This window comes from Pseudooceanicola antarcticus (genome assembly GCF_900215355.1).
Taxonomy (GTDB): Bacteria; Pseudomonadota; Alphaproteobacteria; order Rhodobacterales; family Rhodobacteraceae; genus Pseudooceanicola; species Pseudooceanicola antarcticus.
In genome coordinates this window covers 336,797-447,516 of sequence record NZ_OBEA01000003.1, presented here as the reverse complement: position 1 = coordinate 447,516, position 110,720 = coordinate 336,797, and the positions used below count along the sequence as shown (strand labels likewise).

113 protein-coding genes (2 of these 113 running past the window's edge) are annotated in these 110,720 nt (G+C 67.1%); 60 read left to right on the top strand and 53 right to left on the bottom strand.

Translation table 11 applies throughout. From position 1 onward, the window contains the following. From CRO50_RS10120 to CRO50_RS10090, 7 genes are all read left to right on the top strand, one after another. Nucleotides 1–140, top strand: partial view of an NUDIX hydrolase gene (locus CRO50_RS10120; RefSeq protein WP_097145774.1) — the 3' portion only. 352 nt of this gene lie to the left of the window's left edge; only the last 140 of its 492 coding nucleotides appear in the window; the start codon falls outside the window, past its left edge; its stop codon occupies nt 138–140. A 61-nt stretch (nt 141–201) separates the two neighbouring features. Next, nucleotides 202–648 carry a DUF1178 family protein gene (locus tag CRO50_RS10115; protein WP_097145773.1) on the top strand — a complete coding sequence of 149 codons (447 nt, stop codon included), beginning with the start codon at nt 202–204 and terminating at the stop codon, nt 646–648. 224 nt (nt 649–872) lie between these two features. Beyond that, nucleotides 873–1,517 carry an SDR family NAD(P)-dependent oxidoreductase gene (locus CRO50_RS10110; protein ID WP_097145772.1) on the top strand — a complete coding sequence of 215 codons (645 nt, stop codon included), beginning with the start codon at nt 873–875 and terminating at the stop codon, nt 1,515–1,517. A gap of 121 nt (nt 1,518–1,638) precedes the next feature. Beyond that, nucleotides 1,639–2,874, top strand: a complete 1,236-nt coding sequence (locus tag CRO50_RS10105; RefSeq protein WP_097145771.1) for an aspartate kinase — start codon at nt 1,639–1,641, stop codon at nt 2,872–2,874. Nucleotides 2,875–3,314: 440 nt separating this feature from the next. Beyond that, nucleotides 3,315–5,558, top strand: a complete 2,244-nt coding sequence (gene ptsP / locus CRO50_RS10100; RefSeq protein WP_097145770.1) for a phosphoenolpyruvate--protein phosphotransferase — start codon at nt 3,315–3,317, stop codon at nt 5,556–5,558. Nucleotides 5,559–5,561: 3 nt separating this feature from the next. Further along, entirely contained in the window at nt 5,562–6,986 is a 1,425-nt protein-coding gene (locus CRO50_RS10095; protein WP_097145769.1) for an FAD-binding oxidoreductase, read from the top strand. 75 nt (nt 6,987–7,061) lie between these two features. Next, entirely contained in the window at nt 7,062–7,526 is a 465-nt protein-coding gene (locus CRO50_RS10090) for a DUF3237 domain-containing protein (protein ID WP_097145768.1), read from the top strand. Between the two features lie 236 nt (nt 7,527–7,762). Here CRO50_RS10090 and CRO50_RS10085 read toward each other — a convergent pair whose 3' ends face one another. Continuing rightward, nucleotides 7,763–8,293: an adenine phosphoribosyltransferase gene (locus CRO50_RS10085; RefSeq protein ID WP_179747249.1), complete on the bottom strand. Its 531-nt coding sequence runs from the start codon at nt 8,291–8,293 to the stop codon at nt 7,763–7,765. A gap of 169 nt (nt 8,294–8,462) precedes the next feature. Beyond that, entirely contained in the window at nt 8,463–9,335 is an 873-nt protein-coding gene (locus CRO50_RS10080; protein WP_097145767.1) for an S-methyl-5'-thioadenosine phosphorylase, read from the bottom strand. A 169-nt stretch (nt 9,336–9,504) separates the two neighbouring features. Between CRO50_RS10080 and CRO50_RS10075 the strand changes: the two genes are divergently transcribed. Next, nucleotides 9,505–11,139, top strand: a complete 1,635-nt coding sequence (locus CRO50_RS10075; RefSeq protein WP_097145766.1) for a SulP family inorganic anion transporter — start codon at nt 9,505–9,507, stop codon at nt 11,137–11,139. Between the two features lie 373 nt (nt 11,140–11,512). After that, on the top strand, nt 11,513–12,430 hold the full coding sequence (locus tag CRO50_RS10070) for an aminoglycoside phosphotransferase family protein (protein WP_157791681.1): 918 nt from the start codon (nt 11,513–11,515) through the stop codon (nt 12,428–12,430). Here CRO50_RS10070 and CRO50_RS10065 read toward each other — a convergent pair. Both CRO50_RS10065 and CRO50_RS10060 read right to left on the bottom strand, forming a co-directional pair. Continuing rightward, the gene (locus CRO50_RS10065) at nt 12,427–13,071 is read right to left on the bottom strand and encodes a CatB-related O-acetyltransferase (RefSeq protein WP_097145764.1); all 645 of its coding nucleotides are present in this window, start codon (nt 13,069–13,071) and stop codon (nt 12,427–12,429) included. The two genes, CRO50_RS10070 and CRO50_RS10065, sit on opposite strands and share 4 nt — an antisense overlap. Before the next feature lie 111 nt (nt 13,072–13,182). Further along, complete coding sequence (locus tag CRO50_RS10060; RefSeq protein WP_097145763.1) at nt 13,183–13,788, bottom strand: flavin reductase family protein; 606 nt, start codon at nt 13,786–13,788, stop codon at nt 13,183–13,185. Nucleotides 13,789–13,889: 101 nt separating this feature from the next. Here CRO50_RS10060 and CRO50_RS10055 point away from each other — a divergent pair, with 101 nt between their 5' ends. Then, nucleotides 13,890–14,375, top strand: coding sequence for a GNAT family N-acetyltransferase (locus CRO50_RS10055; RefSeq protein ID WP_097145762.1), 486 nt, complete (start codon nt 13,890–13,892; stop codon nt 14,373–14,375). Nucleotides 14,376–14,560: 185 nt separating this feature from the next. Next, nucleotides 14,561–15,346, top strand: coding sequence for an EcsC family protein (locus tag CRO50_RS10050; RefSeq protein WP_097145761.1), 786 nt, complete (start codon nt 14,561–14,563; stop codon nt 15,344–15,346). On the opposite strand, the gene CRO50_RS10045 is transcribed toward CRO50_RS10050, so the two are convergent. The 13 genes from CRO50_RS10045 to coxB form a co-directional block, all read right to left on the bottom strand. Beyond that, entirely contained in the window at nt 15,312–16,070 is a 759-nt protein-coding gene (locus CRO50_RS10045) for a maleate cis-trans isomerase family protein (RefSeq protein WP_097145760.1), read from the bottom strand. The genes CRO50_RS10050 and CRO50_RS10045 overlap by 35 nt on opposite strands. Next, entirely contained in the window at nt 16,067–17,224 is a 1,158-nt protein-coding gene (locus CRO50_RS10040; protein WP_097145759.1) for a M24 family metallopeptidase, read from the bottom strand. The genes CRO50_RS10045 and CRO50_RS10040 overlap by 4 nt, the downstream gene beginning before the upstream one ends. Continuing rightward, the gene (locus CRO50_RS10035; RefSeq protein WP_097145758.1) at nt 17,221–18,273 is read right to left on the bottom strand and encodes a pyridoxal-phosphate dependent enzyme; all 1,053 of its coding nucleotides are present in this window, start codon (nt 18,271–18,273) and stop codon (nt 17,221–17,223) included. The genes CRO50_RS10040 and CRO50_RS10035 overlap by 4 nt, the downstream gene beginning before the upstream one ends. A 137-nt stretch (nt 18,274–18,410) precedes the next feature. Next, nucleotides 18,411–19,238 carry an MBL fold metallo-hydrolase gene (locus CRO50_RS10030; protein ID WP_097145757.1) on the bottom strand — a complete coding sequence of 276 codons (828 nt, stop codon included), beginning with the start codon at nt 19,236–19,238 and terminating at the stop codon, nt 18,411–18,413. 273 nt (nt 19,239–19,511) lie between these two features. Next, nucleotides 19,512–20,093 carry a GNAT family N-acetyltransferase gene (locus CRO50_RS10025; protein WP_097145756.1) on the bottom strand — a complete coding sequence of 194 codons (582 nt, stop codon included), beginning with the start codon at nt 20,091–20,093 and terminating at the stop codon, nt 19,512–19,514. Further along, the gene (locus CRO50_RS10020) at nt 20,093–21,355 is read right to left on the bottom strand and encodes a M16 family metallopeptidase (protein WP_097145755.1); all 1,263 of its coding nucleotides are present in this window, start codon (nt 21,353–21,355) and stop codon (nt 20,093–20,095) included. Before CRO50_RS10020 ends, CRO50_RS10025 begins: the two co-directional genes overlap by 1 nt. Further along, nucleotides 21,352–22,740: a threonine synthase gene (gene thrC, locus CRO50_RS10015; protein ID WP_097145754.1), complete on the bottom strand. Its 1,389-nt coding sequence runs from the start codon at nt 22,738–22,740 to the stop codon at nt 21,352–21,354. Before thrC ends, CRO50_RS10020 begins: the two co-directional genes overlap by 4 nt. Next, nucleotides 22,737–23,423, bottom strand: coding sequence for an SURF1 family protein (locus CRO50_RS10010; protein WP_097145753.1), 687 nt, complete (start codon nt 23,421–23,423; stop codon nt 22,737–22,739). Before CRO50_RS10010 ends, thrC begins: the two co-directional genes overlap by 4 nt. Nucleotides 23,424–23,523: 100 nt before the next feature. Then, nucleotides 23,524–24,324 (bottom strand): cytochrome c oxidase subunit 3, encoded by an 801-nt coding sequence (locus tag CRO50_RS10005; protein ID WP_097145752.1) that lies wholly within the window; start codon nt 24,322–24,324, stop codon nt 23,524–23,526. Nucleotides 24,325–24,350: 26 nt separating this feature from the next. Continuing rightward, nucleotides 24,351–24,941, bottom strand: a complete 591-nt coding sequence (locus tag CRO50_RS10000) for a cytochrome c oxidase assembly protein (RefSeq protein WP_097145751.1) — start codon at nt 24,939–24,941, stop codon at nt 24,351–24,353. Nucleotides 24,942–24,944: 3 nt separating this feature from the next. Continuing rightward, nucleotides 24,945–25,133 (bottom strand): cytochrome C oxidase assembly protein, encoded by a 189-nt coding sequence (locus CRO50_RS09995; RefSeq protein ID WP_097145750.1) that lies wholly within the window; start codon nt 25,131–25,133, stop codon nt 24,945–24,947. 1 nt (nt 25,134) lies between these two features. Next, a complete protein-coding gene (gene cyoE / locus CRO50_RS09990; RefSeq protein ID WP_097145749.1) occupies nt 25,135–26,073 on the bottom strand; it encodes a heme o synthase in 939 nt (312 codons plus the stop codon). Between the two features lie 88 nt (nt 26,074–26,161). Continuing rightward, nucleotides 26,162–26,989: a cytochrome c oxidase subunit II gene (gene coxB / locus CRO50_RS09985; protein WP_097145912.1), complete on the bottom strand. Its 828-nt coding sequence runs from the start codon at nt 26,987–26,989 to the stop codon at nt 26,162–26,164. 313 nt (nt 26,990–27,302) lie between these two features. Between coxB and tldD the strand changes: the two genes are divergently transcribed. Beyond that, nucleotides 27,303–28,736 (top strand): metalloprotease TldD, encoded by a 1,434-nt coding sequence (gene tldD / locus CRO50_RS09980; RefSeq protein WP_097145748.1) that lies wholly within the window; start codon nt 27,303–27,305, stop codon nt 28,734–28,736. Here tldD and CRO50_RS09975 read toward each other — a convergent pair. Continuing rightward, nucleotides 28,733–29,185 carry a GNAT family N-acetyltransferase gene (locus CRO50_RS09975; RefSeq protein WP_097145747.1) on the bottom strand — a complete coding sequence of 151 codons (453 nt, stop codon included), beginning with the start codon at nt 29,183–29,185 and terminating at the stop codon, nt 28,733–28,735. The genes tldD and CRO50_RS09975 overlap by 4 nt on opposite strands. 141 nt (nt 29,186–29,326) lie before the next feature. Between CRO50_RS09975 and dprA the strand changes: the two genes are divergently transcribed. The 6 genes from dprA to CRO50_RS09945 all read left to right on the top strand — a co-directional run bounded on the left by dprA (nt 29,327) and on the right by CRO50_RS09945 (nt 36,815). After that, the gene (gene dprA / locus CRO50_RS09970; RefSeq protein ID WP_097145746.1) at nt 29,327–30,529 is read left to right on the top strand and encodes a DNA-processing protein DprA; all 1,203 of its coding nucleotides are present in this window, start codon (nt 29,327–29,329) and stop codon (nt 30,527–30,529) included. A 136-nt stretch (nt 30,530–30,665) separates the two neighbouring features. Continuing rightward, nucleotides 30,666–33,323: a type I DNA topoisomerase gene (gene topA, locus CRO50_RS09965; protein ID WP_097145745.1), complete on the top strand. Its 2,658-nt coding sequence runs from the start codon at nt 30,666–30,668 to the stop codon at nt 33,321–33,323. Nucleotides 33,324–33,535: 212 nt separating this feature from the next. Beyond that, entirely contained in the window at nt 33,536–34,147 is a 612-nt protein-coding gene (locus tag CRO50_RS09960; protein WP_416061074.1) for a L,D-transpeptidase, read from the top strand. Between the two features lie 178 nt (nt 34,148–34,325). Beyond that, nucleotides 34,326–35,024 (top strand): CoA transferase subunit A, encoded by a 699-nt coding sequence (locus CRO50_RS09955; protein ID WP_097145744.1) that lies wholly within the window; start codon nt 34,326–34,328, stop codon nt 35,022–35,024. Nucleotides 35,025–35,126: 102 nt separating this feature from the next. Next, nucleotides 35,127–36,167 (top strand): PAS domain-containing protein, encoded by a 1,041-nt coding sequence (locus CRO50_RS09950; RefSeq protein ID WP_097145743.1) that lies wholly within the window; start codon nt 35,127–35,129, stop codon nt 36,165–36,167. Between the two features lie 24 nt (nt 36,168–36,191). Further along, nucleotides 36,192–36,815 (top strand): CoA transferase subunit B, encoded by a 624-nt coding sequence (locus CRO50_RS09945; RefSeq protein ID WP_097145742.1) that lies wholly within the window; start codon nt 36,192–36,194, stop codon nt 36,813–36,815. 21 nt (nt 36,816–36,836) lie between these two features. On the opposite strand, the gene CRO50_RS09940 is transcribed toward CRO50_RS09945, so the two are convergent. Next, nucleotides 36,837–37,679, bottom strand: coding sequence for a lytic transglycosylase domain-containing protein (locus CRO50_RS09940; RefSeq protein ID WP_097145741.1), 843 nt, complete (start codon nt 37,677–37,679; stop codon nt 36,837–36,839). A 417-nt stretch (nt 37,680–38,096) separates the two neighbouring features. On the opposite strand from CRO50_RS09940, the gene CRO50_RS09935 reads away from it, so the two are divergent. From CRO50_RS09935 to CRO50_RS09880, 12 genes are all read left to right on the top strand, one after another. Then, nucleotides 38,097–38,276 (top strand): Flp family type IVb pilin, encoded by a 180-nt coding sequence (locus CRO50_RS09935; protein WP_097145740.1) that lies wholly within the window; start codon nt 38,097–38,099, stop codon nt 38,274–38,276. Between the two features lie 173 nt (nt 38,277–38,449). Next, on the top strand, nt 38,450–38,644 hold the full coding sequence (locus tag CRO50_RS09930; RefSeq protein WP_097145739.1) for a Flp family type IVb pilin: 195 nt from the start codon (nt 38,450–38,452) through the stop codon (nt 38,642–38,644). Nucleotides 38,645–38,779: 135 nt separating this feature from the next. Further along, nucleotides 38,780–39,643: a Flp pilus assembly protein CpaB gene (gene cpaB / locus CRO50_RS09925; protein ID WP_097145738.1), complete on the top strand. Its 864-nt coding sequence runs from the start codon at nt 38,780–38,782 to the stop codon at nt 39,641–39,643. A 225-nt stretch (nt 39,644–39,868) separates the two neighbouring features. Further along, nucleotides 39,869–41,296: a type II and III secretion system protein family protein gene (locus CRO50_RS09920; protein ID WP_097145737.1), complete on the top strand. Its 1,428-nt coding sequence runs from the start codon at nt 39,869–39,871 to the stop codon at nt 41,294–41,296. A gap of 7 nt (nt 41,297–41,303) precedes the next feature. Continuing rightward, complete coding sequence (locus tag CRO50_RS09915; RefSeq protein ID WP_097145736.1) at nt 41,304–41,960, top strand: OmpA family protein; 657 nt, start codon at nt 41,304–41,306, stop codon at nt 41,958–41,960. A gap of 325 nt (nt 41,961–42,285) precedes the next feature. Further along, on the top strand, nt 42,286–43,575 hold the full coding sequence (locus tag CRO50_RS09910) for a CpaE/TadZ family protein (RefSeq protein WP_097145735.1): 1,290 nt from the start codon (nt 42,286–42,288) through the stop codon (nt 43,573–43,575). A gap of 31 nt (nt 43,576–43,606) precedes the next feature. Continuing rightward, complete coding sequence (locus CRO50_RS09905) at nt 43,607–45,103, top strand: TadA family conjugal transfer-associated ATPase (RefSeq protein WP_097145734.1); 1,497 nt, start codon at nt 43,607–43,609, stop codon at nt 45,101–45,103. Between the two features lie 9 nt (nt 45,104–45,112). Beyond that, entirely contained in the window at nt 45,113–46,081 is a 969-nt protein-coding gene (locus CRO50_RS09900; RefSeq protein ID WP_097145910.1) for a type II secretion system F family protein, read from the top strand. A 54-nt stretch (nt 46,082–46,135) separates the two neighbouring features. Beyond that, nucleotides 46,136–47,098 carry a type II secretion system F family protein gene (locus CRO50_RS09895; RefSeq protein WP_097145733.1) on the top strand — a complete coding sequence of 321 codons (963 nt, stop codon included), beginning with the start codon at nt 46,136–46,138 and terminating at the stop codon, nt 47,096–47,098. 61 nt (nt 47,099–47,159) lie between these two features. Continuing rightward, nucleotides 47,160–47,726, top strand: a complete 567-nt coding sequence (locus tag CRO50_RS09890; protein WP_097145909.1) for a tetratricopeptide repeat protein — start codon at nt 47,160–47,162, stop codon at nt 47,724–47,726. A gap of 26 nt (nt 47,727–47,752) precedes the next feature. Beyond that, nucleotides 47,753–48,646 carry a tetratricopeptide repeat protein gene (locus CRO50_RS09885; protein WP_097145732.1) on the top strand — a complete coding sequence of 298 codons (894 nt, stop codon included), beginning with the start codon at nt 47,753–47,755 and terminating at the stop codon, nt 48,644–48,646. Nucleotides 48,647–48,650: 4 nt separating this feature from the next. Continuing rightward, nucleotides 48,651–49,163, top strand: a complete 513-nt coding sequence (locus CRO50_RS09880; RefSeq protein WP_097145731.1) for a prepilin peptidase — start codon at nt 48,651–48,653, stop codon at nt 49,161–49,163. A 7-nt stretch (nt 49,164–49,170) separates the two neighbouring features. On the opposite strand, the gene CRO50_RS09875 is transcribed toward CRO50_RS09880, so the two are convergent. Then, nucleotides 49,171–50,760 (bottom strand): hypothetical protein, encoded by a 1,590-nt coding sequence (locus CRO50_RS09875; RefSeq protein ID WP_097145730.1) that lies wholly within the window; start codon nt 50,758–50,760, stop codon nt 49,171–49,173. A 120-nt stretch (nt 50,761–50,880) separates the two neighbouring features. Between CRO50_RS09875 and CRO50_RS09870 the strand changes: the two genes are divergently transcribed. Both CRO50_RS09870 and map read left to right on the top strand, forming a co-directional pair. Next, complete coding sequence (locus CRO50_RS09870; protein WP_097145729.1) at nt 50,881–52,194, top strand: ATPase; 1,314 nt, start codon at nt 50,881–50,883, stop codon at nt 52,192–52,194. Between the two features lie 55 nt (nt 52,195–52,249). Beyond that, nucleotides 52,250–52,999: a type I methionyl aminopeptidase gene (gene map, locus CRO50_RS09865; RefSeq protein ID WP_097145728.1), complete on the top strand. Its 750-nt coding sequence runs from the start codon at nt 52,250–52,252 to the stop codon at nt 52,997–52,999. 59 nt (nt 53,000–53,058) lie between these two features. Here map and CRO50_RS09860 read toward each other — a convergent pair whose 3' ends face one another. Then, on the bottom strand, nt 53,059–54,651 hold the full coding sequence (locus CRO50_RS09860; protein WP_097145727.1) for an MDR family MFS transporter: 1,593 nt from the start codon (nt 54,649–54,651) through the stop codon (nt 53,059–53,061). 96 nt (nt 54,652–54,747) lie between these two features. Between CRO50_RS09860 and CRO50_RS09855 the strand changes: the two genes are divergently transcribed. The 4 genes from CRO50_RS09855 to pdeM are packed head-to-tail and all read left to right on the top strand — an operon-like array spanning nt 54,748 to nt 59,222. Next, a complete protein-coding gene (locus CRO50_RS09855) occupies nt 54,748–55,410 on the top strand; it encodes a MarR family winged helix-turn-helix transcriptional regulator (RefSeq protein WP_232617661.1) in 663 nt (220 codons plus the stop codon). 53 nt (nt 55,411–55,463) lie between these two features. Continuing rightward, nucleotides 55,464–56,084: a GNAT family N-acetyltransferase gene (locus CRO50_RS09850; RefSeq protein WP_097145726.1), complete on the top strand. Its 621-nt coding sequence runs from the start codon at nt 55,464–55,466 to the stop codon at nt 56,082–56,084. A gap of 49 nt (nt 56,085–56,133) precedes the next feature. Continuing rightward, nucleotides 56,134–58,530: a ligase-associated DNA damage response DEXH box helicase gene (locus CRO50_RS09845; RefSeq protein ID WP_097145725.1), complete on the top strand. Its 2,397-nt coding sequence runs from the start codon at nt 56,134–56,136 to the stop codon at nt 58,528–58,530. Nucleotides 58,531–58,571: 41 nt separating this feature from the next. Next, a complete protein-coding gene (gene pdeM / locus CRO50_RS09840) occupies nt 58,572–59,222 on the top strand; it encodes a ligase-associated DNA damage response endonuclease PdeM (RefSeq protein ID WP_097145724.1) in 651 nt (216 codons plus the stop codon). A gap of 310 nt (nt 59,223–59,532) precedes the next feature. Here the strand turns inward: pdeM and CRO50_RS09835 are convergent, their stop codons facing one another. The 15 genes from CRO50_RS09835 to ruvC form a co-directional block, all read right to left on the bottom strand. Then, entirely contained in the window at nt 59,533–61,251 is a 1,719-nt protein-coding gene (locus CRO50_RS09835) for a formate--tetrahydrofolate ligase (RefSeq protein ID WP_097145907.1), read from the bottom strand. A 467-nt stretch (nt 61,252–61,718) separates the two neighbouring features. Then, entirely contained in the window at nt 61,719–62,324 is a 606-nt protein-coding gene (locus CRO50_RS09830; protein WP_097145723.1) for an MOSC domain-containing protein, read from the bottom strand. Nucleotides 62,325–62,484: 160 nt separating this feature from the next. After that, nucleotides 62,485–64,401, bottom strand: coding sequence for an ATP-dependent zinc metalloprotease FtsH (gene ftsH, locus CRO50_RS09825; protein WP_097145722.1), 1,917 nt, complete (start codon nt 64,399–64,401; stop codon nt 62,485–62,487). An 80-nt stretch (nt 64,402–64,481) separates the two neighbouring features. After that, complete coding sequence (tilS, locus tag CRO50_RS09820) at nt 64,482–65,750, bottom strand: tRNA lysidine(34) synthetase TilS (protein WP_097145721.1); 1,269 nt, start codon at nt 65,748–65,750, stop codon at nt 64,482–64,484. 18 nt (nt 65,751–65,768) lie between these two features. Next, nucleotides 65,769–66,671 (bottom strand): tetratricopeptide repeat protein, encoded by a 903-nt coding sequence (locus CRO50_RS09815; RefSeq protein ID WP_143516889.1) that lies wholly within the window; start codon nt 66,669–66,671, stop codon nt 65,769–65,771. Between the two features lie 176 nt (nt 66,672–66,847). Next, nucleotides 66,848–67,360 (bottom strand): peptidoglycan-associated lipoprotein Pal, encoded by a 513-nt coding sequence (gene pal, locus CRO50_RS09810; protein ID WP_097145720.1) that lies wholly within the window; start codon nt 67,358–67,360, stop codon nt 66,848–66,850. 110 nt (nt 67,361–67,470) lie between these two features. Next, nucleotides 67,471–68,808: a Tol-Pal system beta propeller repeat protein TolB gene (gene tolB, locus CRO50_RS09805; protein ID WP_097145719.1), complete on the bottom strand. Its 1,338-nt coding sequence runs from the start codon at nt 68,806–68,808 to the stop codon at nt 67,471–67,473. Further along, entirely contained in the window at nt 68,808–69,956 is a 1,149-nt protein-coding gene (locus CRO50_RS09800) for a cell envelope biogenesis protein TolA (protein ID WP_097145718.1), read from the bottom strand. Before CRO50_RS09800 ends, tolB begins: the two co-directional genes overlap by 1 nt. A gap of 10 nt (nt 69,957–69,966) precedes the next feature. Then, entirely contained in the window at nt 69,967–70,437 is a 471-nt protein-coding gene (tolR, locus tag CRO50_RS09795) for a protein TolR (RefSeq protein WP_097145717.1), read from the bottom strand. A gap of 3 nt (nt 70,438–70,440) precedes the next feature. Next, nucleotides 70,441–71,136: a protein TolQ gene (tolQ, locus tag CRO50_RS09790; protein WP_097145716.1), complete on the bottom strand. Its 696-nt coding sequence runs from the start codon at nt 71,134–71,136 to the stop codon at nt 70,441–70,443. 134 nt (nt 71,137–71,270) lie between these two features. After that, on the bottom strand, nt 71,271–71,660 hold the full coding sequence (gene ybgC, locus CRO50_RS09785; RefSeq protein WP_097145715.1) for a tol-pal system-associated acyl-CoA thioesterase: 390 nt from the start codon (nt 71,658–71,660) through the stop codon (nt 71,271–71,273). Nucleotides 71,661–71,708: 48 nt separating this feature from the next. After that, the gene (locus CRO50_RS09780) at nt 71,709–72,356 is read right to left on the bottom strand and encodes a hypothetical protein (RefSeq protein ID WP_097145714.1); all 648 of its coding nucleotides are present in this window, start codon (nt 72,354–72,356) and stop codon (nt 71,709–71,711) included. 18 nt (nt 72,357–72,374) lie between these two features. Next, a complete protein-coding gene (ruvB, locus tag CRO50_RS09775) occupies nt 72,375–73,418 on the bottom strand; it encodes a Holliday junction branch migration DNA helicase RuvB (RefSeq protein ID WP_097145713.1) in 1,044 nt (347 codons plus the stop codon). Between the two features lie 147 nt (nt 73,419–73,565). Further along, entirely contained in the window at nt 73,566–74,240 is a 675-nt protein-coding gene (gene ruvA, locus CRO50_RS09770) for a Holliday junction branch migration protein RuvA (RefSeq protein WP_097145712.1), read from the bottom strand. Continuing rightward, complete coding sequence (gene ruvC, locus CRO50_RS09765; RefSeq protein WP_179747248.1) at nt 74,237–74,749, bottom strand: crossover junction endodeoxyribonuclease RuvC; 513 nt, start codon at nt 74,747–74,749, stop codon at nt 74,237–74,239. Before ruvC ends, ruvA begins: the two co-directional genes overlap by 4 nt. 338 nt (nt 74,750–75,087) lie before the next feature. On the opposite strand from ruvC, the gene CRO50_RS09760 reads away from it, so the two are divergent. Continuing rightward, nucleotides 75,088–75,282, top strand: coding sequence for a DUF1127 domain-containing protein (locus CRO50_RS09760; RefSeq protein WP_097145710.1), 195 nt, complete (start codon nt 75,088–75,090; stop codon nt 75,280–75,282). A 100-nt stretch (nt 75,283–75,382) separates the two neighbouring features. Here the strand turns inward: CRO50_RS09760 and CRO50_RS09755 are convergent, their stop codons facing one another. The 4 genes from CRO50_RS09755 to CRO50_RS09740 all read right to left on the bottom strand — a co-directional run bounded on the left by CRO50_RS09755 (nt 75,383) and on the right by CRO50_RS09740 (nt 80,421). Further along, nucleotides 75,383–75,736, bottom strand: a complete 354-nt coding sequence (locus CRO50_RS09755) for a hypothetical protein (protein WP_143516888.1) — start codon at nt 75,734–75,736, stop codon at nt 75,383–75,385. Between the two features lie 138 nt (nt 75,737–75,874). Beyond that, a complete protein-coding gene (locus tag CRO50_RS09750) occupies nt 75,875–76,750 on the bottom strand; it encodes a 50S ribosomal protein L11 methyltransferase (protein ID WP_097145708.1) in 876 nt (291 codons plus the stop codon). 81 nt (nt 76,751–76,831) lie between these two features. Beyond that, nucleotides 76,832–78,067: an MFS transporter gene (locus CRO50_RS09745; RefSeq protein ID WP_097145707.1), complete on the bottom strand. Its 1,236-nt coding sequence runs from the start codon at nt 78,065–78,067 to the stop codon at nt 76,832–76,834. Nucleotides 78,068–78,258: 191 nt separating this feature from the next. Beyond that, nucleotides 78,259–80,421: a primosomal protein N' gene (locus tag CRO50_RS09740; protein ID WP_097145905.1), complete on the bottom strand. Its 2,163-nt coding sequence runs from the start codon at nt 80,419–80,421 to the stop codon at nt 78,259–78,261. Nucleotides 80,422–80,597: 176 nt separating this feature from the next. Between CRO50_RS09740 and fsa the strand changes: the two genes are divergently transcribed. The 4 genes from fsa to CRO50_RS09720 all read left to right on the top strand — a co-directional run bounded on the left by fsa (nt 80,598) and on the right by CRO50_RS09720 (nt 83,849). Beyond that, complete coding sequence (gene fsa / locus CRO50_RS09735) at nt 80,598–81,251, top strand: fructose-6-phosphate aldolase (RefSeq protein ID WP_097145706.1); 654 nt, start codon at nt 80,598–80,600, stop codon at nt 81,249–81,251. A gap of 177 nt (nt 81,252–81,428) precedes the next feature. Beyond that, on the top strand, nt 81,429–82,145 hold the full coding sequence (locus tag CRO50_RS09730; protein WP_097145705.1) for a DUF484 family protein: 717 nt from the start codon (nt 81,429–81,431) through the stop codon (nt 82,143–82,145). After that, nucleotides 82,142–83,077 (top strand): tyrosine recombinase XerC, encoded by a 936-nt coding sequence (locus CRO50_RS09725; RefSeq protein ID WP_097145704.1) that lies wholly within the window; start codon nt 82,142–82,144, stop codon nt 83,075–83,077. Before CRO50_RS09730 ends, CRO50_RS09725 begins: the two co-directional genes overlap by 4 nt. Before the next feature lie 85 nt (nt 83,078–83,162). Next, on the top strand, nt 83,163–83,849 hold the full coding sequence (locus CRO50_RS09720) for a CDP-alcohol phosphatidyltransferase family protein (protein WP_232617660.1): 687 nt from the start codon (nt 83,163–83,165) through the stop codon (nt 83,847–83,849). Between the two features lie 36 nt (nt 83,850–83,885). On the opposite strand, the gene CRO50_RS09715 is transcribed toward CRO50_RS09720, so the two are convergent. Together CRO50_RS09715 and CRO50_RS09710 are read right to left on the bottom strand one after the other, a co-directional pair. Continuing rightward, nucleotides 83,886–84,641 (bottom strand): alpha/beta fold hydrolase, encoded by a 756-nt coding sequence (locus tag CRO50_RS09715; protein ID WP_097145702.1) that lies wholly within the window; start codon nt 84,639–84,641, stop codon nt 83,886–83,888. A 54-nt stretch (nt 84,642–84,695) separates the two neighbouring features. After that, on the bottom strand, nt 84,696–85,949 hold the full coding sequence (locus CRO50_RS09710; protein WP_097145701.1) for an MFS transporter: 1,254 nt from the start codon (nt 85,947–85,949) through the stop codon (nt 84,696–84,698). 214 nt (nt 85,950–86,163) lie between these two features. On the opposite strand from CRO50_RS09710, the gene thrS reads away from it, so the two are divergent. Together thrS and CRO50_RS09700 are read left to right on the top strand one after the other, a co-directional pair. After that, the gene (thrS, locus tag CRO50_RS09705; RefSeq protein ID WP_097145700.1) at nt 86,164–88,110 is read left to right on the top strand and encodes a threonine--tRNA ligase; all 1,947 of its coding nucleotides are present in this window, start codon (nt 86,164–86,166) and stop codon (nt 88,108–88,110) included. Nucleotides 88,111–88,399: 289 nt separating this feature from the next. Further along, complete coding sequence (locus CRO50_RS09700) at nt 88,400–88,942, top strand: glyoxalase superfamily protein (RefSeq protein WP_097145699.1); 543 nt, start codon at nt 88,400–88,402, stop codon at nt 88,940–88,942. Nucleotides 88,943–89,011: 69 nt separating this feature from the next. Here the strand turns inward: CRO50_RS09700 and CRO50_RS09695 are convergent, their stop codons facing one another. Together CRO50_RS09695 and CRO50_RS09690 are read right to left on the bottom strand one after the other, a co-directional pair. Further along, nucleotides 89,012–89,653, bottom strand: coding sequence for an NrsF family protein (locus CRO50_RS09695; protein WP_097145698.1), 642 nt, complete (start codon nt 89,651–89,653; stop codon nt 89,012–89,014). Continuing rightward, nucleotides 89,650–90,282: a sigma-70 family RNA polymerase sigma factor gene (locus tag CRO50_RS09690; protein WP_097145697.1), complete on the bottom strand. Its 633-nt coding sequence runs from the start codon at nt 90,280–90,282 to the stop codon at nt 89,650–89,652. Before CRO50_RS09690 ends, CRO50_RS09695 begins: the two co-directional genes overlap by 4 nt. Before the next feature lie 166 nt (nt 90,283–90,448). On the opposite strand from CRO50_RS09690, the gene CRO50_RS09685 reads away from it, so the two are divergent. From CRO50_RS09685 to CRO50_RS09670, 4 genes are all read left to right on the top strand, one after another. Continuing rightward, nucleotides 90,449–90,763 (top strand): BufA1 family periplasmic bufferin-type metallophore, encoded by a 315-nt coding sequence (locus CRO50_RS09685; RefSeq protein ID WP_097145696.1) that lies wholly within the window; start codon nt 90,449–90,451, stop codon nt 90,761–90,763. A gap of 112 nt (nt 90,764–90,875) precedes the next feature. After that, the gene (gene bufB / locus CRO50_RS09680; RefSeq protein WP_097145695.1) at nt 90,876–91,727 is read left to right on the top strand and encodes an MNIO family bufferin maturase; all 852 of its coding nucleotides are present in this window, start codon (nt 90,876–90,878) and stop codon (nt 91,725–91,727) included. Next, entirely contained in the window at nt 91,724–92,479 is a 756-nt protein-coding gene (locus CRO50_RS09675) for an HvfC/BufC N-terminal domain-containing protein (protein WP_097145694.1), read from the top strand. Before bufB ends, CRO50_RS09675 begins: the two co-directional genes overlap by 4 nt. Further along, on the top strand, nt 92,476–93,057 hold the full coding sequence (locus CRO50_RS09670; RefSeq protein WP_097145693.1) for a DoxX family protein: 582 nt from the start codon (nt 92,476–92,478) through the stop codon (nt 93,055–93,057). The genes CRO50_RS09675 and CRO50_RS09670 overlap by 4 nt, the downstream gene beginning before the upstream one ends. On the opposite strand, the gene CRO50_RS09665 is transcribed toward CRO50_RS09670, so the two are convergent. Continuing rightward, nucleotides 92,990–93,358 (bottom strand): hypothetical protein, encoded by a 369-nt coding sequence (locus tag CRO50_RS09665; RefSeq protein WP_097145692.1) that lies wholly within the window; start codon nt 93,356–93,358, stop codon nt 92,990–92,992. The genes CRO50_RS09670 and CRO50_RS09665 overlap by 68 nt on opposite strands. Nucleotides 93,359–93,400: 42 nt before the next feature. Next, nucleotides 93,401–93,715, bottom strand: a complete 315-nt coding sequence (locus tag CRO50_RS09660) for an ArsC/Spx/MgsR family protein (RefSeq protein WP_097145691.1) — start codon at nt 93,713–93,715, stop codon at nt 93,401–93,403. Between the two features lie 196 nt (nt 93,716–93,911). Between CRO50_RS09660 and CRO50_RS09655 the strand changes: the two genes are divergently transcribed. After that, complete coding sequence (locus CRO50_RS09655) at nt 93,912–94,118, top strand: cold-shock protein (RefSeq protein WP_097145690.1); 207 nt, start codon at nt 93,912–93,914, stop codon at nt 94,116–94,118. A gap of 60 nt (nt 94,119–94,178) precedes the next feature. Here the strand turns inward: CRO50_RS09655 and CRO50_RS09650 are convergent, their stop codons facing one another. Next, nucleotides 94,179–94,496, bottom strand: a complete 318-nt coding sequence (locus tag CRO50_RS09650) for a hypothetical protein (protein WP_232617659.1) — start codon at nt 94,494–94,496, stop codon at nt 94,179–94,181. 176 nt (nt 94,497–94,672) lie between these two features. Continuing rightward, nucleotides 94,673–95,083, bottom strand: coding sequence for a DUF2177 family protein (locus CRO50_RS09645; protein ID WP_097145689.1), 411 nt, complete (start codon nt 95,081–95,083; stop codon nt 94,673–94,675). Nucleotides 95,084–95,482: 399 nt separating this feature from the next. Here CRO50_RS09645 and CRO50_RS09640 point away from each other — a divergent pair, with 399 nt between their 5' ends. Next, nucleotides 95,483–95,893, top strand: a complete 411-nt coding sequence (locus CRO50_RS09640; RefSeq protein ID WP_097145688.1) for a DUF2177 family protein — start codon at nt 95,483–95,485, stop codon at nt 95,891–95,893. A gap of 147 nt (nt 95,894–96,040) precedes the next feature. Here CRO50_RS09640 and CRO50_RS19920 read toward each other — a convergent pair whose 3' ends face one another. Together CRO50_RS19920 and thyX are read right to left on the bottom strand one after the other, a co-directional pair. Next, nucleotides 96,041–97,198, bottom strand: a complete 1,158-nt coding sequence (locus CRO50_RS19920) for a hypothetical protein (protein ID WP_143516887.1) — start codon at nt 97,196–97,198, stop codon at nt 96,041–96,043. After that, nucleotides 97,195–98,100: an FAD-dependent thymidylate synthase gene (thyX, locus tag CRO50_RS09630; RefSeq protein ID WP_097145686.1), complete on the bottom strand. Its 906-nt coding sequence runs from the start codon at nt 98,098–98,100 to the stop codon at nt 97,195–97,197. Before thyX ends, CRO50_RS19920 begins: the two co-directional genes overlap by 4 nt. A 380-nt stretch (nt 98,101–98,480) precedes the next feature. Between thyX and CRO50_RS09625 the strand changes: the two genes are divergently transcribed. The 6 genes from CRO50_RS09625 to CRO50_RS09600 all read left to right on the top strand — a co-directional run bounded on the left by CRO50_RS09625 (nt 98,481) and on the right by CRO50_RS09600 (nt 103,370). Then, nucleotides 98,481–99,329: a hypothetical protein gene (locus CRO50_RS09625; protein ID WP_097145685.1), complete on the top strand. Its 849-nt coding sequence runs from the start codon at nt 98,481–98,483 to the stop codon at nt 99,327–99,329. 4 nt (nt 99,330–99,333) lie between these two features. After that, entirely contained in the window at nt 99,334–100,788 is a 1,455-nt protein-coding gene (locus CRO50_RS09620; RefSeq protein ID WP_157791680.1) for a surface lipoprotein assembly modifier, read from the top strand. 96 nt (nt 100,789–100,884) lie between these two features. Next, the gene (locus tag CRO50_RS09615) at nt 100,885–101,313 is read left to right on the top strand and encodes a VOC family protein (RefSeq protein ID WP_097145683.1); all 429 of its coding nucleotides are present in this window, start codon (nt 100,885–100,887) and stop codon (nt 101,311–101,313) included. A 1-nt stretch (nt 101,314) separates the two neighbouring features. Next, nucleotides 101,315–102,067, top strand: coding sequence for a DUF1194 domain-containing protein (locus CRO50_RS09610; RefSeq protein ID WP_097145682.1), 753 nt, complete (start codon nt 101,315–101,317; stop codon nt 102,065–102,067). Then, the gene (locus CRO50_RS09605) at nt 102,055–102,783 is read left to right on the top strand and encodes a DUF1194 domain-containing protein (RefSeq protein ID WP_097145681.1); all 729 of its coding nucleotides are present in this window, start codon (nt 102,055–102,057) and stop codon (nt 102,781–102,783) included. The genes CRO50_RS09610 and CRO50_RS09605 overlap by 13 nt, the downstream gene beginning before the upstream one ends. An 86-nt stretch (nt 102,784–102,869) precedes the next feature. Further along, nucleotides 102,870–103,370, top strand: coding sequence for a MarR family winged helix-turn-helix transcriptional regulator (locus CRO50_RS09600; protein WP_097145680.1), 501 nt, complete (start codon nt 102,870–102,872; stop codon nt 103,368–103,370). A gap of 339 nt (nt 103,371–103,709) precedes the next feature. Here CRO50_RS09600 and CRO50_RS09595 read toward each other — a convergent pair whose 3' ends face one another. After that, nucleotides 103,710–103,988, bottom strand: a complete 279-nt coding sequence (locus tag CRO50_RS09595) for a hypothetical protein (protein ID WP_097145679.1) — start codon at nt 103,986–103,988, stop codon at nt 103,710–103,712. Between the two features lie 72 nt (nt 103,989–104,060). On the opposite strand from CRO50_RS09595, the gene cyoA reads away from it, so the two are divergent. The 5 genes from cyoA to CRO50_RS09570 all read left to right on the top strand — a co-directional run bounded on the left by cyoA (nt 104,061) and on the right by CRO50_RS09570 (nt 108,875). Next, nucleotides 104,061–105,119, top strand: coding sequence for a ubiquinol oxidase subunit II (cyoA, locus tag CRO50_RS09590; protein WP_232617658.1), 1,059 nt, complete (start codon nt 104,061–104,063; stop codon nt 105,117–105,119). Further along, nucleotides 105,119–107,113: a cytochrome o ubiquinol oxidase subunit I gene (gene cyoB / locus CRO50_RS09585; protein ID WP_097145678.1), complete on the top strand. Its 1,995-nt coding sequence runs from the start codon at nt 105,119–105,121 to the stop codon at nt 107,111–107,113. Before cyoA ends, cyoB begins: the two co-directional genes overlap by 1 nt. Then, entirely contained in the window at nt 107,110–107,694 is a 585-nt protein-coding gene (gene cyoC, locus CRO50_RS09580) for a cytochrome o ubiquinol oxidase subunit III (RefSeq protein ID WP_097145677.1), read from the top strand. Before cyoB ends, cyoC begins: the two co-directional genes overlap by 4 nt. Further along, nucleotides 107,694–108,068 (top strand): cytochrome o ubiquinol oxidase subunit IV, encoded by a 375-nt coding sequence (gene cyoD / locus CRO50_RS09575; RefSeq protein WP_097145676.1) that lies wholly within the window; start codon nt 107,694–107,696, stop codon nt 108,066–108,068. Before cyoC ends, cyoD begins: the two co-directional genes overlap by 1 nt. Before the next feature lie 78 nt (nt 108,069–108,146). Continuing rightward, entirely contained in the window at nt 108,147–108,875 is a 729-nt protein-coding gene (locus tag CRO50_RS09570) for an SURF1 family protein (protein WP_179747247.1), read from the top strand. 45 nt (nt 108,876–108,920) lie between these two features. On the opposite strand, the gene CRO50_RS09565 is transcribed toward CRO50_RS09570, so the two are convergent. After that, nucleotides 108,921–109,262, bottom strand: a complete 342-nt coding sequence (locus CRO50_RS09565; protein WP_097145675.1) for a hypothetical protein — start codon at nt 109,260–109,262, stop codon at nt 108,921–108,923. 51 nt (nt 109,263–109,313) lie between these two features. Further along, nucleotides 109,314–110,720 carry the 3' portion of a YadA family autotransporter adhesin gene (locus tag CRO50_RS09560; RefSeq protein WP_097145674.1) on the bottom strand. Its footprint extends 204 nt past the window's final position, so only the last 1,407 of its 1,611 coding nucleotides appear in the window; the start codon falls outside the window, past its right edge — the gene reads right to left on this strand; the stop codon is at nt 109,314–109,316.

Genomic DNA, 110,720 nt, shown 5'->3' with positions numbered 1-110,720 from the left:
CGTTGCTGAAGGCCGAATACCCCGAGGCCGGAGAACGCAAGCGCAAGTGGTTTTCGCGCAAGAAGGCCGCCAAGCGGGTGCTTGAGCCCGAGCTGGCGCGGCTGCTGAAGACCTTCGATGCCAGGGCCCTGAAGCTCTAGGCCGCTTGCATCCCTCGCAATAGCGATTATGTCTTCTGCATCACTCAGCGGTCGCGATCAGATGATACATTTCGATCTCAAATGCGCCGAGGGGCACAGCTTCGACAGCTGGTTCCAATCCTCGGATGCCTTCGACAAGCTCCTGGCGGCAGGCCATGTGGCCTGCGCCGTCTGTGGCAGCACCAACGTCGAAAAGGCGCTGATGGCGCCGCGCGTGCGCCCCTCGCGCGACGCCGCCGCGCCTGCGCCGGACACAGGCACCAAGGGCGCGCTCAGCGCGCCGAAGTCCGAGGCGGAAGCAGCTCTGGCCGAGCTGCGCCGCAAGGTCGAGGCAAACGCCACCTATGTCGGCGGCAACTTCGCCAAGGAAGCCCGCGCGATCCACGACGGCGACCAGCCCGACCGCCCGATCTACGGCGAGGCCAAGCCCGAAGAGGCCCGCGCCCTGATCGAAGACGGCGTGCCGGTGCTGCCCCTGCCCTTCACGCCGGGCCGCAAGACCAACTGAGCCCGGATGCGGAAAGCCGAATGAGAAAGGGCGCCGACCTGTGTCGGGGCCCTATTTCCCCGCGCCGGCATGGCCCGCCAGGCCTCTTCGGCGAAACGGGCATGGGCCGTCTCGACCAGGCAGGCCTTGCGCCGCGCCCTCATCCGGCCTGCTTTCGCTCCCCTGCCGACCTTGCCCCGACGCCCGCGCAAAGCTAAGCCTTTGCCAAGAGCGAGGACACCCATATGCATATCGTCATCACAGGCGCCAGCCGCGGCATCGGCGCCGAACTCAAGGCCCAGTACGAGGCCGCAGGCCACAGCGTTACCGGCACCTCGACCCGCGGCGGCGAAGGCCTGCTGGCGCTGGACGTGACCGACACCGCACAACTGGCCGATTTCGCGGCAAAGGTCGCCTCTCCGGTCGACCTGCTGATCTGCAACGCGGGCCTCTACCTCGACAAGGGTCAGCACCTCGACGACGGCTTCGCCGCCGAAACCTGGGCCCGCCAGATGCAGGTCAACGTGGCCGGCCCCTTCCTGACCGTGCAGGCCCTGCTGCCGCAGCTGCGCGCCGCGCCCGGGGCGAAGATCGCGATCATCGCCTCTGCCATGGGCAGCCAGCAACGGGCACCGGGGGGCTCCTATATCTACCGCGCCTCCAAGGCGGCGGCGGTGAACCTGGCGCGCAACCTCGCCGTCGATCTCAAGCCCGAGGGAATCGCCGTCGGCGCCTATCACCCCGGCTGGGTGCAGACCGACATGGGCGGCGCGGGTGCCGACATCGACGCGCGAACCTCGGTCACCGGGCTGATCGCACGCTTCGAGGCGCTAGGGACAGGCACAAGTGGCTGTTTCGAAAGCTATGATGGCAGCGCCCTGCCGCTCTGAGCCCACCCCGCGCGGGACGCCCGAAAACAAGGGCCCAGGCGAGGCGATCCGCCTTGCGCCCTGCGCAATCCATGCGTAAACCACCCGGACAATTCTCCCAGGAACGGGGTCAAGGGCCGATATGCCTGTTCTCGTAATGAAGTTCGGCGGAACCTCCGTCGCCAATCTCGACCGCATCCGCCGCGCCGCCAAGAGGGTCGGCGTGGAGGTGGCCAAGGGCTATGACGTCATCGTCATCGTCTCGGCCATGTCCGGCAAGACCAATGAGCTGGTCGGCTGGGTCGGCGAGACCTCTCCCATGTACGACGCGCGCGAATATGACGCCGTCGTCTCGTCGGGCGAAAACGTCACCGCCGGCCTGATGGCCCTCACCCTGCAGGAGATGGATATCCCCGCCCGGTCCTGGCAGGGCTGGCAGGTGCCGCTGAAGACCAACTCGGCCCATGGCGCGGCACGGATCGAGGAGATCCCGCCCGAAAACATCATGGCCAAGTTCGGCGAGGGCATGAAGGTTGCCGTGGTCGCGGGCTTCCAGGGCATCTCGCCCGAGGGCCGGATCACCACCCTGGGCCGGGGTGGCTCGGACACCACCGCCGTGGCCTTCGCCGCCGCCTTCGACGCCGAGCGCTGCGACATCTATACCGACGTGGACGGGGTCTATACCACCGACCCGCGGATCTGCCAGAAGGCCCGCAAGCTGGACCGCATCGCCTTCGAGGAGATGCTGGAGCTGGCCTCGCTGGGGGCCAAGGTGCTGCAGACCCGCTCGGTCGAGCTGGCCATGCGCTACAACGTGAAGCTTCGGGTTCTGTCGAGTTTCGAGGAACAATCCGACACAGCCGGCACCCTGATCTGTGCCGAGGAGGACATCATGGAATCCAACGTCGTCAACGGGATCGCCGCCTCGCGCGAAGAGGCGAAGATGACCCTCGTCACCATCGCCGACGAGCCCGGCATCGCCGCCTCGATCTTCGGACCGCTGTCGGATGCCGGCGTCAACGTCGACATGATCATCCAGAACATCAGCGAGGAGGGCGTGACCGACATGACCTTCTCCTGCCCCATCGACCAGGTGAAACGCGCCGAGAAGGCCCTGGGCGAGGCGCGCGATGCGGGCAAGCTGACCTTCGAGGAACTGGCCATCGACACCGAGGTCTGCAAGGTCTCGGCCGTCGGCATCGGCATGCGCTCGCAGTCGGGCGTCGCCGCCAAGATGTTCAAGGTGCTCTCGGACGAGGGCATCAACATCAAGGTCATCGCCACCTCCGAGATCAAGATCTCGGTGCTGATCGAACGCAAGTACATGGAGCTGGCCGTGCAGGCGCTGCATGACGCCTTCGAGCTGGAAAAGGCCTGAGCCCTCACCGGCTGTTGGAAAAGGTGAAAGGGCGGGGCCTTGGGCTCCGCCCTTTTGCCTGTCCGCTACCCTGTCCCAGAACCGCCCAGAGCGGCAGGCTGGCCACTTCAGTCTGCGGCGGATGCCTCCGGCGGGAGTATTTCCAGCCTGGTGATGAGGCGGGACAGAACCCGGAGAGGCACCCTACTTTCCCACTAGGACCGTGGCACGCCCTTCACGGAGAAGGCGGGCGCCTTTTCGTCACCTGACAAGCTCATCACCAGGCCTGAAGTACTCCGGGGGTGAATTGGGCCCGGCACGGGACCAAGAGGGGGCAGAGCCCCCTCCTCCTCTCGGCGTTCCCCCGCCCCCGCGACACCCTGCGACCCTAAAAGGTGTTTTGCTTCCCGGCGCGCTGTGATCTATTCCTATCGACCCGCAGGGAAGGGACCTTCTAGGGCATGGCCGAAGAATTTCAGACCGACAGCCGCAAGATGCTTGGCCGTCTGCGCGAAGTCATGGCCGAAGACAGCCATGGCCAACAGCGGCTTGACCGGATCACCCGGCTCATCGCCTCGTCGATGTATACCGAGGTCTGCTCGGTCTACCTGTTCCGCGATGCCGAGACGCTCGAGCTCTGCGCCACCGAGGGCCTGAAGCCCGAGGCGGTGCACCAGACGCGGATGCGCCTGGGCGAGGGCCTGGTGGGCCGCGTAGCGCGCACCGGCAAGCAGGTCAACACCGCCGATGCGCCCAAGGAACAGGGCTTCCGCTACATGCCCGAGACCGGCGAAGAGATCTACTCGGCCTTCGCCGGTGTGCCGATCCAGCGCCTGGGCGAGACCCTGGGCGTGCTGGTCGTGCAGTCGAAGGACTCGCGCAAGTACAACGAGGAAGAGATCTACGCGCTGGAAGTGGTCGCCATGGTGCTGGCCGAGATGGCCGAGCTGGGCGCCTTCGTCGGCGAGGAAGCGGCGCTTTCGGCGCGCCATACCAAGCCGCGCCTCTTCAAGGGCAGCTCCGGCCAGGAAGGCAGCGCCGAGGGCCATGTCTGGCTGCATGAGCCGCGCGTCGTCATCACCAACCCGATCGCCGACGATCCGGTGCGCGAAAGCCAGCGCCTCAACGAGGCGGTCGAACAGCTGCGGGTCTCGGTCGACCAGATGCTGGCCGGTGCCGCCACCGGCGACGCAGAGCAGCTGCAGGTGCTGGAAGCCTACCGGATGTTCGCCAATTCCAAGGGCTGGATGCGGCGCATGGAAGAGGACATCTCGCGCGGGCTTTCCGCCGAGGCGGCGGTCGAGAAGGAACAGACCCAGGCGCGGCAGCGGCTTTCCCAGGCCTCTGACCAGTACCTGCGCGAGCGGCTGCATGACCTCGACGACCTCAGCAACCGCTTGCTGCGCATCCTTACCGGACAGGGCAAGGAGACCGGCGCCGAGATGCCCGCCGACCCGATCCTGGTGGCGCGCAACATCGGCCCGGCGGAACTCCTGGACTATGGCCGAAGCCTGCGCGGCATCGTGCTGGAGCAGGGCTCGGTCGGCAGCCACGCCGCCGTGGTGGCGCGGGCACTGGCGATCCCGCTGGTGATCAACGCCCCCGAGATCACCAACGAGGCGCTGAACGGCGACCACATCATGGTCGATGGCGATCAGGGCGTGGCGCACCTGCGCCCCGAGGATACCGTGGTCACCGCCTTCCGCGACAAGATCGCCATGCAGGCCAAGGCGCAGGAGCGCTATGCCTCGATCCGCGACGTCGAGACCGTGACCCAATGCGGCACCCGGATCTCGCTGACCATGAACGCGGGCCTGATGGCCGATCTGCCCAGCCTCGAGAACTCGGGCGCCGAGGGCGTGGGGCTCTTCCGCACCGAGCTTCAGTTCCTGATCCGCAACAAGATGCCGACCCGCTCCGAGCTGTCGTCGATCTACAAGCATGTGCTGGACAGCGCCGGCGGCAAGCGGGTGGTGTTCCGCACCCTCGACATCGGCTCGGACAAGGTGCTGAGCTACATGAAGCCGGCGGATGAACCCAACCCGGCGCTTGGCTGGCGGGCGATCCGGGTGGGCCTGGACAAGCCCGGTGTCATGCGGATGCAGCTGCAGGCCCTGCTGCGCGCCGCCAATGGCCGGCCGCTGACCGTGATGTTCCCCTTCGTGGCGCAATACGACGAATACCGTGCCGCCCGCGCCGAGATGGACAAGGCCATCGAGCGCGAGCGCATCCTCGGCCACGCCCTGCCCGAGAGCCTGGAAATCGGCGCCATGCTCGAGACCCCCAGCCTGGCCTTCGCGCCGAAGCGCTTCTTTGAAGAGGTGCAGTTCCTCTCCATCGGCGGCAACGACCTGAAGCAGTTCTTCTTCGCCGCCGACCGCGAGAACGAGCGCGTGCGCAAGCGCTACGACACGCTCAACGTCAGCTTCCTGACCTTCCTGCAGGGCATCGTCGAGCGCTGCGAAGAGACCAATACGCCGCTCAGCTTCTGCGGCGAGGACGCCGGGCGCCCGCTCGAGGCCGTCTGCCTGGCCGCCATGGGCCTGCGCGCCCTGTCGATGCGGCCCGCCTCCATCGGCCCGGTGAAATCCCTGCTGCTGCGCGTCGACCTGGGCGCAGTGCGGCAGGTGATCGAGGAAGCCGCCGTGAGCGGCGAACAGAGCGTGCGCCGTGCCGTCCTGGAACACCTGCGCAACATGAGCTGACCAATGCCCGAACTTGCTGCCCTCGATGCCGCGCTGACCGCCCGCCTGCGAGAGATCCTGCCCCCCGCCGCCTTCCGCGACGACACGACCCCCTACACCGAAGAGCTGCGCGGCTCTTACCGGGGTCAGGCCGGGCTGGTGGTGGCACCGGGCTCGGCCCAGGAGGTGGCGCAGGTGCTGGCCCTGGCCAATGACGCGCGGGTGCCGGTGGTGCCCTACGGCGGCGGCACCGGGCTGGTGGCCGGCCAGGTCATGCCCGAGGGCCCCGCGCCCCTGGTCCTGTCGCTGGAGCGGATGACCCGCATTCGCCAGATCCTGCCCGAAGAGAACGTGATCACCGTCGACGCCGGGGTGCCGGTCGAGGCGATCCAGCAAGCGGCGGCAGAGCATGACCGGCTCTTCCCGCTCAGCTTCGGGGCCCAGGGCACGGCGCGGATCGGCGGCAGCCTGTCGACCAACGCGGGCGGCGCCAACGTGCTGCGCTACGGCACGACGCGGGAGCTCTGTCTGGGGCTGGAGGTTGCCTTGCCCGATGGCCGGGTGATGAACACCCTGACGCGGCTCAGGAAGGACAACACCGGCTATGACCTGCGCGACCTGATGATCGGCGCCGAGGGCACCCTTGGCGTGATCACCGGCGCGGCGATGAAGCTCTTTGCCCGACCGACGCGGCGCGCCACGGCGCTACTGGTCACGCCCTCTCCTGCCGCCGCGCTGAAGCTGCTTTCGCTGGCGCGCGTCCATGCAGGCGAGCAGATCACCGCCTTCGAGCTGATCTCGGGCATGGGTCTGCGCTTCATCGAGGCCACCCTGCCCGACATCCGCCGCCCCTTCGATCCCGCGCCCGAGTGGATGGTGCTGATCGAGTTCGGCCTCTTCGGCGAGGCCGATGCCGAGGCGCTGATGGAAGAGCTCTTCGCCGCCGCCTTCGAGGCCGAGCTGGTCAGCGATGGCATCATCGCCCAGTCCGAGGCCCAGGCGGATGGCCTGTGGCAGCTGCGCGAGGCGATCCCCGAGGCCAACCGGGCCATCGGCGCGATTTCCTCTCATGATATCTCGCTGCCCCTGTCGGCCCTGCCCGAGTTCATCGACGAGGGCCGCGCCAGACTGGCCGAAATGGGCCCCTACCGGCTGAACTGCTTCGGCCATCTGGGCGATGGCAACCTGCACTACAACGTCTTCCCGCCCGAGGGAGAGGCGCGGGCCGATCACCTGGCGGCCAAGGCCCCGGTGATGGAGATGATCCACGACCTGGTGGCGGGCTACGGCGGCAGTTTCTCGGCCGAGCACGGGGTGGGTCGCCTGAAGGTCGCCGATCTCGAGCGCTATGGCGACCCGGTGAAGCTTGAGCTGATGCGCGGCATCAAGCGGCTCTTCGACCCCAATGGCATCATGAACCCCGGTGCGGTGCTGCGGGCAGAGAGCTAACGCCTCCCGCCCCCGGGCGCGACCTTGCAAGCGCCCCGTTGCAGGGCCCCTGCCGGGCTACCGAAGGAGACCCCCATGCCCTATCGCGCGGATCAGCCGAAACTTCTGCCCTGCTGGCAGGCCCATGTGACCGTGGGCCCGATGCGCGACCAGGGCACGGGCCCCAGTGGCCAAAGGCTGATCATCCCGATCACCGGCGGTCATTTTGAAGGCACCCTCGATCCGGCCGGCGCGGCGCGGCCCTTCGGCGGCAAGGTGCTGCCCGGCGGGTTCGACCTGCAGCGTCTGCGCCCCGATGGCAACAAGGAGCTGGAGGCGATCTATCATCTTGAGACCGACGACGGCACCGGCATCGAGATCCGCAACCATGCGCTGCTGACCTATTCCGCGCCGGGCGTTCTGGACTATGGCCGTTCGCGGATCTGCATCGAGGCCCCCATGGGGCCCTACGGCTGGCTCAACGACCGCATCTTCATCGGCACGCTCGAGCCCATCCGGCCCTTCGAGGAAGTCCTCATCCGCGCCTTCGTGGTGGAATAGCGGCCCTGCGAAGGTCGCGCAGCCTGACGAACGGACCACCGGGCGGCAAGGCACGGGATGGCTGGCGCTTTCGGCGGCCAAGGTCCCTGTTGGAAACAGGAAACGCCCTGCCGGGGGAAGGCAGGGCGTGAAACGGGTCCATCGGGTCCCGTGCAAGCAGGGCCGGTTCCCAGGACCGGCAGATATGTCCTAGCGCGCAATCCTTGCCAAAGGATTGACGGCTGAGGGCCTCGGGGTCAGAGGCCCTCGAATTCGCAGAGGGTGAAGACCTCCATCCCCATGCCTTCCAGCTTCTTGCGTCCGCCGAGCTCGGGCAGGTCGACGAGGAAGGCGCAAGAGGCGATCTGGCCGCCCAGGCGCTCGATCAGCTTGATGCCCGCCTCGGCGGTACCGCCGGTGGCCAGCAGGTCGTCGACCAGAAGGACGCTCTCGCCCGGCTGGATGGCATCGTCGTGGATCTCGACCTCGGCCTCGCCATATTCCAGCGTGTAGCGCTCGCCGATGGTGGCGGCGGGCAGCTTGCCCTTCTTGCGCACCGGCACGAAGCCAAGGCCCAGCTGGTGCGCGATGGCACCGCCCAGGATGAAGCCGCGCGCCTCGAGGCCCACCACCTTGTCGATCCGGCGGCCCGCATATGGGTGCAGCATCTGGTCCACCGCCAGCCGCAGCCCGCGCGGATCGCCGAAGAGCGTGGTGACATCGCGGAACATGATGCCCTCGTGGGGGAAGTCCGGAATGGTGCGGATGTAGTCCTTCACGGCCTTCATCAGGCTCTCCTTCGCAATCGCAGCAACGCCCCGGTGATGCCCGAGCCGTGGTTCGGGCGCAAGGGCGGAGCGGGTGGCGGCAGGTGGGTTGGCACCCACCCGGCGCACAGGTCCCACCATGGCGTTGGACCCTTGCCGGGCCCGTAAGGTGGGCGACATCCCACCTTGCCTAGCCCAGGACCCGGCCCGCCACCGTGGCAAGTTTCGCCACCAGAGCCGGGTCGCGTTTCTCGGGCGCGGTCAGGATGGCGTAGTCCAGCGCCTCCGCGCAGCCGGTAGAGCACCCCGCCCCGGCCTCCAGCAGCCCGGCCAGCGCCGCCACGGTGGCGCGGGCGTTGGCGCCATTGGCGGCCAGCACCTTGCGGATGGCGGTGACATCGACCTCTCCGTGATCCGGGTGCCAGCTGTCGTAGTCGGTGACCATGGCCAGAGAGGCGTAGTGCAGCTCCGCTTCCCGGGCCAGCTTGGCCTCGGGCATGTTGGTCATGCCGATCACGTCCGCGCCCCAGTGGTCGCGGTACATGTGGCTTTCCGCCAGGCTCGAGAACTGCGGCCCCTCCATCGCCAGGTAGGTGCCGCCCTCATGCACCCGCACCCCGGTGCCGCGCGCCGCCCTGGCGGCCAGCGCCGCGAGCTCGGCGCAGATCGGATGGGCCAGGCTGACATGGGCCACGCAGCCGGCGGTGAAGAAGCTCTTGCCGCCACGGATCGTGCGGTCGATGAACTGATCCACCAGAACGAAGTCCCCCGGCGCCATTTCTTCCCGGAACGAGCCGCAGGCCGAGACCGACAGCACATGGGTGACGCCCAGCTGTTTCAGCGCGTCGATATTGGCGCGATAGGGCAGATCAGAGGGGCTGTGGACATGGCCGCGCCCGTGGCGGGGCAGGAAGGCCAGCGGGGTGCCGCCAAGGCGCCCGGTCAGCACCTGGTCCGAGGGATCGCCCCAGGGGGTCGAGACCGTCACCCAGGAGGCCTCCTCCAGCCCCTCGATGTCATAGACCCCGGATCCGCCGATCACCCCCAGCTTCACTGCCGCCATTGCCGCCTCCTGTTGATAGCGGGACCGAGCATGCCCCCTGCCCGCGCGCGCCGCAAGCCAGCCCTGACCCGAGGGTCACATCGCCTGCCTTTTCAGCGCCCCAAGCTTGCCGCAACGCGGCAAAAAGGCTATCCGGGGCCTCAAACGCCCATCCCATACAGGACGAAACATGCGTAAAGCCATCCTGGCGGCCTTTGCGGGCCGCATAACCCTGCCCGATCTGCGCCTCGCGCCGACCACCAGCGACGCCCTGTCGCCGGACCGGCTGCGGATCGAGATCCTCTCGGGTCTGACCGTCGCCCTTGCCCTGGTCCCCGAGGCCGTGGCCTTCGCCTTCGTGGCCAACGTCAACCCGCTGGTCGGCCTCTATGCCGCCTTCATCATCGGCCTGGTCACCGCCGTTCTCGGCGGCCGTCCCGGCATGATCTCGGGCGCGACGGGGGCCATCGCGGTGGTCATCGTCAGCCTCGTGGCGACCCATGGGGTCGAGTACCTCTTTGCTGCCGTGGTCCTGATGGGCCTCATCCAGGTGGTCGTCGGGGTCATGAGGTGGGGCAAGTTCATCCGCCTGGTGCCGCACCCGGTGATGCTGGGCTTCGTCAACGGCCTGGCGATCGTGATCTTCCTGGCCCAGATGTCCCAGTTCAAGGTCCCCGGCACCACTGTCGCCGGAGGCCATGGCGCCTCTGGCGGCGAATGGCTCTCGGGCGGGCCGCTGATGCTGATGCTGGGCCTGGTGGCGCTGACCATGGCGGTCATCCACTTCATCCCCCGCGTCACCAAGCTGATCCCCGCGCCGCTGGCCGGCATCCTGATCACCGCGGTGATCGTCATCGCCTTCGGCCTCGACGTGCCGCGTGTCGGTGACATGGCGGGCATCGAGGGCTCGCTTCCGCCCTTCCACATCCCCATGGTCCCGATGACCTGGGAGACCTTCCAGATCATCCTGCCCTACGCCATCATCATGGCCGCCGTCGGCTTGATCGAAAGCCTGCTGACCCTGAACCTGGTCGGCGAGATGACCGGCCAGAAGGGCGGCGCCTCCCAGGAATGCGTGGCCCAGGGCACGGCCAATATCATCACCGGCTTCTTCGGCGGCATGGGCGGCTGCGCCATGATCGGCCAGTCGATGATCAATGTGAAGTCCGGAGGCCGCACCCGCATCGCCGGGATCGTCGCCGCGCTCTTCCTGCTGATCTTCATCCTCTTCGCCGCACCGCTGATCGAACAGATCCCCCTGGCCGCGCTGGTCGGCGTGATGTTCATGGTCGTCATCGGCACCTTCGCCTGGAACTCGTTCAAGATCCTGACCCGCGTGCCGCTGACCGATGCGGTGGTGATCATCCTGGTGACCGTGGTCACCGTGATGACCGACCTGGCCACCGCCGTGGTCGCCGGTGTCATCGTCTCGGCCCTGGCCTATGCCTGGAACAACGCGCGCCGGATCTATGCCACCACCAACGAGACACCGGAAGGTGCCAAGGTCTACAAGATCAACGGCCCGCTCTTCTTCGGCTCGACCGATGGCTTCATCGAGCTCTTCAAGCCGGAAACCGATCCCGGCCTGGTGATCATCGACTTCGAGGGCTCCCGCGTGGTCGACCAATCGGCCCTGCAGGCCATCGAGGCCGTGGCCGCCAAGTACGAGGCCGAAGGCAAGACCATCCAGCTGCGCCACCTCAGCCGCGATTGCCACAGGTTGCTGAAGAAGGCCGGGCACCTGATGGTCGACAGCTCCGACGACCCCGATTACGAGCTGGCGGTGGATTACCACGTCCGCACCGGCATCCTCGGCGGCCACTAAGCTGCCTCGGGATGGGCAAAGGGGGCCGGTGCGAGAAATCGCGCCGGCCCTTTTGCTTTCGGGGAGGGTCATGAGGCTCTGCCCCGCCATCGGAAGGCAGCAAATCATGGGTAGCGGGGGGCTCTGCCCCACGGCCGCCGGAAGGCGGCAAATCATACGTAGCGGGGGGCTCTGCCCCCACGGCCGCCGGAAGGCGGCAAATCATACGTAGCGGGGGGCTCTGCCCCCCGCCGCCTGCGGCGCCTCCCCCCGGAGTATTTCAGGCCTGGTGATGGGACTTGCGCGCCACACCTGGCAGCCAGGTTGTCACTTCACGGCCCTGCCGCGTCGCCCTGTCACCGGGATGTGTCATTCTGGCTGCAGGAGGGCGGGCATGAAGTTTATCCCGGACAAGGACGGGCGGATCGAGCTGCCCCTGGATTTCGTGGCCGGCCTGCTGGCCGAGCAGTTCCCCGAGTGGCGGGAGGAGCCCCTGCGCCCGCTCCTGCCCGGCGGCTGGACCAACCGCGCCTTCCGGCTGGGCGAGACCAAGCTGCTGCGTTTCCCCACGGCCCGCCGCTACGCCGATCTGCCCGAGCACGAGCGGCTCTGGCTGCCGCTGCTGGCACCGCAGCTGGAGCTCGAGATCCCCGAAGTCGTGGCGCTCGGCATTCGGGGGCGGGGCTATCCCTGGCCCTGGCTGATCTCCGAGTGGATCGAGGGCACAACTGTGTCCAGGACCTCGGTATCCGATGACGCAGCGCTGGCGCGGGACCTGGCCCGCTTCCTGCGGCAGCTGCATGCCATCCAGCCACCCGAAGGGGTGGCGCTGCCGTTGCCCGGCCCGGTCAATTTCCACCGGGGCGGCGACCTGGCGGTCTATGACCAGGAAACACGGGCGGCCCTGGAGGTGCTTCGGGGGCGCATCGACACGGAGGCAGGCGCGGCGCTCTGGGCGCGGGCGCTGTCCTCTCGCCACGCGGCCGGACCCGTCTTCACCCATGGCGACCTGACGCCAGAGAACATGCTGGCCCGCGACGGGCGGCTGGCGGCGGTGATCGACTGGGGCAACCTGACCCATGGCGATCCGGCCTGTGACCTGGCGATGGCCTGGACCCATTTCGAGGCCCCCGCCCGGCAGACCTTCCGCGAGGCCTTGCCCCTTGATCCCGAGACCTGGGCACGGGGGCGGGGCTGGGCCTTCTGGAAGGCGGCCAAGGTGCTGGCCGGGCAGGATGGCAACCAACGCGGGGCCGGACAGGCGCAGGCGCTGATCCGGACCCTGCTGGCCGAGGACCAGGCCAGCCGCTAGGGCGCGAAAGCCTCTAGCGCCGTGACATCGCCATGCTCCAGCGCGGCGCGGGCAGCGATGATCCGGGCCTCGGGCCAGTGCCACCAGGCAAGATCGAGCAGCCTCGCGATCTGATCGGGCGGGAAGCGCATCTTCACCACCTGCCCCGGATTGCCGGCCACCACGGCATAGTCGGGCACCTCGCCGCGCACCAACGCTCCGGCGCCGATGATCGCGCCATTGCCGATCCGCGCGCCCGGCAGGACCATGGCGCCATGGCCCAGCCAGACGTCATGGCCGATCACGGTGTCGCGGCGGTCGGGCTGGTAGTCCTCGGTGGCGGTGCCGTCGAAGACCGGGAAGGGATAGGTGGATACCCCCTCCATCAGGTGATTGGCCGAGGCGGTGATGAAGCGCACCCCATGGGCGATCTGGCAGAAGCGGCCGATCCTGAGCCGCTCTTTCGAGAAGGGGAAGAGATAGGGGGCCAGCCGCCCGGCCCAATCCTCGGGCGGGTCAAAGTCAGAGGCGTAGCTGTAGTCGCCCACCTCGAAGTTCGGATGGGTGATCAGCGGTTTCAGCAGGACGGTGCCGGTGATCGGCGTGCCGTCGGGCATGGCAAGGGGATAGGCGCCGTCGGGCGCGGGAAGGGCATGAGGCATGGGACCTCCTTCAAAACACGTGAGGATTTCAGGGTTTCAAAGGTGCTGGTCCATCGCTCCCTCCATTGGTTGCGGAACCGGGGTAACATGTTTCCCGGTCCCGCGAAAGGCTCAGCCCTGGCCGGGCCGGTTGAGCGAGAAGACCTCGCGCACCGCCGCGTAGTCACGGTAGCCCAGGCGCGAGAGGGTTTGCGCCCTGGTCACGTCGAACATGCCGTCGACGAGGAAGTCCTCGTCGATATGCACCCCGGTGACCTCGCCTAGGACCATGTAGTTGCTCTCTCCCAGAAGCTTGACGATCTGGGTGAGCCTGCATTCCAGCGCCGCTGGCGCGGCGGCCACGCGCGGGCAGTCGATGGTCTCGCAGTCGGCCTTCTGCAGACCGGCGGCGGCGAATTCATCCTCTCCGGCGGGCAGCCCGGCGGAGCTGGCGTTCATCTCGTCACGCAGGGCGAAGGAGACCAGGTTGCAGCAGAAGACGCCTGTCTCGCGGATCTGCGCCACGGAATCCTTGCTGACCTCGCGGTCGGGCTTGCCGCCGGTCGACGAGAACATCACCTGCATCGGGCTGTCTGAGACGGCGTTGAAGAAGGAATAGGGCGCCAGGTTGTCGCCAAGGCTGCCACGGGTCGAGATCCAGCCGATCGGACGCGGGGCCACGATGGCCTTGAAGGGGTTATGCGGCAGCGGGTGACCGGATTTGGGCTCGTAGAACATCTGGCAAGATCCTTCGTCGACATCGGTTTGCTGCGGAACCTATCCCGTGCTAGGCCGGTTGCCACCAGAAAATCACGTGAGCGGAAGACGAGACGGGGCCAATGTTCACTCTCACCCCCGAAACACCGGACGACTGGTGGGAAGTCGAGGCGCTCTATGACCTCTGTTTCGCCCCAGGACGCACCGCGCTCAGCTCTTACCGGCTGCGCGACGACGTGGCCCCCGTGGCCGAGCTCTGCCTGAATGCCCGCGACCGCGAGGGCTACCTGGCGGGCGCGATCCGCTATTGGCCGGTGCAGGTCGGCGGCGCAGCGGCGCTGCTGCTCGGCCCGGTGGCGGTCCATCCCACCCACCAGGGCGAGGGGCTTGGCGGGTTGCTGATCAACGCCTCGCTGCACCGGGCCCGCGACGAGGGCTGGTCGCGGGTCATGCTGGTTGGCGACGCGCCCTATTACGCCCGCTTCGGCTTCGAGAAACTCGATGGGGTGAACATGCCGCCGCCCACCAACCCCGACCGGGTGCTGGGCTATGCCCTGCGCCCCGGTGCCTGGGACGGCATCACCGGCGACGTGACACGGGCGGGCTGAGACGCCTCCCTTCGGAGACCTCCCGGCGTATTTCGAGCCGTGGAATGCATAGAAGAGCCTCTTGCTTCCATCCGACGGCTGAAAATACTGCGGGGTTGAATGAAGCCGCAGGCTTCAGAAGGGGCAGCGCCCCTTCCCTTTGGCCCGCCTGCACCCCATCTCATCCCCAGACCGGAGGAGAGCCGATGACCGCAGAAACCGCCCCGCCGCAGCTCGAGCTGCCCGCCACCCTGACCCAGGAGATCGCCGAGCTCGCCCGGCTGCACCGCCGCGCGGGCGGGCCGGGCCTGCAGGTGCTGACCCTGCTGGGGACCAAGGCCGAAGGGCTTCTGGACCGCCTGCCCGAGACCATGCGCAGCGGTCTCGACCGGGCCACGGAGGCCGCGCTCGAGACCGCCATGCGGGCGGCGCAGGGCTCTCGCGGAGTGGTGAAGGATCAGCCGGATTGGCTCAACCGCGCGGTTACAGCGGCCCTGGGGGCGGCGGGCGGCTTTGGCGGCCTGCCCTCGGCCATGGCAGAGCTGCCGGTGACCACCACGGTGCTGCTACGCGCCATCCAGGGTGTCGCGGCCGAAGAGGGATTCGATCCGGCCGAGCGCAACGTGCAGTTCGATTCGATCCAGGTCTTCGCCTCGGCGGGCCCCCTGGCCGAGGATGACGGCGCCGATGCCGCTTTCCTGGTCACCAGGCTCAGCCTCACCGGCGCGACCATGCAATCGCTGATCTCTTCCGTGGCTCCGCGCCTGGCCGCCGCCCTCGGTCAGAAGCTGGCCGCCCAGGCGGTGCCCGTGCTGGGGGCCGCGGCCGGTGCTGCGGTGAATTATGCCTATACCAGCTACTACCAGGACATGGCGCGGGTCCACTTCCGCCTGCGCCGGCTGGCGGTCGAGGCCGATCGTCCCCATGCCGAACTGGTCGAAGCCCTGCGGGTCGAGCTTACGCGGAAACCACTGCGCGAGAGCCGGTCCTGAAAAGCCGCCCCGGCCCCTCGGTCTCGATGCCGAGCTGCTGCATCAGGTGCCACGCCAGCACCTGGTTCGAGGACATGACCGGCACGCCCAATTGCTCTTCCAGCCGCTCCAGCAGGCCCAGGGTGCGCAGGTTGGTGCAGGACAGGAACAGCGCGTCGAAGTGCGCCTGCCGGGCCAGCTGAGCCGCGCCAAAGAGGATGGAGCCCGCGTCGATGCGTACCACCATCGCCTCATGCGGCACCGCGAAACTGCCACAGGCCGCCACCTCGAGACCATGCTCGCCAAGCGTCCCGCAGAGCCGGTCCGAGACCGGCTGCGAATAGGGCGACAGCACCCCGATCCGCCGCACCCCAAGCGCCTCGCTGGCCGCCAGCAGGGCCGAGAGCGGGTTCGAGACCTCGCGGGTGTTGGCCGCATCATGCAGCAGCGCCTCGACCCGCGGCACGCCGAGCACCGCCGTGCCGGAGGTGCAGCCATAGGCCAGGGCAGCGAAATCGACGCCGGTGGGAAAGAGGCCGACCGCCTCCCTCAGATGGTTCTGGATCTGGGTCAGGTTGTCGAGCGTCAGCTCGTCCCCCGCAGGCACCCGAGTGACCAGCAGCTCGACCGTCCGGGGCAGGAGATCGCGGAAATCGCGTTCGATGGTCTCGTCACTCTTCAGGACGACCAGGCCGATCTGAGGCAGCCGCTCCGTATCCAGAGTATGCGGGAAGACGACGTTCATAGACAGATCATCTGTCCAACTGCGGGTTTGGTCAACCATTCCGTGCAAGCCTCTCCGATGACGATATTTTCCTCATGAACCATGATCCGACCAGGCGAGACCTCGATGCCCGGCTCCAGCGTCAGCACCATGCCGGGGGCCAGCACGGTGTGATCGTCGGGGATCAGCGAGGGCTGCTCTGTCAGTTGCAGCCCCAGCCCGTGACCCAGCCGCCCCGCAGCCGAGCCCCCCGCCCCGCCAGTACAGACCCGGTCCATGGCATGGAAGAGATCGGCGGCGGTGGCGCCGGGGCGGGCGATGGCGAAAGCCGCTTGGGCGGCCTCGATCAGCGTCTCATGGGCGCGGGCCACCTCGGCGGAAGGTGCGCCGACCGAGAAGTTGCGGTCGAAGTCGCAGAAGTAGCCACGCCGGATCAGCCCGGTGTCCAGCATCAGCACATCGCCCCTGGCCAGCGGCCTGTCATCGGCGGGAGAGATCACATCCGCATAGCCCCCCGGTGCGGAGGCCCCGGCCAGGTAGGGCACCCAATCGGCCCCCTCGGCCAGGCAGAGCGCCTGGAAGTCACGGAAGACGCGGGCCAGCGGCACGCCCTCGGCGGCGATCTCGGGCACCCGGTCGAAGGCGCGCGAGGCGATGGCGCAGGCCTCGCGGATCAGGGCGACCTCGGCGGGAGACTTGATCATCCTCAGCCGCTCCAGCAGCTGACCATCGCCTGTCAGGCCGCGCCCCTCGGCGGCAAGTCCTGCCTCCAGCCGGCGCAGGTCGGCGAAGGGCATGCGCAGGGTGGTGCCCAGCCCCTCGGGCAGGGCCAGGGTGCCGCCTTCGGGCACCAGCTCGCAGATCGTGGCCAGAAGCAGCGAGACCCCGTCGTCGGCCATGTCCGGCGCGCGCCAGCATCGGATGTCCTCGATCCAGGTGTCGGCCATCAGCGCCCGGCCGATGGAGGGGATCACCGCCACCGGCGCGCCCATGGCGGGCACCAGCAGGAACCAGGGGCGGGTCGGGCTTTCCCAGAACCTGGTCAGGAAACCCGCCACGTAGCGCAGTTCCGCATCGGTGCTGAGCAGCAGCGCCCCCGCCCCCGATGCCTGCAACCCCTGCTGGAGACGGGCCAGGCGGGCGCGGAACTCGGCCTCGGCGAAAGGCGCGCTCACGCCGGGGCCTCGGCCATCTCCGACAGGATCACCAGCACCCGCGAAGCCGGACCCAGGTCCAGCACCGCGCCCTGCCCTGCCAGGGCCAGCAGGCCCGCGATACCCGCAGCGCCCGAGGGCGTAGAGGCAAGACCCGCCCCCGCCGCACGGGCCGCGCCCCGGGCGGCCTCGGCCTCAGTGATGGTCAGGAAGCCATCGGCATCCTGCGCCAGCCCCTTCAGGGCAATCAGCGAGGGCTCCTTGCAGTCGAGCCGGCCCATGATCGAGACCGGCCCTTCGGCGGCCACGGGCGCGCCCGCCGCGATGGAGCCCGCCAGCGCCGGGGCATAGTCGGGCTCGACCACGCAGATCTTCGGGCCCGCGCCCCAGTGGGCGCGCACGAAGGCGGCGGCCGCCCCCGCCAGCCCGCCGACCCCGGCCTGCAGGAAGACATGAGTGGGGGCCCCGGGAAGCTGCTGCGCCGCTTCGGCCATCAGCGCCAGGTAGCCCTCCATCAACACATGCGGGCGGGTCACGTAGCCGGGCCATGAGCTGTCAGAGAGAAGCTCCAGCCCCTCCTCCTCGGCCGCGCGCGCCGCGGCGGCCATGCTGGCCTCGTAATCGGCACCCTCGCGGCGCACATCGGCCCCCTGGGCGCGCAGGGTGGCCTCGAAGCTCTCTGGCACGGTGCGGGCGATATAGACGCGGGCGGTGGCGCCGAAGGCCCGCGCCCCGGCGGCGACCGAAAGCCCGTGGTTGCCCGCCGAGGCGGTGACATAGGTGCGCCCACGGGCCAGCCCCTGCTGCGCCTCGCGGGCGATCACATGGGCCGCACCAAGCGCCTTGAAGCTGCCCAGCCCCATGCGCCCCCGCTCATCCTTCACCCAGAGCGCGCCCACCCCGGCCGCATGGGCCAGGTCGGGGGCTGAGACCATCGGCGTCTCTCCCGCCTCCGGACAGCGCGACAGGAGCGCCAGCACCCCCGAGGGGTCCTCGGCCGGGCGGGGAATATCGACAAGAGCGGGATGGTCCAGCCCGTTGCCACGAAAGGGGTTCAGCAGAAGTTCCATCCTGCTTTGCTGCACCCTCGGCGGGTCATCGGTCAATCAGAGCTTTCACCAAGGCAGTTTTCCGCGCCGGATCTTCGGCGCAACAGGCCGTCCTGGGCGGCAAAGTCGGGCGGTGGTAGGTCCGGGTCGGACCCGTCTCAAGGATCGACCAGCGGCTGCGGGCGCAGCACCATGATGGTGGGTCGCTCCGGCAGGTTCTTGAGCGAGACCTCGATCTCGCGGCCCTCCTCCAGAACCACGGCGAAATCACTGCTGAGCTGGTCGAGGAACCAGCCCAGGCTGGCCCCCGAGAACCAGTGCATCGGCAGCACGATCGAGGCCCGCAGCCGCTCGACCACCCGCACCATCGAGGCCGTGTCCAGCGTCATGCCCCCATCCACCGGCACCATCACCACGTCGAGCCGGCCGATGGCGGCATATTGTTCGTCATTGGGTTCATGATGCAGATGGCCCAGGTGACCGATGCACAGCCCCGCCACCTCGAAGATGAAGATCGAATTGCCGTTCTCCTCGCGCCCGCCACTGCCCGAACGGATGTCGGTCGAGACATTGCGCACCAGCATGTCGCCGACCTCGACCAGGTGATCGACCGCCTCGCCGTAGCGCTCGGACCAGCCCTTCAGCACATGGGGGATCTCGGGGTCGGGGAAGCTGGTGTAATGGCTGGAATGGGCGTGGTTCATGGTCACCACGTCGGGCACGTAGTCCGCCGACCCCACGTGGCCCGGATAATCGGTGATCGCGCCGATCCCGCCGGGAGACTGGATCAGGAAGGCCGAATGGGTCAGGTAGCTGATGCGCACGGAATACTCCGGCACCGGATCGCGGAACGAGGCCCTGTGCAGGAACTGCCCCCCCGGCGTCGCATCGGCAATGGCAATGCAATGGCTGACCGGCACCTGCGCGCGGGCCTGCGACAGGGGCGCGGCAAGGGCGAGAAACGACAGGGCCAGGGCTCGGATCATGGGCGGGTCCTCCTGGGCAAAGACTAGCACGGGATGCGCCTTACCCAGGGTCACGCCAGCGTGAGACCCCGCCCCGCGGCCTCCCCTGCCCGCGAAAGCAGCGCCGAGGCGCCCTGCGCCAGGCCGCAGGCACCGCGCCCCGCAGGCCGCCTCCGCGCAGAGATCGCCCAAGGCGCACGCCCCCCTGCACATCACCAGGCTGAAAATACTCGCGGGGGTGAGGCGCAGCCGAGGGGGCGGCAGCCCCCTCCTACGGGGGCAGCCCCTTGGCCCCTACCCGGCCTCGGTCCGCCCGCGCCGATCCATGCGCAGCGCGGCATAAAGCACATGGGTCCGCCAGCGGCCATTGATCTGCAGGTAGCTCTGCGCCACGCCCTCGTACTTGAAGCCGCAGCTTTCCAGCAGCGCGCGCGAGGGCGCGTTCTCGGGCAGGCAGGCGGCCTCGATGCGGCTCAGGTCCATGCGGTGGAACGCGTGATGCACCACCCCCTGGATCGCCTCGCGCATGAAGCCCTGGCGCTTGTAGCGCTCACCGATCCAGTAGCCGAGCGTGCCCGCAAGCGCCGGGCCACGGCGGATGTTGTCGAGGGTGATCGCCCCCAGGAGCGCACCGTCACGATGTTCAAGAAAGAGCGGCAGCGCAGTGCCGCCGGTGATCGAGCGCTGCGCCCAGTAGACCCGGTTGGTGAAGCTGCGCCGGGTCAGGTGATCGGCGGACCAGGTGGGCTCCCAGGGGGTGAGGAAGGCGCGGCTCTCCTCGCGCAGCTCGGTCCAGGCGCGGAAATCGGCATGGACCGGAGGGCGCAGGACCATCCGTTCCGTGTCGATTGCCACCTTGCGCCGGGACCTCAGCATCAGGCAGCGCGTCTCGCTTGCAGCCCCTCGTAGGCCGGGGCGGCCTCCACCGGGCCATAGAGCGCCAGGGCCATCGGCGCGCGCCGGGCCATGTGCTCTGCATGGGTGCGGATGTCTTCCGGCGTCACGGCGTCGATGCGCTTGACCACCTCGTCGAGACCGGGCACTCGACCCCAGATCTCGACCATGCGGGCCAGGCGCTCGGCACGGGACGACGCCCCTTCAAGCCCCATCAGCAGCCCGGCCTTCATCTGGGCGCGGGCACGGTCGATCTCGGCGGCGGAAATGCCCTCGGCGGCGCGCGACATCTCGTCGAGGATCAGCCCCGAGAGATCGGCCACCTTGTCGGCGGAGGTGCCGGCGTAGACCGTCGTCATGCCGCTGTCGGTATAGGCGCCGGCCTGGGCGAAGACGGTGTAGCAGAGCCCGCGCTTCTCGCGCAGTTCCTGGAAGAGACGAGAGGACATGCCACCGCCAAGCGCCGCCGCGTAGATCTGCGCCGCATAGGCCTTGGGCGAGCGGTAGTCGGGGCTCTCGAAACCGAAGGTCACATGGGCCTGCTCCAGCGATTTCACCTGGCGGACCTCGCCGCCGACGAAGCGGGCGGGCACCAGGTCGGGCTGGCCATGGGCCGACATGTCCCCGAAGAGCGCCTCGGCCTGTTTCACGATCTCGTCGTGATCCACGGCCCCGGCGGCGGCCAGGATCATCTGACCCGGTCCGTAATGCTCGGCCACGAACCCCGCCAGATCCTCGCGGGTGAAGGCGCGCACGCGGTCCTCGGGGCCGAGGATCGTGCGACCCAGAGGCTGCTCGGGGTAGGCGCGTTCCTGCAGCCAGTCGAAGATCACGTCATCCGGGGTATCCAGCGCCTGGCCGATCTCCGAAAGGATCACCCCGCGCTCCATCTCGATCTCGGAAGGATCGAAGACAGAGCGGCGCAGGATGTCGGCGATCACGTCCAGCGCCAGCGGCACATCGGCCTGCAGCACACGGGCGTAATAGGCCGTCACCTCGCGCGAGGTATAGGCGTTGATATAGCCGCCCACGTCCTCGATCACCTCGGCGATCTGCAACGCGCTGCGGGTCTCGGTGCCCTTGAAGGCCATGTGCTCCAGGAAATGGGCCACGCCGTTCTGTTCGGGGCGCTCGTGGCGCCCCCCGGCAGAGACCCAGATGCCGATGGAGGCCGATTGCAGGCCGGGCATATGTTCGGTGACGATTCGGAAGCCGTTCGGCAGGGTCGTCAGGTTGACGCTCATGCGGACCTCCTTTCACGTATCAGGGTTTCAATGGCGTCGAGGTCGTCGGGCAGACGCGTGACGCGCTCCTCGCGCTCGAAGAGATCGGCCATGCGCGGCGGCAGGCCGGGACGGATGCCGCTGGCCTCCTCCACCGCATCGGGGAATTTCGCCGGATGCGCCGTGGCGAGGCTGACCATGGGCACCGCCGGATCGCGGGTCTCGCGGGCCACCTTCACAGCGACGGCGGAATGCGGGCAGAGCAGCTCGGTCGTCAGCGTCTTCATCTCGGCGATGGTGGCGCGGGTCTCTTCCTCGGAGCAGCGGCCCGAGGCGAAGAGCTCCTGCAGATGCGACTGCGCGCCCTGCGGCAGGGTAAAGCCCCCGGCCTTGAGCTCGTCCATCAGCTGCGCCACGGCCGCGCCGTCGCGGTCCAGCGCGTCGAAGATCACCCGCTCGAAGTTCGAGCTGACCTGGATGTCCATCGACGGCGAGATCGAGGGCACCACTCCGTCGGGCTTGTATTCGCCGGTGGTCAGGCAGCGGTGCAGGATGTCGTTCTGGTTCGTCGCCACCACCAGCTTGTCGATGGGCAGGCCCATCTTGCGGGCGATGTAGCCGGCGAAGATGTCGCCGAAATTGCCCGTCGGCACGGTGAAGGAGACCTTGCGGTCCGGCGCGCCGAGCGAGACGGCGGAGGTGAAGTAGTAGACGACCTGGGCCAGCACCCGCGCCCAGTTGATCGAGTTCACCCCGGCAAGACCCACCTCGTCGCGGAAGGTGAAGTCGTTGAACATGTCCTTCACGCGGGCCTGGCAGGAATCGAAGTCTCCGTCCACGGCGAGGGCGTGAACGTTGCTGTCGGCGGGCGTGGTCATCTGGCGACGCTGCACATCCGAGACGCGACCATGGGGGAAGAGGATGAAGACATCCACGTTGTCGAGCCCCCGGAAGGCCTCGATCGCGGCAGAGCCGGTGTCGCCCGAGGTGGCGCCGACGATGGTCACCCGGCGGCCGTTCTTGGCCAGCGCCGTCTGGAACAGCTGACCGATCAGCTGCATGGCGAAGTCCTTGAAGGCCAGGGTGGGGCCGTGGAAGAGCTCGAGCAGGAAGTGGTTCGGCTCCAGTTGCACCAGGGGCGCGCGGGCGGCATGGCCGAAGCCCTCGTAGGCGCGGGCGATGCAGCCGCGGAACTCGTCCTCGGTGAAGGTGCCGCCGAGGAAGGGCCACATGATACGGAAGGCGGTTTCCTCGTAGGAGAGGCCGTTCAGCGCGCGGATCTCGTCGACGCCGAGGGTCGGGATCTCGGAGGGCACGTAGAGGCCGCCATCACGGGCCAGCCCGGTCAGCATCGCGTCTTCGAAGCTCAGCTCGGGGGCCTGCCCCCGCGTCGATACGTATTTCACGTGGTCTCGCCTTTTGCCTGTTTCAGGATGCGATAAATCAGATAGGCCGACATGACCAGCCATACGGCGGCCAGAGAGAGCCAGGTGAGCGCATATTCCAGGTGATCGTTGGGGATTCCGGCCGTGCTTACCGGCGCGGGCAGCAGCGCGCGCCCCCCTGCGGGACCGTCGCGGCGCACCACCAGCAGCGGCTCGGTGCCGAGCTCGGCGGCCAGTTCCGAGAGCTCGCGGGCGTAGAAGAGCCCGGTTGCGAAGTCGGGCGCGGGGGTGAAGCCGTCCACCTCGTCGGGCCAGACCAGGTTGCCCGAGATCGTCACCTCCCCCTCCGGGGCGGGCGGGATCTTGGCGGCCTGGGGCACGAAACCGCGCTCAACGATGAGGCGGCGGGCTCCGGCCTGGAAGGCCTGCTCGATGCGATAGCCTGCGCCCTGGCCCTCCAGCGCCGACTGGACGCGGACGGGGGTGCCGGTGAATTCTCCGGTAAGGCTGACGGCCAGGTAGCGGTCGGTCTCGGGGTCGGGCCGGTCCGGCAGCGCCACTGGCTCTGCGGCGATGCGCGTCTCGATCTGGTCCAGCACGCCGGATTTCCACTCCAGCCGCCGGAATTGCCAGTTGGCCAGCGCCAGCAGGATCGCCACGCCCCCCAGCCCGAGGATCAATGCCCCGATCAACCTTGCCCGCATCTCTGCCCCCTTGAAGTGGGAAAGGCGCGAGGTCTGCCCCCGCGCCTCTTGCTATCTGCTCTCGTGAAAGCGGGGATTTTCCCCGCCTTCAACGCGGTGCTTACTGGCCCCAGATGTAGATCGAGGCGAAGAGGAAGAGCCACACGACATCGACGAAGTGCCAGTACCAGGCGGCGGCCTCAAAGCCGACGTGGTTGTCGGGGGTGAAGTGGCCGGCCTGGGCGCGGATCATGCAGACCAGCAGGAAGATCGTCCCGATGATCACGTGGAACCCGTGGAAGCCCGTCGCCATGAAGAAGGTGGCGCCGTAGATGTTGCCCGAGAAGCCGAAGGCGGCGTGGCTGTATTCATAGGCCTGGAACACGGTGAAGATCGCGCCGAGCACCACGGCCAGCAGCAGGCCGTTGACCATGTCCTTGCGGTTGTTCTCATGCACCAGCGCGTGGTGCGCCCAGGTGCAGGCCGCGCCCGAGCAGAGCAGGATCAGCGTGTTGATCAGCGGCAGGTGCCAGGGGTCGAAGGTCTCGATCCCCGCCGGCGGCCAGACGCCGTCGACCGCCGGGCTCTGCGGGCCCATCGGGTACATGGCGTGCTTGAAGAAGGTCCAGAACCATGCCGAGAAGAACATCACCTCGGACATGATGAACAGGATGAAGCCGTAGCGCAGGCCAATGCGCACGACCGGGGTGTGATCGCCCGCCTTGTTCTCGGCCACGGTATCGGCCCACCAGCCGAACATGGTGTAGATGATCGCCAGGAAACCGGCCAGGAAGATCCAGGGGCCGCTCTCGTGCATCCATTTCACCGCGCCGAAGAGCATGATGAAAGTGCCGACCGCCGCGATAAACGGGTAAACCGACGGTGTCAGGATGTGGTAATCGTGGTTCTTTGCATGTGCCATCGTTCTATTCCCCGGCCAGAGGCCCCTCAGTTCACGTCCGTGTTGGTAATGACCGCAGGAAGTGCGGCCTGTTCTTCCGCCGCCCGATAACCCTCGGGCAGGTCGATTTCGTAGAAGGTATATCCCAGAGTGATCGTGTGGACATACTTCGCATCGCGATCCGAGACGATTTCCGGATCGACATAGAATGTGACCGGCATCTGCACCGTCTCGCCCGGCTCAAGCACCTGTTCGGTGAAGCAGAAGCAGTCGATCTTGGTGAAGAAGCCACCGGCCTCGTAAGGCGTCACGTTGTAGCTGGCCTGCCCGGCGATCGGGCGATCGGTCGGGTTGGTGGCCTCGTAGAAAGCCAGGCCGGTCTCGCCGATCTTCAGCTCGACAACGCGCTGCATGGGCTTGAAGTCCCAGGGCATGTCGCGGTCGGTGGCGCTGTCGAAGCGGACCTTGATGGTCTGGTCCAGCACGATGTCCGAGCCCGCGTCGGCTTCCTGGGTGACACCGCCGAAGCCGGTGACCGCGCAGAAGTAATTGTAGGCCGGCACTGCCGCCCAGGCGAGCGCGCCCATGGTGACGACTACGCCGACGGTCTGGAGAACGGACTTCTGTTTCGGATCCATCGCTCAGCCCTCCTCTGCCGCGGTGTCGGCAGCTGTGCCGGGCAGGTTGTCGGGGAACTGCATGCTCTGGCCGGTGATCTTGACGAAGGTCAGCAGGAACACCAGCACGACGAAGCCGCCCAGCACCAGGCCGACGCCCGTGTTGAGCCCCCGGCGCCGCTTGTGCAGCTCATGTTCGCGGGTCAGCGGCATCTTACCAGCCCCCCAGCCCATAGGGCTTCAGCAGCGCTTCCACGAGGATCGCGGCGAAGTGCAGGAAGGTGTAGATCAGCGACAGCCGGAAGAAGCGGCGCTCGACCTTGTAGTTGTCGGCCTCGGCCATGACCTCGTCCCGGCGCCAGATGCGGAAGGCACCGGCCAGGAAGAGCACATTCAGGACCAGCGCCACGGCCATGTAGATCGGCCCGCCGATGGAGGTCAGCCCGGTGGCGAAGGCCACGGCGGCCAGCAGGAAGGTATAGGCCAGGATGTGGCGTCGGGTGGCGGGCCGACCGTGGGTCACGGTCAGCATCGGCACGCCCGCGTCGTCGTAGTCCGAGCGCATGAACAGCGCCAGCGCCCAGAAGTGCGGCGGGGTCCACATGAAGACCAGCAGGAACATCAGCACGGATTCGAGGCTGACACCGCCGGTGGCCACGGCCCAGCCGATCATCGGCGGGAAGGCCCCCGCCGCGCCACCGATGACGATGTTCTGCGGCGTCCAGCGCTTCAGCCACATGGTGTAGACCACGGCATAGAAGAAGATGGTGAATGCCAGGAACAGGCCCGAGAAGACATTGGCCGCCAGGGCCAGCATCACGCAGGAGAAACCCGAAAGCGCCAGGCCCAGCGCCAGCGCCTCGTCCCGTCCGACCCGGCCCGAGGGAATCGGGCGGCCGCGGGTGCGTTTCATGACCGCGTCGATATCGCTGTCGTACCACATGTTCAGCGCGCCCGAGGCGCCACCGCCGATGGCGATGAAGAGAATGGCACAGAAGGCGATGTAGGGATGCACGGGCATCGGAGCGGCCACCAGGCCCACAAGCGCGGTGAAGACCACCAGGGACATGACGCGCGGCTTCAGCAGGGCGATGTAATCGCCAAAGCTGGCCTCGCCTCCGTCAGCTTGCGTCGTGATGCTTGCGTCGGTCATTCGGTCACTCTTCGAAAGGGACCCGCGCCCCGGAGATCCGGGGCGGGGCAAAATGGTCACGGGGTCGCGGCCGGGCCGCGGCCCAGGATCAGGCTGCGGGCAGCTCGCTCAGCGGCACGAACTGGCCGGCTTCCTCGCAAGCGGCGAGCCAGGCGTCGTAGACCTCCTGGCTGACCACCTTGACGGTGATCGGCATGTAGGCGTGGTCCTTGCCGCAGAGCTCGGAGCACTGACCGAAGTAGACGCCTTCCTGCTCTGCCTCGAACCACAGCTGGGCGAAGCGACCGGGCACGGCATCCTGCTTCACGCCGAAGGCGGGAATGGTCCAGGAGTGGATCACGTCGGCACCGGTCACGGTCATCACGACGGTCTTGTTGACCGGGACGATGACGGCGGTGTCGGTGGCCAGCAGGTATTCATCGGAGTTGTAGCCATGGGCGGCCAGCTCTTCCTTGGGCAGCAGGAAGCCCTCGTAGGCCAGATCCTCGACATCGGTGTACTCGTAGCCCCAGTACCACTGGTAGCCGGTCACCTGGATGTGCACTTCGCCATCGGGGATGACCTGCTGCTTGAAGAGCGTCGGCAGCGAGAAGGCACCGATGAACATCAGGATCAGGATCGGCACGATGGTCCATGCGACTTCCAGCGGCGAGTTATGAGTGAACTTCGCCGGGGTCGGGTTGGCCTTCTTGTTGAAGCGGAAGATGCAGACCAGCAGCAGCACGCAGACCAGGATCACGATGGCCGTGATGATGTAGAGCAGCATGTGCTCCAGCCACTGCAGGTCGCGTGCAAGCTCGGTCGAAGCCGGCTGGAAGGCGATACCGCCCGCGTGGGGCTTGCCAATGGTCTCCAGCTCCTGCGCGAAGGCAGGCATGGCGGTGAAGGCGGCCGTCAGGGCCAGGAAAGGTTTCATCAGTCGCATCGTTCACCCTGATCGGTTGCGTGTCGCTCGCGTTCTCGGCCTATCCTCCCCGCCCGGCCTCCCAACCGGGGAGGAACGCGCGATGGCCGCGGCGCTCCCGTTGTCTGTCGCTGCTTAAAACCATATTCTTGCCTCCACGACAATAATCGCTCTTGCGGCAAAGGGACGCTTTTTTTGATCTGGATCAAAATTGTCCGCCGCAGTGGCCTGCTTGCACCGCCGGTCGCGCCGGGCCAAGGTGCAAGGCCACAGTAGCGCATCCCGTGCGGGGTTCCCCGCCCGGCCCTGTCAGGAAAGGCCCCAGATGTCCGCCAGCGCCCCCGAGACCCCGTTCCGCCCCTTCGAGGAGATGCTCGACCAGGACCGCGCCCTGACCCTCCTGCGCGAGGCCGTCGCCGGCGCCGATGACGGAGAACTCTTTCTCGAACGCCGCCGCTCCGAGGTGCTGCACTTCGATGACGGACGGATTCGCAACGCGGCCTACGACGCCTCCGAGGGATTCGGCCTGCGCGCCGTGCGCGGCGAGGTGGCAGGCTATGCCCATGCCACCGAGATTTCCGAAAGCGCGCTGCAACGTGCCGTGGCCACCGCCCGGCTGGCGGTCGGCGATGGCGGCGGCACCATGGCCCCCCCGCCCCGTGCCACCAACCGACATCTTTATGCGGGCCTCGATCCCATCGCCGGGCATTCCTTCCCGGTGAAAGTCGACACCCTGCGCGAGATCGACGCCTTCTGCCGAGACCTGGACCCCCGCGTGGTGCAGGTCTCGGCCACCATCGCCGCCTCCTGCCAGGAGGTCTTCATCCTGCGCCCCGAAGGTCAGATCACCTCTGACATCCGTCCCATGACCCGCGTCAACGTCTCGGTCATCGTCGAGGGCGACGGCCAGCGCCAGACCGGCACCGCCGGCGGCGGCGGCCGCATCGGGCTGGACGGGCTGCTCGATCCCGCCGACTGGCAGGCCAAGGCCCGCGAGGCGCTGCGCATCGCGCTGGTGAACCTGGAGGCCATCCCGGCCCCCGCCGGCCAGATGGACGTGGTGCTGGGACCGGGCTGGCCAGGCGTCATGCTGCACGAGGCCGTGGGTCACGGCCTGGAGGGCGATTTCAACCGCAAGGGCGCCTCGGCCTTTTCCGGGCTGATCGGCCAGCAGGTCGCGGCCAAGGGCGTCACGGTGTTGGACGATGGCACGATTCCCGACCGCCGCGGCTCGATCTCGGTGGATGACGAGGGCACGCCCTCGGGCAAGAACGTGCTGATCGAGGATGGTGTGCTGGTCGGCTACATGCAGGACCGCCAGAACGCCCGCCTGATGGGGGTCGAGCCCACGGGCAACGGCCGCCGCGAAAGCTATGCCCATGCGCCGATGCCCCGGATGACCAACACCTACATGCTGGGCGGAGACGCAACGCCCGAGGAGGTCGTGGGCGAGATGAAGGACGGCATCCACGCCGTCGGCTTCTCGGGCGGCCAGGTGGATATCACCAACGGCCAGTTCGTCTTCAACTGCACCGAGGCCTACCTGGTGAAGAACGGCAAGCGCGTCGCGCCGGTGAAGGGGGCGACGCTGATCGGCTCGGGTCCCGCGGCGATGAAGCAGATCCGGGCGCTCGGCAACGACATGGCGTTGGATCCGGGCATGGGCAATTGCGGCAAGAACGGCCAGTGGGTGCCCGTGGGCGTCGGCCAGCCGACCGTGCTGATCGGCGGGCTGACCGTCGGCGGCTCTTCGGTCTAGGCCAGGTCGTAGCGCCGCGCGATGGCGATTTCGTCCTCGCGCCAGGCGCGGAAGCCCATGGCCTCGTAGTAGCCCTGCCCCTCGGCATTGCCGCGCTGGATATAGGCCTCGATCGCCGGCAGGGCTGCCGCTTCGGCGGCGACGCGGCTGGCGGCAAAGAGTCCCCGGCCCACCCCCTTGCGCGCCGCACGCGGAGAGACATGGGTGCCGATGATCCCCCAGCCCTCGGGCGTGGCATAGGGATTGCCCACCTCGGCGCGCTTCAGCGATTGCAGGCCCAGGATCTCTCCCTCCTCCTCGGCGACCGAGCAGAGCAGACCGCCCTCTATATAATGTGTCCTCACGAAGTCCTCGTCAGCGCGCGAGGTACGCTTTCCGGCGGCGACAAGCTCTTGCAGCAGGACGCTGATGGCGGGGGCATCGGCAAGGGTGGCGGGACGTATCTTCATGGCGGTCTCCTTTGGTGTCGCCCTGCCATGATCACGGCGAAAAGACGAGCCCCGCCCGAGATGGGTCGGAGGCCCGAAGCGCTTCACGCTTAATTAACCACAGCGGCGCTAAGTATGATTCCGCAAGCAGGCGGAGTCACGATGGTCGTGGATTTACATCCTTCCACTCACCCCCCACTCCCACCCACCACGGAAGATGAACGTCTGTCGTGGCTCCGTCTCTTGCGCTCGCGCCGTGTCGGTCCCAGCACCTTCTGGCGCATGCTCTCCGAACATGGTTCAGCCAGCGCGGCGCTGCAGGCGCTGCCCGAGGTGGCCCGCGCCGCCGGGTTGAAGGACTACGCCCCCTGCCCCGCCGCCAGCGCCGAGCAGGAGCTGGCCCGCGGCCGCAGCCTCGGCGCGGTGCTGCTGGCACGCGGCGCGCCCGGATATCCCGCGCAGCTTGAGGATCTGACAGATCCGCCGCCGCTGCTTTGGGCCCTTGGCCGGGTCGAACTGCTGGCGCGCCCCGGCGTGGCGCTGGTCGGCGCGCGGCAGGCCTCTTCTCTGGGGCTGCGCATGGCCCGCGCCCTGGGCCATGACCTGGGCCGCGCGCGGCAGGTGGTGATCTCGGGCCTGGCGCGGGGCATCGACACCGCCGCCCATGAGGCCAGCCTCGAGACCGGCACCATCGCCGTCATGGCCGGTGGCATCGACAAGATCTACCCGGTGGAAAACCGCGCCCTGGCCGAGCAGATCATGCGCCAGGGCCTGCTGATCTCGGAACAGCCGCTCGGGGTGACGCCCCAGGCGCGGCACTTCCCGCTGCGCAACCGGCTGATCTCGGGGCTTTCGCAGGCGGTGATCGTGGTCGAGGCGGCGGCGAAGTCGGGCACTCTGATCACCGCGCGCCATGCGCTGGACCAGGGCCGCGACGTGCTGGCGGTGCCGGGCCACCCCTTCGATCCCCGCGCCTCGGGCTGCAACATGCTGCTGCGCGACGGCGCCGTGCTGGTGCGCGGCGCCCGCGATGTGCTGGAGGCCCTGGGCGAGGGCCCGGTCCTTGCCGAGGCGCCGGTCAAGGACCGGGCCGAAACCCCGGCCCCCATGCCGCGCCCGTCGCGGCAGCGCCCACCCGCTCCGGACGCCCCTGCCGATGCCGGCGGCGCCCATCCTGCGCTGCGCGACGTGGCCCGGCTGCACAAGCTGATCCTCGACCGTCTGGGCGCCGCGCCGCTGGCCGAAGACGCCCTGATCCGGGATATCGAGGCCCCGCCACATGACATCACCCCTGCCCTGACGGACCTGGAACTGGAGGGACGGATCGAACGCCAGCCGGGCGGCCTGATCTCTCGCGCGTCCTAAAAATGCAAAGCAGCAGGAATGCCGCGGTGCAGAGGACGGTCTGGCATGCCTCCATTGACAATGCCCCCACAGAGCCCACATGTTCCGCCGCCAAGGCCTGCTCTCAGAGTCGCGGCCCCCAGCGAAAGGAACCCGCATGCCCGTCGTCGTCGTCGAATCCCCGGCCAAGGCCAAGACAATCAACAAGTATCTGGGATCCGACTACACCGTTCTCGCCTCCTACGGCCACGTCCGGGACCTGCCGCCCAAGGATGGCTCCGTCGACCCCGAGCATGATTTCGAGATGCTCTGGGAGGTCGCAAGCGACAGCAAGAAACATGTGAAGGCCATCGCGGACGCGCTGAAAGACGACAATGCGCTCATTCTCGCCACCGACCCCGACCGCGAGGGAGAGGCGATTTCCTGGCACCTGGAAGAGGCGCTGCGCAAGCGCAAGGCGCTGAAGAAGGACACTCCGGTCAGCCGCGTGGTGTTCAACGCCATCACCAAGACCGCCGTCACCGAGGCGATGAAGGCCCCCCGCCAGGTCGACAATGACCTGGTGCATGCCTACCTCGCCCGCCGTGCGCTGGACTACCTGGTGGGCTTCAACCTGTCCCCGGTGCTCTGGCGCAAGCTGCCCGGCGCGAAGTCGGCGGGCCGCGTTCAATCGGTCTGCCTGCGCCTGATCGTCGAACGCGAGATGGAGATCGAGGCCTTCAAGCCGCGCGAATACTGGTCGGTGAAGGCGATCCTCACCACCCCGCGCGGGCAGGAGTTCGAGGCACGGCTGACCACCCTGGCCGGTGACAAGCTGGACAAGTACTCGATCGAGAACGCCACCCAGGCCGAGATGGCGGTGCAGGCGATCAACTCGCGCGATCTCAGCGTCGCCTCGGTCGAGGCCAAGCCCGCCTCGCGCAACCCCAGCCCGCCCTTCATGACCTCGACCCTGCAGCAGGAAGCAAGCCGCAAGTTCGGCATGGGCGCGCGGCAGACGATGAACGCAGCGCAGCGCCTCTACGAGGCCGGCCACATTACCTACATGCGAACCGACGGCATCGACATGGCCCCCGAGGCGGTGACCGCCTGCCGCGAGGCCATCGCCGACCGCTTCGGCAAGGAATACGTGCCGGGCAGCCCGCGGGTCTACAAGAACAAGGCCAAGAACGCCCAGGAAGCACACGAGTGCATCCGCCCCACCGACATGACAAGGGACGCGGCCTCGCTGGGTCTCACCGATGATCAGCGCAAGCTCTACGACCTGATCTGGAAGCGGACGCTCGCCTGCCAGATGGAAGGCGCCCGGATGGAGCGCACCACGGTCGAGATCGGCAGCCAGGACGGCCAGGTCGGCCTGCGCGCCACCGGCCAGGTGGTTCTGTTTGACGGCTTCCTCAGGATCTATGAAGAGGGCCGCGACGATGTCGTCGATGACGACGACAAGCGCCTGCCGCAGATCCACAAGGGCGAGGCCACGGCCAAGCAGTCGATCAACCCGGATCAGCACTTCACCCAGCCCCCGCCCCGCTACACCGAGGCGACGCTGGTCAAGCGCATGGAAGAGCTGGGCATCGGCCGCCCCTCGACCTATGCCTCCATCGTGACCACGATCCAGGATCGCGGCTACGTGCTGAAGGACAAGAACCGCCTCATCCCCGAGGACAAGGGCCGGCTGGTGATCGCCTTCCTGTCGAACTATTTCAAGAAGTACATGGAGTACGACTTCACCGCCGACCTGGAAGAAGAGCTTGATGATGTCTCTGCCGGAGAACGCGACTACAAGGACGTGCTGAGCCGCTTCTGGCGCGACTTCTCGGCCGCCATCGCCGAAACCTCCGAGCTGCGCATCACCGAGGTGCTTGAGAAGATCAACGAGGTGCTGGAGCCGCACCTCTTCCCGCCGACCCCCGATGGCACCGACCCGCGCCTCTGCCCCAATTGCGGTGCCGGGCGCCTGTCGATGCGCACCGCGCGGTCGGGCGGTGCCTTCATCGGCTGCTCGAACTACCCCGAGTGCCGCTACACCCGCCCCTTCGGCCCGCCCAACCCCGAGGCGGAGGCCAGCGCCATCCCGCCCGAGGGCAAGCTTCTGGGCGAGGACAATGGTGACAAGATCTATGTCATGAAGGGCCGCTTCGGCCCCTACTGCCAGCGTGGCGAGGTCACCGAGGACAACAAGAAGCCGCCGCGCCAGTCGGTTCCCAAGGACTGGGCGCCCGAGGACCTGACGCTGGAAGAGGCCGTGCGCCTGCTGGCCCTGCCGCGCCTCATTGGCCAGCACCCCGAGGACGGGGTGAATGTCTGGGCCAACATCGGCCGCTACGGCCCCTACATCAAGCACGCCGAGAGCACCTCGGACCGGGGCGGCACCAATGCCAACCTGGAAGGGCTGGACGAGGTCTGGACCGTGGGCATGAACCGCGCCGTGCAGCTGCTGGCCGAGAAGGTCGCCGCCCGGAAGGGCCGCAACACCGCGAAGGTGCTGAAGGAACTGGGCGAGCATCCCGATGTCGGCGGACCGGTGCAGCTGATGGAGGGCCGCTATGGCCCCTACGTGAAGTGGGACAAGATCAATGCCACGCTCGCCGATGCCGATGATCCCGAGGATCTGAGCATGGCCCGCGCGGTCGAGCTTATCGCCGAGCGTGCGGCCAAGTCCGGCAAGAAGATCGCGCCGAAGAAGGCCGCCGCCAAGAAGCCCGCGGCAAAGAAGACCACCGCCAAGAAACCGGCGGCGAAGAAGGCGCCCGCGAAGAAGACCGCGGCAAAGAAGGCTCCTGCCAAGACGGCGGCGACCAAGACCGAGGAATAGATCGGCGCGCAAGACAGCATCAAGGGGCACCCGTTTCGGGTGCCCTTTTGCTTTGCACCACCCTTTTCCGAGCAGCCCCTTCCGCCCCCTTCCGTTTCCTCGGGGCGTGCCCCTCGGGTGACGCTCGCGCAGGGCGCAAGAGATCGTGATTGGCGCTTCCGGCCTCCAGACCCGAAACCGCAGGGCGAGGATCAAAAGCCAGGAGACCGCCCTTGTCCGATACCATCTTCTCCAAAGCCGCCTTCAGCCGTCGCCGCTTCCTTGCCGCCGGAGGCGCAGCAAGCCTGCTGCCCGCCTCCGCCCTGGCCCAGGGCACCGCAGAGGCCCCGCCGCCGCTGATCCCCGCCCCCGTGCAGGCGCCGGTCCGGCACAACCTCTCGAGCTTCTCCAGCCAGGACTGGCAAGACCACTTCGAGACCTTGGGCCGGGTGACGATCCTCTGTGACACCACCTCGCGCGCGCTGCACTACTGGAACGAGGATGGCAGCGACTACCGGATCTACCCGACCTCGGTGCCCGCCTCCGAAGAGCTGACAAAGCGCGGCTATACAGAGGTGGTGCGCAAGCGGGTCGGACCGGACTGGACCCCCACGGCTTCGATGAAGGAGCGCAACCCAGAACTGCGCTACATGCCGCCCGGCCCCGACAACCCGCTGGGCACCCACGCCATGTACCTTGGCTGGCCCGCCTATCTGATCCACGGCACCCATGACACCCGCAAGATCGGCCGGCGCAGCTCGGACGGCTGCATCGGGCTCTACAATCCCTCCATCGAAGAGCTCTTTGCCATCACCCCCGTCGGCGCACAGGTGCGGATCATCTGATCCGGGCCTGCCCGCGACCCGTCCCGAGGCGGCCGCGCCGCGGGCCTCTGCGCCGCAGAATGGGCTTGCCGCAGCGCGGCAGAGACAGGTATCGTAGAAACCCTACCCCGGACCCTATAGTTTGACAGGCGTCCGACGCGACGTCATGACAGGGGCGAAAATTCTGAGGAGGACTTCTATGAAGAAGGTATACGGCTCTGCCGCGGAAGCGCTCGACGGGCTGCTCTTTGACGGCATGCAGATCGCCGCGGGCGGCTTCGGGCTCTGCGGCATCCCCGAGCTTCTGCTGCAGGCGATCAAGGAAGCCGGAACGAAGGACCTGACCTTTGCGTCGAACAACGCGGGCGTGGACGACTTCGGCATCGGTATCCTGCTGCAGACCCGCCAGGTGAAGAAGATGATCTCCTCTTACGTCGGCGAGAACGCCGAGTTCATGCGGCAGTACCTCTCGGGCGAGCTGGAGCTGGAGTTCAACCCCCAGGGCACCCTGGCCGAGCGCATGCGCGCCGGTGGCGCGGGCATTCCGGGCTTCTACACCAAGACCGGCGTCGGCACCCAGATCGCCGAGGGCAAGGAGCACAAGGACTTCCGCGGCGAGACCTACATCATGGAAGAAGGCATCTTCGCCGACCTGTCGATCGTCAAGGCCTGGAAGGCCGACACGACCGGCAATGCGATCTTCCGCAAGACCGCCCGCAACTTCAACCCGCCCGCCGCCATGTGCGGCAAGGTCTGCGTGATGGAGGTCGAGGAGATCGTCGAACCCGGCGAGCTGGATCCCGACCACATCCACCTGCCCGGCATCTACGTGCACCGCCTGATCCAGGGCGAGCATGAGAAGCGTATCGAGAAAGTCACGACGCGCCCCGCCGCCTGAGCGGCGAGCCCCCCGGGTTGCAGAAGCAGCCATGGACACCACATAGGGACCGGGCGCGGCAAAAGTCGCGCCGGCCCACGAGAGAGACGACATAGACGCTACATGACGATGGATGCCGAAAACCGGGTTGAGATCCAGCCCCTGACCCACATGGAAGCCTTCGAGACGCTTGCCGGATCGAGGATCTCCATGGTGCTGACCGATCCCGCCCTGCCCGACAACCCCATCGTTTACGTGAACCGCGCGTTTGAACGGGTGACGGGGTACAACGCCCAGATGGCCATCGGGCGCAACTGCCGCTTCCTGCAGGGAGAGGGCACGGACCCCGACGACGTGAAGCGTCTGCGCGAAGCGATCGAGACCCAGACCGAGTGTACCGTCGACCTGGTGAACTACCGCGCCGATGGCGAGCCCTTCACCAACCGGCTGATGATGGCCCCGATCTTTTTCGAGGACGGCTCCCTGCGCTATTTCCTGGGCATCCAGAAGCCCTTGGCCGAGGTCGAGGACGTGCTGTCGCCCAATGCCGTGCGCCACGCCATGCGCGAGGTGCAGCACCGGGTGAAGAACCACCTGTCGATGATCATCTCGCTGACCCGGATGTACGGGCGTGGGGCCGGCGCGGCGCAGGACCAGTTCCAGCAGCTGTCGCGCCGCATCGAGAGCCTTCAGGTGCTCTACCAGGAGCTGTCGAACCCAGAACGGCGGCGCAACATGGATACCGTCTCGCTGGGGGCCTACTTCTCGCGCCTGGCGGCGGCGACCCAGTCGCTGGATGGCCGGCCCGGCCTGACGGTGAACGTGGACGTCGAAGACGCCGAGGCCGAATCCGAGGCCGCGATCCACATGGGCATGATCGTCTCCGAGATCCTGACCAACGCGCTGCAGCACGCCTTCATCGGGCGGGAGACCGGGCGCGTGGACCTACGAGTGCAGACCCTGCCGGGGCAGAGCCTTCGGGTAACCGTTGCCGATGACGGGGTCGGCATGCCCGAGGGCGTGACCTGGCCCGTGTCCAGCTCGGTCGGCAGTTCGGTCATCGCCGGGCTGATCCGCCAGCTGAACGGGACGCTGGATGTAAAGACAGGTGCCACCGGCACCGTGGTGACGCTGGACCTGTCCGGCGTGACCCTGACCGCATAGACAGGTTCATAGAGGAGGACAGCAATGCCCTGGGATCGTAACCAGATGGCCGCCCGCGCGGCGGAGGAACTTGAAGACGGCATGTACGTGAACCTTGGCATCGGGATTCCGACGCTGGTGGCCAACTACGTGGGCGACAAGGACATCACCCTGCAATCCGAGAACGGCATGCTGGGCATGGGTCCCTTCCCCTATGAGGGCGAAGAGGACCCCGACCTGATCAACGCCGGCAAGCAGACCATCACCGAGCTGCCCCGCACCTCTTATTTCGACAGCGCCACCAGCTTCGGCATGATCCGGGGCGGCAAGATCGCCGCGGCGATCCTGGGTGCCATGGAAGTGGACGAGAAGGGCGACTTGGCGAACTGGATGATCCCCGGCAAGCTGGTCAAGGGCATGGGCGGTGCCATGGACCTGGTGGCCGGCGTCGGCCGCGTCATCGTGGTCATGGACCATGCCAACAAGCACGGCGAGTCCAAGGTGCTGAAGGAATGCACCCTGCCGCTGACCGGCGCCGGCGTCGTCGACATGATCATCACCAACCTCGGGGTGCTGGAAGTCGTCGAAGGCGGGTTGAAGATCCTCGAACTGGCCGATGGCGTCACCGAGGACGAGATGCGCGCCGCCACCGAGGCGACCATCGTCTGAGGTCCCTCGCTGCCTGCCCGCTCAGGGCAGTCTGAAAACGCAGCCGTCCGAGATCAGCTCGGGCGGCGTCACGCAGAGGCCGCGCGCCACGGCGAAGGCGGCCAGCACCTTGGGCACGTAGTCCCGTGTCTCGGCAAACTCGGGCACGCCGTCATGCAGCGCCAGCTGCGTCTCGCCCGCATTGTATCCCGCCAGCGCCAGGATCGGATCACCCTCGAAGCGGGTCAGCAGCACATCCAGGAAGGCCGTGCCGCCGGCGATGCTTTGCCCCGCGTCGAAGGGATCGCTGACCCCGTAGCGCGCCGCCGTATCCGGCATCAGCTGCATCAGCCCCTGCGCCCCCGCCCCGCTGACCGCAGAAGCATCACCCGAGGATTCCACCGCGATCACCGCCAGGATCAGCGCCGGAGAGACCTGCGTCCCGACCGAGTTGATCAGCATCTGGGCCCCGTGGGCACGGGCGATCTCCATCAGCGACGACAGGCGCGGTGCCGGCACCCCCTGCCCCGCAGGCGGCGCGGAGAGCGCGTTGAGCGCGGGCTCCAGCCGTCCCGGCCCCGAGGCCGCGCGCTCGGGCGAGATCGCCTCCCAAAACCAGCCGTAGCGCCCCGGCGCCTCTCCCGAGGCAGGCGCGGCCGCGGCGGGCTTCGGGGTCTCGGGGGCGCCGATCTGCGGCAGGCGGCTGGTACCGGGGGCCTGCGGAGCGATCTGCACGTCGATGCGCTTCCTGCTGCCCGGCTCGGGCGGGCGGACGGTCTTGAAGGTGAATTCGGGGAAGGGCGGCGGATCATCGCTCAGCGCGGCTGCGGGCAACAGGGCGAGCCAGGCCGCCAGAACCACGGCCCCGCCCGCGAAAGACCCCATGCGCGGCCTCGAACCCCCGTGGGAACGGCTTTTCCGCCTGACGTCGTATCCTGTCATCTGCGAGTCACCGGAATCTGCCCTCTCTGCCCCGGTTCATTGCTGCCCGATATTGCGGAATCTGGCCCGGATCGACCGGATTCCTCGCCCTTTCAAAGCGCATTCGACCCCGCCCCAAGACAAAATTCTGCTGTGGATCAATTCTTTTATCTCTTGCAAATCAATACCTTGAACCCGCCTACATGGCAAACATGAACAAACTCTTTTTTCGCTGCAAACGTGCCCAAATCCTGCCCGAATCCAAGGGGTATAAATAACCCGTGCCGCAGAGATGGTGACCCAAGAGAGAGCAACGGGTTACGCCAAACATCAAAGCGAACCACGTTAAAACCTTTTGTGATCCTTTGGAGGGACAAGCCCATGATCAACTTCATCAAGAACTTCCGCAAGAACGAATCCGGCGCCGTGACCGTTGACTGGGTCGTGCTGACCGCAGCCATCGTTGCCCTGGGCGGCGCAGCCTACACCGCCATCTCGAACGGCGCGGCCGACCTGACCTCGTCCACCGCCGAATTCATGAGCGACGCAGACCCGAACTAAGTTCGCGTCTCCGCGCAATAATCCGCGCGTGATCGAATTACCCAGAAGGGCCGCGTTCTCTCTACAGGGCGCGGCTCTTTTCGATAGGGGCCCTGGGAATTCTCCATAGGCCCCGGCTTCCCCGCGAAACGTCATCGGGCCCCGATATGGGCGAAGGACAGGAGGCGACCATCATGCTGAAGAATTTCAAGGACCGTATCCAGCGCGGTTTCATTCGTCGCGAAGACGGCGCCGTTACCGTCGACTGGGTTGTCCTTGTCGCCATGGTGATCGCGCTCTGTGTGGCGGTATTCACGGCCATGTCGAACAACGCATTGTCCCTGGGGGACAACGCCGCGAAGTTCATGAGCGAGAAGACCTTCGACTGAGGGGATTCCCGCAGACCAGACAGCCCCTGGCTGCGCCGGCATTCCGGCAGGTGACCAGGGCAGAAACTCTCCAGCTTCCCCACCCAGGCACATCCGCCCAGGCAAGGGAGGCCGGAACAGGTAAGAGGGTAAGACATGCGTGTCATGTTCGGATTGGTTCTTATTGTAGGCCTCGCCCTGGCGGGGAGCGCTGCATACCTGTTCAACCAGAATCAGGCAGAGTGGCAACGCCGCGTGCAGGCCGCCGAGACCAAGAGCGCGCCCGACGTCGAGACCGTGCCGGTCTATGTGGCCAAGCGCGCGCTGGCCTATGGCGAGCCGCTCACACCCGAGGACGTGCGCCAGGTCTCCTGGCCCCGCAGCGCCAAGCCCGAGGGTGTCTACACAAAGGAAGACTCGCTCTTCCCCAATGGCAATGCCGCGCCGCGCTACATCCAGCGCGCCATGGAAAAGGGTGAGGCCATCCTCGCCGTGAAGGTCACCGAGCCCGGCATCGAGGCCGGCCTGACTTCGCGCATCGACCGAGGCATGCGCGCCTTCGCCATCTCGGTGGACGTGGCCACCGGCGTTTCGGGCTTCCTGCGCCCCGGCGACCGCGTCGACGTTTACTGGACCGGCCGCGTCGACGGTATCCTGGGCGACTTCACCAAGCTCATCGAAACCGGCGTCGAGCTGATCGCCATCGACCAGAGCGCCAACACCGATGTCACCGGCACCACCATCGCCCGCACCGTCACCGTGGCGGTCAACCCGCAGCAGGTGGCCACCCTGGCCCAGGCCCAGTCCTCTGGCAGGCTCTCGCTGTCCCTCGTGGGTCATGGCGACGACACCGTTGCCGAGGCGATCGAAGTCGACCAGCGCAGCCTGCTGGGCATCCCCGTGGCCGAGCCCAACCCCGAGCCGGTGCAGCGCGCACCCGAGCCGCAGAACCGGGTCTGCACGATCCGCAACCGTCGTGGCTCCGAGGTGGTCGAGATCCCGATCCCGTGCACCGACTGATCCCAGGTCTCTCGCGTCCAGCGACCAGGGCGGCCCCTCGGGGTCGCCCTTTCTCGTTGGTGTCGTGGGCGCCGGATTGCCCCGGCCGACCTGTTGCCCCCGTCCAACATGCAACTCGGCCCGGAAATCATTGATTCTTGCATGAAAAGCCGAATTGGCGCAGGATGCGCGAAACACCGGGCACGAGACCCGCGCCAAGAGCAGTGATCCGAGAGGCAGATCACAATGACAATTGAACGGTTCCTGAAGGCCGCCCTCCTGGGGGTCACGGCGCTGGCATTCCAGCCGCCGCTTCCAGCCATGGCCAATACCCTGCGCGTGGTGAACGAAACCGCCGAGTCGCAGCTGAATGTCTCGATGAACCGCGCGGTGGTGGTCGAAAGCGACGTGCCCTTCGCCGAGCTCTCCATCGCCAACCCGGCAATCGCCGATATCTCCTCGCTCTCGGATCGTTCGATCTACGTGCTGGGCAAGAGCCCCGGCACCACAACGCTGACCCTGCTGGATGCGGCCGGGCAGCTGATCACCAATGTCGACGTGATCGTCTCGGCCGATGTGACCGAGTTCAAGGCGCGGCTGAAGCAGATCCTGCCCGGCGAGGCCATCGAAGTGCGCACCGCCAATGACGGCATCGTGCTTTCGGGCGTCGTTTCTTCGGCGCAGAAGCTGCAGCGCGCCCTCGACCTGGCAGAGCGCTATGCGCCCGAGCGCGTGTCGAACCTGATGTCCGTGGGCGGCACCCAGCAGGTCATGCTGAAGGTGCGCTTCGCCGAGATGCAGCGCTCGGTCACCAAGTCTCTGTCAGCCTCCCTGGGCCTGTCGGGCTCTGCCTTCGGCGGCGGCCTGGGTGTCGAGGGCGGCAGCACCCGCGGCGCCAACTCGGGCGGCCAGACCACCATGCTGGGCGGCACACTGCCCGCCTCCAACCGCAACACCGGCGCGCTTCTGCTGGGCTTCGACGTGGGCTCGGTCGAAGTGGGTATGTTGCTGGAAGCCCTTGAATCGAAAGGCGTCGTACGCACGCTGGCCGAACCCAACCTGACCGCCCTCTCGGGTCAGGAGGCCAAGTTCCTGGCGGGTGGAGAATACCCGGTGCCGGTGGCGCAGGACGGCTCTTCGGTGACCGTGGAATACAAGCCCTTCGGTGTCGAGCTGGACTTCGTGCCCCGCGTCGTCGACCAGGGCGTCATCAACCTGGAGCTTTCGGCCGCCGTCTCGGCCATCGACAGCACCAACGGTTTCGAGATGGACAGCTTCCGCATCGACGCCTTCTCGCGGCGCGAGGCCTCGACCACGGTCGAGCTGCGCGACGGAGAGAGCTTCGCCATCGCGGGCCTGCTGCAGGACGATTTCACCGACAGCTCCAGCCAGCTGCCCTGGCTGGGTGACGTGCCGGTGCTGGGCGCGCTCTTCCGCAGCGCCGAATACCAGCGCTCGCAGTCCGAGCTGGTGATCATCATCACCGCGCATCTTGTCTCTCCCACCCGAGGCGAGGCCCTGGCCCTGCCGACCGACCGCGTGCGGCCGCCCTCCGAGAAGGACCTGTTCCTTTTCGGCAATGTTGCCCGCGAGCAGGGCAGCCGGCTGTCCGGTGGCGCTGGCGAAGTGGCGCGGCAGGACTTCAGCGGCTCCTATGGCTATGTGATGGAATGAGCTGCCGATGCTGATCAGAAAGCTTCCTGCCCTGCTGGCTCTCGGCGCCCTGACCGCCTGCACCACCGATGGCTATTCCACCTTCACCCGCGAGGCGGGCGCGCTGGTAGACCGGGGCGATTTCGGCAATGCGACGATGAACAACCAGCTCGTCCAGTCGGGCCGGAAGTCCTATGTCGAGAACCTGAACCAGCGGTTCACCCAGGACGTGCCCACCACCATCAACTTCGCCTTCAACTCGTGGCAGCTGGACACGCAGGCCAGGGCCGTGCTGACCCGCCAGGCCACCTGGATCAAGCAATTCCCCGAGGTCCGCTTCCGCGTCTATGGCCACACTGACCTGGTGGGCAGCAATGCCTACAACAAGCGTCTCGGCCTGCGCCGGGCGCAGGTGGCGGTGAACTTCCTCGTGGCGCAGGGCATCGGCCGCGACCGGCTGGAGGCCGTGGCCTCCTTCGGCGAAACCCAGCCGCTGGTCTACAGCCAAGGTCCCGAACGCGAGAACCGCCGCACCGTGACCGAGGTCACCGGCTTCGTGAAGCGGCATCCCAACGTCATGGATGGCAAATACGCCGCCATCGTATATCGTGGATACGTGGAAAGCGCGGTCGTGCCCTCAACCCTGACGGGCGGCTCACTGACCTCGGGCGGCGGCAGCGAATAAGGTCCCGTCCAACCCCCTCGGCAGAGGCCTTCGGGCACCGATTTGCCGGCACTGGGGCGCGATTGAGACGGGATGTAGCCGGATTTGAAACATTCCGTGCAGATTTGATGAGAATCCCTTATTTTACTGCTTTCTGGCGTGGTCGCCTCTGGCGACGAATCCGCAACAATTCGGTTTTTTGGCCGTATTGTCGCCTAAGTTGACCCGCAGGTTGGACCTCAGATCACTGCGGGGGACATGAGTCGTCCCGGGGCTGCCAGGGACAAACGTCCGTCACAAGGCGGACAGGCCACCGGGCCGCAGTGGAGTGAGAGGTAGTGACGCCATGACGGCATCTGCGACATTACAGGCTGAACCCAGCCCGATCGTGGCATGCACGATCCGGAGAGAACCCGACGGGTTCGAGCTCCTGATCGAGGATATGGAAACCACGATGGGGGACAAATGGGGCGATCTCGGCTTTGCCGAGGCGCTGATGTTCTTCAACCAGCCCGAAGCGGAAACGCTTGAATTCATCGCCATGGCGGTCGACGCCGAGGACGAGGGAAACCTTTCGCTGTTGAGCGAGGTGATCACCCAGGCACGCGCCCAGGGGATCAAGGTGATCCTCATCGCCGAGGACGTCAGCCCCGCCGCGCTGCACCAGCTGCTGCGCAAGGGCGCCGATGAGTTCGTCCCCTACCCCCTGCCCGAGAACGAGCTGGCCGCCGCCATCAGCCGCATCCAGCAACCTGATCCCGAGCCCGAATATGACCCCGACCGCCACGTGGTGCCCCGCACCGGCGGCGGCAAGGGCGACCGCAACGGCGCCGTGCTGGTCTGCCACGGCCTGGCCGGCGGCACCGGCGCCACCACGCTGGCGGTGAACCTCGCCTACGAGCTGGCCCAGGGCGCACCGAAGCCCGCCCGCCGCGCCAAGCGCAAGGCAGAGCCCGCGCCGCCGCCCAAGGTCTGCCTGCTGGATCTCGACCTGCAATATGGCTCCATCGCCACCTATCTCGACCTTCCCCGCCGCGAAGCGGTCTACGAGCTGCTTTCGGATACCGAGGCGATGGATGCGGATGTCTTCAAGCAGGCGCTCATCGGCTTCGAGGACAATATCTCGGTCCTGACCGCCCCCAGCGAGATGCTGCCGCTCGACCTGGTCAGCCAGGGTGACATCCAGCGCATCATCGAGATGGCGCGCTCGCATTTCGACTTCGTCGTCGTCGACATGCCGAAGACCATCGTCCAATGGACGGAAACGGTGCTGAACGAGGCCCAGGTCTATTTCGCGCTGATCGAGATGGACATGCGCTCGGCCCAGAACATCCAGCGCCTGAAGCGGGCGCTGCAGGCCGAAGAGCTGCCGGTGGAGAAGCTGCGCTACGTGATGAACCGGGCGCCGAAGTTCACCGAGCTCACCGCCCGGCAGCGCGTGAAGCGCCTGGCCGAGACGCTGGACATCGCCATCGAATTGCATTTCCCCGACGGTGGCCGCCAGGTCACCCAGGGCGCCGACCACGGCGTGCCGCTTGGCTCGGCCGCCCCGAAGAACCCGCTCCGCAAGGAGGTCCAGAAACTGGCGCATTCGCTGCTGGAGCTGGATTACGCAGTCGAGGCCGCAGAGGCCTGACCCCCAAGGGCCTGACATTCAAGGATCGCCGATGTTTTCGCGCTACAAGAAAGACAACGCCTCTACCCCCGTCTCGCCGGCCTCCAAGGGCCCGGCCCCGACGAAGGCGCCTGCAGCTGCGCAACCGGCCCCTGCTCCGACCCCTGCCGCGCCGCCGCCCATGGCGCCCAGGACCGATGCGCCGCGCGTCATGCGCAAGCCGCAGCCGGCCGGCGCCACCCCGGCCCAGGTGGGCGCCGCCGACCGCAACCGCAAGCGCAAGGAGCGCCTGAGCGAGATCAAGCTCGAGCTGCACCGCGCCCTGCTGGACAACCTGAACCTTTCCGCCCTCGAGACCGCGCAGGAAAACGACCTGCGCATGGAGATCAACGCGATCGCCGCCGAGGTGCTGCAGGAAAAGGGCATCGTGCTGAACCGCGAAGAGCGGATGCAGCTCTCCCAGGAGCTCTACGACGAGGTGAAGGGCCTCGGCCCGCTCGAAAGCCTGCTGAAGGACGACAGCGTCTCGGACATCCTGGTCAACGGCCCGCACCAGATCTTCGTGGAACGCGAGGGCAAGCTGCAGCTCTCGGACGTGACCTTCAAGGACGAGAAGCACCTCTTCCGCATCATCGACAAGATCGTCTCGGCCGTCGGCCGCCGAGTCGATGAAAGCAACCCCTATGTCGACGCCCGCCTCAAGGATGGCTCGCGTTTCAACGCCATGGTGCCGCCGATCGCGGTGGATGGCTCGCTGGTCTCGATCCGTAAGTTCAAGAAGGACAAGCTGGGTATCGACGACCTGGTGAAGTTCGGCGCCTTCTCGGAAGAGATGGCCGCGTACCTGCAGGCCGCCGTGGCCTGCCGCCTGAACGTCATCGTCTCGGGCGGCACGGGTTCGGGCAAGACCACCACGCTGAACGCGCTCAGCTCCTTCATCGACAATTCCGAACGCATCCTGACCATCGAGGACACGGCGGAACTCCAGCTGCAGCAGTCCCACGTGGGCCGGATGGAAAGCCGTCCGCCCAACGTCGAGGGCAAGGGCGCGGTGACCCCGCGCGACTGCCTGAAGAACGCCCTGCGGATGCGTCCCGACCGTATCATCGTCGGCGAGACCCGCGGCGAGGAAGTCATCGACATGCTGCAGGCCATGAACACCGGCCACGACGGCTCGATGACCACGATCCACGCCAACTCGGCCCGTGACGGTATCTCGCGCCTCGAGAACATGATCGCCATGGCCGGCATCGACATGCCGCTGAAGGCCATGCGCGCGCAGATCGCCTCGGCCGTGCACCTGATCGTCCAGGCCTCGCGCCTGCAGGACGGCTCGCGCCGGATGACCTCGATCACCGAGGTGACCGGGATGGAGGGCGACGTGATCTCGATGCAGGAGATCTTCCGCTATCAGCGCACCGGCCTGACCCCCGAGAACAAGATCCTCGGCCATTTCACCGCCACCGGCGTGCGCAGCCACTTCTCTGAACGCTTCAAGATGTGGGGCTACGACCTGCCGCCGCAGATCTTCGAGCCCGCGCGGGAGTGACCTGACATGATGTCCATCGCCACCGATCCCCTCATCTACCTGCTGATCTTCGCCGGTGTCTTCGGCCTGATTGAAGGCCTCTACCTGACCTTCTTCGGCAAGTCGATCAGCCTCAACAGCAAGGTGAACCGCCGGCTCGAGATGCTCGAGAAAGGCTCGAACCGCGAGGAAGTGCTGGAAAAGCTCCGCAAGGAGATGGAACTGCACATGGCCTCGCGGGAGATCCCGCTCTACTCGATGCTGGCCGAGAAGGCGCAGAAGGCGGCCATCGCCTTTTCGCCGCCCCAGCTCATGGGGATCATGGCGGGCCTTTCCTTGGTGGCCTTCATCGGCCTGACGATCATGACCGAAACCAGCCTGGCCGTTCGGGCGGCGATCTCGGTCGTGATGGGCGTCGGCGCGGTCTACATGTGGGTCAACAACAAGGCCAACAAGCGCATCAGCATGATCGAAGAGCAACTGCCCGATGCGGTCGAGCTCATGGTGCGCTCGCTGCGCGTCGGCCACCCCTTCAGCTCTGCCCTGGGCATCGTCGCCAAGGAGGTCCAGGATCCGCTTGCCACCGAGTTCGGCATCGTCGCGGACGAGGCCGCCTATGGCCGCGACATGGGCGAGGCGCTGAAGGACATGGCCGAACGTATCGGCCTGCAGGATCTGCGCTTCCTCGCCGTCGCCGTGACCATCCAGCAGCAATCGGGCGGCAACCTGGCCGAGGTCCTCGCGGGCCTGGCCCAGGTGATCCGCGCCCGCTTCAAGCTCTTCCGCCGCGTGAAGGCGATCACCGCCGAGGCGCAGTGGTCGGGCAAGTTCCTGTCCGCCTTCCCGCTGCTGGCCCTGATCGGCATCCTGATGACCGACCCCCATTACTACGATGCGGTGATGGACCACCCCTATTTCATCCCCTGCTGCATCGCGGTGGCGCTGTTCCTGGTGGTCAACGTCATCGTCATGCGCCGCATGGTGAATATCCAGGTCTGACAAGGACCACCCCCAGCCCGCGCCCTACGGCGCCCGTAGAGACGAGAGAACCCCATGCAGGATCTGCTGCAAATCATCACCGACAAACTCGGACCCGCCGGTCCGCTCTACGTCGTGGGCGGGCTCGGTCTCTTCCTGATCCTGCTCAGCGTGCCCTTCTTCCTGAAGAAGGAAGACGACCCGCTGGACAAGCTGAAGGCCAGCAACACGCGCGGCAAGGACAACACCAAGTCGCGCGAGGCCCTGCGTTCGAAACAGGCCAACGAACGCCTCGAGCGCTACTCGACCTTCCTCGAGCCGCAGAACGAAGAGGAATACTCGGCCATCAAGCTGAAGCTCCTGCAGGCGGGCTACCGCAGCAAGGATGCGGTGCGCTATTTCTACTTCGCCCAGTTCGCCCTGGGCCTGCTGGGTCTGCTGGGCGGCACGATCTACTTCGTGCTCTTCGTCGCCCAGACCGATCCCGACACCCAGAAGACGCTGATGTATATCCTTGGTCCCGGCGCGGCGGGCTACTACCTGCCGAAATACTGGGTCACCAAGCGCGTTGAAGAGCGCAAGCAGCAGATCGAGGAAGGCTTCCCCGATGCGCTCGACATGCTGCTGGTCTGCGTCGAGGCCGGTCAGTCGCTGGACCAGTCGATCATCCGCGTCGCCAGGGAGCTGCGCGCCTCCTACGAGCATCTGGCCGATGAATTCGAGATGGTTAGCTACGAGATCAAGGCCGGCAAGGACAAGGCCGCGGTCTTCTCGGACATGGCAGAGCGCTGCGGGGTGATGGATATCTCCTCCTTCGTGACGGTGCTGATCCAGTCGGCCACCTTCGGCACGTCGATCGCCGAGGCGCTTCGGGTCTACGCCGCCGAGATGCGCGACAAGCGCGTGATGCGCGCCGAGGAGAAGGCCAACAAGCTGCCCACCAAGATGACCCTGGCCACCATGGGTCTCTGCGTGCCGCCGCTCTTGATCATCCTTGTCGGACCCTCCATCGTGAACATCCAGGCGCTCGGGCAGTAAACCTGCCGGCAGGCGCCCGCACCGGGTCGCGACAGGCCCCGCGATGCAGAACCGAGGGCCCATGTCACGACGCTTCCTTCTCCGGCTGATCCTGCTTGCCCCGCTCTGCCTTGCGGCCTGCATGGAGCCTTCGCGGGACCCGACCTCCCCCTATGCGCCAGGTCTCGATCCGCGCGGCGAGGCGGTGGACCCGATGCTGGTCGGAGACCGCCTGCTGGCCGCGGGCGAATACGAGCTGGCCATCGACGCCTATACCCGCGCCGCGCTCGACCTGGGCCTGACCCCGAAGGTCTATGCGGGCATCGGCACCGCCAACCTGCAACTTGGCCGCCTGGGCCAGGCCGAAGAGCAGTTGCGCCGGGCCTCGGAGGCCCCCGACACTCCCCCCGAGGTATGGAACAACCTCGGGCTGGTGCTGGTCGCCAAGGGCCAGGTCGAGGAAGGCGCCGCCACCCTGCGCCGCGCCTATGCGCTGGATAATGGCGCTTCGGACGCGATCCGGTCGAATTTGCGCTTGGCACTCGCCATGTTGGGCGAAAGACCGTATGATGAAGGCCAAGAGCAAGAGTTCCAGGTCGTGCGCAGCGGGCACAGCGTCTACAAGATCCGCACCGCGAACCCTGGCTGAGGACGAGCAGTGCAAAGGACGCCATGATGCGCCACCCTTCCCATGCCCACCCGTCCCGCGTGCAGCCCAAGCCTGGCCTGCGTCGCGGACTTGGCCTTTCCCTTTGCGCCCTGATGGGTCTTTCGGCCTGCGCCGACCAGACCGACAAGGAAGTCGAACGCGCCTTCCAGAACGTCAACGTCATCGAGGAAAGCAACCTCTCGGACATCATGCTGACCGTGGGCGACCCGGAAGAGGCCGTGGCCTACTTTACCCGCGCCTCGCGTGAGAACCCCGAGAAGCTGGACCTCAAGCGCGGCCTCGCGGCCTCTCTCATCCGGGCCAAGCGCCCCGCTGACGCCCTGCCCATCTGGCGCGAGGTGGCCGAGAACCCCGCCGCCACCAGCGAGGACCGCGTGGATTACGCCGATGCGCTGATCCGGTCCGGCGACTGGAGCACCGCCGACGAGGTGCTGGATGCGATCCCGCCCACTTTCGAGACCTACAAGCGCTACCGCCTGGAAGCCATGGTGGCCGACAGCAACCGCGAGTGGCAGAAGGCCGACAGCTTCTACGAGATCGCCGCCGGGCTGACCACCAAGCCCTCTGGCGTGCTGAACAACTGGGGCTATTCCAAGCTGACGCGCGGCGATTTCGCCGAGGCCGAGGCGCTCTTTGCCGAGGCGATCCAGAAGGACCCCTCGCTCTTCACCGCCAAGAACAACATGATCCTGGCGCGCGGCGCGCAGCGGAAATACTCGCTGCCGGTGATGCAGATGACCCAGGTCGAGCGGGCCCAGCTGATGCACACGCTGGCGCTGGCGGCGATCAAACAGGGCGACGTGCAGACCGGCAAGTCACTGCTGCGTGAGGCCATCGACACCCACCCGCAGCACTTTGAAGAGGCGGTGCGTTCGCTCCGCGCCCTCGAGAGCGCCTGACCCCATGGCCCTGGTCCTGTTGCCGGAATTCGTGCTGCCGGCGCGCACGGCGATGATCTTCGCCCCCTTCGTGCTGCCGCTCTGCGCCCATGTTGCCTGGACCGATCTCTCGGCCATGCGGATCTCGAACAAGGCCGTGCTGGCGCTGGCGGTCGTCTTCCTGCTGCTCGGGCCCTTTCTCTATCCGCTCGACATCTACGGCTGGCGGGTCCTGACACTGGCCTTCGTGTTGGTGGCGGGCGTCGTGGCCAATGCGGCGGGGCTCATGGGGGCGGGGGATGCCAAGTTCATCGCCGCCGCCAGCCCCTTCCTGGAGCCCGCCGACCTGCGCGGTCTGCTGATCCTGTTCTGCGCCGTGCTGCTGGCCGCCTTCGCCACCCACCGACTGGCCCGCGCCACGCCGCTGCGCCACCTCGTGCCCCAGTGGCAGAGCTGGACCCAGGAGAACAAGTTCCCCATGGGCTTCCCGCTCGGCGCGACGCTGGCCGCCTACCTGCTGCTGGCGATCTTCGTCTGAGCCCGGCTCAGCGCTTGATCTCGTAGAGCCGGTAGAGCTCGTTTTCCTCGACCAGGTTCAGCGTCTCGGGGTCGACCTGCCCCAGCACGATCGTGCGGACCTTGGTGTTGGTCACGCAATGAGGCACCAGCAGGTGCTGTGCGTTCTCGTAGCCGGGCAGGCCCGAATAGTACCAGGGCGTGCCGCCGGGCAGCGGCGCCCAGCCCAGGAACATCCAGTGCGGAGAGAAACTGTCGGCAACGAAGGGCATCCGCCCGGCCAGCGCCTCGCTCTGCGCCATCCGGGCCGACATGACCTGGAAATAGGGCAGCAGCCCGGTCTCCAGCGCGCAATCCGGCAGCGGCTTGCCGTCGAATTCTTCCAGCAGGGTGAGGTTCTGGGTGGTGACGCTCTGCGTGGGACTGCCCTCCCAGGCGCGGGCTACCGAGGTCCCGGCCATGCGGCGCGACAGCACTTGGAAATCGGGATGGCCCGGCAGGACCTGCTCGTAGGGGGCCTCGGGCTGCAGGGCATGGCGGATCGGGCTGTAGCCCAGGTTCAGCATCACCGGGCCGATGAGCACCAGCATCGCCGCGCCGAGGCTGCGCAGGATGCGCTCCCGGTCGGGATCGGCTTCGGGACCGGGCAGGCCCAGCAGGGTGATGCCCAGCATGGCAAGCCAGAGCGGATCGTTGCCGTAGTTCTGATAGGCGATATAGGCAAAGCCCGGCAGGAAGATCAGCAGGGTCAGACCGCTGGTGCCGCGGCCGGGGATTGCCCGCAGCAGGAAGACCGCGGCCAGTCCCGCGAGGGTGCCCAGCGTATAGGCGGGCGACAGCAGGATGCGCGCGAAGCTGGGACCGGGATGAGAGCGCACCTCGCTCTCCATGACACCAAACAAGTCCTCGACATAGGCGACCCAGTAGCCCGGCCCGTGCACCAGGGTGATCCCCGCCAGCACCGCCAGCGCCAGGATCAGCGCGCGCAGCAGCACCCGCGCCCGGCCGCTCAGCAGCAGGCCCAGGATGCAGGCCGGGGCCAGGGCCACCGCATAGGTGAGCTTGATCATCACCAGCATCGCCATGGGCAGGCCCAGCACCGCCGCATCGGCCCAATCCCCGGCGCGTCCCTGCACCGGCGGGAAAAGCACCACCGGCACCGTCAGGAAGGCCAGCGCCCAGGCCCAGCGGTTGTAGTGCATGGACAGCGACAGGAAGATCTCGGTGGTGCCGTAGACCAGCGCCAGGGGCAGGCTCAGCACCACCAGCGCCACCGCCACGGAAGGCCAGAAGGTGAAGCGGCTCCAGCAGATCCAGGCCAGCGCGGGGGCGATCAGCAGGGCCACGGCCCATTGCGACCAGAGCATCGCCTGCCCCAGTCCCATGCCTGCCCGCACGAGGTAGGAGATCGGAGAGAAGCTCCATTCCCCGATCGGGGTGGAGAAATCCAGATGCGCCACCTGCCCCTCGACCTCGAGCATGGTCAGGCTGGCCAGATGGATCATGTCGGCCTCGTGGTAGCCGAAGTAGACGCCGCCCCTGAGCCCGATGAGAAGCGCCTGCACCCCGAGGTAACCGATCAGCAGTGCAAGAAACCTGCCCGTATCCGTCCTGTTCATCCTACCCTCATTGTTTTCGCCGCACTCTAGGCGGGCAAAAAGGCCTTTGCACCGCTTTTCTGACTGACGGGAAAGGGAAAACCGAATACGCTTACGCATGAGACGCATGAGGAGGGACGAATGAACATGCAGCCTCAGAGCGGCGTTCTGGCACCCCCGGCTCCGCGCACCCTGGAAGAGATGCGCCTGCCGCTGGTGATGATGCGCGACATCCTCATCAAGACCATCTTCCGCAAGAATACCGACAGGGTCAGCGACATGGCGAAGGCCGTCTGCCTGCCCGTGGCCGTGACCCAGGAGCTGGTCGATCTATGCCGCGATCAGCTGCTGCTGGAAGCCACCGGCAGCATGTCGGCCTCCTCTGCCGGTGAGATGGGCTACCAGCTGACCGACAACGGCCGCGCGCGGGCGCTGGATGCGCTGGCGCAATCGGAATATTTCGGCGCCATGCCCGTCCCTCTCGAGGTCTACCGCCAGCAGGTAGAGCGGCAATCGGTGCGCGACATCCAGATGAGCCGGGCGCGCCTGGAAGGTGCCATGGCGCATCTGATCCTGCCCGCAGAGCTGATCGGCAACCTCGGCCCGGCGATCTCGTCGGGACGCTCCATCCTGATGTACGGCCCGCCGGGCAACGGCAAGTCCTCGATCTCGAACGGCATCCGCGACGCGCTCGGAGACCGGATCTACGTGCCCCGCGCGGTGGAATACTCGGGCCAGGTGATCACGGTCTACGATCCCATCATCCATACGCTCGCCGAAGAGCAGGAGGACGACCCGAGCCAGCTGCGCCGCGCCGCCAACCGCTACGACACGCGCTACCTGCGCTGCGAGCGGCCCACGGTGATCACCGGCGGCGAGCTTACGCTGGACATGCTGAACCTGCAGTACAACCCGGTCGCGCGCACCTATCAGGCCCCGCTGCAGATGAAGGCCACCGGCGGGGTCTTCATCGTCGACGACCTTGGCCGCCAGGCCGAACCGCCACAGGCGCTGATCAACCGCTGGATCGTGCCGCTTGAGGAAGACAAGGACATCCTGACCCTGCAATCGGGCGAGAAGTTCGAGGTCCCCTTCGACACGCTGGTGATCTTCTCGACCAACTTCCACCCGAACGAGATCTTCGACCAGGCCGCCCTGCGGAGGATCTTCTTCAAGATCAAGATCGAGGGCCCGACGCAGGAGAACTTCCTGAAGGTCTTCGCCTTGGTGGCGCGCAAGAAACAAATGCCGCTCTCGGAGGCCGCCCTGCGACACCTGCTGAAGCACAAGTATCCGGCCATCGGCAATGTCTTCGCCAACTACCAGCCGGTCTTCCTGATCGACCAGATGATCGCGATCTGCCAGTTCGAGGGCATCCCCAACCAGATGAGCCCCGAGCTCATCGACCGCGCCTGGGCCAACATGTTCGTCCGGGACGAGGATATCATCCGCTAGTGTCCCGTGCCGCCTTCCGCTAGCTTGCCGGGCAGAACCACGAAGGACACCCGAGATGACGATCACCCAGGAAGAAGAGCTGGCCGCCCTGCGCGAGATCGGCCGGATCTGCGCCAATGTGCTTCAGGCCATGGGAAAGGCGCTGGAGCCCGGTATGACCACCCTGGAACTCGATCGCCTGGGCGCCGCGATGCTCGAGCGCGCGGGCGCGGTCTCGGCACCGCAGTCGACCTATGACTTTCCCGGCGCCACCTGCATCAGCGTCAACGAGGAGATCGCCCATGGCATCCCCGGTACGCGGGTGATCCGCGAGGGAGACCTGGTCAATATCGACGTCTCGGCCTCGAAGGACGGGGCCTTTGCCGATACCGGCGCCACCTTCCGGGTGGGCCCAGTGAAGCCTCAGCTGGAAAGGCTCTGCAAGGATGGCCGCCGGGCCATGCAGATCGGCATCAACCAGGTAGCCGCCGGCAAGCCCCTGGCGGGCATCGGCAATGCCATCGGCCGCTTCGCCGAGGCGCGCGGCTATACGCTGATCCGCAATCTCGCCAGCCATGGCGTCGGTGCCTCGCTGCACGAATACCCCGAAGAGATCGCCACCTGGCCCACCCGCAATGACCGCCGCCGGATCGAGAAGGGTCTGGTCTTCACCATCGAGCCCTTCCTGTCCACCGGCGGGATCTGGGCCGATCAGGGCGATGACGGCTGGACGCTCTATGCCGACCCGCCGGCGCCCGTGGTGCAATATGAACATACCGTGGTGGCGACCGAGAAGGGCGCCATCGTGCTGACCCTGCCCGGCTGACGACAAGACGCGCCGCTCCGAGGGGCGACGCGCCTGTAATCCGAACCTCGAAGAAAGGCCTACTCGGCCGGGGCCACCTGGGTGCCCGCCTCCTTGCGCCCTGCCGCCGCGCGCGGCGCGGCCGGGCCGTCGTCCAGCGGTTTCTCATGCAGGCAGAGCGAGGCCACGAAGGCCAGCACCGCAGCACCCGCGCCGACCACGAAGAGCGGTTGCAGCGCATGGGTGAAGGCCTGCACCACCTGCGCATGCAGGCCCGGCTCGAGCGAGGCGATGAGCGAGGTGGTGATCTCGGAGGCGTTCCCGACCTGCGGCAGCAGCGGCTGCACCTCGGTCGCCAGCCCGTGATTGAAGATCGCCCCGAAGATCGAGGTGCCGACAGAGCCGCCGGTGAGGCGGAACATGTTGGCAGAGGCGGTTCCCACGCCCAGGTGCTCTCGCGGGACCGAGGTCTGGATGGCGACGATGCCAACGGACATGGTCGGCCCGATGCCCACGCCGACGAAGAAGAGGTTCAGCGTGATCTGCCACAGCGGCGTCTCGGGGCCCACGGTCGAGAGCATCAGCAGCGCCAGCATCAGCACCAGGGTCGAGATATTGGGCAGGAACTTGTAGCGCCCGGTGTAGGTCATCACCCGCCCGGCGGTGAAGGACAGGCCGATGAGACCGGCCATGATGGCGATCATGTAGACACCGCTCTCGGCCGGGGCCACGCCCTTCACCACCTGCAGGAACATCGGGATGAAGGAGATGGTGCCGAACATCGCCATGCCGATCAGCAGGTTGACCCCATTGGCGGCGACGAAGTTGCGGATGCGAAAGAGAGGCAGCGGCAGCACAGGCTCGGCCGCGCGGGCCTCGGCCCGGATGAACCCGGCCAACGCCAGCACCACCGTGGCCAGCAGCACCAGCATCGGCGCAGAGTCCCAGGCCAGGGTCGAGCCGCCAAGGGTGGCGACCAGCACCGTTGAGGACAGAAGCACCATCAGCAGCACCGCGCCCAGGTAATCCATCTTGTGCTTCACCTGGTCGTCGCGGCTTTTCAACGTGCGGGTCAGCACGGCAAAGGCCAGGACGCCGAAGGGGATGTTGACGTAGAAGATCCAGTGCCAGCCCACGGTCTGCACCAGGAAACCGCCCGCAAGCGGGCCCAGCACGGTCGAGACGCCGAAGACGCCCGAGAGCATGCCCTGCGCCTTCGCCCGTTCCCGCGGGGGCAGCAGATCGGCCACCACGGCCATCGAGACCACGATCAGCGAGCCGCCCCCGAAGCCCTGGATCACCCGACCCACGACCAGCATCGGCATGTTGAGGGCCGCGCCGGCGATCCAGCCGCCCACCAGGAAGATGCCGATGGCACATTGCAGCACGATTTTGCGGCCGTACATGTCGCCCAGCTTGCCGGCGATCGGCGCGCCGATGGTCGAGGCCAGGAGATAGGCGGTGACAACCCAGGTGATGTAGCTCAACCCGCCAAGATCGCTGACAATCTCGGGAAGGGCGGTGGCCACGATGCTCTGCCCGGTCGAGGCCAGGAAAAGCGTCAGCGCCACGGCGATCATCACGACGCGGCGCAGGGCGGGATCAGGCAGGGCAGCCTCTTCCGGGGCTGCTGAATTCGGCGCCGGCGGGGCGCTTTCGGATGGGGTACTCATGAATGTCTGCTTCTTGGATAGCCAGCGGGGCCGCTGATACACCTCTACTGGTGACAGGGACTTCTCCGCCTTGATAAACTGGATTGAAGCCTATATATGCAGATCGCAATTACATGTCAACAGCATGCAAATGATCCAGGGGAGGGTAGACCCATAGCCATCAAAGAAGAGGACCTTGCCGCGCTTCTGGCCGAGGCCGGCATTCCCGAGACGGCCACGCGTCAGGCGCTGGCCATCGACGCGGTGCTGCAGAAGTGGCGTCGTCGCGTCGGTCGGCGCGAATTGGGCAAGATGGCTCTGGACCGGCTGAACCTGGATATCGACCTGTCGAAGCTCGACGTGCTCATGGCCACCAGTGCCCCCACCAATGAATTCGGCGAGGAAAGCGGCGAGACCATGGTCTCGACCATCGCCTGCCGGCTCTCCATCGACCCGTCGCGCGCCTCGCGGCTGGTCTCGGACCTGATCGGCCAGGGCTACCTGCGGCGCGGCGTCAGCCAGCAGGACGCGCGGCGCACCATCGTCGAGCTGACCGACAAGGGCAGGCTCACGGTCGAGGCCGTGCGGACGCTGAAATTCATGATCCTCGGCGATTACATCAAGAACTGGGACAGCGCGGAGGTCGAACATTTCATCCCCCTGCTCGACCGTTTCTCGACCTGGTCAGAGGAAGCCGCGCAGAAGGATCAGACCCGTTTCGAGCCGACCATCGAAGCCCTGCGCGAGAAGCTGAAGAACGAGCTCCCCGAAGAGGGTTGACCTCTGAACCACTGGCCCCCTAGCTCTGCGGCCAAAGGGAGAGGAGACCCCACATGCCGCAGCTGCGTGCCTATCAGCCGGGCGATCTGGAAGCGCTCTACCAGATCTGCCTGAAGACCGGGGATGCGGGGCGCGATGCCACAGCGCTCTATTCCGATCCCCGCCTGATGGGAGAGATCTACGCCGCTCCCTACGGTGTTCTCGCCCCCGAGCTGACCTTCGTGGCCGAGGATGCGCAGGGCGTGGCGGGCTACGTGACGGGCAACCCCGACACCCGCGCCTGGGAAGCCCGGCTAGAGGCCGACTGGTGGCCCGCATGTCGCGCGCGCTACCCCGATCCCTCCGCGATCCCTCCCGAGGCGCGCAGCCCCGAGCAGGCGCGTGCCGCCTTCATCCATGCGCCCACCCCGGCCCCCGAGGGCGTGGTGGCCCGATACCCCGCCCATATGCACATGAACATCCTGCCCAGGCTGCAGGGGCATGGCATGGGCCGCGCCCTCTTCGAGCGCTGGCGCGCGGCAGCCCGTGACGCGGGCGTCACGGGCCTGCATGTCGGCGTCAACCTCGGCAATCCCGGCGGCCAGGCCTTCTGGGCCAAGTGCGGCTTCGTCCCCCTGCCCGAAGCGCTGACCGGACCCGCCCCCGGCACCTTCTGGATGGGTCAGGACATCTGAGCGCGCTGCCCCCTCGCCAAGCCCCCGCCTTGCCCCTATCTCTGATGGGATGACCCTTCCCGCCCCCTTCCCGGACTGGTTCGCCAAGCGCGGCTGGCAGATCCACCCGCACCAGCAAGAGATGCTGGCGCGCCGGGATGAAGGCGCGCTGCTGCTCATCGCCCCGACCGGCGGCGGCAAGACCCTGGCCGGCTTTCTGCCCAGCCTGCTGGAGCTCGCTGATGGCAGCCACCAGGGGCTGCACACGCTCTATATCTCGCCGCTGAAGGCGCTGGCTGCCGATATCCGCCGCAACCTCTCGACCCCGGTTGAAGAGATGGCGCTGCCGATCCGCATCGAGGACCGTACCGGCGACACCTCCTACACGGTCAAGCGCCGCCAGCGCGCAGACCCGCCGCATATCCTGCTGACCACGCCCGAAAGCCTGGCCCTGCTGCTGAGCTACGAGGACGCACCGCGCATCTTCTCCGGGCTGAAACGGGTGGTGGTGGACGAGATCCACGCCCTGGCAGAAAGCAAGCGCGGCGATCAGCTGATGCTGGGCCTGGCGCGGCTCGACCGGCTCTGCCCCGGCCTGCGCCGGGTGGGCCTGTCGGCCACAGTCGAGGACCCGCCAGCCCTGGCCCATTTCCTGGCCCGCCACCCCGATCCCTGCACCATCCTGCAAGCCGATCCCGGACCGGCGCCTGACATCCGCATGTTGCAGGTCGATACCCCTCCGCCCTGGTCCGGTGGCGGCGGCGCCTATGCCATCCCCGAGGTGCTGGAACAGATCCGCCAGCATCGCATCACGCTGATCTTCCACAACACCCGCGCCCAGGCCGAGATCTTCTTCCACAATCTCTGGATGGCCAACGAAGAGGGGCTGCCGATCGGCATCCACCACGGCTCGCTCGACCGCCAGCAACGCGAGCGGGTCGAGAAGGCCATGGTGCAGGGACGGCTGCGGGCGGTGGTCTGTACCGGCAGCCTCGACCTGGGCATCGACTGGGGCGACGTGGACCTGGTGATCCAGGTCGGCGCACCGAAGAACGTCAAGCGGCTGGTGCAGCGGATCGGCCGCGCCAACCACCGCTACAATGCGCCCTCCAAGGCGCTGCTGGTGCCGGCCAACCGCTTCGAGGTCGTGGAATGCGTGGCCGCGCTGGAGGCGGTGCAGGAAAATGACCTGGACGGCGACCCGCGCGGACCGGGGCCTCGGGATGTGCTGTGCCAGCAAATCCTGATCGCCGCCTGCTCGGGCCCGCTGGAGCCCGATGCGCTTTTCGCCGAGGTCGCCTCTGCCGGGCCCTATGCGACGCTCACCCGCGCCGAGTTCGACGATTGCCTGGAGTTCGTGGCAACGGGTGGCTACGCCCTGCGCGCCTATGACCAGTGGCAGCGGCTGAAACAGCGCCCGGACGGGCAATGGCAGCTGCGCGACCCGCGAGCGGCGCAGCTCATCCGCATGAACGCCGGCACGATCCAGGACAGCGACACCCTGAAGGTGCGGATGAAGCGCGGCGGCGGGCGGGCCCTGGGTGAGGTCGAAGAGGGTTTCGCCGCCTCGCTCACGCCCGGTGATACCTTCCTCATCGGCGGCCGCATCGTGCGCTACGAGGGGCTGCGCGGAATGACCGTCGAGGTCAGCCGCGATCCGGGGCGCAAGCCCAAGGTGGCGGTCTTCTCGGGCACCAAGTTCGCCACCTCCACCCAGCTTTCGCACCGCATCCTGCGCATGTTCAGCCAGGACAGCTGGCCCGGCCTGCCCGCCCATACCGCAGAATGGCTCTCGTTGCAACGCGAGGTCTCGCGCCTGCCGCAGCCCGGACGGCTGCTGATCGAGAGTTTCCCCCATGACGGGCGCCAGCACCTGGTGGCCTATGGCTTTGCCGGTCGCAACGCGATGCAGACCCTGGGCCTGCTGCTGACCAAGCGAATGGAGGAGCTGGGTCTCGCCCCCCTCGGTTTCGTCGCCACCGACTACGCCACACTGATCTGGGGGCTCGATCAGGTCAGCGACCCCGAGCCACTCTTCGACCGTGCCGCGCTGCAGGAGGGGCTTGAGGGCTGGCTGTCGGGCAATGCGGTGATGAAACGCACCTTCCGCGCCTCGGCCACGATCTCGGGGCTGATCAACCGGGTGACGCCCCAGGCACGCAAGTCCGGGCGGCAGGCGACCTTCTCGTCGGACATCCTCTATGACACGCTGCACCGCTACGACCCCGACCACCTGCTGATGCAGATCACCCGCGAAGAGGCCATGCGCGGCCTCGTCGACTTCGGCCGCATCGAAGAGATGCTGGACCGGATCTCGGGCATCGACCACCTGCGCCTGTCGCGGGTCTCGCCGCTTGCCGCGCCGCTCTTTCTCGAGGTCGGAAAGGTCCCGGTCGAGGGCGAGGGCCGCGCCCGTCTGGAAGAGGCGGAGGCAGAGCGCCTGATGCAGGAAGCCGGCCTGGCCTGAGCCCCCTTGCACGCGGCCCTGCCGCAGGGCAAGAACACAGCATGAACGGCTATCCCTTCACCCTTGCCGGGGCCGAGCTGACCGCCCTGCCCTGCGGCGCGCTCTACTGGCCCGCGCAGAAGCTGCTTTGCGTCTCGGACCTGCACCTTGGCAAGGCCGAGCGCGCCGCGCGGCGCAGCCTCTCGCCCCTGCCCCCCTACGAGACCCAGGACACCCTGGCCCGGCTGGAAGAGGCGATGGAGATGACCGGCGCCGAGACGGTGATCTGCCTCGGGGACAGTTTCGACGATGACGCCGCCGCCCGCGCCCTGCCGAGGGCCGATCAGCTCTGGATCGCCAAGTTGCAGGCGGGGCGGCGCTGGATCTGGATCGAGGGCAATCACGATCCCGGCCCGGTCGACCTGGGCGGAGAACACCTGGCAGAGCTGAGCCTCGGGCCGCTCACCTTCCGCCACATCGCCGAGCCGGACGCGCGGGGCGAGGTCTCGGGGCACTACCACCCCAAGGCCGGGCTGCGCGGGCGCTGGCGCCCCGCCTTCCTCGTTGACAGGACCCGCCTGATCCTGCCCGCCTTCGGTACCTATACCGGCGGGTTGCGCAGCCCCGACCCCGCGCTGAGCGCGCTCATGGCCCCCGAGGCCCTGGCGATCCTGACCGGAGACACCGCCCGCGCCATCCCGATGCCGCGCTGAAACGCGGCGCAGGCGTTTCCACTTTCCATGCAATTTCGGTGAATGGGCTGGCCTGCTGGCGCCTGGGCGCCTGAGTCCGCGAAAAGGCAAGTTACCGATTGGGGCGAGCCAATTGCTCTGACCCACTCAAGGTCATAAAACATGGAAAGTCATTTCGATTTCCTGCGTTTGACGCACACAGCTAAGGTAGATGCCTCCGCATCCCTCTCGCGCGCCATGTTCGATTTGAATCAACAGGGGCACAGCAGCGCGGAGCCAACCAGAGCGCCGCACTTCCAGATTCCGAACATTCCGCGCTGCGACCTGCGGATCAGAAGAGACCGACGACCTCGCCCTCGGCATTCAATCCGATGCTCTCGGCGGCGGGGTGACGCGGCAGGCCGGGCATGGTCATGATCTCTCCGCAGATCGCCACGACGAAGCCCGCGCCGGCGCTCAGGCGCACCTCCCGCAGCGGTACGCGGAAGCCCTCGGGCGCGCCGCGCAGGCTGGGGTCGGCAGAGAAGGAGTACTGGGTCTTCGCCATGCAGACCGGCAAGTCGCCGAAGCCCGCGGCCTCCCACTCCGCCAGCTGGTTGCGGATCTTCGCGTCGGCATCGACACCCTCGGCCCCGTAGATCCGGCGGGCGACGGTTTCGATCTTCTCGAAGAGCCCCATGTCGTCGGGGTAGAGCGGGGTGAAATTCACCTCGTCCGAGGCGGCAAGCTCGGCCACCCGCGCCGCCAGCGCCTGGGCCCCCGCGCCGCCATCGGCCCAATGGGTACACAGGTGGACTTCGGCGCCCAGGGCCTCAACGTGATCGCGGAGCGCGGCCAGCTCGGCCTCGGTGTCGCCGTCGAAACGGTTGATCGCCACCACGACCGGCAGCCCGAAGCCACGCAGGTTGCCGAGGTGCCGGGTCAGGTTGGCACAGCCGCGCGTGACCGCCTCGGCGTCCTCGGTCCCCAGATCGGTCCGCGCCACACCACCAGACATCTTGAGCGACCGCACCGTCGCCACCAGCACCGCCACATCGGGCGAGAGCCCCGCCTTGCGGCACTTGATGTCAAAGAACTTCTCGGCGCCCAGATCGGCCCCGAAGCCGGCCTCTGTCACCACGATATCGGCCAGTTGCAACGCCGCGCGGGTGGCGGCGACAGAATTGCAGCCATGGGCGATATTGGCGAAGGGGCCGCCGTGGACGAAGGCGGGGGTGTTCTCGAGCGTCTGGACAAGGTTCGGCTGCATCGCCTCGCGCAGCAGCACGACCATGGCGCCATCGGCCTTCAGCTCGCGCGCCGTCACCGGGGTCTTGTCGCGGGTGTAGCCGATGATGATGCGGCCCAGGCGCTCTTGCAGGTCCTCCAGATCGGTGGCGAGGCAGAGGATCGCCATGATCTCGGAGGCCACCGTGATGTCGAAGCCGGTCTGGCGCGGAAAGCCGTTGCCGGGCCCGCCCAGCCCCGTGGCCACGTCGCGCAGGGCGCGGTCGTTCATGTCCATCACCCGCCGCCAGGTGACCCGGCGCACGTCGATGTCCAGCGCATTGCCCCAGTGGATGTGGTTGTCGATCATCGCCGACAGCAGGTTGTGCGCGCTGGTGATGGCGTGGAAGTCGCCGGTGAAATGCAGGTTCATCTCTTCCATCGGGACGACCTGGGCATGACCGCCCCCCGCCGCGCCGCCCTTCATCCCGAAGCAGGGGCCAAGAGAGGCCTCGCGCAGGCAGATCGCCACCCTGTGCCCCAGTTGCGCCAGCCCGTCGCCAAGGCCCACGGTCGTGGTGGTCTTGCCCTCTCCGGCGGGGGTTGGGGTGACGGCTGTCACCAGCACCAGCTTGCCCTTCGGCGCCCCCAGCCCGGCCAGGAAATCTCGGTCGATCTTGGCCTTGTCGCGGCCATAGGGCAGCACCGCGTCTTCGGGGATGGAGAGCTTCGCCGCGATCTCGGTGATCGGGCGCTTCCGCGCTGCGCGGGCGATCTCGATATCGGAGGGCTGCGACGAGGCGTTGATGCTCTCGGCGGGACTGGTGTCGGGGGTACTGGTCATCTGCAACTCCATGGGTCTGGACGCCCTGCCAGCCTAGCGCGGGCGCGCGGCACTGTCCAAAGGCCCTGTCTTCATCCCCTCCCAGAGATGGCCCCTCAAATGGCCCGCGCCCCCGCTTCAGGGGGCATTCATGCAAGGGCGACATGGCGGGACTTCCCAAGGGTCAGGTATCCCCTACTGGCGGTAAAAATTTACTTGTGGAAAAGACAGCGGGAACTTTTCGCCTTCACGCGCCGTTAATTCCCCATAACGGACGATACCTCCACTAGCTGCCAAGGAGAGAAAGAATGAGATCCGCTGCCCTCGTCGTCTTCCCGAGCTTTGCCGCCACCATGGCCCTTGCCGTGGCGCTGTTCGGTTAACGTCCCCCCGCCGGTCGGTGCTGTCCCCTCACTGACCGGCACATTTCCCTCGAAAGGCCCGGATGCTGCGTCCGGGCCTTTCTCTTTTTCCGGATGCCTCAGGCCTCAGGCGCCCTTCAGCGCCTCGTCCAGGTGGCTCCAGCCGCGCTGCTGCGGGATATGCAGGCGCACCTCGTCACCCAGCCGGAACACCCCCTCGCGCTCGACCCAGGCGGTGACGCCGCGCCTTTCCCTGGCGGAGGGCTTGAAGCGTTTGCCGTGTCCGGGCTCCACCTTCTCGATTTCGCGCGCCGGAAGCTGGCAGGGCTGGTTCTCCATGTCCACGGTCAGCGTCGCGCCAGAGCTTGCCTGAAGCCGCGAAGAGGGCGGGATGTGGGTGAAATCGGGGATGCCCTCGATCACCATGGTGGCGCCCATCAGGGCCGGGTCGAGGCTGTCCAGCCCCATGGCCTCGGCGATCTGGGCGATCTCTTCGGCAGAAAGGATCGAGAACTGCCGCACGTTGCGGATCTCGGTCCCGCGCTCGGGGTATTGCGTCAGCACCCGCGAGCAGGAGGGACGGGTCAGACCACCGTGATCCTCGCCCTCGGGACCGGCAAAAGAGGCCACCAGGCTCTCGGCAGGCTGAGAGGGCAGGCCCGCGGCGCGATTCGGCACCGTGCCGAGCCAGGTGATACGTCCGGTGAACTTGGTGGCGATGAGCGCGGGCATGGCGTCCTCCTGCTGGGTCTGGCGGCAGGTTCCCCATGTGCCGGGCGAAGAGCAACCCGAAAGCTGCGCCCGGCCTGCGGAAAATGGACCGTCTTGATGCGAGGGCCCCAATGAAAAAGGCCGGAGCACCTGGCTCCGGCCTTTCTGGATCTTGCCTGGATCAGGCCGAGGGTTCCGGCTCCATCCCGCCGGGCTTCGGCTTGGGCTTGGTCTTCGGGATCGCCGCGACCGAGGGGGCAGAGCCCGCGTCGGGCTTGTCGTCCTCGTCCTTGTCCGGCTGGGGCGGCTCACCCCGGATGACGCGCTCGATCTCGGCGCCGGTCAGGGTCTCGTATTCCAGAAGCCCCTGAGCCAGGCGTTCCCATTCCTCGTTGCGCTCGGTCAGGATCTTGCGGGCCTGTTGGTAGCCCTCGTCGATGATCCGCTTCACCTCGGTCTCGATCAGCTCCTTGGTCTGGGCAGAGATCGAGAAGCCACCGGCGCCGCCGCCACCGCGGAAGGCCTCTGCGGCCTCCTGGTAGTCGATGTTGCCGACCTTGTCGGACATGCCCCACCGCATGACCATCGCACGCGCCAGGTTGGAGGCCTGCATAATGTCACCGGACGGCCCGTTCGAGACATGCTCTTCGCCGTACTTGATGATCTCGGCAGCCTTGCCGGCCATGGTCATGGCGATCTTCTCTTCCAGCTCGTCCTTGAAGTAGTTGAGCTGGTCCATTTCCGGCAGCGACATCACCATGCCCAGGGCCTGGCCGCGGGGGATGATGGTGGCCTTGTAGACCGGGTCGCACTTCGGCAGCGTCAGGCCGACGATGGCGTGGCCGGCCTCGTGGTAGGCGGTCATTTCCTTCTGCGCCGGGGTCATCACCATGGAGCGGCGTTCCGCGCCCATCATGATCTTGTCCTTGGCGTTCTCGAAATCGACCATGGTCACAAAGCGGCGGCCGACACGGGCGGCCATAAGGGCGGCCTCGTTCACCAGGTTGGCCAGGTCAGCCCCCGAGAAGCCCGGAGAACCGCGCGCGATGATGCGCAGGTCGACGTCGGGGCCCAGCGGGGTCTTGCGCGCGTGAACGCCCAGGATCTTCTCGCGGCCCTTGATGTCGGGGTTGGGCACCGTCACCTGACGGTCGAAGCGACCGGGGCGCAGCAGCGCGGGGTCCAGCACGTCGCGGCGGTTGGTGGCCGCGACGATGATCACGCCCTCGTTGGCCTCGAAACCGTCCATCTCGACCAGCAGCTGGTTGAGGGTCTGTTCGCGCTCGTCGTTGCCGCCGCCGTAGCCTGCGCCACGATGGCGACCCACGGCGTCGATCTCGTCGATGAAGACGATGCAGGGGGCGTTCTTCTTGGCCTGCTCGAACATGTCGCGGACGCGGCTTGCGCCCACACCGACGAACATTTCCACGAAGTCCGACCCCGAGATGGTGAAGAAGGGCACGCCCGCCTCACCCGCGATGGCGCGGGCCAGCAGCGTCTTACCGGTGCCCGGAGGGCCCACCAGCAGCGCACCCTTGGGGATCTTGCCGCCGAGACGGCTGAATTTCTGCGGGTTGCGCAGGAATTCGACGATCTCTTCCAGTTCTTCCTTGGCCTCGTCGATACCTGCGACATCGTCGAAGGTCACGCGGCCCTGCTTTTCCGTCAGCAGCTTGGCGCGGGACTTGCCGAAGCCCATGGCCCCGCCCTTGCCGCCACCCTGCATGCGGTTCATGAAATAGATCCACACGCCGATCAGCAGCAGGATCGGCAGCAGCGAGATGATGAAGGCCTGGAAGCCGTTCTCTTCCTGGCTGCGGGCCTCGACCGGAATGCCATCGGCGATCAGCTCGCTGGTGATCTCGGCATCCTCGGGCTTGATGGTGACATAGTCCTTTCCGTCAGCGCCGCGATACTGAACTTTCTCGCCATCCAGAGTGACCGAGGTAACGAAACCGTCATCCACCTCCTGCACGAACTGGGAATAGGGCCGGGACTGGCTCTGCAAGGTGGAGTTGGAGCCACCAAACAGGTTGAACAGTGCCACGATCAGAAGCAGCAGCACGGCCCAGAAGGCGAGGTTTTTTGCGGTACCCACGAAAGGTCTCCCCTAGATCTTACTCGTCATGCGCCTAGCATAAGGGCGTCCGGGATTAAATAAGCTTGATCGCCGCGGGTTCAATGCGCCAGCAGGGCGGCATGAAAGGCATCCTCGTCCCGGATCAGCTCGGCCCGCCATCCCCGGCCGAACCCCGCATGCGGTGCTGCGAGCAGCTTATCACCCAGCCAGACCGATGGATAGCCCAGCAGAGAGCGCCAGGGCAGCCCCCCGGCGCGCCAGTCGTCGCATTGCGCCAGCCCCGCTTCGCCCAAGGCCCGCAGCTCGCAGCCGGCCTCGACAAGCCCCGCAGCGCCCGGTGGATGCAGTCTCCAACGGCCATCCCAGGGCTCAGCTGGCGGGCAGCTCAGCCCTTCGACGGCAGAGAATTCGCGGCTGACGCGGATATCCTGATCGCTGAGGCTGATCAGGCAGCCATGCAGCGACATGCCGGTGCCCGAGCGGATGGCCTCGAGCGCCAGGGCCAGCGCTCGGCGGCGCGGCGGATAGTCGCTGCCCGAGATCCAGATCAATGCCTGGCTGAGGATGCGGCGGGCGATCTCGGGTTGCAGCACCCGGAACCCCTGCCGCGAGATGACGAGATCTCCGGCCTCGACCCTGACCAGCCCCTGCGACTCTGAAAAGGCGTACCAGCCGAGGGTGGCGCGCACCGAGCCCAGGTTGCGCGCGGTCTCCGAGATGGCCTGGATGCTCAGCCCCAGTGGCTCCAGCGCCACCAGGGCCTGGCGGGCGCGCACCCGTTCAAAGCGGGTGTCCTCGTTGGAGGGGTCGTCGACCCATTCGGCGCCGATGTCCTGCAGGTAGTCACGCAGGCAGCTGCGGCGCACCTCCAGCAGCGGACGCACCAGGGTGATCGACCCGACGCGGCGGCGCGGGGCCATGCCGGACAGGCCATCGACCCCCGAGGCGCGCGACAGGCGCATGAGGAAGGTCTCGGCCTGGTCATCGGCGGTATGGCCCAGGGCCACCTGGCGGATGCCATGGGCGCTGGCCCAGGATCCGAGAAGCTCGTAGCGGGCGCGGCGGGCCTGGTCCTGCAGGTTGCCCTCGCCCTGCCAGCCTTCCCAGCGAAGCACCTCATGGGGCACGCCCAGGCTCTGCGCGACACGGCCCACCATGGCCGCCTCTTCCGCCGCCTCGGGCCGCAACCCGTGATCCACCGTCACCGCGCGCAGGCTCAGGTCCGAGCCTTTCACGATCTCGGCCATCAGGTAGAGCAGCGCAAGGGAGTCGCCCCCGCCCGAAACGGCGAGGCCGATTTCCTCGGCCGGGCCAGGCAGGAAATGACCGGCGACGACCTCGGTCAGTAGAGAAGAGCTGTTGCTCATGGCATCTCGGCCTCTGCCTCAGCCGCACCCCTGATCGAGCGTCGCCTGGGTGGCCTGGGCGGCCCAGGGAGAGCTGGGGAAGCGCTTGCTGACCTCACCGAGGGTGACGCAGGATTCGGCCTGCTGGCCGAGCTGACCCAGCAGCAGACCCAGCCGGTGCAGAGCCTCGGGGGCGGTATCGCCCTTGGGCGCGGCAGAGAAGGCATCGAGATAGGCGCGGGCGGCGGATTTGATCTCTCCCTGCCCTTCCAGCGCGCGGCCACGGCCCAGGTCGGCCGCGGGCGAGAGCGGGCTGCCGGGGTAGGTGGCCTTGAAGGTCTCGTAGCCGCTGAGCGCACCGGGGAAGTCCCCCGCTTCCAGCTTGTCGGCGGCGGCCTGGAAATCGGCCTCTTCGCTGATCGCCAGCTGCGGCGCGCCCTCAGTGGGGGCGGGGGCCACAGGGGTGCTGATCACCGTCTCGCTGCCCGCGTCGCCGCCGCCAAGGGTGCTGGTCTCGCCCAGCTGGCTGAGGTCGCCGCCTTCCAGCTCGACCAGGCGGAATTCAAGGTCGCTGATGCGGTTGGTGCCATCGGACACGATCCGGTCGATGCGGTGGTCCATCTCTTCGGTGCGGGCGGTGAGCCGGCGCAACTCTGCCTCGAGCGCGTTCATCCGGTCGATCTGGCTGCCGCCGGTGGCCAGCTGCGACGGCGCGCCGGTGGTCGAAAGCTCGCGCTTCAGGCCCTGGATCTCGACGTTGAGCACCGTCAGCTGCTGGCGGATGTCGGCCAGCGTCGCCGCGCGGTCCTGCGCCTGCAGCCCGGCGCCCGGCTGCCCCAGCAGAAGCAGCGCGCCAAGCGCCAGGCTGGCGGCGAGGCGCGTTGCCGCGCGCGGGCGGAAGATCCCGAGGGGTCGGGGCCCGAAGGACGTGAAGCTGTGCATGCGCGTCTCCCTTGTCTGCGGCTTCCGCCGCCCATGGCACCGGCCTCCGGGGCCACTGCCGTCCCGGCAGGGACTGTCCCGGCCCCTGCCCTGCTGTCTCGGCGGCAGGCGACCCCGAGGGACCCGCCTGCCCTTCTCATGCCTTGTCATGGGCCACGCTCAGGCGGCCCGAGCGATCAGAACCCGGCGCCGGATTTCAGCACGGTCACCGCGCGGCGGTTCTTGGCATAGCAGGCCTCGGCCGAGCAGATCTCGAGCGGGCGTTCCTTGCCGTAGCTGATGGTGCTCAGACGGTAGTCCGGCACACCCATCGACACCAGGTAATCGCGCACCGAGGTGGCCCGGCTGGCGCCCAGGGCGAGGTTGTATTCCCGCGTGCCCTGCTCGTCGGCATGGCCTTCGATCTGGGCCTGGTAGTCGGCGTTGGCCAGCAGCCACTGGACCTGCTGGTCCAGGATCTGGCGAGCGGCGGGGTTCAGGGTCGACTGGTCAACCTCGAAGAGCACCCGGTCCCCCACTGCCTGCTGGAAATAGGCCGGAGAGGTCGGGTCGGAGGGCAGACCGTTTGCGCCGCCCGAGGCATTCAGGTCGGTCACGTTGTCGAAGCGGTCGGGGCTCATCGAGCTGCACCCCGCCAGACCCAGTCCGAGGGTCGCGGAGAGTAGGATGGCTTTTGCCAGATAGGTCATGCGGAGGGCCTCATATGTTTTGTTGTTAACCTATAGTAAGCGCGGGACACCGGGCAAGGCACCCCCGCGCCTGGGGCAGAGGGTCTCTGCCTTTGTGACGCCGTGTCGCGTCACTGCAACGGCCCCCAGGCCGGATCGGAAGCGCCCTGCGGCGTTGCGACCCGTTTCAGGTTCCGTCCGGTAATATCGACCGTGTAGAGCGACGAGGTGCCCTGTTCGCCCTGGGTCTCGCGGGCGAACATGATCACCCGGCCATTGGGCGACCAGCTGGGGCCCTCGTCGAGGAAGGACGCCGTCAGCAGCCGCTCGCCCGAGCCGTCGATGCGCATGACGCCGATGTGGAAGCGCCCCTTGCTTTGCTTGGTGAAGGCGATCAGGTCTCCGCGCGGGGACCAGACCGGGGTGCCGTAGCGCCCCTCGCCGAAGGAGATCCGCTGCGCCTCGCCGCCGGTGGCCGGCATGATGTAGAGCTGCTGAGAGCCCGAGCGGTCGCTTTCAAAGACGATCCGGGAGCCATCGGGCGAGAAGCTGGGCGCGGTCTCGATCGAGGCGGCATCGGTCAGCCGCACGCTCTGGCCGGTGGCAAGATCCATGCGGTAGATGTCGGTATTGCTGCCCTGGGTCAGCGAATAGACCACGGTGTTGCCATCGGGCGCAAAGCGCGGCGAGAAGGCCATGTCGCCCTGCCCGGTGTCCAGCACCCGGCGCCCGACCGAGGCCACGTCCAGCACGTAGATCTGCGGACGGCCGGTTTCATAGCTGGTGTAAAGCACCCGGTCCCCGGTGGACGAGAAGCGCGGCGCCAGCACGATCGAGGCGCTGTCGGTCAGGTACTGCACGTTGGCCCCGTCGTAATCCATGATCGCCAGCCGCTTGCGGCGGGCATCCTTGGGGCCTTCCTCGGCCACGAAGACGGTGCGGCTGTCGAAGTAGGGATCCTCGCCGGTGATACGGGAATAGACCGCGTCGGCGACCTTGTGGGCCATGCGGCGCCAGCCGGCCTCGGTACCGGTGAACTGCAGCCCCGCCCCCATCTCCTGGCCGGCGAAGACATCGTGCAGGCGGAACTTCACGGTCACCTGGCCGGCCTGCACCGAGACCCCGCCGGTGATCAGCGCATCGGCATTGATCGCCTTCCAGTCGGCATATTGCACCGGGCTGGAGAAGGAGGTCACCCGGCCGATATGGGCCGAGGGGGGGATCTCGCGGAACAGCCCGGTGCCCACCAGGTCATCGACCACCACCCGGCTGATCTGGCTGGCCAGCTGCGCCGCATCGCCGCCTTCGGGGACGAAGTTGGGCACCGCAATGGGCATCGGCTCGATCACGCCTTCGGTGATCTCGATGCGCAGCGGGCCGGATTGCGCGACGGCGGGCGCGGCCGGGGCCAGGAGGCCGGCAAGCGCCAGGCAGAGGGCGGGCAGGATAGGAAGGGCAAGATGTCTCATCACAGGTTCCGCATGTTCTCCGGGTTGAATGTCATTTCGATGTCGCGCCATTGGTCGAACTTCTCCTGCGGCAGGTCGAAACCGCCAAGTTGTGCGCTGCACCGCAGGACCGCCCGACGCGCCGCGTCGAAGGCCGAACGCTGGGCCGAGGCATCGCCGCCTCGGGCGCTCTTCATTTCCAATGTAGATTGCTGGACCCGTCCGTCACGGTCGAGCGAAAAGGCCAGTGTCACCACCACCTGCGCCGCCGGAGAGCCAGGATCGACCACCCAGCAGCGTTGCACCGCCAGGCGCAGCCCTTCGCGCTCGCTGGCCGAGAGCGGCGGCCCCGCAGGCGCGGCGGTCTCGGAGGCGGCCGCAGCGGCGGCAAGGGCTTCGGCAGCCGCCTGTTCAAGAAGCTCTGCCTCGCTGGGACCGGGATCGGGCTCCTGGGCGGCCTGCTGGCTGGGTTCGGGATCGGGCTCGGGCGCGGGAGTTTCCGCGACGCGTTCGGGCCGGGCCTTGGGCCGCACCGAGGAGGTCGGCGCGCCCGAGGGCCGGTCGGCCTCGGTGACGATCTGGGTGGTGCTTTCTTCCGGCGCGGCGGGGGGCTGCTCGTCCTGCTGCACCTCGGCGGGCTCATCCGAGGGCACGACCTCGGGGCGGGTTTCCAGGTCGACGGCCACGTCCTCTTCGGGACGCTGGACCGGCTCGGGAGAGACCCGCGGCGCCGCTTCGGGGCTGGGCGGCAGATCGGGACGCTCGGGGCCCTGCACCTGCTCGGGCGCGGGCGGCACCTGGGGGCCGTCATCGGCACCGGGCACGGGCGGCTGCGGCGCAGGCGTGGTGTCGGGCTGAGGCTCGGGTTCCGGCGCGGGTTCCGGTTGCGGCTCGGGCTGGGGTTCCGGTTCGGGTGCCGGGGCCTCGGGCTCGGGCGATACGGGGGCTTCGGCCTCTGGTTCCGGCGCGGGGGCCTCGGGCTGCGCGGTCTCGACCTCGGCCTCGGGGGGCCGGCTTTGCTGCTGCAGCTCGGCGAATTGCTCGGAGGTGATCAGCGTGACGGGGCTGACCTGGGCCTGCTCCGGATCGGGCGCGAAAAGCCCGCCGAAGAACAGCCAGGCAATCAGCCCGACATGCGCTGTCCCGGATATGACATGACCCGTGTGCATGGGACCCGGCCTAGCCGGCCTCCCCGACGGGATCGACACTATCCGTCACCAGCCCGATATCGCTGAAGCCACCCCGGTTGAGCGCCCCCATCACCTGCATCACCTGATCATAGGAGACAGAGCCATCGGCGCGCAGGTAGATCCGGGTCGAGTCCCGTTCGGTCGCCACCGCGCGCAGCTTGTCGACCAGCTCGGCGGCCGGGGTCTCGGTGGTCTGGATCAGGATCGTGCCATCGGCGGTCAGGGTCACGGTCAGCGGCTCTTCGGCCTCGGTCGGCAGGGCCGTGGCCTGGGTCTTGGGCAGCTCGACCGGAACGCCGACGACCATCAGGGGTGCCGCGACCATGAAGATGATCAGCAGCACCAGCATGACGTCGACGAAGGGGGTCACGTTGATCTCGGCCATGGGGCGCGCGCGGCCACCGTGCCTGCGCCCCCTGCGGCCTCCGCCGCCGCCCTTTCCGATGACACCGGCACCCATGGCTCAGGCCTCCAGCTGGCGGCCGAGGATGGTGGCGAATTCGTCGGCAAAGGCCTCGTATCCGCCGACCAGCCGATCCGCATCGGAGGAAAGCTTGTTGTAGAAGATCACCGCCGGGATGGCGGCCAGCAGGCCAAGCGCGGTGGCCAGCAGCGCCTCGGCGATGCCGGGCGCGACGACGGCCAGGTTGGTGTTCTGGCTCTCGGCGATGCCGATGAAGGCATGCATGATGCCCCAGACGGTGCCGAAAAGACCCACGAAGGGCGCGGTGGAACCGACGGTCGCCAGCACCGGCAGCCCCGATTGCAGGCTCTCGGCCTCCTTGGCGATGGCGACATCCATCGAGCGGTCGATCCGCGCCTGGGCGCCCGCGATCATCTGCCCGTCCGAGCGATAGGAGCGGCGCCATTCGGTCATGCCTGCGGCGAAGATGCGCTCGCTGCGGCCCGAGGGCTCGGGGCCGATCTCGTCGTAGAGCTCATCCAGCGGCTCGCCCGACCAGAAGGCGCGATCAAAGCGCGTGGCCTCGCGGCGGGCGGCGCGATAGGCCAGCACCTTCTGGATGGTGATCGACCAGGACCAGAACGAGGCCAGGATCAGCAGCAGCATCACGATTTTGACGGTGAGGGTGGCCTGGGCGAAAAGGCCCAGCATGGAGAAATCAATCTCCTGCGCGACGGCGAGGGTGGAAGTTTCCATCTGTCTGCTCTGCTGCTCTCGATATGTAGCGGGCCGTCTGATGCGGCCATTCGCGAGCGAACTTAGCGCAGATATCCGTCAAACGCCAATGACAAAGGCCTTTCACTGCCGTGAGCGGGGAGCAGAGCCGCCGGTCAGTGCACCATCTGTTGGCGGATAACCGCCGGAAGCCGGGTCGGAGCCCCCTGCCCGTCCAGCGCCACCAGCGTGACCTGCGCCACGAAGAGCCGCTCGGCACCGCGCAGCACCACCTGTTCCAGCTCCAGCCGCGCCGGGGTGATCTTGGTCACCTGGGTCTCGACCACCAGCTCGTCGTCGAACTGGGCCGGTCGCAGGTAGTCGGCCTCGAGCCGCCGCACGGCGAAGACCGCGCCGGTCTCGTCACGCATCCGGCGCTGGTCGATGCCCAGGTCACGCACCCATTCACTGCGCGCCCGCTCAATGAAGCGCAGGTAATTGGCGTAATAGACGATCCCCGCCAGATCGGTGTCCTCGTAGTAGACCCGCAGCTCGAACCTGTGCATCCCGACCTCCCTCTCGCGCCGCAAGCGGCCTGACTTCGGGCCAGCGCCCTAGTTGAACAATTGCCCCGCCCGCGCGGAGAGCCGCAGCGCCAGCGTGGCATCCTCGGAATAGGGGGGCAGCACCGGGTCATAGGCGGCCCGCAGCACCGAGGCCAGGTCGGGGCGCAGCACCGCCGGGCCCTGCCCCTCGGCACGGGCCAGGGCCGAACGGCCCGCGAAGGCGGAAGGCCCCCAGAGCAGCATGGACTTCAGCATCTGCTCCATCCCCAGCTCGGCGGCCGGCATCCTGGCGATGGCGCCCTTCATGCGCAGGAAGACGAAACCCGCCTTGATCGCATTGTCCTCGGCGAAGCGGAAGAAACGGTACTGATCCGCCCCCTCTGCCTCGAGCCGCGGCAGCAGGCTGTCGAGGCCGGGCACCAGTTGATCCATGTCCTTCACCTCGGCCAGCTCCTGCCAATCCTGCATGAAGAAGACCATCAGGTTGGCGCCGAGCTCGGGGTCGTTCTCGGCCATCTTGTGGCCCGAGGCCAGCACCACGGCTTCCATCGCGCCCTTGAGCGGCGGCAGGCTGTCGTCGGTGGCGCCGAAGATCACCGGCACGATGGGACGGGACCAGCGGGCAAAGCGGAAGGCGCCCTCTGCGTCGGTGAACAGGGTCTCGACCTCTTCAGGTCCGGGAGCGAGATTGGCCATTGCGTCTCCTTTCCGCTGCTACTTGCCGAAGAGATCCGGACCTGCCTCGGACGCCTTGCGGGGCGCGGCGAGACCCAGATGTCCCCAGGCGCGGGGCGCCAGCATTCGGCCGCGGGGGGTACGCTGAACCAGCGCCTGTTGCAACAGGTAGGGCTCGATCACCTCTTCCAGCGCATCGCGGCTTTCCGAGAGCGCGGCGGCGAGGGTCTCGATGCCCACGGGGCCACCGCCATAGCCTTCGCCGATCATGCGGAGGTAACGCCGGTCGGCCCCATCAAGGCCCAGTTCATCGACGCCGAGACGGGTCAGCGCCCGGTCGGCCAGCGCGCGGGTGATCGTGCCGTCGCCCTCGACCACGGCGAAATCCACCACCCGACGCAAGAGCCGCCCGGCGATCCGGGGCGTGCCGCGCGCCCGCCGCGCGATCTCGAGCGAGCCGGCGGGATCGGCGGGCGCGCCCAGCAGGCGGGCATTGCGGGTGACGATTTCATCAAGTTCTTCAATGGTATAGAACTGTAGCCGGGTGGGAATGCCGAAGCGGTCGCGCAGCGGCGTGGTCAGCAGGCCAAGGCGCGTCGTCGCCCCCACGAGGGTAAAGGGCTGCAACTCGATCCGCACCGTCCGGGCGGCGGGGCCTTCGCCGATCACCAGGTCCAGCTCGAAGTCTTCCATCGCCGGGTAGAGCACTTCTTCCACGGCGGGGTTCATGCGGTGGATCTCGTCGATGAAGAGCACGTCGCGGGCTTCGAGGTTGGTCAGGATCGCCGCCAGGTCGCCCGCCTTGGCCAGAACGGGACCCGAGGTCATGCGGAAGTTCACCCCCAGTTCGCGCGCCATGATCTGCGCCAGGGTCGTCTTGCCGAGGCCGGGGGGGCCGTGGAACAGCGTGTGATCCATCGCCTCGCCGCGCTGGCGGGCGGACTGGATGAAGACCTTCAGGTTGGCCCGCGCCTCGGCCTGGCCGATGAAGGCGTCCAGCTCCTGCGGGCGCAAGGCGCGGGTATCGGCCGCGGCATCCTCGGGCAATGGCGCCGGGCGCAGGGTGGGATCGGGTTCGCTCATATGGTCAGTCCTAGGGGCCAAATCGGGGCGAAACAAGCATCTGCGGCCCCGCCTGTATCCTGTCTGTATCGCGTCGGTACTACGTCGGTATCACGTCGGTGTCGGGCGCACGGTGGCGAAAGGCTTTCCGGCGGCGCTGTTAACCTCTCAATCCTTCGGGGCGAGCAGGCGCAGCGCGGCGCGGATCAGGCCGGACATGTCCAGCTCGGGGTCATCGGTCAGCGCCTGCGCCACGGCCGAGGCGGCTTCCGACGGCTGATAGCCCAGGTTGGCCAGTGCCGAGAGCGCATCGCCCTGCACGTTGGCGGCGGGCTTGGGCGCGGGCTTGGGCGCGGTCTTCCGGGGCGCGGGTGTCTCGACCACCGGGGCGTCGTCGGGCAGCGGGTCGGGCGTGGCGGCACCGCCGCCCATGGCCATGACGGCGGGCGCCTTGTCCTTCAGCTCGGCCACCACGCGCTGCGCGATCTTGGGGCCGACGCCCTTCGCGGCCTTCACCGCGTTCCAGTCGCCAAGGGCGATAGCGCGGCCCACCCCGTCGGGACCAAGCGCCCCGAGGATCGCCAGCGAGGCCTTGGCCCCCACCCCCTGCACCGAGGTCAGCAGCCGGTGCCATTCCTTTTCCACCATGGTGGGGAAGCCGAAGAGCTGAAGAAGATCCTCGCGCACCACCAGGTCGGTATAGAGGGCCGCCGCCTCACCCGGTCCGGGCAGCGTGGCCAGGGTGCGGTCCGAGCAGTAGACGATGTAGCCGACGCCGCGCACGTCGATCAGCACGTGATCCAGCGCCTTGAAGTCGATCCGTCCGGAAATCTTGCCGATCATGCCTTCACCTTGGGGACCTGCTTGTTGATGAGTTGCGCCAGCGACGAGCCCGCATGGCGCGCATGGCAGATTGCCACCGCCAGCGCATCGGCGGCATCGGGACCGGCGAAGGTCACGCCGGGCAGCTGCATCTTCACCATGTGCTGGATCTGCTTCTTGTCGGCATGGCCGACGCCGACGACGGTCTTCTTGATCTGGTTGGGGGCATATTCGCCGACCTCCAGCCCGAAGCGCGCCGGCACCAGCAGGGCGACGCCACGCGCCTGCCCCAGCTTCAGTGTCCCCGCTCCGTCGCGGTTGACGAAGACATGCTCGACCGCGGCGGCATCGGGCTCGAATTGGGTGAAGACCTCGCAGAGCTGGTCATGCAGCGCCAGCAGGCGCTGCGCCAGCGCGGTGCCCGTGCCATGGCAGACACCGTTGCCCAGGTGAGAGATCCGGCTGCCTTCGACACGAATCACACCCCAGCCGAGGTTCTGCAAACCGGGGTCGATCCCGAGAATCCGCATCTGCTGCCCTTTCTGCCGCCCGCCCTCGGGATTTTTCCGAGGTTTTTTCACGACTAGCACGAAAGGGGAACATCCGCCAAGGGCCGATCCCGGTGGCGTCGCGGGCCCCGCGGGGTGTCGCAAAGGTGCGAACCCGACCTCCCGTGATCAACTCACGACCCGATTGTCACGGAATTTCATGCAACCTGAGAAAGATTTGTGATGATCGCCGAGACATGCAGAAATTGCATGCTACTCATGCAGAAATGCCGATTGTTTGGGCGGAAAGAAAACTCTAGCTGCGGTTCCAGAAACACGTCGGGCCGCAGTTAGGCCCCTCCCCCCGAAAGGACCTGAACATGACCCATATCACCCGCAACGCCGCCTCGACCTCCTTCGCCCTGCCGATCGCTTCGGCCGTGCATCACCTCGTCGCCGCCGTCGTCAACTGGAACGACGCCCGTGTGACCCGGAAGGCCCTGTCGCGCCTGACCGACCGTGAACTGAACGATATCGGCCTCGTCCGCGGCGATATCGACGACGTCGCCCGCTAACAGATCCCGACGCGGCCCCCGTGGCCGCCACTTTCGGGGTACGAGAAGCAAAGCCGTTCCGGGACACCGGGGCGGCTTTCTTCATGTCCGGCGGAGGGGCTCAGAGGTCTTTCAGCAGCGGGCGCAGATAAGGGGCCAGGGCCAGGGTGAGGGGGTCGGGCGCCAGCCCGCGGGCGATCAATTGCTCAAGGCCCGAGCCGGCGGCCAGCTCTTCGGCCCGGTGGCCATATTCGGCCTCTCCGAGCGCCGCGAAAGCGACGATCTTGAGGACGAGGAGCGCCAGGGCCAGCAGGGCCAGCGCACGGATCAGCCGCCAGAGCGAATAGCGCCGGGCACCGCGCCGCCGCACCCTGCCCCGGTCGTCGATGAGATAGCGGGTCGCCCGCCCCTTGCCGCCACGCGCGCGCTCGATGCGACGCAGCCGCTCGTCGAAGTTCCGCATGGACTGGTTCATGGCTCTCCCCAGATGCCTCGCCCCCCGGAGGACCCCGCCTTTCGGCCGGGTATTCCCAAGGGCTAGAACGCGAATGGGGCGGCAATTGGGCCTTTCGGACCAATCACCGCCCCTTGCGACCAAGGTCGGAGAGCCTGTTCAGAGCTTGCGCAGGGTGAGCGTGGTCCACTCGCGGATCTGCTCGGCGTGGTGGAGCGTGAACCCGGCGTTTTCATAGGCCTCTTGCACCGCATCGGCCTGTTCGTTCAGCAGGCCCGAGAGGATCGCGTAGCCGCCGGTTTCCAGGTGCGCCGCGATATCGGGGGCCAGCGAGATCAGCGGCCCCATCAGGATATTGGCGAAGACCAGGCCATAGGGGGCGCCGGCTTCCAGGGCCGGGTTGCCGAAGCCCGCGGCCTCGACGCAGGTGACACGGCCGGCCATGTCGTTGGCGCGCATGTTGGCCTCGGCCACCTCGACCGCAACCGGGTCGATGTCACCGGCGACGGGCGTGCCGGGCCAGATCCGCGCGGCGGCCATGGCCAGCACGGCGGTGCCGCAACCGATGTCGGCGGTGCGATCAGTCGAGAACCCTTCGGTATCCAGCCGGTCCAGCGCCCGCAGGCAGCCCAGGGTGGTGCCGTGGTGGCCGGTGCCGAAGGCCATGGCGGCCTCGATCAGCAGCGGGATCTTGGCGGGGTCCTGGGGCACCTTGTCGGCGTCATGGGAGCCATAGACGAAGAAGCGACCGGCCTCGACCGGCGCCAGCTCGCGCTTCACATGGGCGACCCAGTCGGTCTCGGGCAGCTCGGAGACGGCGAAGGGCTTGGCGCCGTTCATCTTGGCCAGAAGCTCGAGACCGGCGATGTCGGGCTTCTCCTCGAAGTAGCCGCCGACCTCCCAGAGGCCCGAGTCGTCCTCTACCTCGAAGACACCGATGCCGGTGGCCTCGGGCACGAGGTTTTCCATGGCGGCGCCGAGCGCCTCGGCGTCCGCCTTGCTGGTCAGGGTGGTCAGTGCGGTCCAGGTGGCCATGAGTTCCTCGCTTGAGCGTTTGGCGCGGGGGTAGAGCCTGCCCGCGCCCCCGTCAAGCAGGGGTGCGGGGGCTCTGCGCCCTTATTCTGCGGCTTCGGCCAGCTTCTTGCGGCCGAAGATGGTCTCGTAGCCCGGTTCCGGGTGGCGCGGGATCATCAGCGCGAAGAGGAACGAGCAGGCGGCCATGCCGGCGGCAAGGAAGAAGACCGCGCCGGGAGAGACCAGCCAGAGGTAGCCCAGCGTCGCCGGCAGGAAGACCGCCGCGATGTGGTTGATGGTGAAGGCCACTGCCGCCGTGGGGGCGATGTCGCCGGGGTCGGCGATCTTCTGGAAGTAGGTCTTCAGCGCCAGCGCCAGGGCGAAGAAGATATTGTCGATGACATAGAGCACCGCCGCCAGCACCAGACCCCAGGAGAAATAGTAGATCCCGCCGTAGAGCAGGAAGATGACCGCCAGCGAGGCATATTCCACCAGCAGCACCCGGCGCTCGCCGAAGTGGCCAACGGCGCGGCCCAGCACCGGGGCGAGGATCATGTTCGACACCAGGGTGATCAGGAAGAGCGAGGTGACCTCGTGCACGTCGAAGCCGAAGCGCTCGACCATCATGAAGCCCGCGAAGACGACGAAGATCTGGCGGCGGGCGCCGGCCATGAACTGCATCAGGTAATAAAGCCAGTAGCGGCGGCGCAGCACCATGGTCTTGCGCTGCGGATGGGGGGCCTCGAACTGCGGATAGGCGAAGCGGGCGAAGGCGACCAGCGCCAGGGTGGTGGCGCCTGCGGCCATGTAGACCATGTTGTAGGTCAGCCCCAGCGGGTCCCAGAGCATCAGGATCAGCCCGTAGCTGACCAGTGTCGCCGCCGAGCCGGTGGCCAGCAGCTTGCCCAGCACCCGCGGCGCCTCTTCCTTGGTCAGCCATTGCAGCTGCAGCGACTGGTTCACCGCCTCGTAGTAGTGGAAACCCACCGAGCTGAGGAAGGTGATCACCAGGATGCCGCCGAGGCTGGGGAACCAGGCCGTCAGCGCCGTCGAGATCCCCAGCAGCATCAGCGAGGTCAGCGCCAGGGTCTGTTCGCGCACGATCAGCAGCACCAGGATCACCCCGATGGCCAGGAAGCCCGGGATCTCGCGGACCGTGTGCAGCCAGCCGATGTCCGAGCCGTTGAACTCTGCCGCCTCGATGACGAAGTTGTTCAGCAGGGCCGACCAGGTGGCGAAGGAGATGGGCATCGCCGCCGCCATGACGAAGAGCAGGGCCAGCGGGCGGCGCCAGAAGGGCAGGCTCTGCGCTTCGGCAAGGGGAGTCGTCGTTTTCATGCGATGTCCTTTACTCCCGGTCACCGGAAACTCCCAGAAAAATGATGACGCGGGCCTTGCGCAGCGGGATGTGCGGATTTTGCGGGTCCGAAGGGGGGGCTCTGCCCCCTTGCGCCCTGCGGGCCCAATTCCCCCGGAGTATTTTCAGCCTGGTGATGCGCAAGGGGGGGCGGGCCAGGCGGACGCGGGGGTCAGTAGAAGCTTTGGGGATCGATATCGACCGAGAGGCGCAGGGTCTTCGGCAGCCGTACCCCGCCGATCCAGTCCGAGACCGCCCGTTGCAGCGCCACGCCCTTCGGGGCCTTGACCAGCATGCGCACCCGGTGCCAGCCGCGGATGCGGGCAATGGGGGCCGGGGCCGGACCGTAGACCACCGCGCCGGCCTGGCGGATCGGCCCGTCGTGGCGGGCCAGCATCGTGCCGGCCTCGAAGGCCTCTTCGGCCCGTTCCGAGGACAGGATGATCCCGGCCATGCGCCCGAAGGGCGGCATGCCCGCCTGCGCGCGACTTTCGGCCTCGGCGTTCCAGAATTCCTCTTCGTCGCCCGAGAGGATGGCGCGGATCACCGGGTGTTCGGGCTGGAAGGTCTGCATCAGCGCCTCGCCCGGTTTCTCGGCGCGGCCCGCGCGGCCCGCCACCTGGCGCATCAGCTGGAAGGTCTTTTCCGCCGCCCGCATGTCGGAGCCATGCAGGCCGAGGTCGGCGTCGATCACGCCGACCAGGGTCAGCAGCGGGAAGTTGTGGCCCTTGGCCACCAGCTGGGTGCCGACGATGATATCGGCGCCGCCGGTGGCGATGGTTTCGACCGCCTGTTTCAGGGCGCGGGCCGAGGCGAAGAGGTCTGATGAGAGGGTGGCGATACGGGCCTCGGGGAAGAGCTCCGTCGCCTCTTCGGTCAGCCGCTCGACACCGGGCCCCACGGCCGAGAGCGTGCCCTCGGCCTCGCACTTGGGGCAGGTCTCGGGGATCGGCATGCTCTCGCCGCACTGGTGGCACATCAGGCGCTTGAGGAAGCGGTGCTCGACCATGCGGGCGTCGCATTGCGGGCATTCGATCTGGTCGCCGCAGGCGCGGCAGAGGGTGACCGGCGCATAGCCGCGCCGGTTGAGAAAGAGGAGCGCCTGCTCGCCGTTCTCGACCCGTTTCATCACCTCGGATTGCAGCCGGGGCGAGATCCAGCGGCCCTTGGGCATGTCCTCGGCGCGCATGTCGATGGCGCGCATCTCGGGCAGGGCGGCGGAGCCGAAGCGGGATTTCAGGTCGAGGCGGCGGTACTTGCCCGCCTGGGCGTTGACCCAGCTTTCCAGCGAGGGCGTGGCCGAGGCCAGCACCACCTGGGCCCCCGCCAGGGAGGCGCGCAGCACCGCCATGTCGCGGGCGTTGTAGAGCACGCCATCTTCCTGCTTGTAGGAGCTGTCGTGTTCCTCATCCACCACGATCAGGCCAAGATCGCGGTAGGGCAGGAAGAGCGCCGAGCGGGCGCCCACGACCAGCTGCGCGCCGCCCTCTGCCACCATCTTCCAGGTGCGGCGGCGCTCGGTCATGGTCACGCCCGAGTGCCATTCGGCGGGGCGGGCACCGAAGCGCTTCTCGACCCGAGACAGGAATTCGGCCGAGAGCGCGATCTCGGGCAGCAGCACCATGGCCTGACGCCCCCTGGCAAGACAGGCGGCGACGGCTTCCAGGTAGACCTCGGTCTTGCCCGAGCCGGTGATGCCGCGCAGCAGGGTGGTGCCGTAGCGGCCCGAATTGATCCCCTCGCGCAGGGTATCGGAGGCGGCCTGTTGCGCCTCGGAGAGGGTCTTGCCGGGCAGCGCGGGGTCGAGCCGCGGGAAGGGCAGGTCGCGGGGGGTGTTCTCTTCAAAGACCGCGCCCTGCTTGACCAGCCCCTTGATCACCGAGGAGGTGACCCCGGCGGCATCCGAGAGCTCCTTCAGGGTGAAGGCCAGGCCGCCGAATTCCTCCAGCACCGCCAGAACGCGGCTGCGCGCATCGGTCATCCGATCCGGTTCGCCCTCGCCCAGCCGGTAGACCTTCTGCATCGAGGGCGGGTTGGTCAGCCCCGGCGCGCGGGTGGCCAGCCGCAGCATGGCGGGCATCGAGGTCAGGGTGTAGTCGCCCGCGCGGGTCAGGAAGTCGCGCATCTCTTCGCGCATCGGCGGCACGGGCAGAACGGCATGGATGCGCCGGGCCTTCTTCAGGTCGAAACCGCCCAGCCCCCTGCCCCAGACCACGCCCAGCACCTGCCGCGGTCCGAGCGGCACCATGACGAAGGCACCATCCGCCACCCCGCCCTCGGGCGCCAGGTAGTCCAGCGGCCGGTCCAGCGGCTGCGTGGTCAGCACCGAGACCAGCTCTCCGGCCGCGTAATCGGCGGGGGCATAGCTGTAGGCGGGGGTCTCGTCGAAAAGCGAGGCAGTGAAAAGAGGATCGGGGTCGGCCAAAGGGCGCGCTCGCGTGTCAGGGGTTTCGGCAGTGCACTCTATCGGGTAAACGCGGGGCGACACAATCAACCACGGGAACCCTTGCCATGAAGTTCTTCGTCGATACCGCCGACGTCCCCGCCATCGCCGAGCTGAATGAGCTTGGCATGGTGGACGGCGTGACCACCAACCCCTCGCTGATCAAGAAGTCCGGCCGGGACATCCTGGAAGTGACCAAGGAGATCTGCGACCTCGTCGAGGGCCCCGTCTCTGCCGAGGTCGTCGCCACCGAGGCCGACCAGATGATCGCCGAAGGCCGCAAGCTTCTCGAGATCGCCGACAACATCGCGGTGAAGGTGCCGCTGACCTGGGACGGCCTGAAGGCCTGCAAGGTGCTGTCGGACGATGGCGCCATGGTCAACGTGACGCTTTGCTTCAGCGCCAACCAGGCGCTGCTGGCCGCCAAGGCCGGCGCGACCTTCATCAGCCCCTTCATCGGCCGCCTCGATGACATCAACCTCGACGGCATGCAGCTGATCGAGGACATCCGCACGGTCTACGACAACTACAACTACGAGACCGAGATCCTGGCCGCTTCGATCCGCACCGCGAACCACGTGGCCGAATCTGCGCGGATTGGTGCCGATGTGATCACCGCACCGCCTGCCGTGATCAAGGCCCTGGCCAACCATCCCCTGACCGACAAGGGCCTGGCCGCCTTCCTGGCCGACATCAAGGACGCGGGAATCAAGATCCTCTGATCCCCCCCTGATGAACATTCGAAAGCGGAGGGAAAGTCCCTCCGCTTTCTTATTTGCGGCCTTGCCACCAAAGTCTCTGCCCCCCGCGCAACACCTCTGGACGCCCCTGGTGAAAACGCGCGAAAATGGCCCGGAATTCTGGTACCGTCCCGACCGACGAGAAACACCGAGGCTGCAATGAACACGACCCCCGGCAAGCCCGAGCTGGACCGCAAGCTGCGCGAGCGGGTCCTGGCACGCCCCGACATCATCCTTGATGACCGCGACATGATGCAGGCCCTCGTTGCGGCCAATGAAAAGACCATGGGCGGCAATATCGTCGACCTGCGCGGCATCGCCATGGAGCGCCTGGAAGCGCGGCTTGACCGGCTCGAGGATACCCACCGCAGCGTCATCGCCGCGGCCTACGAGAACCTCGCCGGGACCAACCAGATCCACCGCGCCCTGCTGCGCATGATGGACGCGCAGGAGTTCGAGACCTTCCTGCGTGATCTCGAGGGCGAGGTCAGCGACATCCTGGGCGTCGATTCGATGCACCTGGTGCTGGAATCCAATGAAGCGGGCGACGACCCGGCGGTCAGCCGTCTGGGCGAGGTGCTGCGGGTGGTCGAACCGGGCTTCATCGCCGCCTACATGGACGGCCACCGCAACTCTCCCACCCGCCAGGTGGTGCTGCGCCAGATCGAGGCCGGCCCCGCCGAGCTCTACGGCGAGAAATCCGCCTATACCTTCTCGGAAGCCTGCCTGCGGCTGGACTTCGGCACCGGGCGACTGCCGGGGATGCTGCTGATGGGGTCCGAGGACCCGCACCAGTTCACCCCGCAGCAGGGCACCGACCTGCTGGGCTTCTTCGCCGGCGTCTTCGAGAGGACGATGCGCCGCTGGCTGTCATGAGCCGGGACGGCGGTCTTGCGATTTCGGCGGCGGCGCGCGATGCGCTGGCCGACTGGCTGGAGGCGCAGGGCGCCTTGCTGGACCGGGCCGACAACACGCTGACCGCCTATCGCGGCGATCTCGTCGACTATCTCTCCTTCATGAGCCACCACAAGGGCGGGCCCCAGGGCCTGGGGCCTCTGAAGGAGGTCACGCTCAGCGACATGCGGGCCTGGATGGCGCATCTGCGCGCCGGTGGTTGCGGGCCGCGCAGCCTGGCGCGCAAGCTTTCCGCCGTGAAGGGCTTCTATCGCTGGCTGGCCGAACGCGAAGGCTTCGATGCCACGGCGGTGCTTTCGGCCCGCTCGCCGCGCTACCAGCGCAAGCTGCCGCGCCCGCTGTCCGAGCCCGATGCGGCGCAGATGCTGGAGCAACTGGGCGAACAGGATGCCCGCGACTGGGTTTCGGCCCGCGACGTGGCGGTGGTGACGTTGCTCTATGGCTGCGGGCTGCGGATTTCAGAGGCGCTTGGCCTCAGCGGTGCCGACCTGCCCCTGGGCGACAGCCTGCGCATTCGCGGCAAGGGCGGCAAGGAGCGCATCGTTCCGCTGATCGCCCCGGCCCGCGCCAGCGTCGAGCGCTACATGGCGCTCTGCCCCTGGCCGATGGAGCCCGACCTGCCGGTGTTTCGCGGCATAAGGGGTGGCCCCCTGCCGCCGCAATCGATCCGCAAGGCCATGGCCCAGGTGCGGGCCCAGATGGGCCTGCCCGCCAGCGCCACGCCCCATGCCATGCGCCACAGCTTCGCCACCCACCTGCTCAACGCAGGCGGCGATCTGCGGGCGATCCAGGAGCTGCTGGGACATGCCAGCCTTTCGACCACCCAGGCCTATACGGCGGTCGACAGCGCCCGCCTGATGGAGGTCTACCGCAAGGCCCATCCGCGCAGATGAGCGCAGACCGACACCTGCGCTGTCGCATTCCCTTGTCTCGCTTGCGGATTTGTGGCTAGCCTCCTGCATGATTTCTCCTGTCCGCATGCGCGCCGTCTCCGTCCATCTCCTGACCGCCACTGGTGCGGTCTTTTCCATGCTGGCGATCATCGCCGCGGCCAATTCGGCCTGGGAGACAATGTATCTCTGGCTGGTGGTGGCCTTCGCGGTCGACGGCCTCGACGGGCCGCTGGCCCGGCGCTACGACGTGAAGACCCACGCCGCCCAGATCGACGGGGTGCTGCTGGACCTGATCATCGACTTCCTGACCTATGTCTTCATTCCCGCCTTCGCCCTCTACCAGAGCGGGCTGCTGCCGGGCTGGACGGGCTGGTTCGGCGTGCTGCTGATCGCCTTTGCCAGCTCGGTCTATTTCGCCGACACGCGGATGAAGACCGATGACAACAGCTTCTGGGGCTTCCCCGGCTGCTGGAACATGGTGGTGCTGGTCTTCTTCGCCACCGAGCCGCACTGGATGATCATGGTCGCCATCATCCTGGTGCTGACGCCGATGATGTTCCTGCCGCTGAAGTTCATCCACCCGGTCCGCACCAAGCGCTGGCGGCAGGTCACCCTGCCCATGGCAGCCCTCTGGGTGACCCTGGCTCTTTATGGCACCCTGCGCAATTTCGTCATGCCCGACTGGACCGAGGTGCTGCTGGTGATCGTCAGCCTCTACCTGCTGCTCGCCGGCATGGCGCAGCAGCTGATCCCCGAGAAGAAGAAGGCCTGAGCGCCGAGGCCGGGCGCCGGGCAGGCGCCTGGCCGCCTAGAGCGCGGCCAGCACCTCTTCGATGGCGCCCGAGATCAGCGCCAGGCATTCCGGCGTCGAGAACCTGTGGTCCGCGCCCTTGACCAGGCGCAGGTGGATATCGGCCCCCTCGGCCCGTTCCATCAGGCGCAGGGCGACCGACAGCTCGACATCCGCATCGGCGGTGCCGTGCAGGAAGCGCACCGGGAAGGGCAGCGGGACGGGATCGCGCAGCAGCAGGTGGTTGCGCCCGTCCTCGATCAGCCGCTTGGTGATCACGTAGGGCTCGCCGTATTCCGACGGCAGGGCGACTTGTTCCACCATCTCCAGCGCCAGGCGCTGCGCCTCGGTGAAGCCCGCCCACATGCTGTCCTCGGTGAAATCGGGGGCGGCGGCGATGGTGACGAGGCCCGCGATGCGTTCGGGCATGCGGCGGGTCATCAGCAGCGAGATCCAGCCCCCCATCGACGACCCCACGAGGATCAGCGGCCCCGAGGTCACCTCGGAGAGGATGAACGCGGCATCCTCGGCCCAGTCACCGATACAGCCATCTGTGAAGGCCTCGGAGCTTTCGCCGTGGCCCGAGTAGTCGAAGCGCAGGAACGACAGGCCCTGCCCGGCGCACCATTCCTCGAGGAAGACCGCCTTGGTGCCGCCCATGTCCGAGTTGAACCCGCCCAGGAAGACCACCGTCGGGCGCTCCCCCGCCGCTTCGGTCAGGTGATAGGCCAGGGTCCGGCCCTGCGGCGTGGCGATACGGCTTGCGTCGGTCATGTTGGCTCCCCTCGTTTGGGGGATGATTGGCACGAGCCGCGCCCAAGGGCAACATCAGCCCCGCTCGACCTCGCGCAGTGTCAGGGCCAGCGCCCCGCCGGCTGCCGAGATCACGGCGAAGCCCGCCAGCGCCCAGGCCGCCGACAGGGTCGAGACCGCGCCGCCGAAGAGCCCGGCCAGCAACAGGATCGAGCCGATCATCGTATTGGCGACAGAGGCATAGCGCGCGCGCGCCTCCTTCGGCGCCATGTCCACCAGGTAGGTCGAGCGCGCCTGCCACACCCCGTGGTAGGCCACCATCAGGCCAAAGAGCACCACCGGCCCGGCCCAGACCGTGCCGGCCATTCCCGCCCAGTAGAGCGCCAGCATCGCCACCATGGCGAGCGCCGCGCAGCCCCCCGCCGCCGCCAGCACCATGCGGGCCGAGCGGTCCGCCAGCCGCCCCCAGAGATAGGACGACAGGAAAGAGGCCAGCGCCGAGGCCAGAAGCATGGCACCCAACTGCCCCAGCAGGCCCTCTCCGTCTTCCTGCGAGAGCAGCACGATATAGGGCGGGGCCAGCGCGGTCGGCACCAGCAGGCCGCGCACCGCGATGAAGCGGCGCAGGTCCGGGTCCTCGGCCAGCGTCTTGCGCAGGGGCGGCAGGCCGGGGGCGTCCTCGACCTCGCTCGCGGGCTCGCTGAGGGTCGAGAAGAGCGCCCCGGCCAGCAGCCAGAGCACACCGGCCAGCGCCACGGCGATCACCACCGCTCCGCGATCCTGCAGAAGGCCCGAGAGCAGCAGGGCGGCGAAGAGCACCACGGCCACCGAGGCCAGCGAGCTGGCCAGCCCGGTCACCGCGCCGCGCCGGGTCTTGGCGATGGTCTTGCCCTGAACCTCCTTGAAGGAGACCGAGCAGGCCGCCCGTGCCAGCGCCAGCACGGCCAGGGCGGCGCAGATCGCCAGCCCGGCCAGCCAGCCCTCGAAGGCAAGCCCCGAGGCGGCGATGCCCAGGGCCGCCAGCCCCTGCAGGACCGAGCCCCCCGCCCACATCCACTTGCGATGCGCCAGTGTCTTCAGCCGGGCGGCCAGCAGCATCTGCGGCAACAGCGCCCCCGCCTCGCGGATGGGCACGAGGGCGGTGACGAAGGCGGCCGGCGCACCAAGCGCGTTCAACAGCCAGGAAAGCACCAGTTTCGGGTCGATCAGCCCGTCGCTGATCTTGGTCATCGACAGGGCGGCGATCTCTCGCAGCCCGTTCCTGCCTTCGCGCTTGTCCGGCGTCTCTTCCGCCCCGGAAATCCGCGCGAATAGCTCTTCTTCGTTCATGACTGGCCCTTCTGCTGGTCGGCCAACCCAACGCGCGAGGCGACAAAAGGTTCAGCGGTGACCGCCCGGCGTCAGGAGCTGTGGCCGCTCCGCGACAGGGCGGGCGCGGCCCATTCTCTGCCTTGACCCTTGCCCGCGCAGGGGCCAAAAGGCGCAGACACATAACCCGCAACCGGGCGTTCCGTGGGCGCCAAACTGACGAGGAGGACGACATATGTCCCAGATCTCCCTCACCTTCCCCGATGGCAATGCACGCGACTACGACGCAGGGATCACCCCTGCCGACGTGGCTGCCGGCATCTCCACCTCGCTGGCCAAGAAGGCCATTTCCGCCACCGTCAACGGTCAGCACTGGGACCTGCAGTGGCCGATCACCGAGGATGCCTCGATCGCCATTCACACGATGAAGGACGAAGAGCAGGCCAACGAGCTGGTGCGCCATGACCTGGCCCACATCATGGCCCGCGCCGTGCAGGAGATCTGGCCCGACGTGAAGGTCACAATCGGTCCGGTGATCAAGGATGGCTGGTACTACGACTTCGACCGCGCCGAGCCCTTCACCCCGGAAGATCTGGGCGAGATCGAGAAGAAGATGAAGGAAATCATCAATCTTCGCGATCCCGTCCGCACCGAGGTCTGGGACCGCGACGTGGCGATCAAGTACTACGAGGACCGTGGCGAGCCCTACAAGGTCGAGCTGATCGAGAGCATCCCCGGCGACGAGCCGCTGCGCATGTACTGGCACGGCGACTGGCAGGACCTGTGCCGTGGCCCGCACCTGCAGCACACCGGCCAGGTGCCAGGCGATGCGTTCAAGCTGATGTCCGTGGCCGGCGCCTACTGGCGCGGCGACAGCTCGCGCGCGATGCTGCAGCGGATCTACGGCGTTGCCTTCACCGGCAAGGAAAAGCTGAAGAAGCACCTGACCATGCTGGAGGAGGCCGCCAAGCGCGACCACCGTCGCCTGGGCCGCGAGATGGGCCTGTTCCACATGCAGGAAGAGGCCCCCGGCCAGGTCTTCTGGCACCCCAACGGCTGGACCATCTACACCGAGCTGCAGGATTACATGCGCCGCCAGCAACGGCGCGGCGGCTATGTCGAGGTCAACACCCCGCAGGTGGTGAACCGCAAGCTCTGGGAGGCCTCGGGCCACTGGGGCAACTACCAGGAGAACATGTTCATCGTCGAAGTGGACGAGGACCATGCCCGCGAGAAGACCGTCAACGCGCTGAAGCCGATGAACTGCCCCTGCCACGTGCAGGTGTTCAACCACGGCCTGAAGTCCTACCGCGACCTGCCGCTGCGCATGGCCGAGTTCGGCTCTTGCGCGCGCTACGAGCCCTCGGGCGCGCTGCATGGCATCATGCGGGTGCGCGGCTTCACCCAGGACGATGGCCACATCTTCTGCACCGAAGACCAGATCGAAAGCGAAACCGCCCGCTTCATCGCCTTCCTGTCCAAGGTCTATGCGGACCTGGGCTTCCACGACTGGACCATCAAGCTTTCGACCCGCCCCGAGAAGCGCATCGGCAGCGACGAGAGCTGGGACATGGTCGAGAAGGCCCTGGGCGATGCCTGCAAGGCGGCGGGCTACGACTTCGAGATCCTCGAGGGCGAAGGCGCCTTCTATGGTCCGAAGCTCGAGTTCACGCTGACCGACGCCATCGGCCGGAACTGGCAGTGTGGCACCCTGCAGGTCGACCCGAACCTGCCCGAGCGGCTGGAGGCCAGCTACATCGGACAAGACGGTGAGAAGCACCGCCCGGTCATGCTGCACCGCGCCACCCTGGGCAGCTTCGAGCGCTTCATCGGCATCCTGATCGAGGAACACGCCGGCAAGCTGCCGGTCTGGCTGGCCCCGCGTCAGGTGGTCGTCGCGGCCATCGTCTCGGATGCCGACGACTATTGCCTTGAGGTGGTCGAGGCGCTGAAGGCCCGTGGCGTGCGCGCCGAGGCCGACCTGCGCAACGAGAAGATCAACTACAAGGTCCGCGAGCACTCGGTGGGCAAGGTGCCCTACATCCTGGCCTGCGGCATGAAGGAAGTCGAAGAGCGCACCGTCAGCACCCGCCGCCTTGGCGAGAAGCAGACCAAGACCCAGAAGCTGGACGAGATCGTCGAGCAGCTGGCGCGCGAGGCCATGGCCCCGGACCTGCTTTAAGGCCCGACCACAAGACAATCGCAAAGGGCGCCCCACGGGGCGCCCTTTCGTCTTCGTGCCCATGGCCCCCGCAGGCTGCACCCGGTGCGCCATGAGCGGCCCGTCCCCGGCCGGATCTTGACGGGCCACGGCGAATAGGGCCATCTGGCGAGGGCCCATGCTGCCCGCCGCCCGCGCCATCCCGGCAAGGTGAAAGCATCCCGGACGCCTTCTTCAACGACCCGTCCAGTGACATATCGGTAATGCGGGCACCGAAGGCAGAGATGCCCGTCGCTGGCAGGAGTTCGTGATGACCACCACCCCCGAGCAAGCCAAGTCCATGGCCCGGAACCTGCGGGCTGCCCTGTCCCTTGAGGGGACGGAGATCTCTCATTCCAGCGCGCTGGAGCTCGTCGCCCGCAGCCTGGGCCACCCCGACTGGAACACCGCCTGCGCCGCTCTAGCCAGGCAAGCCGCGCCCGATGACGCGCCGCGCTTCCTGCGGTGCAGCCCGATCCTGCGCATCTTCGACGAGGCGAAGGCGCGGGCGTTCTACTGCGACTTCCTGGGCTTCCGCGTTACCTTCGAGCACCGTTTCGCAGCCGATATGCCGCTCTACATGGGGATCGAGCGAGGCGATCTGAGCCTGCATCTGTCCGAACACCACGGCGATGCCAGCCCCGGCGCCACGGTCTTCGTCGCCACCGCGAACCTGCGCGCGCTGCATCGCGCGCTCAGCGAGACCCGATATCCCTACAATCGCCCTGGACTGGAGGAACTGCCCTGGGGGTTGCAGGTCGAGGTCACCGACCCCTTCGGCAACCGCATCCGCTTCTGCCAGCAGGACCAATAGCCCAGCCTAAAACAGGGAGGGCGCCGCAAGGGGCGCCCTTCTGTCCGGTCGTGACGATCAGCGGCTGGCCTACCACTTCAGCAGGTGTCGCCCTGCCAGGGCGCCCAGCCCCGTGGCGATGCCGATGCCGGCCGAGTACCAGATGCCGTAGAAGAGCGGGCTGTCCTCGATGCAGAAGGTCGAATAGATCGCCGTGGCGAAGCCTGCGGCCACCAGCCCCGCCAGCGCGCCGCAGCGGGAGGGGTTCACCGGGGCGCCACGGCGCAGCGAGACCAGCAGGCCCGCCAGCATGGGCAGCGACAGCAGGGTGATCGCGGGCAGGCAGACCGGGATCGAATGGCCGATGAAGAGGCGCAAACGCTCGGCGGGATCGACGGTCAGGAAGGCCAGCACCACGAGGCCCAGCACCGCCAGCGGCACGGCCCAGATCAACGTGCCGGGCAGGCCGTAGCGGGCACCGGGGCGGGCGTCGCGCAGCACCAGCGGCAGGGCCAGGGCGGCCAGCAGCAGCGGCAGCAGGGTCTTGGCCAGCACCATGGGGTTGGCCAGCGCGGTCGCCAGGTCCGGGCGCGGCCCCAGCACCAGCGCGAAGCTCAGCGCGGTGACCATCAGGCCCAGGACCAGCAGGCCGGGCAGCCGGGTTTCCACCGCGATCGCGGGGGAGGGAGCGGTATCTGCCGCCAGCGAGGATATCAGGTCTTCGGTCTTCATCTTCGTCGTCCTACTGCTGTTTCCGCCTCTTGTCCTGTCAGTTGCTGTCGGTCCGGGTCTCGGCCCGGTTGCATGTTCGTCTCGTCGGCCAGCGCCTTCAGGCGCTGCATGGCCCGGTGATAGGCGACCCGCACCGCGCCCTCGGTCATCCCGAGGCGGGCGCCGACCTCTCCGGCGCTTTCGCCCGCGACCCCGACCGAGCGCACGATGTCCGCCGCCCTGGTGTCTATCCGGTCCAGCAATTGGCCCAGGTCGCGCGCCGCGGTGATCTCTCCCAGGGCTTCGTCGGGCAGGACCTCGGCCAGGTCCTCGATCGGCACATCCGCCCCGCCATGCCCGCCACGCGCCCGCCGCCTGCGCGCCGCATCGGCGCATTTGTAGCGGGCGATGGCATAGAGCCAGGGCGTCACCGGCTCGGTCTCGCGCCAGGTGTGGCGCTTGGCATGTATCGCCAGCAGCGCCTCCTGCACCACGTCCTCGACCTCTTCCGCCGTCCCGCCCGAGAGCCGCGCCCGCGCAATGTTGCGCAGCACCGGCAGCGCCGCCGTGAGGAAGCGGGCATAGGCCGCCCCGTCCCCGGCATTGCCACGGCGAAGGAGGTCCCCCCAAAGCGCGTTACGGTCGTTCATTCCACTCTCCATTCGCGGATGAGTAGCGAAACGTTACAGCCAGCGGGGATTTTTCTGCAATCTCTTCACTCGTTCGTGAGGCCTGTAACGAAGGCCCTCTGCCCCGCGAAGGGTAAGGCACGGACGCCATGACGGCGTGCCGATCGGATCACCTAGGGAGATATCCATGTCCACCATTCTCAAGACCGCCGCCGTTGCAGGCGCTTTCGCCGCCGCCCTGACCGCCCATGCCTCTACCGCCGTGGCGGATGACATGGCCAAGGAGAAGTGCTTCGGCGTGTCCCTGGCCGGCGAGAACGATTGCGCCGCCGGCCCCGGCACCACCTGTGCCGGCACCTCGAAGGTCGACTACCAGGGCAACGCCTGGACCCTCGTCGACGCGGGCAAGTGCACCATGATCGAGCTGCCCGCCATGGCAGATGGCACCGCCCGCATGGGCTCGCTCGAAGCGCTGGAGCGTGACCTGCCGATGGAGGGCTGAGCCCCGACGATGCGCCCCGCCCCGACCGCGGGGCGCATCGCTCTTGCCCGCCGACCCTTTCGCAAGCGGCCCCGAGGGCGGTTTGCGAAAGGCTCAACAGGAGAGTGTTCCCATGTTCGACCAGTCCTCGTCCAACCTGCCGCCGCGACCCGGTGTCGGCTTCAAGGCGCAGCACTACACGTCCATCCTCGAGAACCCCGCCCCCGTAGGCTGGCTGGAGATCCACGCCGAGAACTACATGGGCGAGGGCGGGCGGCCGATTGCCATGCTGCGCCATCTGGCCGAGCGCTTCCCCATCTCGGTGCATGGCGTCGGCCTGTCGATCGGCGGCGAGGGGGCGCTGGACAGCGAGCACCTTTCCCGCCTGCGTCACCTCTGCCAGTGGCTGAACCCGGCCAGCTTCTCGGAGCACCTGGCCTGGTCGACCCATGAGAGCGCCTATTTCAACGACCTGCTGCCCCTGCCCTACACCTCCACGACCCTGGCCCGCGTGGTGGCCCACGTGGACCAGGTGCAGGAGGCGCTTGGCCGCCCGATGCTGCTGGAAAACCCCTCGTCCTACCTGGCCTTTGCCGAAAGCGAGATGTCCGAGACCGACTTCCTGCGCGAAGTCAGCCGGCGCACCGGCTGCGGGCTGTTGCTGGACGTGAACAACGTCTTTGTCTCGGCGGTGAATCTTGGTCTGGACCCGCGCGCCTACGTGCAGGACTTCCCGCTGGAGAAGGTGGGCGAGATCCATCTGGGCGGCCATGACGAGGATGAAGACGACGCGGGCCGGCCGCTGCTGATCGACAGCCATGGCCGCGAGGTGGCCGATCCGGTCTGGGCGCTGCTGGATCACGTGCTGGCGCTCTCGGGGCCGAAACCCCTGCTGATCGAATGGGACAACGACGTGCCCGACTGGCCTGTGTTGGCCGAAGAGGCACGCCGCGCCGAGGCCGCGCAGCAAAGGGTGACGACATGACCCCGCTCTCTCAGCAGGCGTTCCGCGAGGCCATGCTGCACCCCGAGGCCCTGGTGCCCGAGACCCTGCGGGATGGCCATGGCGGCCCGGCCGGGCGGCGCTTCTCGGTCTATCGCAACAACGTGGCGGTTGGCCTGACCGAGGCCGTGCTGGAGGGTTTCCCGACCCTGCGCGCGCTTCTGGGGGACGAGAACCTGCGCGCGCTGGCCGCGCCCTTCCTCAGGGCGCATCCGCCCAGCTCTCCGCTGATGTTCCGCTATGGCGAGGCCCTGCCCGCCTTCCTGCAGCGCTTCCAGCCGCTGGCGCATCTGGGCTACCTGCCCGATGTGGCGCGGCTGGATCTGGCGATGCGCGAAAGCTACCACGCCGCCGATGCCACGCCGCTGGAGCCCGCCAGGCTGGCGGCGCTGCCGCCCGAGGTGCTGGCCCAGGCGCATCTGCGCCTCGCGCCCTCGCTCAGGGTGCTGCGCTCGTCCTGGCCGCTCTGGCAGATCTGGCAGCTGGCCCACCACGATGGCCCCCCGCCCCGCCCCGAGGCCGAGGACATCCTGATCACCCGCCCCGGCTACGACCCGGAGCCGCACCATCTGCCCGCCGGAGGCGCGGGCTTCATAGAGGCACTTGGCCAGGGACAGAGCGCCGAGCAGGCGTCGGGGGCCGCAATAGCGGAGGCGCCCGACGCCGACCTGCCCGCCATCCTTGGCCTGCTGCTGCAAGGCAGCGCCCTGACCGCAGTGGAGATCGCCCGATGACCGACCCGACCCAAGCCCTCTCGCGGCTCTCGCCGCTGCTGCCGCTGCTGGCGCGTTTCATCTTCGCCGCCGTGCTGCTGCCCTACTTCTGGGCCTCTGCCATGACCAAGCTGGGCGATGGCATCTTCGGCGTCCTGACCCCTTCGGTCGGCGCCTATGCGCAGATCTTTCCGAAGGCCTTCGAGGCCGTTGGCTACGATGTCTCGAAGCTGGGGATCTTCCACTGGGCCGTGGTCACTGCGGGCACCTGGGCCGAGTTCGTCCTGCCGGCGCTCATCGTGCTGGGTCTGCTGACGCGGCTGGCCGCCCTTGGCATGGTGGGGTTCATCGCCGTGCAGAGCCTGACGGATCTCTACGGTCACGGCGGCATCGAACATGCGGCCACCCTCGGGGCCTGGTTCGACCGTCTGCCGGATGGGGTGATCCTGGATCAGCGCGCCTTCTGGGTCTTCACCCTGGCCGTGCTGGCGGTGCAGGGCGCGGGCGCCCTGTCCCTGGATCGTCTTCTTTTCAGAAGTGGCGCACCGGCTCATCCGGGCGACCTGCGGCCAGCGCCAGAAGGCCCGCAATCGCGATGAAGGCCATGGGGAAGAGGGTGAAGAAGGTCACGCCGAAGCCCATGTAGAAGCCCGCGACCGAGGCCAGCATCAGGACGCCCGCCCAGAGCGCCCGGCTGCGCGCCATGCCGGCCCCCGCGATGGCCAGGATCGGAGACAGCAGGCCCGCCGTGCGCATCGCCTCGACATTGGCGACCTGGTGGAAGAGGCCGTCGACCTCGCCCCAGGCGCGGATCGCCTCGGTATAGCCATAGGCCGCAAAACCCACGACCAGCGCCATCAGCCCGCCGACCAAACCCAGGATCAATGCCGCATTACGCAAGGGGCCATCCTTCCATTACCGTTCCAACCATCCCTGCGGACATCACAGGCCAAGCGCCTTCTGCACATCCGCGGTCCATCCCAGATAGAGATCCTCTCCGTCGGATATAAGGGGCCGCTTCATCAGCGAGGCGTGATCGCGCAGCAGATCCTTGGGCGGCCGGGCGCGCTCGGCCTCGTCGAGGCCGCGCCAGGTGGTCGAGCGGCGGTTGACCAGGGCCTCTCCGAAGCTCGCCAGCGCCTTGTCCAGAAGGGGTTCGGGCAGCGGCTCCTGGCGCAGGTCGACCAGCTCGGCCCCCGGCAGGGCCTTGGCGGCCTTGCGGCAGGTATCGCAGTTTTTCAAACCGTAGAGCTTCATCGCTGTCCCTTTCGTCTTCTTGCGCGAAATACGGGGCTGAAAGTCACAACGGCCCTCGTTTTGCTTGCTTTTTACAAAACGAATGCAATCCTGACCATGTGGCAAGGTGCGAAAGTCCCGGAGTATTAGGGGATACGTGCCGTCATCGAAGACCCCCGGACGACGCCGGGGTGGAACGGCAAGAGGGAGAAACGGCATGCCTGTAGGCACCGTAAAGTGGTTCAACACGACCAAAGGCTACGGCTTCATCGAACCCGAAGAAGGTGGGAAGGATGTCTTCGTACATATTTCAGCAGTGGAACGCTCCGGGTTGACCGGATTGGCGGACAACCAGAAGGTCGGCTACGAGCTGACCGAGGGACGGGACGGCCGAAAGATGGCCGGCGACCTGAAGCTGCTCTGAGCAGCCGGGACCCTGACATTCAACATCTCAGTGAATCCCCATCCCCGGTGAACCGGGGGTTCACGTTGGGTCCTGTGCGCGCAGGCCCCCCTGCCAGGCTTCTCCCATCGCGACGATGCAGGATTTGCCCGTGGCATAGGTGACGACCATGGTCCAATCGCCGCCCGGCGTGGTCCATAGCTCCATCACCTGTTCCGGACCGCGCAGGCCCAGGCCTTCGCGCTCGGAGTTCATTGTTGTCTTCAAACGGTTTTCCAGCCGGGGCGTCTGGTCGCAGATGACCTCTGCAATGGGCGAGACCGCCTGCACCTGAGAGGGCGCGAGGGCCGGCACCAGGGCGCCGAGAAGGGCCGAAAGTGTCGTGAGGATCGGGCGCATGATCTGCTGTCTCCTTTGCAGGAACGTAACAGATTCATGACATTTCTTCGATAACAAACCACGAAGGGGTGCCCGGCGGCGGCGAAGGGGCAGGATGGCCCGCCTCGCCATGGCGCGGGGGCGGGGATTGGGTGGACGCGTCCAGGGGCTAACCTGCACCGGGAACGGCCCGGGGCCTAGCCCATGACGGGGAGGAAGATCCAACAGGCCAGCACGCCAACCACGGCCGCAACCGCGGTCAGAAGTGCGCCCCAGATGACATCCACCACCACCAGCAGGGGCGACCAGTCGCGCATGATGGAGTAGTTGTTCACCTGGTGAGAGCCGAAGCTGACGGCGCCGAGGAAAGCTCCGTTCGCCAGGGCCTTGGAGGGCAGATCGGCCTCGAGCGCCGGCCAGGACACGAACCAGAGAATCGCCGCCACGTAGACGAGGTAATAGAGCACCGCCGGCAGCAGCAGCGGCTTCTCGCGCCTCATGAACGCATGCTGCCTGGCGAAGAGCGGGCGCAGGGCGATCCGCAGCATCGCGGCATCCAGGGAAAAGAAGACCGCAGCGGTCACGAGGTATAGAACGATAAGCTGCACGTCACGACTTTCTCTAAATTCAAAATGAATACGACAATCCATATCCACCGGATCATTCGCCCGACCATATCAGCATCGACCGAGCCGCAAGCTATTGGCAATATGTCGCTATCAAAGAGGTGTATGGCTGGTGCCTTTTGGTCGCGCCCCGCGGCGCGCGGCCCGGCCCGAGGCCCCTGCCCCGCGATCCGCCGCCTGCCACGGCCCCTGCTTGCCCCGCCATTGCCTGCCCTCCGGCCATCTGGTCTAGTCGCGCGCGGGCCCTGCAAGGCCCGGCGCAAGGGCTTCGCGGCAGGGGCAAGGGCGCGCACGGGCTGCGCGGGGGTGTCACGCTCTTCACTGCCGAGTGATCCGGTTGGTATCCGCCGCCGTATCCCCTTCAACTCGGGAGACTTCAAAATGCAGACACTCACCCTCTACCTCGTGACCGCCGTGGTCTTCCTCGGCCTCGATGCCGTGATGCTGAAGCTCGTCATGCGGCCGCTCTTCGAGATCCGCCTCGGAGACCAGCTGTTGGACGACCCCCGCCTGCTGCCGGCGGCGGTCTTCTACATGTTCTACGTCGCCGGGGTGATCTGGTTCGTCTCGCTTCCCGCGCTTGAGGACGGACGGCCCCTGCAGGCCCTGCTGAACGGAGCCCTGATCGGCGCCATGGCCTATGGCACCTACGAGATCACCAACTATGCCGTACTGAAGGCATGGTCGCCCACAATGGTGGCGGTGGACCTGACCTGGGGCATCGTGCTGACCGGCACCTCGGCGCTGGTCGGCGTGCTGGTGACGCGGGGGCTGTTCGGTGGGGCGGGCTGAGAGGGACGGGCCGCAGCCCTAAGCCCTGGCCCCGGTCGGATGCCCCGCCGGTGGTTGCGGGCGTAGGGTGGATGGCGGTCCACCTTTGGTGGGGTGGTGGCTCCCACCCTATGCGGATTGAGAGGGCTGGTCCTAGACTCCCGGCGATCAGATCTTGAAACGGCGACGGATCGAAAAGCCGAACAGGAAGATCAGGCCAAGGCAGAGATAGCTGTAGAAGAACTGGAAGACAGCTACCCAGGGTGCAGATGGCACAACCAGCTTCCGGGTAGAGAAGACGTTGACCGGAGAGAAGATGCTTTCAGTCGCCCCGACAACTGCCCGCGCCAGCTGCGCGCTCATATCGTCGCCGAATAGCACTCTCCGCCAGCCATCTGCGGCGCCTCCGCCTGGCGGCCCGACCGCTGAAGCAATCTGGTCGACCCCAGGGACTGATCCACACCAGAGAAGCAGATCGACAAGAATAGCGAAGGAAAGGAGCAACCAAAGAAGCGGGCGCCACAGGCTCAGACCGTAGTTTCCGAACAGCCACCAAAGCGACAGGAAGAAACGCTCTGGCCGATCCGCCTTGTAGTAGTCTACCGAAAGCTGATGGCCGCGCATTTGATGAGCGAGCTTGGCGTCCTCTTTCTCTTGTGCCCAACGGTGCAAGCGTCGGAACGCAACCGCGTCCAGCCGAAGCCAAACTGGCCAGTCTTCCTTGGACGGCTGGGAAGCCATAGGTCTCTTGGAGATATGCACGCCGGATACTTCGAGACTTCGGATGTGCGGGTCTTCTTCGACATCAATCATGAGGATCCGACCTCCTCGAATGACAATGTCCGGGTTTCCGTCACCTGAGATTATCAAACGGCCGATCACACAGTTTTCAAGCCGCACCGTGCCGAAACCGAATAGCGTCAGAGTGCCGATTTTTAGGTCTCTAAGCACACCATTTCGAACTCGCAAACTGGCTTCTACCGCAGCAAGACCAGCAACATTCAAACCTTGGATTGCGGCTTGCCTGTCACTACCTCGCCGCGTCACCGCAAAGCTCTCTAGCAACCTATGTTGAAGACTTGGGAAGAGAATATCTTCTAGGTCCTCTTTGTTGGGGCCAAATTCGTCGCCGAGCACGGAAAGCTGAAGTCGTACTTCTGGCTCCAGACGGTTAATAGCGGCCACCATCGCTTTCGCTGATCCATAGCGTTCCGGGCCAGAGACCTGCTTACCGTCCAGCCTGAGGTGCATTGCAGCCGGATCTGTTGCTCGCAAAAGCTCCGAAAAGCGCGGATCGTCCGCCCCTTCCGGCACCAGTTGCGTCACCCCACAACCCCCATAAACTCGCGCCATTCCCGCTTGCTCATGCCGCAGTTCTCTTCGGTCACCTCTTCCCCGGCGATCATCCGACGCAGGCAATCGACCATCTGGGCCGACATGGTGACCGCGCCCAGGCGGTAGTCCTCGAAGGCCTTGTAGGCGAAGGGCACCCAGTCGGCGACCAGCTTGCAGATCTCCTCGGCATAGACGCGGATCTCGTACTGGGCGTGGGTGTCGGCGCGCAGGCGCAGGAAGTGCAGCAGGTTGTGCAGGTCCACCTTCCAGTACCACTGGGTGTAGACATTGGCGGGCAGGTTCATCCGCGCCAGCTCGCGCGCCAGGCCCTGCTGGCCCTCGTCCGAGATCATCTCGGCATAGTGGTCATAGGCGCGGGTGCTGTCGGCCTTGAGGTATTCCAGCACGCGCGCGGCCTCTTCGCCGGTCAGCGCCTGGCCGCGGCCCTGGTTGTTGACCACGGATTGCGCGGCCAGGTTCTCGGGGGCGGGGATGTAGAATTCGCGGTCGAGGATCGAGTAGCGGGCCGAGTATTCGTTCACGTTGGCGGTGCGGTGGCGGATCCACTGGCGGGCGACGAAGACCGGCAGCTTCACGTGCAGCTTGAGCTCGCACATCTCGAAGGGGGTCGAGTGCCAGTGGCGCATTAGGTAGCGGATCAGCCCCTCGTCGTTCTGCACCGACTTGGTGCCCTTGCCGTAAGAGACCCGCGCGGCCTGGCAGATGGCGGCATCATCGCCCATGTAGTCCACCACCCGCACGAAGCCGTGGTCGAGCACGGGATAGGCCTTGTAGAGATGCGCCTCCATGCCGGGGACGGTCGCGCGCAGGGTCTGGCGGGTCTCGGAACGCAGGGCGTCGATTTCAGCCTGCTGGTCGGAGGAGAGCGGCATGGGGCGAATCCTTTACACTAGATCGGTCAACCCTAAGGGTATCTTGTGGGAACGAAGAGCGGAACCTCTAGATAGAGTAGTGCAGTCCTGCAGCAAAGGCGCGAAGTTCGCCTTGTAAGCCCCATGGGCAATTGACTTTTCCGGGCACCATGGGAAAGCTGCCCGGCAAAGGGGCCCGTCAGAGGCCCGTCGAGCATATACGAGGCAGCGATATGGCACGGACCTGGATCCTTCTGCTGCTGGCGGCATTGGCTGTCAGCTCTTGCGGAAATTCGTCGAATCCCTTCGACACGTAAGAAGACAGCGGCGGAAGCACCGACGAGGACGAAGGCTCGGGCATCGATTCCGATCGCACCCTGCCGCCGGGGACCACCTCGCCCGTGTCGAGCGCCTCGATCTTCCGGCGCGAGGGACAGAACGCAGAGGGCGGCGGCTATGTCTCGTCCGTCTCCTACAATTCCACCGATGATACCTTCACTGTCGACGGCCTCGCCTTCGATGGAGACAATGAGTACGACCGCGTCACCACCCCCTTCGGCACGCTCGGGGGCTACGCGCTCTACGAAGGCTCGATGAGCTACGAGGATGCAGAGACGGGCACCGAGGTCAGCCAGCTGATGCACCGGGCGCTCTACGGCGTCTCGTCCAGCGGCCGGACCGAATTCGCCATCGCGCGCTCGGGCGGCTACGTCCCCTACGGTTTCGGCGGCTTCATCTACCAGCGCAACGGCGAGGTCACCCTGCCGACCAGCGGCCAGGCAAGCTACAGTGGCGGCTATGGCGGCGTGCGGGTCTTCGACGGCTCGGCCGGCCTGGAATACACCCAGGGCGACATGACCGTCGACATCGACTTCGAGGACTTCAACACGGGCTCCGGCGTGAAGGGCGAGATCACCAACCGAGAGGTCTTCGACAGCGACGGCAACGACATCACCTCGGATATCGCCACCGCGCTCGAGGCTACCACCCTGCCCACGCTGACCTTTGTCATCCAGCCCGGCGTGGCCGATGACAACGGCGAGATCGCCGGCAGCGTGATCAGCTATTCCTCGGATGGGGCCGTTCTCAAAGAGTACGAAAGCGGCACCTACTACGCGATCCTGGCGGACGACGACGACCCCACCGTGGACGCGGATGAGATCGTCGGCATCATCGTCATGACCTCGGATGATCCGCGCGTCGACGGGCGGACGGTCCAGGAGACCGGCGGCTTCATCCTCTATCGCTGATCCGATGCGGGGCAAGGGGGCCGAGGCACAGCAGGGTGGCGCAGCACGGGCGATCCGCAGGGCGACAGCCCGCGGAGCCCTGCTGGCCGTGCTGGCGCTGCCCCTTTCGCTCTCCCTGCCCCCCGCGGCCGGGGCCGAGACCCCCGCCCCCGATGCCGCCCGCTTCGAGCTGACCCCGCTGCAGATGCGCGCCCTGGCGGCGAAGCGGCTGCAGCGCGGCGATGCCGCCACTGCGATGGAGCTGGCCCGCGCGCTGCTCGCCCGCGACGCCAGGGATTTTTCCGCCCAACTTCTTCTCGCCCAGGCCGCCCGTGCCATTGGAAACGACGGCGAGGCCGGCACGGCTGCCCGCGCCGCCTGGGACCTGGCCTCCGACGATACCGAGCGATATGCCGCCGCGCTGATCCGCGCCCAGGTGCTGGCCAGCGCCGGACACCGCACCCGCGCCCAGCTCTGGCTGCGCCGCGCCGCCGAGGCCGCCCCCAACCGGGCCACCCGCGCCCGCGCCATCCGCGACTTCAAGTATGTCCGCCTGCGCAATCCCTGGTCGACCCGGCTCAGCTTCGCGGTGACACCGACGGACAACCTCAACAACGGCTCGATGCATGACAGTTTCACCATCGACGGGCTGCCCTGGGAATTCGCCCTCTCGGGCGATGCCCAGGCGCTGAGCGGGGTGGAGCTGAGCTTCGGGGCCGATACCCGCTACCGGCTCAGCCAGACCGAGGACCGGGCCACCGACCTCATGCTGCGCGCCCGGCACAGCGGCTACCTTCTGTCGGACGAGGCCCGGGCCGCCGCCCCCGATGCCGAGGGCAGCGACTTCAGCTCTGCCAGCCTGGCCGCCGGGCTGAGCCGCCGGATGTTGCTGGGCGAGACCCGCGACGAGCTGGTGATGAGCGCCTGGGCCGGGCAGAACTTCCATGGCGGCGATCCCTATGGTGCCTTCCTGCGCGGCGAGGCGAAGCTCAGCCATTCGCTTTCGCCCCGTAACCGTGTGAGCGGCACGCTGTCCCTCGAGACCCGCCGCGGCGCGGCCGCGCCCGAGGCCGACGTGGGCCTTCTGTCGCTTGGCTGGGATCACGCCTTCGGCGGCGGCCAGCTCAGCCTCTACGGCAGCTTCTCCCGCTCCACCTCCGATCTCAGCTCGGCCGATTACCGCGACCTGCGCCTTGGCGCGCGCCTCTCGCCCAGGGCCCGGTGGCTGGGAGAGAGCCTTGGCGCCGACCCCAGCCTGACGCTAGAGGCCCGCAGCCGCGATTTCGACAGCTCGCCCTACAGTCTCGATGGCCGCCTCGACGAAGAGATCCGCGCCGAGCTGCAGCTGGTCTTCAGCGAGCTCGACTACATGGGCTTCAACCCCGTGCTGACCCTGGAGGCCGCGCGCACCCGGTCCAACGTGGCGATCTACGAGACCCGCAGCAGCGGGCTTGGCCTGTCGATCCGCTCGGCCTTCTGAGCCTTTCGGTTCGACAATCGCGCTGCGGCTGCTACCTTCGATGCGAAAGGGTACGGGCCCCCGCCCGGCTCTAGGCACGACGAAAGGGAAGACGCGATGAAAGTTCGCTATCTGCATACGATGGTCCGGGTGAAGGACCTGGAGAAATCCATGGCCTTCTACGAGCTCCTGGGCCTGAAGGAGATCCGCCGCCACGACGTGGAAGCCGGTCGCTTCAGCCTGATCTTCATGGCCCCCGAAGGCCAGGAGGAATGCCCGGTCGAGCTGACCTGGAACTGGGACGGCGACGAGGGCCTGCCCTCGGACAGCCGCCACTTCGGCCACCTGGCCTATTCCGTCGGCAATATCTACGAGATGTGCCAGAAGCTGATGGATGCGGGCGTGACCATCAACCGCCCGCCGCGTGATGGCCACATGGCCTTCGTGCGCAGCCCCGACAATATCTCCATCGAACTGCTGCAGGAAGGCGAGGCGCTGGAGCCTGCCGAGCCCTGGGCCTCGATGGAAAACACGGGCCACTGGTAAGATGGGCCGCCGGGGCCGCAGGCAGGACGGATGGGCCGGGCGCTGCGCCCCGGCTGTCCTGCTGGCCCCGGTCGTCCTGGCGCTACTGTTGCTGCTGCCGCGCGCAGCGGCGGCCCAGGAGTGCCGGCTGGCGCTGCTCCTGGCTCTGGATGTATCGGCCTCGGTCGATACCGAGGAATACGCCCTGCAGCGGGACGGGCTTGCGGCGGCGCTGAATGACCCCGACATCCGGCAGGTGATCCTGCTTGGCGGCGCTCCCGTGGCCCTGGCGGCCTACGAGTGGAGCGGACGCTACCAGCAGGCGGTGATCCTGCCCTGGATGATGCTGGGCAGCGATGCCGATATCGACCGCGCCGTGGCCCGCATCGGCGGCGCCACCCGCAGCCACGAGGGTTTCCCCACGGCCGCGGGCTATGCTCTGGGCTATGCGGCGGGCCTGCTGGCCGAGGCGCCCCCCTGCGACCGGCAGGTGATCGACGTCTCGGGCGACGGGATCAACAACGAAGGCTTCTCTCCGGCCCTGGCCTATGCCCATTTCCCGCTTGCCGAGGTGACGGTGAACGGCCTGGCGGTCTCGGGTCCCGATTCCGCCGTGGTCTCTTTCTACGAGGGCGAGCTGATCCGCGGCCCCGGCGCCTTCGTCCAGGTCGCCCAGGGTTTCGCCGACTTCCGCCGCGCCATGACGCTGAAGCTCTTCCGCGAGCTCAACGACATGCGCCTTGGCTCCGCCGGGGGCACCCGATGCTGCGGCTGATCCTGGCGCTGGCGCTGCTGGCCTGTCCCCTGACCACCGCCGTTGCCGCCACCCCCTGCCGCGAGGCGCTGGCGCTTGGCCTGGATGTCTCGGGCTCTGTCGACGATGACGAATACCGGCTGCAACTCGAGGGGCTGGCGCGGGCGCTGGACAATGCCCAGGTGCGCGAAGCGCTGGCCGCCCTGCCCGGCGCGCCGGTGCGGATGATGGTCTACGAATGGAGCGGCCCCGGCGACCAGCGGGTGCTGGCGCCCTGGGCCGAGCTTTCTTCCGAGGCCGCCATCGCCGCCTTCCAGGCCCGGCTGCGCGGCACCGCCCGCAGCCCGATGGAGCCCACGACCGCCATCGGACCGGCGCTGACCTTCGGCGCCCGCGCCCTGGCGCAGCAGGAGGGGTGCTGGCGGCAGGTGCTGGATGTCTCGGGCGACGGCAAGCACAACGTCGGCCCCGTTCCGCGCGGTATCGACATGGGCGCGGTGACGGTCAACGGCCTGGTCATCGCCCGTCCCGACAATATCGCCGAGCTCTCGGCCTACTACCGTGCCCATGTGCTGCGCGGCGCGGAGGCCTTCGTCGAGACCGCCTACGGCTTTCGGGACTTTGAAGAGGCGATGGTGCGCAAACTGTTGAAAGAGCTTGCCATTCTTCCCCTGGCCCAGGCGGGCGACAGTTCTGCCCGCGGCACCCTGCCGCAACGCGGCGAGAGGCTCCGTTAACCACGGATCTGTCTATCCATTTGGAATTAACCGGATTTTTGGGAATTTCGCCGAATTTCGCCTCAGGTTATGCGACGGAGACAGTGATGAGCATTCAGAACGCGATCGGGCCAGGCTTGGCGCCGAAGGAGTTCATGCAGGGCTACCTCGAGGCGCTGGCACTGGTCGAACGCCTGCATCGGCTGCTGCTGGACGTGATCAAGGACGAGTTCGAGCGCGTCGGCGTGCTGGAAATCAACGCGGTGCAGGCGCTGCTGCTCTTCAACATCGGCGAGAACGAGGTCACCGCGGGCGAGCTCAAGTCGCGCGGCTACTACCAGGGCAGCAATGTCAGCTACAATCTGAAGAAGTTGGTCGAAATGGGCTACATGCACCACGAGCGCTGCGAGATCGACCGCCGGTCCGTCCGGGTGCGGCTGACCCAGAAGGGCCGCGAGATCCGCGAGGTCGTGTCAGAACTCTTCGCCCGCCATGCAGAGGGCCTGGAAAGCCGCGGCGTGCTGGACTTCGGCGGACTCGACGACATCACCACCTCGCTGCGCCGGGTGGAACGCTTCTGGAGCGACCAGATCCGCTACATCTACTGACATCCGTATGCACCTTGCCCCCCCTGCGGGGCACGTAGAGGGCAGGGTACATTTCACCCACCCTATGCCCGGCACAAAGCGCGGGCGCTCACGACCGCGTAGTGTGGGAGACATCCCACCTCTGCCGCGCGACAGCCAAAGCACCTGCCGGCACCGCCCTGCCCCAGCTCGACGCAGGATGCTTCGGGGCCAGCTTTTGCCGGGTCCAGGTCTCCGGGACGGCGGGATCGCCCCCCCTGCCCCGCGACACGCGCACAGGCTCCAAGGGTGCTGACACGGCCGCCGCATTCGGGAGGGGCGGCGCACCAAGGGCGGCGATACAGCCGATGCGCCCGGCCCTCAGGCGATGGCGACCATCTCTCTGTGCCGCGCCCACGACCCACCCCGCATGCCGTCCTGAAAGTGAGTCGCAGACACCCCTTTCCGCTGCATTGCGGCGCGGAATTCGGCCAGATCGCGGCATGATCCCCGGTCGTTTCGGGCCACGACAGCCTCGCCAAGACGCTCTTTCACGCTATCTACGCTCAAAAATACGTTACTAACCGGCCCTTTTTGCGGCAGTGCGGCAATCCGCCCCGGTGTTGTCACCTGCAACAAGGCGTAGCCGAAGGCCTGCATTCCCCACTCCGGGCCGGCGGCCGCTCCTCCATTTGACCGCTGGAAGACCAAGAGGCGAAGACGTTGCTCCGAATGACAAAACCCCTGCTGGCCATGGCGGGCGCATTGGCGCTTTCCGGCTGTCAGTACCATGTCCTGGCCCCCTCCGGCTGGGTCGCGGACCAGGAGAGGAACCTCCTGATCATCTCTACCCTGCTGATGCTGATCGTCATCCTGCCGGTGCTCTTCATGGCGGTGTACTTCCCGCTGAGATACCGCGCCGACCGAGAGGATATCTCGGACTACGATCCCGGCTTCACCCACTCCTCGAAGCTCGAGGTGCTGGTCTGGGGCGTGCCGATCCTGATCATCGTCGGCCTCGGCTATTTCACCTGGATCTATACCCACCGGCTGGACCCCTACCGCCCGCTGGACCACCTGGAAGCGGGCGAGCCCGTCGAGGTGCAGGCGGTCTCTCTCGACTGGAAGTGGCTGTTCATCTACCCCGAGCTGGGCGTCGCCTCGGTCAACGAGCTGGCGGTGCCTGCCGGGCGGCCGATCAACTTCTCGCTGACCTCGTCGACGGTGATGAACACCCTGTCGATCCCGGCGCTTGGCGGCATGGTCTATTCCATGGCCGGCATGGAGACGAAGCTGCACCTGATCGCCGACCACGAGGGCACCTATCCGGGCCGTTCGGCGCATTACTCGGGCCCCGGCTTCAGCCAGATGACCTTCGACACGCTGGCCATGGATGACGCGGGCTTCGACGCCTGGGTCGCCAGGGTGAAGGCCGAAGGCGCCCCCCTCAATGCCGAGAGCTACCTCGCGCTCGAGACCCCCAGCATCGACGCGCCGGTCAGCTACTACGGCAGCGTCAGCGAAGGTCTCTTCGACCGCATCGTCGAGCTCTGCGTGGCCGAGGACACCGTCTGCATGGGCGACATGATGATGATGGACATGATGGGCGGCGGCGGCCTGCAGGGCATCCCCAACGTGCCCTTCTACGAATACGACCGGCACCGCGCGATCGACGGCTTCGGCAATCCGATCTCGCTGCCCGCGCCTGAACCGAAACATTACTACGAGGCCTTCCTGGCAGACCCCGACAAGCTTTGCCGCACGCCTCTCGATGCAAAGGCCAAATCCTGATGGCAACCGGACACGTACAACCGCAAGAGACCTGGTCGCCGATCTTCGGACGGCTGACCTTCGACTGGATTCCCTATCACGAGCCGATCCTCATCGGCACCTTCCTGGGCGTCGGCCTGGCCGGGCTGATCGTGCTGGCGCTGATGACCCGCTTCCGGCTCTGGCTGCCGCTGTGGCGTGACTGGGTGATCTCGGTCGACCACAAGAAGATCGGCATCATGTACATGGTGCTGGGCTTCATCATGATGGTGCGCGGCTTTGCCGATGCGCTGATGATGCGCCTGCAACAGGCGCTGGCCGCCGGCGGCGCCGAGGGCTACCTGCCGCCGCATCACTACGACCAGGTCTTCACCGCCCATGGCGTGATCATGATCTTCTTCGTCGCCATGCCCTTCGTCACCGGCATCATGAACTACGTCATGCCGACGCAGATCGGTGCCCGCGACGTGGCCTTCCCCTTCCTGAACAACTTCTCGTTCTGGATGACGGTGGCGGGCGCGCTGCTGGTCAACATCTCGCTCTTCATCGGGGAGTTCGCCCGCGTCGGCTGGCTGGCCTTCCCGCCGCTTTCGGGGGCTTCCTACAGCACCGGGCCGGGGATGGATTACTATCTCTGGGCGTTGCAGATCGCGGGCGTGGGCACCACGCTGTCGGGGATCAACCTGATCGCCACGATCCTGAAGATGCGCGCGCCCGGCATGAAGATGATGATGATGCCGATCTTCACCTGGAACACCCTGATCACCAACGTGCTGATCGTCGCGGCCTTCCCGGTGCTGACCGCCACCCTGGCGCTGCTGACGCTGGATCGCTACCTGGACTTCCGCTTCTTCACCAATGACTTCGGTGGGAATGCGATGATGTACATCAACCTGATCTGGATCTGGGGCCACCCCGAGGTCTACATCCTCATCATCCCGATCTTCGGTGTCTTCTCGGAAATCGTCGCCACCTTCTCGCGCAAGCCGCTGTTCGGTTACGCCACGATGGTCTGGGCCACGGCCTGCATCATGGTGCTGAGCTTCGTGGTCTGGCTGCACCACTTCTTCACCATGGGATCGGGCGCCAACGTCAACACCTTCTTCGGCATCACCACGATGATCATCGCGGTGCCGACGGGGGTGAAGATCTTCAACTGGCTGTTCACCATGTACCGGGGCCGCGTGCGGATGGAGCTGCCGATGTACTGGACCATCGGCTTCCTGGTGACCTTCACCATCGGCGGCATGACCGGCGTCCTGCTGGCCGTTCCGCCCGTCGACTTCCAGCTGCACAACACGCTGTTCCTGGTGGCCCACTTCCACAACGTGATCATCGGCGGGGTCGTCTTCGGCGTCTATGCCGCGGTCACCTTCTGGTGGCCCAAGGCCTTCGGCTTCAAGCTGGATGACCGCTGGGGCAAGCGCGCCTTCTGGGGCTGGTTCGTGGGCTTCTACCTGGCCTTCATGCCGCTCTACGCGCTTGGCCTGATGGGGGTGACGCGGCGGATGAACTCCTACGCGGACATGGGCTGGCAGCCCTACTTCCTGGTCGCCGCCCTGGGCGCCGTGGTGATCCTCTTCGGTATCCTGTCCACCTTCATGTGCTTCTACGTCTCGATCCGCGACCGCAAGCGCCTGGCCTGTGGCGGAGACCCCTGGGACGCGCGCACCCTCGAGTGGGCCAACCAGTCGCCGCCGCAGAAGTACAACTTCCCGCAGGACATCGTGGTCACCGGCCGCGACATGTTCTGGAAGATGAAGGAAGAGGGCTTCAAGTGGTCGACCGACTACCAGCCGATCCACATGCCGAAGGATACCGCCACCGGCGTGCTGATCTCGGCCTTCGCGCTGGCCTTCGGCTTCGCCATGGTCTGGTACATCTGGTGGCTGGCGATCCTGAGCTTCGTGGCCATGCTGGCCATCGGCATCGCCCATACCTTCAACTACAACCGCGACTATTACATCCAGCCGGATGAGATCGCGGCGACGGAAGCGAAAGGAGCCTCGGCATGAGCGCGGCTGACGCACACCACGCCCATCACCAGAGCCCGACCAACATCGGGTTCTGGATCTACCTGATGAGCGACTGCATCATCTTCGGTGCCCTCTTCGCCACCTACGCGGTGCTGGGCGGCGGCTTCGCCGGCGGCCCCGGCCCGAAGGACCTGTTCGAGCCAGGCTTCATCGCGGTGGAAACCGCGCTGCTGCTCTTCTCGTCGGTGACCTTCGGCCTGGCGATGCTCTCGGCCGAGAAGCAGAAGCTGGACGCTACCACCGCCTGGCTGGTGGTCACCGGCCTGCTGGGCGCGGGCTTCATCGGGATGGAGCTCTACGAGTTCGCCCACCTGATCCACATCGGCGCAGGCCCCGACCGCTCGGCCTTCCTGTCGGCCTTCTTCGCCCTCGTCGGCACCCACGGGCTGCACGTCACCGGCGGTCTGATCTGGCTGGTCACGCTGATCGCGCAGCTGCGCCTGCACGGGTTGAACGGCCCGAACATGCGCCGCCTCGGCACGCTGTCGATGTTCTGGCACTTCCTCGACCTGATCTGGATCGGGGTCTTCTCCTTCGTCTACCTGGTGAGGCTGATCTGATGAGCGAGCATGTGAACACCCACTCCGGCAGCCATGGCACCATGGGCCGCCTGATGATTGGCTTCGCCATGGCGGCGATCCTGACCATCCTGCCATTCGGCCTGGTCATGGGCGAGGTCGACCTGCCGCGCAATCTCACCATCGCCCTGATTATGGGGATGGGCGCGCTGCAGATCATCGTCCACCTGGTCTATTTCCTGCATGTCGGCACCTCCAGCGAAGAGGGCTGGACCTTGGTCGCCACCATCTTCTCGGTGATCATCCTGGTGATCGTCCTGGCGGGCTCTCTCTGGGTCATGCACAACATGAACGAGAACATGATGCCCATGCCCGACATGGAGCAGATGATGAACCTGCAGAGCCAGCAGGGCTGACCCGCCCCGCGCCACGACACGGGAGGGGGCCGCGCGCAAGCGCCGGCCCCTTCGCATTCCCAAAGCCCCGAGGTTGCCATGACGAAAGTCTCTCCGCGCTGGCCCCGCCTGATGCTCGCCACGCTGATCGCCGTGATCGGCATCGGGGGCTTTTCCTGGCTGGGGGTCTGGCAGGTGCAGCGCCTGCACTGGAAGCTGGACCTGATCGAACGGGTCGAGGCCCGCATCCACGCCGCCCCCGTGCCCGCTCCGGGGCCTGAGGCCTGGGCAGAGATCGCCTCTGGCGCCGGCACCCAGGCCGAATACACCCGTGTCACCCTCGCAGGCCGCTACCTGCATGACGAAGAGGTGCTGATCTACACGCCCTCCGACTATGGCCCGGCCTTCTGGGTGCTGACACCGCTCCTGCGCGGTGACGGCACGGTGGTGCTGGTGAACCGCGGCGTGGTGCCCGAGGCAGAGGCGCGCACCGGAGAATTCCTGCGCCCGCAGGGAGAGGTCCGCCTCACCGGACTGTTGCGCCTGTCCGAGGACCACCGCTGGCTCTTCGCCCGCCGCAACGCACCCGAGGCCGGGACATGGTATCGCCGCGACGTGGGCTCGATCACCGAAGCGAAGGGCCTCGCGCGCGCCGCGCCCTATTTCGTCGATGTCGAAAGGGTCGGAGACGCCTGGCCGCGCGGAGGCCGCACCGTGGTGCGCTTCCGCAATGCCCACCTCAGCTATGCGCTGACCTGGTTCGCCCTCGCCGCCGTGGTGGCGACGGGTTACGTGCTGGTGCTGCGGCTGGAGCTGCGCCGGGGCTGAACGGGCGGCGGGCGTGAAGGTGGGTTTAGCCCACCCTCGCCGGCCCTAGCGCAGCCGTTCCAGGTAGTAGATCGGAGACCGCGTGCGCAGGCTGTCGGGCTCTGCGATCCAGCCCTCTCCCACCACCTGCACCAGCCGCCAGCCGCTGGCGTAGAGCATCGGCAGGGTCGGGCTCTCAGCCGTACGGGGCAGGTGTTCGCAGGTCATGCGGGTATTGCGTGTGGCGGTGCCGAAATAGGTGATGTTGTCCGGCAGACCCGCGTCGACGATGCAGATGGTGAACTCTGCCACCGGCGGCACGGGCGAGGTCGCCTCCTGTGCCTGCCCGAGGGCCGGGGACGCAAGAAGGGCCGCGCTGATGGCGACCGCGGGAAGGCTCTGTCTCATGGAAGGCTCCTGGCTGGTCGGGGCAGCGGATCAACCGCCGCCCCCGCCATATCAGAATTCAAAGCCGCCGCCGATGCGCACCGCGGTCATGCCGGTGGTGGTGCGGCTCAGGCCCATGCTGATCGAGGCATTGGTGCTGGCGAAGTTCTCCAGCGCATGCACCATGCTGATGCCCAGGGCGCTTTCGCCACCGAAGTGACCGATGCCCCAGTTGACCGCCGTCTTGCCGGGGGCCGAGGGCATCTGCGAGGTGCCCAGCGAGATCGCCGCGGCAACACCCGCGAAGGCGCTGGCCTGGCCCGCGTTCAGCTGGCTGACGTTCACCGCATCGGTGGGATCAACGCCGGCGGCCACGTTGGTCAGACGCCGTTCGGAGCCGGTCGAGCCGAAGGAGACCGTATTGGCCGCACCGGCAACCGAGCCGGAGCCGATGGCCACCGAATTGGCCGCGGTTGCCTGGGCACCGTTGCCGATGGCCACGCCGTTGCTTGCCGTCACCGTACCGCCGTTGCCCAGCACCAGGCCGCCATCGGTGGTGACGGTATTGCCGTCGCCCATCACGTTGTTGTTGGCGCCGGTCACCGTGTTGTTCTCACCGATCACGCCATTGCCCGAACCGTCGACGGTATTGCCGGAGCCCAGAAGCGAGGTGTTGGAGCTGCCATCGGCCAGGGTGTTGCCCATGCCCGAAACGGTGTTGTAGCTGCCATTGGTCAGCGTGTTGTCCTGGCCGGACACGAAGCTGTAGGCGGTGCCGGTCAGATCGTTGTTCTGGCCGCCGACCACGTTCAGGTCACTGTTATCGAGGTCATTGTCATCACCGCCGACGACGTTCTGGTCGGAATCATTGCTCAGGTCGTTGCGGTAGCCCGAGATGGCGTTCCAGTCACTGCCGCCGGTGGCGCTGTTGAGCCAGCCCGAGACGATGTTGAGATCGCTGTCGCCGGTGATCGTCTGCTGGCTGCCGCCCACGATGTTGAAATCCGAGCTGGTGACGGTGTTCTGTCCGCCGCCCACGATGTTGTTGAGGCTGGTGTCTGTCACCGCGTTCAGACGGCCCGAGACCGCGTTGCCCTCGACATTGTCCAGAACCTGCTGGTCGCCGCTGACGGTGTTGTTCTGGGAGCCGTTCAGCACCTGGTTCGCCGAACCGCTCACGAAGTTGCGGTTGGAGCCGGTCACCACGTTGGAATGGCCGATCACGCCGTTGACGTTGCTCGAGGTCAGCTGGTTGCCATGGCCGCCCACCACGTTGCGGTCGGAGGTGGTCAGCGTGTTGTTCTGGCCGCTGGTCACGTTGTTGTCCGAGGTGGTTAGGGTGTTCCCGGTGCCGCTGACGTCGTTGCGGTTGGAATTGCCGCTGATCTCGTTCCCGTTGCCGGTCACCGAGTTGACGTCGGAGTTGCCCAGCACCTCGTTGTTGGCGCCCGAGACATCGTTGCCCCAGCTGCGATCATC

Excerpts from the sequence above, each read along its gene's own strand:
- CRO50_RS10115 (WP_097145773.1), top strand. The coding sequence starts at position 202 with ATGATACATTTCGATCTCAAATGCGCCGAGGGGCACAGCTTCGACAGC.
- CRO50_RS10110 (WP_097145772.1), top strand. The coding sequence starts at position 873 with ATGCATATCGTCATCACAGGCGCCAGCCGCGGCATCGGCGCCGAACTC.
- CRO50_RS10105 (WP_097145771.1), top strand. The coding sequence starts at position 1,639 with ATGCCTGTTCTCGTAATGAAGTTCGGCGGAACCTCCGTCGCCAATCTC.
- ptsP (WP_097145770.1), top strand. The coding sequence starts at position 3,315 with ATGGCCGAAGAATTTCAGACCGACAGCCGCAAGATGCTTGGCCGTCTG.
- CRO50_RS10095 (WP_097145769.1), top strand. The coding sequence starts at position 5,562 with ATGCCCGAACTTGCTGCCCTCGATGCCGCGCTGACCGCCCGCCTGCGA.
- CRO50_RS10090 (WP_097145768.1), top strand. The coding sequence starts at position 7,062 with ATGCCCTATCGCGCGGATCAGCCGAAACTTCTGCCCTGCTGGCAGGCC.
- CRO50_RS10085 (WP_179747249.1), bottom strand. The coding sequence starts at position 8,293 with ATGAAGGCCGTGAAGGACTACATCCGCACCATTCCGGACTTCCCCCAC.
- CRO50_RS10080 (WP_097145767.1), bottom strand. The coding sequence starts at position 9,335 with ATGGCGGCAGTGAAGCTGGGGGTGATCGGCGGATCCGGGGTCTATGAC.
- CRO50_RS10075 (WP_097145766.1), top strand. The coding sequence starts at position 9,505 with ATGCGTAAAGCCATCCTGGCGGCCTTTGCGGGCCGCATAACCCTGCCC.
- CRO50_RS10070 (WP_157791681.1), top strand. The coding sequence starts at position 11,513 with ATGAAGTTTATCCCGGACAAGGACGGGCGGATCGAGCTGCCCCTGGAT.
- CRO50_RS10065 (WP_097145764.1), bottom strand. The coding sequence starts at position 13,071 with ATGCCTCATGCCCTTCCCGCGCCCGACGGCGCCTATCCCCTTGCCATG.
- CRO50_RS10060 (WP_097145763.1), bottom strand. The coding sequence starts at position 13,788 with ATGTTCTACGAGCCCAAATCCGGTCACCCGCTGCCGCATAACCCCTTC.
- CRO50_RS10055 (WP_097145762.1), top strand. The coding sequence starts at position 13,890 with ATGTTCACTCTCACCCCCGAAACACCGGACGACTGGTGGGAAGTCGAG.
- CRO50_RS10050 (WP_097145761.1), top strand. The coding sequence starts at position 14,561 with ATGACCGCAGAAACCGCCCCGCCGCAGCTCGAGCTGCCCGCCACCCTG.
- CRO50_RS10045 (WP_097145760.1), bottom strand. The coding sequence starts at position 16,070 with ATGAACGTCGTCTTCCCGCATACTCTGGATACGGAGCGGCTGCCTCAG.
- CRO50_RS10035 (WP_097145758.1), bottom strand. The coding sequence starts at position 18,273 with ATGGAACTTCTGCTGAACCCCTTTCGTGGCAACGGGCTGGACCATCCC.
- CRO50_RS10030 (WP_097145757.1), bottom strand. The coding sequence starts at position 19,238 with ATGATCCGAGCCCTGGCCCTGTCGTTTCTCGCCCTTGCCGCGCCCCTG.
- CRO50_RS10025 (WP_097145756.1), bottom strand. The coding sequence starts at position 20,093 with ATGCTGAGGTCCCGGCGCAAGGTGGCAATCGACACGGAACGGATGGTC.
- CRO50_RS10020 (WP_097145755.1), bottom strand. The coding sequence starts at position 21,355 with ATGAGCGTCAACCTGACGACCCTGCCGAACGGCTTCCGAATCGTCACC.
- CRO50_RS10010 (WP_097145753.1), bottom strand. The coding sequence starts at position 23,423 with ATGCGGGCAAGGTTGATCGGGGCATTGATCCTCGGGCTGGGGGGCGTG.
- CRO50_RS10005 (WP_097145752.1), bottom strand. The coding sequence starts at position 24,324 with ATGGCACATGCAAAGAACCACGATTACCACATCCTGACACCGTCGGTT.
- CRO50_RS10000 (WP_097145751.1), bottom strand. The coding sequence starts at position 24,941 with ATGGATCCGAAACAGAAGTCCGTTCTCCAGACCGTCGGCGTAGTCGTC.
- CRO50_RS09995 (WP_097145750.1), bottom strand. The coding sequence starts at position 25,133 with ATGCCGCTGACCCGCGAACATGAGCTGCACAAGCGGCGCCGGGGGCTC.
- cyoE (WP_097145749.1), bottom strand. The coding sequence starts at position 26,073 with ATGACCGACGCAAGCATCACGACGCAAGCTGACGGAGGCGAGGCCAGC.
- coxB (WP_097145912.1), bottom strand. The coding sequence starts at position 26,989 with ATGAAACCTTTCCTGGCCCTGACGGCCGCCTTCACCGCCATGCCTGCC.
- tldD (WP_097145748.1), top strand. The coding sequence starts at position 27,303 with ATGTCCGCCAGCGCCCCCGAGACCCCGTTCCGCCCCTTCGAGGAGATG.
- CRO50_RS09975 (WP_097145747.1), bottom strand. The coding sequence starts at position 29,185 with ATGAAGATACGTCCCGCCACCCTTGCCGATGCCCCCGCCATCAGCGTC.
- dprA (WP_097145746.1), top strand. The coding sequence starts at position 29,327 with ATGGTCGTGGATTTACATCCTTCCACTCACCCCCCACTCCCACCCACC.
- topA (WP_097145745.1), top strand. The coding sequence starts at position 30,666 with ATGCCCGTCGTCGTCGTCGAATCCCCGGCCAAGGCCAAGACAATCAAC.
- CRO50_RS09955 (WP_097145744.1), top strand. The coding sequence starts at position 34,326 with ATGAAGAAGGTATACGGCTCTGCCGCGGAAGCGCTCGACGGGCTGCTC.
- CRO50_RS09950 (WP_097145743.1), top strand. The coding sequence starts at position 35,127 with ATGACGATGGATGCCGAAAACCGGGTTGAGATCCAGCCCCTGACCCAC.
- CRO50_RS09945 (WP_097145742.1), top strand. The coding sequence starts at position 36,192 with ATGCCCTGGGATCGTAACCAGATGGCCGCCCGCGCGGCGGAGGAACTT.
- CRO50_RS09940 (WP_097145741.1), bottom strand. The coding sequence starts at position 37,679 with ATGGGGTCTTTCGCGGGCGGGGCCGTGGTTCTGGCGGCCTGGCTCGCC.
- CRO50_RS09935 (WP_097145740.1), top strand. The coding sequence starts at position 38,097 with ATGATCAACTTCATCAAGAACTTCCGCAAGAACGAATCCGGCGCCGTG.
- CRO50_RS09930 (WP_097145739.1), top strand. The coding sequence starts at position 38,450 with ATGCTGAAGAATTTCAAGGACCGTATCCAGCGCGGTTTCATTCGTCGC.
- cpaB (WP_097145738.1), top strand. The coding sequence starts at position 38,780 with ATGCGTGTCATGTTCGGATTGGTTCTTATTGTAGGCCTCGCCCTGGCG.
- CRO50_RS09920 (WP_097145737.1), top strand. The coding sequence starts at position 39,869 with ATGACAATTGAACGGTTCCTGAAGGCCGCCCTCCTGGGGGTCACGGCG.
- CRO50_RS09915 (WP_097145736.1), top strand. The coding sequence starts at position 41,304 with ATGCTGATCAGAAAGCTTCCTGCCCTGCTGGCTCTCGGCGCCCTGACC.
- CRO50_RS09910 (WP_097145735.1), top strand. The coding sequence starts at position 42,286 with ATGACGGCATCTGCGACATTACAGGCTGAACCCAGCCCGATCGTGGCA.
- CRO50_RS09905 (WP_097145734.1), top strand. The coding sequence starts at position 43,607 with ATGTTTTCGCGCTACAAGAAAGACAACGCCTCTACCCCCGTCTCGCCG.
- CRO50_RS09900 (WP_097145910.1), top strand. The coding sequence starts at position 45,113 with ATGTCCATCGCCACCGATCCCCTCATCTACCTGCTGATCTTCGCCGGT.
- CRO50_RS09895 (WP_097145733.1), top strand. The coding sequence starts at position 46,136 with ATGCAGGATCTGCTGCAAATCATCACCGACAAACTCGGACCCGCCGGT.
- CRO50_RS09890 (WP_097145909.1), top strand. The coding sequence starts at position 47,160 with ATGTCACGACGCTTCCTTCTCCGGCTGATCCTGCTTGCCCCGCTCTGC.
- CRO50_RS09885 (WP_097145732.1), top strand. The coding sequence starts at position 47,753 with ATGCGCCACCCTTCCCATGCCCACCCGTCCCGCGTGCAGCCCAAGCCT.
- CRO50_RS09880 (WP_097145731.1), top strand. The coding sequence starts at position 48,651 with ATGGCCCTGGTCCTGTTGCCGGAATTCGTGCTGCCGGCGCGCACGGCG.
- CRO50_RS09875 (WP_097145730.1), bottom strand. The coding sequence starts at position 50,760 with ATGAACAGGACGGATACGGGCAGGTTTCTTGCACTGCTGATCGGTTAC.
- CRO50_RS09870 (WP_097145729.1), top strand. The coding sequence starts at position 50,881 with ATGAACATGCAGCCTCAGAGCGGCGTTCTGGCACCCCCGGCTCCGCGC.
- map (WP_097145728.1), top strand. The coding sequence starts at position 52,250 with ATGACGATCACCCAGGAAGAAGAGCTGGCCGCCCTGCGCGAGATCGGC.
- CRO50_RS09860 (WP_097145727.1), bottom strand. The coding sequence starts at position 54,651 with ATGAGTACCCCATCCGAAAGCGCCCCGCCGGCGCCGAATTCAGCAGCC.
- CRO50_RS09855 (WP_232617661.1), top strand. The coding sequence starts at position 54,748 with ATGCAGATCGCAATTACATGTCAACAGCATGCAAATGATCCAGGGGAG.
- CRO50_RS09850 (WP_097145726.1), top strand. The coding sequence starts at position 55,464 with ATGCCGCAGCTGCGTGCCTATCAGCCGGGCGATCTGGAAGCGCTCTAC.
- CRO50_RS09845 (WP_097145725.1), top strand. The coding sequence starts at position 56,134 with ATGACCCTTCCCGCCCCCTTCCCGGACTGGTTCGCCAAGCGCGGCTGG.
- pdeM (WP_097145724.1), top strand. The coding sequence starts at position 58,572 with ATGAACGGCTATCCCTTCACCCTTGCCGGGGCCGAGCTGACCGCCCTG.
- CRO50_RS09835 (WP_097145907.1), bottom strand. The coding sequence starts at position 61,251 with ATGACCAGTACCCCCGACACCAGTCCCGCCGAGAGCATCAACGCCTCG.
- CRO50_RS09830 (WP_097145723.1), bottom strand. The coding sequence starts at position 62,324 with ATGCCCGCGCTCATCGCCACCAAGTTCACCGGACGTATCACCTGGCTC.
- tilS (WP_097145721.1), bottom strand. The coding sequence starts at position 65,750 with ATGAGCAACAGCTCTTCTCTACTGACCGAGGTCGTCGCCGGTCATTTC.
- CRO50_RS09815 (WP_143516889.1), bottom strand. The coding sequence starts at position 66,671 with ATGCACAGCTTCACGTCCTTCGGGCCCCGACCCCTCGGGATCTTCCGC.
- pal (WP_097145720.1), bottom strand. The coding sequence starts at position 67,360 with ATGACCTATCTGGCAAAAGCCATCCTACTCTCCGCGACCCTCGGACTG.
- tolB (WP_097145719.1), bottom strand. The coding sequence starts at position 68,808 with ATGAGACATCTTGCCCTTCCTATCCTGCCCGCCCTCTGCCTGGCGCTT.
- CRO50_RS09800 (WP_097145718.1), bottom strand. The coding sequence starts at position 69,956 with ATGCACACGGGTCATGTCATATCCGGGACAGCGCATGTCGGGCTGATT.
- tolR (WP_097145717.1), bottom strand. The coding sequence starts at position 70,437 with ATGGGTGCCGGTGTCATCGGAAAGGGCGGCGGCGGAGGCCGCAGGGGG.
- tolQ (WP_097145716.1), bottom strand. The coding sequence starts at position 71,136 with ATGGAAACTTCCACCCTCGCCGTCGCGCAGGAGATTGATTTCTCCATG.
- ybgC (WP_097145715.1), bottom strand. The coding sequence starts at position 71,660 with ATGCACAGGTTCGAGCTGCGGGTCTACTACGAGGACACCGATCTGGCG.
- CRO50_RS09780 (WP_097145714.1), bottom strand. The coding sequence starts at position 72,356 with ATGGCCAATCTCGCTCCCGGACCTGAAGAGGTCGAGACCCTGTTCACC.
- ruvB (WP_097145713.1), bottom strand. The coding sequence starts at position 73,418 with ATGAGCGAACCCGATCCCACCCTGCGCCCGGCGCCATTGCCCGAGGAT.
- ruvA (WP_097145712.1), bottom strand. The coding sequence starts at position 74,240 with ATGATCGGCAAGATTTCCGGACGGATCGACTTCAAGGCGCTGGATCAC.
- ruvC (WP_179747248.1), bottom strand. The coding sequence starts at position 74,749 with ATGCGGATTCTCGGGATCGACCCCGGTTTGCAGAACCTCGGCTGGGGT.
- CRO50_RS09760 (WP_097145710.1), top strand. The coding sequence starts at position 75,088 with ATGACCCATATCACCCGCAACGCCGCCTCGACCTCCTTCGCCCTGCCG.
- CRO50_RS09755 (WP_143516888.1), bottom strand. The coding sequence starts at position 75,736 with ATGAACCAGTCCATGCGGAACTTCGACGAGCGGCTGCGTCGCATCGAG.
- CRO50_RS09750 (WP_097145708.1), bottom strand. The coding sequence starts at position 76,750 with ATGGCCACCTGGACCGCACTGACCACCCTGACCAGCAAGGCGGACGCC.
- CRO50_RS09745 (WP_097145707.1), bottom strand. The coding sequence starts at position 78,067 with ATGAAAACGACGACTCCCCTTGCCGAAGCGCAGAGCCTGCCCTTCTGG.
- fsa (WP_097145706.1), top strand. The coding sequence starts at position 80,598 with ATGAAGTTCTTCGTCGATACCGCCGACGTCCCCGCCATCGCCGAGCTG.
- CRO50_RS09730 (WP_097145705.1), top strand. The coding sequence starts at position 81,429 with ATGAACACGACCCCCGGCAAGCCCGAGCTGGACCGCAAGCTGCGCGAG.
- CRO50_RS09725 (WP_097145704.1), top strand. The coding sequence starts at position 82,142 with ATGAGCCGGGACGGCGGTCTTGCGATTTCGGCGGCGGCGCGCGATGCG.
- CRO50_RS09720 (WP_232617660.1), top strand. The coding sequence starts at position 83,163 with ATGCGCGCCGTCTCCGTCCATCTCCTGACCGCCACTGGTGCGGTCTTT.
- CRO50_RS09715 (WP_097145702.1), bottom strand. The coding sequence starts at position 84,641 with ATGACCGACGCAAGCCGTATCGCCACGCCGCAGGGCCGGACCCTGGCC.
- CRO50_RS09710 (WP_097145701.1), bottom strand. The coding sequence starts at position 85,949 with ATGAACGAAGAAGAGCTATTCGCGCGGATTTCCGGGGCGGAAGAGACG.
- thrS (WP_097145700.1), top strand. The coding sequence starts at position 86,164 with ATGTCCCAGATCTCCCTCACCTTCCCCGATGGCAATGCACGCGACTAC.
- CRO50_RS09700 (WP_097145699.1), top strand. The coding sequence starts at position 88,400 with ATGACCACCACCCCCGAGCAAGCCAAGTCCATGGCCCGGAACCTGCGG.
- CRO50_RS09695 (WP_097145698.1), bottom strand. The coding sequence starts at position 89,653 with ATGAAGACCGAAGACCTGATATCCTCGCTGGCGGCAGATACCGCTCCC.
- CRO50_RS09690 (WP_097145697.1), bottom strand. The coding sequence starts at position 90,282 with ATGAACGACCGTAACGCGCTTTGGGGGGACCTCCTTCGCCGTGGCAAT.
- CRO50_RS09685 (WP_097145696.1), top strand. The coding sequence starts at position 90,449 with ATGTCCACCATTCTCAAGACCGCCGCCGTTGCAGGCGCTTTCGCCGCC.
- bufB (WP_097145695.1), top strand. The coding sequence starts at position 90,876 with ATGTTCGACCAGTCCTCGTCCAACCTGCCGCCGCGACCCGGTGTCGGC.
- CRO50_RS09675 (WP_097145694.1), top strand. The coding sequence starts at position 91,724 with ATGACCCCGCTCTCTCAGCAGGCGTTCCGCGAGGCCATGCTGCACCCC.
- CRO50_RS09670 (WP_097145693.1), top strand. The coding sequence starts at position 92,476 with ATGACCGACCCGACCCAAGCCCTCTCGCGGCTCTCGCCGCTGCTGCCG.
- CRO50_RS09660 (WP_097145691.1), bottom strand. The coding sequence starts at position 93,715 with ATGAAGCTCTACGGTTTGAAAAACTGCGATACCTGCCGCAAGGCCGCC.
- CRO50_RS09655 (WP_097145690.1), top strand. The coding sequence starts at position 93,912 with ATGCCTGTAGGCACCGTAAAGTGGTTCAACACGACCAAAGGCTACGGC.
- CRO50_RS09650 (WP_232617659.1), bottom strand. The coding sequence starts at position 94,496 with ATGCGCCCGATCCTCACGACACTTTCGGCCCTTCTCGGCGCCCTGGTG.
- CRO50_RS09640 (WP_097145688.1), top strand. The coding sequence starts at position 95,483 with ATGCAGACACTCACCCTCTACCTCGTGACCGCCGTGGTCTTCCTCGGC.
- thyX (WP_097145686.1), bottom strand. The coding sequence starts at position 98,100 with ATGCCGCTCTCCTCCGACCAGCAGGCTGAAATCGACGCCCTGCGTTCC.
- CRO50_RS09620 (WP_157791680.1), top strand. The coding sequence starts at position 99,334 with ATGCGGGGCAAGGGGGCCGAGGCACAGCAGGGTGGCGCAGCACGGGCG.
- CRO50_RS09615 (WP_097145683.1), top strand. The coding sequence starts at position 100,885 with ATGAAAGTTCGCTATCTGCATACGATGGTCCGGGTGAAGGACCTGGAG.
- CRO50_RS09610 (WP_097145682.1), top strand. The coding sequence starts at position 101,315 with ATGGGCCGCCGGGGCCGCAGGCAGGACGGATGGGCCGGGCGCTGCGCC.
- CRO50_RS09605 (WP_097145681.1), top strand. The coding sequence starts at position 102,055 with ATGCTGCGGCTGATCCTGGCGCTGGCGCTGCTGGCCTGTCCCCTGACC.
- CRO50_RS09600 (WP_097145680.1), top strand. The coding sequence starts at position 102,870 with ATGAGCATTCAGAACGCGATCGGGCCAGGCTTGGCGCCGAAGGAGTTC.
- CRO50_RS09595 (WP_097145679.1), bottom strand. The coding sequence starts at position 103,988 with ATGCAGGCCTTCGGCTACGCCTTGTTGCAGGTGACAACACCGGGGCGG.
- cyoA (WP_232617658.1), top strand. The coding sequence starts at position 104,061 with ATGACAAAACCCCTGCTGGCCATGGCGGGCGCATTGGCGCTTTCCGGC.
- cyoB (WP_097145678.1), top strand. The coding sequence starts at position 105,119 with ATGGCAACCGGACACGTACAACCGCAAGAGACCTGGTCGCCGATCTTC.
- cyoC (WP_097145677.1), top strand. The coding sequence starts at position 107,110 with ATGAGCGCGGCTGACGCACACCACGCCCATCACCAGAGCCCGACCAAC.
- cyoD (WP_097145676.1), top strand. The coding sequence starts at position 107,694 with ATGAGCGAGCATGTGAACACCCACTCCGGCAGCCATGGCACCATGGGC.
- CRO50_RS09570 (WP_179747247.1), top strand. The coding sequence starts at position 108,147 with ATGACGAAAGTCTCTCCGCGCTGGCCCCGCCTGATGCTCGCCACGCTG.
- CRO50_RS09565 (WP_097145675.1), bottom strand. The coding sequence starts at position 109,262 with ATGAGACAGAGCCTTCCCGCGGTCGCCATCAGCGCGGCCCTTCTTGCG.